Source organism: Halosegnis longus (assembly GCF_009663395.1).
Taxonomy (GTDB): domain Archaea; phylum Halobacteriota; class Halobacteria; order Halobacteriales; family Haloarculaceae; genus Halosegnis; species Halosegnis longus.
The window spans coordinates 1,157,559-1,267,127 of sequence record NZ_QKNW01000001.1; the positions used below are offsets into that span (position 1 = coordinate 1,157,559).

Below are 109,569 nucleotides of genomic sequence, written 5' to 3' on the forward strand. Positions count from 1 at the left end.
GCGGACCCACCTGCTCGCGACCGTCGCCTCCGGCTTCGCCGACTCGCGGGAGACGCTGTTGTCGTTCCTCGACGGCACGCTCTATGCGGCCCAGACCGACGAGCAGGGGCGGCTCGAACGCGTCGTCGACGACATGCTCGCGTATCTCGAGCGCAACGACTTCATCGAGCGGAGCCGGGACGGTGACACCGAACGGCTGACGGCGACGAACCTGGGCCACACCGTCTCCCGGCTGTATCTCGATCCGATGAGCGCGGCGACCATCATCGACGGCATCGCCGACGCCGACGACCCGTCCGCGCTCGGACTCTACCATCTCGTTTCGCGCACGCCGGACATGTACCAGCTGTATCTGCGGTCGGGCGAGCGCGAACAGTACACGCAGGTCGCGTACGACCACGAGACCGAGCTACTGGGCACACAGCCCTCGGAGTTCGAGGAGTCGCGCTTCGAGGACTGGCTGGCGGCGCTCAAGACGGCCAAGCTGCTCGACGACTGGGCCAGCGAGACCGACGAGGACCGCATCACCGACCGCTACGGCGTCGGTCCCGGCGATATCCGCGGGAAGGTCGACACCGCCGAGTGGCTGCTGGGCGCGGCGGAGTCGCTGGCCGGCGAGCGCGGCTTCGGCAACGTGCAGGCGATTCGCGAGGCGAAAAAGCGGGTCCAGTACGGGGTCCGACAGGAGCTCATCGACCTCGCGGACGTGCGCAACGTCGGGCGCAAGCGCGCGCGGCGACTCTACGAGGCCGGCATCGAGAGCCGCGACCAACTCCGGAACGCGGACAAGTCGGTCGTGCTCGCCGCGCTCCGCGGCCGCGAACGCACCGCGGAGACGGTGCTCGAACACGCCGGCCATCCGAACCCGGAGATGACGGACGTGACGCCCGACCCCGACGCCGAGCCGGTGGTCGCGACCGACACGAGCGGCTCGAGCGAGTCGGCCGAGGAAAACGACCAGTCGAGTCTCGGTGATTTCTGATGGAGCTGGTCGAAGGGGTCGCGACGGTCGGCGGCGAGCGATTTCCGGATACCGACGCCTTCGTCGACCAACTCGCGGACATCGGTGCGGAGTATGCGGTAACGGTCCAGGCGTTCGACGCTCGCTACGTCGTCGGTGAACAGCACCTCGCGCGCGCGGTGACGCTCGCGGACCGTGAGCGTGCCCGCGGCAACGCCATCGCCCGCGACCGCGCCGTCGAGATACTGCTGTACGCGGCGGGACGCCGCCAGATTCGCCGGGCGCTCGACATCGGCGTGAGCGAGGGCGAGACGCCGGCAGTCGTCCTCGTCGCGAGCGACGGACCGACCGGCGACGAGACGAGGGCCAGCGAGGCGGTCGCACAACTGCTCGCAGACCAGCAGACGCTCGGCGAGTACGACCCCGACCGGGTGCGGGCGTTCTTCGACATCGGCGACCCGGAACTGGCAGCGACGGACGCGACGCTCGCGGACCTCGTCTTGGAGCGGGTCGCGCTGCTCGTCGTCGAGCGATAGCCCCGGCCGTTTAATTTTCCGGGGGACGAACGTCGGTGTGGTGATTGCGAATGGGTGACACGCCTTCGGACGAACCGGAACATCGCCAGCACGAGCGCGCCGAACACGTCGAGCGAATTCTCGAGGCCACGGAGACGGCGACGGCCGAACAGGCGTATCCGGCGAGCAGCGACGAACTCGTCGCACAGTACCGCGCGACGGAGCTGGACCTCGCCAACGAAACGGAGACGCTAGAGGACGCGTTCGACCGGCTGGCCGACGAGTACGCGGAGTTCGCGTCGCCGGCAGAGGCGCGCGAGGCGCTCACCGCCGAAATAACGCGGGATGAACGGTTCGACGAGGCGTTCACCGACGAGCCGGCTCAACAGTAGTCGGCGAGTACGGGTGCGTCGTCGGTCGGCATCGAGAGCCACGCGTCGTCCCGGGACACGTCCGCAATAAGGTACGTGTCACCGTCGACGGCAGCCATCACTTCGCCGTGTGCACCTGCACTCCCGGCAACCGCTGAGTCCGGAGCCATGCTTGTTAGTAGTTAACACGAGGTATATAAGCCTGGCGAAATGCGGGACGGTAGCACACGTCGGGGTTTTCTCCGATTCGATAAAGCCTCCCGCGAAGGTTGGAATTCCGGTTGCTATCGGTGAAAACTGTGGACGACCGGCGAGCCATTCGCGGTTCTGTGTCATAGAGTCACACAATTCGGGATGAACACGCGAAAACCGCTATAGACGGGCTGTGGATGCCGTTGTCTCCACTATAGACGTATGTACGTCACTTGCTGGCATTGCGGTAAGTTTAACCACATCCAATATGTACAATCGTTCGAAATGGCTGAAGACAGCGAATTCAAGCGCCGCCGGTTCCTGCAAGCGACCGGTGCTGCCGCCCTGACTGCAAGTGTTGCTGGTTGTTCGAGTGACGGTGGAGACGCCACTGCCACCGACTCCGGTGGCGACGGCGGAGACGGTGGCGACGACGGAACGGCCACCCCCGAGCCCTTCGACGGTCTCGACGCCTACCCGTACTCGCCCAACGAGACTGACGTTCAGAGCGCAATCGAGGTCATGGAGGAGGCCGGCTACGGTCCCGACAACACCTTCGAGCTCGACTGGCTCCAGTACACGAGCCCGACGTGGCTGGAGATGGCGAATACCATCCGCTCGCGCCTCCAGCAGGCCCACATCGAGATGAACATCAGCGAGGCATCCTTCTCGGAACTGCTCAGCACGACCGAGCAGGGTGACCACGAGGCGTACACGCTCGGCTGGATCGCCGACTACCCGGCACCGCAGAACTTCCTCCAGCTCATCAACCCCGAAAACACCGTCTACGACGCGGAAGGGACGACGCCGAACGGCGCACGCCTCTTCTGGTCCGAGGACGCGATGGTGGATTCGAGCGTCACCCAGTACATGAACGACGCCTACTCCATGATTACGGGCAACCCGGGCACCTCCGACGAGGCCCAGCAGGCCCGCGACGACGCTGTCCCGATGATGGAGGAGGCCCTCTGGGAGTCGGCAGCCCTCATCCCGCTGTACAGCAGCGTCACGGAGTCGATGTGGTACGACTACGTCGACTTCAACCCCGCAGGCGGTATGGGACCGTCCCGCGCCAAGACGAACAACTCCGTCAACGCCATCGAGGGCCGCGACCGACTCAGCGGCACGTCGGCCACCCTCAGCACGCTCGACCCCGTCGCCTCCGGTGACACGGCGAGCGGTGCCAAGATCATGAACATGTTCGATGCGCCGCTCAACTACTTCAACGGCGAGGCGCAGGTCAGCAACCTCCTCGTCGAGGATTACGAGCTGAGCGACGACCTCACCACGTACACCTTCACGCTGAAGGAGGGTGTACAGTTCCACGAGGACTACGGCGAAGTCACGGCCGCGGACATGGTCTACTCGCTGCGCCGTCTCGCAGAGTCGTCCAACTCCTCGAACAGCTCCTTCCTCACCGGCGACCTCAACGTCGTCCGAGAGGAGAACGACAACGGCGAGGTCGTGCCGGAGTCGATGGCCGTTGAGCAGACGGGCGAGTACACGTTCACGATGGAACTCGAAGAGCCGTTCGCGTACGCGCTCGAAATCATGGCCTACTCCGCCTTCTCCGCCGTGCCGGAGGGCATCGTGGGCGACATCGAGGGCTACGAGGGCGAGATGAGCTACGAAGAGTTCTCGCTCAACAACCCGGTCGGCAGCGGTCCGTTCCAGTTCGTCGAGTGGAATTCCGGCAACGGTGGCAACTTCACCTACGACACCTTCGACGACTACCACGGCGAGCCGGCCTCCTTCGACGGTATCGACCTGCAGATCCTGACGGACACGAACGCCATCTTCAACCGCTTCATCAACGGGAACGCGGACACCGGTGGCGTCCCGACCTCCCAGTACGACCCGGACCTCGTCTCCGTCGAGGAGACCCAGGGCGCACAGGAGCTCGGTACCTACGGTCCCGTCGAGGAGAACGGCGTCACCTACCAGTACGCCCGCACGCCGACCATCAACACCTACTACGTCGGCTTCAACCTCGAGGAGGTTCCCCAGCCGGTCCGTGAGGCGATGGCGTACGTCATCAACCGCGAACAGTTCGTTCAGGAGGTCTTCCTCTCGCGCGGTTCCCCGTCGTACCACCTCACCCCGGCCCCGATCTGGCCCGGTGGCGGCGAGGCGTACCGCAGCCACTGGCAGGGCAACTAAACTCACCCTGTCCCCGTAGTATCGACATATTCAACCATTCGGAATACTCATCCACTCGCAAGCATTGCGTCTAACAATCGCACGATAACCACTCTCCAGACATGACACGCAACGAACGACACGCGTCTCCCGCAGGTCCCCGCAACGCGCACACGCCGGTGGCGAGACACGTAGACCGGCACCCCGACCGGACGGACGGTGACACAACAGCATGAACAAGCTGGTGTATCTCGCGAAGCGAATTGCGCTCGCGATACCTGTCGTCCTGTTCGGGCTCACGATGGCCTTTCTCATCCTGTACGCCGGTCCGCTCGACCCGGTGTACAGTATCCTCGGCCGCAAGGCGAGTGAGGCAGATATCCAGCGACTGCTCGTCGATCTCGGCTACCGGTACCCGAACGGCCAGGAAGTGCCCCTGTGGGACCAGTACCGCATGGTGATGACCGACCTGTTCACGCTCAACTTCGGCCAGTCGTGGGTCGTCCAGCGCGGTCGCCCGATTATCGACCTCATCGGTGCACGCATGTCGGCGACCATCTGGCTCGGTTGGTGGTCCGTGGTCATCGCACTGCTCGTGGGAATTCCGCTCGGACTGTTTGCGGGGCTCCGCGCGAACACGTTCAGCGATTACTTCGCGTCTGCGGGCGGAATTCTCTGGCGTGCCATGCCGAACTTCTGGCTCGCGGTCATCCTCTCCGGCCTGCTGTCTGCGGGTGGCGCGCTCTCCTTCTACCGCGATTGGGGGGCCGACTACGGCCTTGCGACGAAGGTCGTCGGGACGCCACCGGAGGTGAACAACCTCTTCAATCCGATACCGCTGTTCGACGGGATCCCCGTACTCGAGATGCTGTTCCTCCCGATTCCCGAACTCCACAACATGGCCGTCGCGTTCAAGTGGATTCTCCCTGGCGCGCTCGTGTTGGGGTCGGCGTCGATGGGTAACGAGGTCCGTATCGCCCGAACCGCCGTCTTGGAAAGTATCAACTCGAAGTACGTCGAGACCGCACGCGCGAAGGGCCTCTCCGCGCGCCGGATCGTATTCAAACACGTCGGGCGCAACGCGATGATTCCGCTGTTGCCGGTTATCATGGGTGAGTTCTACCTGCTCATCGGCGGGTCGGTGCTCGTCGAGGCTATCTTCGGTATCAACGGACTGGGGAGTCTGTATCTCAGAGCCATCTTCCAGACGGACATCCCCGTCATCATGACGCTCACGTTCATCTTCACCATCATCCTCGTGGTGTTCAACATCACCCAGGACCTGCTGTACACGATCGTCGACCCGCGTATCTCGCTCGACGAGGTCGAGGGGTAACTTATCATGTCAGATACAAATACTTCGAACGACTCGTACGACGGCGACCAGTCGTCGCTCACCTCGCGTCTCGCCGCGAACCCGCGGCCGGCGCTCCGGTGGGCTGCCGTCGCCGCCGTTCTGCTCGTCGTCGAGTTCGGCGCGTTCGTCGGCGGCACGCTGACCGTCCTCCACGCGCTGGTGCTCGGCGTCACCGGGCTAATCGCTGCGACACTCGGTCTCACCATCTCGAAAGGCATCGAGACCAGCATCAACGAGGTTCAGGCGTCGGTACTCTCACAGATCGACAGCGTCCGGAGCACCGCACAGGGGATTCCGACGCTGCTCAGCCGGGAGACGATTCCGAACCAGGGCCACCGGCTCGGTCCGGACGGCCCGTGGGCGGAGACGTTCATGGGACTCGAACCGCGGCTCGCGTGGCTGCTCCGCGTCACGCTCATCGTCGTCTACGCGTTCATCGTCGCCTACTGGCTGTTCCGCGGCTGGGACATCTTCCGCATCTACTACCGACAGGCGGACTGGACGCCGACCGACGACATCATCAACCGACTCCGCAGCCACCGCTGGGGCGTGTTCGGCGTCGTCATCATCCTCCTGTTTCTCACGATGGCGCTGTTCGGGCCGGCGCTCGGCCCGACGACCGTCGAATCGAACATCCAGTCGCCGTACGGACACTACGTCGAGTACTACTCCAACGAGACCGGACAAGTCGAAAACACAACCGTCGGAAACGCCAACTTCAACTCCAAGTCGAAGGGTGCCGGCACGAACGTGGGGCCGATGAGCTACGACAGCTTCGACCGGTTCCATCCGTTCGGGACACTCACCAACGGGCGTGACCTGTTCACGTTCATGATGGGCGGTGCCCGGACAACGATTACCGTCGTCGGTATCGCTATCGGACTGAGTGCGGGCATCGCGGCCGCGCTGGGCATGATATCGGCCTTCTACAGCGGCACCGTGGACCTGGGCGTCCTCACCGTGGCTGACGGGATTACTTCCGTCCCGCAGCTGCTCTTGCTCATCATGGTGAGTGCAGTGTTCGCCGGCCACTGGATAACGAACGTGCTCAACGGCGGGTTCTTACTCGCGATACTGTTCGGCCTCACCGGCTGGCCGGGGCTGTGGCGCGCCGTCCGTGGCCCGGCCTTACAGGTCGCACAGGAGGAGTGGGTCGACGCCGCGGAGAGCTTCGGCCAACGGCCAGCGCTTATCATGTGGAAACACATGTTCCCGTACGTGGTCGGCTATCTCCTCGTCTACGCGTCGATGTCGGCCGGTGGTATCATCATCGCGATGTCGGCGCTCTCGTTCCTCGGGAACGGACTCGGCGTGACCGCACCGACGCCGGCGTGGGGTCGCGCTATCGACCTCGGACAGAACTACGTCTCCACGCCGTCGTGGCACATCTCCCTGATTCCGGGGCTGATGATCGTCGCGCTCGTCACGGGTGCGAACGCGCTCGGCGACGGACTGCGTGACGCCATCGACCCAGAGACCGACACCGGCGACGGTGAGCAGGCGGCCGCAGGAGGTGGTGCGTGATGGCCGACGAACCGGTCTTGTCCGTCTCCAACCTCCAGACGGTGTTCCACACCGACAAGGAGACCATCCGCGCCGTCGACGGCATCTCCTTCGACGTACACGAGGGGGAGACCGTCGGTATCGTCGGCGAATCCGGCTCCGGAAAGTCGGTCACCGCTCGCTCCATCATGGGTATCGTCGAAAGCCCCGGCGAGGTTCTCCCCGGCTCATCGATAAAGTTCAACGGCCGAGAGCTGACGGAGCTGTCGGACAAGGAGTACCGAGAGGTTCGCGGCAGCGGTATCGGGATGGTGTTCCAGGACCCCCAACAGTCGCTGAATCCGGTGTACACCATCGGCAACCAGATTCGGGAGTCGCTTCGTATCAATCAGGGCCTTCGCGGCGAAGAGGCACGCCAGGAGGCAATCGAACTGCTCGAAGCGGTCGCGATTCCCGACGCGGCCCGGCGACTGGACGAGTATCCCCACGAGTTCTCCGGCGGGATGCGCCAGCGCGCCGTCATCGCGATGATGCTCGCGTGTGACCCCGAGTTCCTCATCTGCGACGAGCCGACGACGGCACTCGACGTGACCATCCAGGCGCAGATTCTCGAACTCCTCGACGAGCTACAGGAAGAGCGGAACCTCTCGATTCTGTTCATCACCCACGACATGGGTGTCATCGCCGAAATCGCGGACCGGGTGAACGTGATGTACGCCGGCCAGATTATCGAGTCGGCCCCCGTCGAGGATCTGTTCGCGAATCCGAAACACCCCTACACCGAGGGGCTGTTGGGTGCGATTCCCGGCCAGCAGGCCGACGGTGAGTCGCTGCGGACCATCGAGGGCGACGTGCCGACGCCCAACGAGGAGGCGACGTACTGTCGGTTCGCGCCCCGGTGTCCGGAGGCGTTCGACGCGTGTGACGCGGTCGCGCCCGCACACGTCAGCGTCGGTGAGGACCCGGACCACACCGCGGCGTGTCTGTTGTACCCCGAAGAGCAGACCGAGGAGGCGCGGGTCAGCCACCACCGGTCGCTCGGAGCGAAGTCGCGTGAACGACCCGCAGGTGATGTGAATGAGTAACGCAATAGAGCGAACGGAGACGGCAGCCAGCGGCGAGACGCTGATCGACGTACAGGACCTGAAGAAGTACTACGGCGGCAACGGCTTCTTCGCCCCGCCGCCGGTGAAGGCGGTCGATACCGTCAACTTCGAAATCAAGCGCGGTGAGACGTTCGGGCTGGTCGGCGAATCCGGCTCCGGAAAGAGCACGCTCGGCCGCACGCTCGTCCGGCTCGAACAGGCCACCGACGGGAGCGTCAGCTTCGACGGCACCGACATCACGGAGCTGTCCGGCTCCGACTTGAAGAAGTGGCGCAGCAACGCCCAGATGGTGTTCCAGGACCCCGAGTCGAGTCTCAACGACCGGATGACCGTCGGCGAAATCATCCGCGAACCGCTCGACGCCCACGGCTGGAAGACCAAGTCCGAGCGCCGCGAGCGCGTCACGGAACTCCTCTCGGAGGTCGGCCTCCGCGAGGAGCACTACTTCCGGTATCCACACCAGTTCTCGGGCGGCCAGCGCCAGCGCATCGGCATCGCCCGCGCGCTCGCGCTCGAACCCGAGTTCGTCGTCCTCGACGAGCCGGTGTCTGCCCTCGACGTGAGCGTCCAGGCGAAGATTATCACGCTGCTCGAAGACTTACAGGAGGAGTTCGACCTCACCTACCTGTTCATCGCCCATGACCTCTCGGTCGTCCGGCACATCTGTGACCGGGTCGCCGTGATGTATCTCGGCAAGATCATGGAAATCGGCGACACCGAAGAGCTGTACGAGAATCCACAGAACCCGTACACGCAGGCGTTGCTGTCCGCGATTCCGCGCCCCGACCCGACGATCACTATCGACCGGATAACCCTGCCCGGGACGCCGCCGAGTCCGCGCGACCCGCCACAGGGGTGTCAGTTCTCGACGCGGTGTCCGGCGAAGATTCGCCCCGAGGCGTACGCCGACGTGCCCGACGAGACCTGGGACGCCGTCGAACAGCTCCGCGAGGTCATCCGCGAGCGGTCGCGGATGTCGCTGTCCGCGACCGACCAGATGCGCAAGCGGCTCGGTCGGTTCTCGCGGTTCGACGACATCGACGGGACGGTCGAGGACCTCTTCGAGGAGCTGCCGGTTCCACAGGCCGTCGAAGACCACGTCCAGCACGCCGTCGGGCTGGTGAAGGATGGCGAACCGGAGGAGGCCCGCACGTATCTCCGCGACGAGTTCGGCGGCGTCTGTGACACGACGCGGCCGGACCACCATCAGGTGAGCGCCAGCGGGCGCGAGAGCTACTGTCACCGGCACGACACCGAGTACGACGACGTGACGGCGGTCCTCTCGAAGTACAGCGACGGTGCGTAATCGCTGGCTGCGTCTCGTCGAGTTCGCCGTCTGGGTCGCCGCCGTGACGGCTGTCGTCGTCGCCGTCGCCGCCGTGCCGTCGTTTCTGCTCGGCACCGGCCTGTTGACGCTGAAGTACGTCCTGTTCGTGGTCGGCGTGTTGCTGTTCGGCTTCGGGAGCATCGCCATCCAGCCGAAGCGCCCGCGGCGTGACAGCGAACTCGTCACGACGGAGTCCGCAGACGAGTACGACTTCGAAGCGCGACTGCAGGAACTACCGCCCCTCGCCGGTCGCCGACTGCCGTTCGACGACCGCGTCGGTCGCGACATGAAGGTGTTCGCGCTCGGACTGGCCGTGCTCGCGGTGTCGGCGCTGTTAGAGTACGGCTTCGGCGTCGTTCGGTAGATACGCACACCATTTATCCGTGCGGCTATCCGTCTCCACGTATGGTCGAGACGAACCCCGACGAAAATCCGGACGCGCACGACCGCGCGGCCCGCGGGACCGACGCCGTCAAGGACGCATGGCAGCGGACCATCGAAGACACCCGAGCGATGGCTGCCGACCGCGAGGAGGCCGGCTACGAGACGCTCGTGTTGTTCGCCGACGACACGGCCCCGGCCATCCCCGAACACGGCGACGACGATGACGACAGCTGGGGCTTCTCGTATCTCCTCCCGAAGAGCGACCGCGCCGAGTTCGCCGACTTCGTCGCCGACGCGGAGTTCGACGAGACGGGCGTGTATCAGGCGCGAGAGCAGGGTGACGTGTTCATGGTCGTGGAGTGTATCGACATGGACGCCGAGCGCGTCCTCTTCATCGCCAGCGCCTACAAGATGCGCACCGCCGTCGACCTGGTTCGGACCGCGATGGACCGCGACGAGATGTACACCCACGTCCGTGACCTGAACGGCGATATCGTCGACACCATCCACCACGACGACCCGTCGGGCTTCTTCCCGAACCCGGACGAGTACTACGCCTTCGAGCCGGAACAGCTCAACCAGATGCCCGGCGGACTCCCGGGCCAGGACCCGGACGACGAGCCGGCCCCAGAGAGCGACGACGACGCGGCCAGCTCCGAGGACGACGCCTAATTTTGCGATTCGGGGCGGTGACCGTTCCCCCGGAAGTGTAAGGTCTTAGTACCGCGCCCACGGCGTTCGGGGTATGAACGTCGCAGACGCCATGACGCCGCGTGAGTCGCTCGTGACCGCGGTCGTTCCGGGTTCACGGACGGACGTGCTCGACCGACTCCAGGACGACGAGTTCTCGTCGATTCCAGTCGTGAACGAGGAGACCGGCGCGTTCCGCGGGCTCGTCTCCCGCGAACAGCTCATCGCCAACCCCGAAGAGGACCAACTCGCCTTACTCGCCGAGGAGGTGCCGACGATCGGACCGGACGCCGACCTGAGCGAGGCGGCTCGCATCCTCCGTGAGGGCGACCAGCGCCGGCTCCCCGTCGTCGAGGACGGCGAACTGGTGGGACTCGTCACCATCACCGACCTCGTGCGCGCCGTCGCCGAGGGGGACGTGGCGGTCGACACGACCGCGGACCTGCTGATGGAGACGAGCGTCAACGCCGTCTACCAGGCGACGCCGCTCACCATCGCCGAGCGCGAACTCGCCTTCGCCGAGGAGCCGTACGGCGTCGTCCTCGACCCGGAGGGGACGCCGACGGGGATGCTCACCGAGGTCGACGTGCTCGACGTGGCCCGCATCGTCGAGGGTGAGGAGTCGACCGGCGACTCGATTGCCGACGACGACGACGACTGGAAGTGGGAGGGTATCAAGGCGGTCGGCTCGCGGTATCTCCCCACCCGAAACGTCCAGATTCCCGCCGAGCCGGTCGAGATGTTCATGACCGACTCGCTCATCACCGTCGGCCGATCCGAGTCGGCGACGGAGATCGCACAGCTGTTCATCACCGAGGATATCGAGCAGGTGCCGGTCATGTCGGGCGACACGCTCGTCGGTATCGTCCGCGACGCCGACCTGCTGGAGGCGATTGCGTGAGCGAACTGGAGACCGTCGCCGAACTCGCCAAGCGCCGCGGCTTCTTCTTCCAGACCGCAGAATCGTACGGCGGCGTCGGCGGCTTCTTCACCTACGGTCCCCAAGGGTCTGCGCTCAAGCGCAACGTCGAGGACAGATGGCGCGACCGGTTCGTCACCCGCGCCGGCAACATGGAGGTGTCAGCGCCGGACGTGATGCCCGAACCCGTCTTCGAGGCCTCCGGCCACCTCGACGGCTTCGACGACATGATCGTCGAGTGTCCCGAGTGTGACGCCTCCCACCGCGCAGACCACCTCGTCGAGGACAACTCCGAGCACGAGGACGCCGAGGCCCTCGGCATCGAGCGGGTCGCCGACCTGCTGGGCGAACTCGACATCGCCTGTCCCGACTGTGGCACCCCGCTCGGCGGCGAGTCGGTCGAGGAGTTCAACCTCATGTTCGGCACCGACATCGGTCCCGGCTCCTCACAGCCCGGCTATCTCCGCCCGGAGACCGCACAGGGTATCTTCACCGAGTTCCCGCGGCTGAAGGAGTACGCCCGCGGCCAGCTCCCGTTCGGCGTCGCGCAAATCGGTGACGCCTACCGGAACGAAATCGCCCCGAGACGCGGGCTTATCCGCGTGCGCGCCTTCACGCAGGCCGAACTCGAACAGTTCATCGACCCCGCCGAGGACGAACCGGACATCGACTCCGTGGCCGACGTGGAACTGCCACTCTACTCCGCCGCGGCACAGGCGGGCGACGGACAACAGGAGACCTACACCGTCCGCGAGGCGGTCGAGGAGGGCGTCATCGAGTCGGAGTGGATCGCCTACTACCTCGGGCTCGCGCGCGACTGGTACGAGACCATCGGCATCGACATGGACCGCTTCCGCTACCGCCAGCACAAGGCGGGCGAGCGCGCCCACTACGCCGCCGACTGTTGGGACGCCGAGACGGAACTCGACGGCGAGTGGGTCGAGGTGACCGGCTTCGCGTATCGCAGCGACTACGACCTCACCAACCACGCCGAGGCGACCGGGGACACGTTTACCGTGTTCAAACAGTACGACGAGCCGCAGACGGTCGAGCGCCCGAGCGTCGACCCCGACATGGCGACCCTCGGCCCGGAGTTCGGTGGGCAGGCCGGCGCGGTCGCCGACGCGCTCGAATCGCTGGCCGCCACTGACCCGGACGCCTTCGACGGCGACACCGTCACGGTCGAGGTCGACGGCGAGTCGGTCGAGGTGGACACCGACGTGGCGAACTTCGCGGTGGAGACCGTCACCGAGGCGGGCGAACACATCACGCCACACGTCGTCGAGCCGTCGTTCGGTATCGGCCGGCTGTTCTACTCCGTGCTCGTCCACAGCTACGAGACCGACGAGGTGGACGGCGAGGAACGAACCTACCTCTCCTTACCGGCCGAACTCGCGCCGACGTTCGCGTGTGTCGTCCCGCTGGTCTCGAACGAGCCGGCGCTGGTCGAGCAGGCCGAGCAGACGCGCGAACAGCTTCGAGAAGCGGGGCTGGCCGTCGCCTACGACGAGTCGGGCGCTATCGGTCGCCGCTACCGCCGACAGGACGAAATCGGTACGCCCGTCTGTGTCACCGTCGACCACGAGACCATCGAGGAAGAGCCGACGAGCGTCACCGTCCGCGACCGCGACACCACGGCCCAGGCGCGTGTCCCGGTCGACGAACTACAGGAGTGTCTGCTCGCGCTCCGTGCCGGCACCGACTTCGCCGACCTGCTCGAGCGCGACACCGTCACCCCACTGTAGATGGCACACGAGGTCCAGCGGCGACTCGTCCACGCCTCGGGCGGAGTGTTCCCGCTGGCGTACGTCGCTGACCTCTACTCGTATCGCGTCCTCCAGTACGGCTTCGCTGCCGGCGTTCTCGCCGTCGCTGTCCTCGAAACCCTCCGTCTGTCCGGCGTCGTCAACTGGGCGCTGTTCGACCGACTCACCCGCGAGTACGAACAGGAGAACGTCGCCGGCTACGCGCTGTACGTCGTCTCTATCGCCGTCGTCCTGTGGCTGTTTTCGCCGGCGATTGCCATCCCCGCCACGCTCATGCTGGCCTTCGGCGACCCGATTTCGGGGCTGCTCGGCTCGGACGAGCGCCGGCGCGTCAAGCAGTCGTTCGTCCTCCTCGTGATGTTCGCCGTCTGTACCCTGCTCGCGCTCCCCTTCGTTGGGACGTACGCCGCCGTCGCCGGGGCCGTCGCCGCAACCCTCGCGGACGGCGCGACCCCGACGGTCGCGGGCTACGTCATCGACGACAACCTCACGATTCCGCCTGCTGCGGCCGTCGCGATGCTGGCCGTCATGGGGCTGTAGGGACACAGCGCTTTTTCCTCCCGACGGTCTCTACTCCGGTATGAGCGACTTCGACCGCGAGGCCGAACGCGAGAAACTCCGCGAGAAGTACGAACAGGACAGAGCAAAACGCGAACAGTCGGAGCGCCTCTCCGAACTCCTGCTCAAGGGCGCGACGATGACGGACAAACACTGCGACGAGTGTGGCGACCCCATCTTCCGGTGGGACGGCCAGGAGTTCTGCCCGACCTGTCAGCAGGCGGGCGGGGCGGAAGCCGCCACACAGAACACCCAGCAACAGCCACCCGACCAAGCACAGCCCGACGCGAGCGAGGAGCCGTCCGTCGAGGTCGAACCCGAATCGCAGACCGAGCAAGCCGTGGAGCCGACGGAGCGGGCGGAGCCACAGCCGCGACAGTCGACGGACTCACAGCCGCGACAGCCGACCGAACCACAGCCAAAACAGCCGACGGACCCGCAGCCGCGACAGCCGACCCAGCCCTCCGAGCCGGCGACCCACGCGCCGCCGACGGACGCGGGCGACCTCGCGGCCGCACGCGCGTCGCTCGAACGCACCCTCGCGACGCTCTCCCGACAGGCCGAACAGGCCGACACGCTCTCGGAGACGCGAAAATACCTCGCCGGCGCGAAGGAGGCCGCCGAGGCGCTCGACGCCGCAGAACAGATTTAACCCGCGTACTCGCTCCCGACGACCTCGCGCACCCGCTGTGCGGTGACGGGACCGACGCCCTCGACTTCTTGCAGCTCCTCCTCGCTCGCCGTCATCACCGCCTCGACGCTGCCGAAGGATTCGAGCAGCGCGCGCGCCGTCACCGGCCCGACCTCCGCGACCGAACTGACGACGTACTCCTGTTGTTCGTCCAGCGTCTTGTTCGACTTCTCGCCGTGGACGCGCACCTCGCGGTCGCTCTCCTCCTGTTCGCGGCGGGCGATGACGTCGAGCAGGTTCGCCGTCCCCCGTTCGTCCTCGGTGAAGAGGACGCTCGCGCCGAAGTCGACGGCGAGCGAGGCGAGCGCGCCCCGAATCGCGTTCGGGTGGACGTTGCGCTTCCCGTAGAGGTTCTCCCCCTCGACGATGACGACCGGGCGCGCGTAGTTGCGGACCGCGTCGCCCACCTGCTCGAACATCGAGCGGTCCTCGCCGAGCAAGGTGTCGAGGAAGTCGTCCACGCTCTTGCGCTCGACGACGACGCGGTCCGAGAGCACGTAGTCGCCGACGGCAAGCGTCTCCAGTCGCGTCTCGATGCCGTCGCGCTTCGAGAGGTCGCGCGCGATGGTCGAATCGAGTTCGCGCTGGTCGGCGACGATTTCGACGCCCGACTCGTCGGTTCCGGCGACGGCGGCCACGCCGTCGCTGTCTTCGTCTCCGTCGGGTGCATTGCCGTCTTCGGTCGCCGACTCCTCTGACGGCTCCCGCTCGCCGGCGAACGAATCTAACCCGGCCTGTCCGTCGCTCTCGGCTTCACCCTCGTCTGCCGACTCGTCGTCGTCGCTGTCGCCCGCAGCTTCCTCTGCGGTCGTCGCCGAGTCCGTCGCTCCGCCGCTCTCCTCGAAGCTCCCCAGCGACTCCTGGCTCAGTTCGGATTCGAGTTCGCTCGTCATCCCCTTCAGCGAGCGTAGCTCCTCTTCCATCTGTTTCTCCTCGTTTTGTGCCATCCAGAAGAACGCCTCGTCGCGGGTGTCGTTCGCGATCAAGACGACGACCTTCCCCTCCGACGCGCGGCCGGTTCGGCCCTTCCGCTGGATGGACCGCACGCCCTTCGGCACCGGCTCGTAGAACAAGACGAGGTCCACGTCCGGTACGTCCAGCCCCTCCTCCGCGACGCTGGTGGAGACGAGCACCTCGAACTCGCCGGCCCGGAAGGCGTCGAGCGTCTCCTTCTGTTCGTTTTGCGTCATCCCGTCGGAGCCTTCCTTGTCGCCCTGACCGACGAACCGCCGCGCGTCGAACGACTCGTTCAGGAACTCCGTCAGGGTCTCTGCCGTGTCGCGGCTCTCGGTGAAGACGATGGCGCGCGAGCCATCCTCCAGGCCGAACGTCTCGGCCAGCAGAATCCGCGTCTTCCGGAACTTCGGGTGAAGCCCGTCGAAGCTCTCGGCGAGTCGCATCGCCTCCTTCACCTTCGGCTCGGAGACGAACCGCTGGCTCGCCTTCGAAGCGCCCGACGAGCGGGCCTGCTCGCGCTGGCGCTCGAAGTATCGGCGGAGCGATTCGACGGACTGCGTCTCGACGAGTTCGGTCGCCCGCCGGAGCTTCATCACCTCCGCGTGGGCGGACATCCCCTTGTAGCCCGAGGAGTCGTCGTTGTTGATGAGCCGCTGGAGCTGTGCGCGTATCTTGTTCAAATCGCGCTGGCTCATGTTCGGGTCCGTCGAGTTCGTCACGCCCAGCTCCTTCAGCTTCGTGAGCCGCTCTGTGATGACCTCGTTGAGCGCGTCTCGAATCGCGAGCACGTCGTCGGGCAAGTCGACGTGTTGCCAGTCCACCTCCGTCCGGTAGGTGTGTTTCTCCACGTCCGCGTCGGCGTCGGTCATCACCTCCACCTCCACCAGGCCGAGGTTCTCACACACCGTCAGAATCTCCTCCTCGTCGCCGCCGGGGCTCGCACTCATCCCGGTGACGAGCGGCTCCTCCGCGTCGGCGTGGTACCGCTCGGCGATGTAGTTGTACGCGTAGTCGCCGGTCGCGCGGTGACACTCGTCGAACGTGATGTGTGTCACGTCCGCGAGCGAGATGCGGTTGCCGACGAGGTCGTTCTCGACGACCTGCGGGGTGGCCATCACGATGCGGGCCGACTCCCACAGTTCGGCGCGGTCGTCGGGGCGCACGTCGCCGGTGAAGACGACGATGTCGTCGTCGGCCACCTCCAGCGCCTCGCGATAGAAGTCGGCGTGCTGTTGGACGAGCGGCTTCGTCGGCGCGAGCATCAGCGAGGTGCCGCCGTACTCCGCGAGCCGGTGGGCCGTCACGAGACAGGAGACTGTCGTCTTCCCGAGTCCGGTCGGGAGACAGACCAGCGTGTGGGTTTTCGACGCGGCGTCGGCCAACTGGGTCTGGTAGGCTCTGTCTTCGAGAAAGCACTGGCTCACCAGTGGCCGGTCGAGATACTCCACGTCGGCGTCTGCGGCCGCCATTACCTGCGATTGTTCGTTCTCGTGAATAAGGGTTCGCGTAGCGCGGTGAATGTAAAACGAGTCAGTCGCTCTCGTTGATGACGCGCGACTCGAAGTCCTCGGGCAGCGATTCGAGGTCGCCGGCCTGCACGCTCCAGAGGTCGGCGTACAGTCCACCCTCCGCGAGCAGCGTCTCGTGGTCGCCGCGTTCGGTCACTTCCCCGTCTTCCATGACGAGAATCTCGTCGGCCCCTTTCACCGTCGAGAGCCGGTGGGCGATGGCGAACGTCGTCCGGTTCGCGGACAGGGAATCGAGCGACTTCTGGATGAGATACTCCGTCTCGGTGTCGACCGCACTCGTCGCCTCATCGAGGACGAGCAGTTCGGGGTCCTGCAGGACGACGCGCGCGATGGCGATACGCTGGCGCTGGCCGCCCGACAGCTTCACGCCCCGCTCGCCCACCCGAGTCTCGTACCCGTCCGGGAACGACCGGATGAACTCGTCGGCTTCGGCGGCCGTCGCGGCCTCGCGCACCTGCCGGTCGCTCGCGTCGAAGTCGCCGTACCGGATGTTGTCGGCGATGGTGCCGTCGAAGAGGAACGTCTCCTGGCCGACGTAGCCGATGTGACTCCGGAGCGATTCGAGTGTCACGTCCCGGATGTCGTGGTCGTCGACCCGAATCTCGCCGTCGGTCACGTCGTACATCCGGAGCAGGAGCTTGAGCATCGTCGACTTGCCCGCACCGGTGGGGCCGACGAGCGCGACCGTCTCGCCCGGGGCCGCCTCGAAGCTCACGCCGTCGATGACCGTCTCGGAATCGTCGTACGCGAAGCTCACGTCGTCGTAGACGACCTCTCCGTCCACGTCGGTGAGTTCGGTGCCGTCCTCGGGGTCGTCGACCTCGACGGGAATGTCCATCAGGCCGAAGACGCGCTCGGAGGAGGCCTTCGCGTTCTCGTACTGGTCGATGATGTTCGACACCTCGGCCAGCGGCGTCGCGAACCGCTGTGAGAGGAACAGGAAGGAGACGAACGTCCCGACCTGGAGCTGGCCGGTCGTACCCGGCGGCGCGCCGACGAACAGCCAGTAGCCGCCCACGAGGAAGGTGAGCGAGAAGGAGACGCCGGCGAGCAGTTCCATCCCCGGCCGGTAGAAGTACGAGAGCCGGAGCATCGACATCGTGTCCTCGAACAGCTGTTTCGAGGAGCCACGGACGCGTTCGGCCTCGTAGGACTCACTCGCGGTCGTCTTCGTCAGTTCGATGCCCGCAATCGAGTTCTCCAGTCGCGTGTTGAGCTTTCCCATTGAGGAGCGGCGGGCCGCGTACAGCGGCTCGGCCCGCTTCATGAACCAGTAGGTGAACGCGGCCATCACGGGTGCGACGAGCAGGGTGACGACCGCGAGATACGCGTTCTCGAGAAAGAGCACGATACCGATACCGAGCAACATCGCGCCGAGCCGGACCGCGCCGGTGAGCGCGTTGTCCAGAAACATCTCCAGATTCTCCGTGTCCGAGGAGAGAATCGACATCGTCTCGCCGGTCTGTTTGTCGTCGAAGAAGGACATATCCAGCCGGCTCATCTTCTCGAAGCAGTCCACCCGGACGGCGTGCATCACGCCGTGGGCGAACTCGTTGGCGGCGACGCCGTACACGTAGGTAAAGATGCCCGTCAGGAGGAACGCGCCGCCGATGAACGCGACCGAGAGCCAGAACAGCGGCTCCTGGCCGGTCGGCAACAGCGACCCCGGCACGAGCGGGAGCGAGTACGTCTGCCCGTTGAGTCGGTTCACGGCCGCGCCGAGCACGAGCGGCGGCGCGAGCGAGGCGAACTGCGCGAGCAGGTTGGCGACGACCCCGAGCGCGAACCAGCCGTACCGTGGTTCGCCGTAGGCCGCGAACAGCCGCCGCATCGGTTGGTCCACGTCCGCGCGGTAGCGGTCGAAGACGCTCTCGTCTGTCATTACCACGTCTGCGAAACGGCCCCGATTAGGGGTTGTGTTTCCACGACCACTCAAGTGCGGGCCACGCCACACTCCGGTATGGACGCGGCCGCCCTCGTTGACCGACTCGACCGCTTCGGCGGGAGCGACGCCGAACGCAGAGCCGTCGCCAGACAGGCGCGCGACCTCGCCGACTCGGGGGCCTTCGCCGCCGACGAGGGGTACGAGCTCACGCCGGCGGTCGTCGTTGAGCATCTCGCGGACGCCCCCGACGGCGGTCCGGCAGACCGCTGGAACTGGTGGCTCGGCTCGCTGGAGGCCGCACACGGCGCGTACCGCCGGTTTCAGGTCGAACGCTGGCAGGAGCGGTGAGCCGTCGACGGATGGCTTTTTGCTGGCACCGCTCCGAGCCGAAGTATGGACATCGAGACGGTGCTCGCGCCGGTCGACGGGAGCGACGAGTCGCTGGCCGCCGCCGAGTACGGCCTCGCGGTCGCGGACGCCTACGACGCCTCCGTCCACGCGCTGTACGTCATCGGCGAGGAGTCGACGGCGGGGCTGAAGGCCGGCGAAATCGAGGAACAGGAGGTCGCCGCCGCCTCCACCGCCTTCATCGACGAGATTCGCGCCCGCGCCGGCGACGTGCCCGTCGAGCAGTCGACCACGCACGGCTTCTCGGCCGCGCGGCTCTCACAGCATCCGGGCAGCGTCATCCTCGACGCCGCCGAGGAAGTCGACGCCGACTTCCTCGTCGTCCCGCGAGAACCGCTCGCCGGCGACCCGACGGCCGTCATCGAGAAGGCGACCGAGTACGTCATCGCGTACGCCTCACAGCCCGTCTTATCGGTGTAGGCGAACGCTTTTTCACGCCACGCGCGTCCTCCGGGTATGGACGAGTCGACAGCCGCCAACATCGAGTACGTCGTCGGCGAGGGCATCGTCGAGGGAATCACGGCAAACTGGGAGTCGCTGCTCGCGACCGCCGCCGACGTCGCCGCCGAACTCGACCGCGAGACCATCGTCTGTGAGCCGACCGACGTGACCGTCGTTCCGGCGGCCGACCAGTTCGGGCTCACGGCCGTCGTCGACGACGAGACGTTCAGCCGCCTCGACGCGCTCGACGCCGACGCGTTCGAACCGACCCACGTCGCCCGCGCCGAGAGCGACGGTCTCGTGCTCTTACTCGTCGTCTTCGAGTCGGACGAACAGGCCGTCGTCCTCCCGCTGTACTACGAGCGCACCGCAGACGCCGAGGGTGTGTTGCGCGACCACGACGAGCTCCCGATTCGGGTCCGGAGTCTCACGGCGCTCGAACCGGTCTCCTTTCTGCTCGAGTCACCCGAGTACGTCTTCCCCGAGACGCCCCTCGACGACTAGTCGTCGCCGACCTCGTGGACGTGGCCGCACTCGGGACACGTCACCTCGTCGTGGCGCAGGCCGGCAGACCGGTCGCGCACCTCGCGCATCACCTCCGAGATTCTGTCCTCGGCGTCGAGTTCCTCGTCGACCGTCAGCTCAACTCCTTCCACTTCGAGCAGGAACTTCGCCACCTCCGTCACCTCGTACATCAGATCGTCCAGCTCCTCGGCGGTGAAGAAGTCACACATCGCGCCGTAGAGGAACGTTGCACCGGCCTTCTGCACCTTCTCCTCGAAGGAGGCCCGCGCCTGGTTCACGGCCTGCGGGGAGTAGGTGTCCGTCATGAATGGAACGAGCTCGGGCAGATTCTCGCCGATTTTCGTCATCTCGACGCCCGTCTCGGTGCGGAAGTCGGCACACAGCCGGGCGATGGCCCACTCGCGGGCGGTGATGTATGTGCGGTCGCGCAGGAACTCGTTCGCGCGGTCGTAGGTCGCGCCGTCGATCTTCGAAAAGCGGGCGTACTCCTGTACGTCCTCGGGCACGTCCGCGTCTTCCGGCTCCTCGCGCTCGGCTTCGACGCGTTCGACCGCCGGCGTCGGCTCCTCCTCGGGCGTCTCTGTCATGGCTGAAACTCCAGTACGACGGCGAAAAAGCGTGTCGCCCGCCCGCCGCAGTTATCGACGCTCGCGGTTTAGCTCTCGCTCGATTGAGTCGGTCGCCTCGTCGTCGGTCTCTATCAGCCGTTCGAGTCGGTGTTCGAACTCCTCGTCGGTCAGTTCGCCGTCGGCGTACCGGCGCTTGAGCCGGTCGACCGGGTCCTCGGGCGTCTCCGCTCCCTCTTCCTCCTCGTCGTCGGTGAGAATCCCGACGAGCGGCAGGACGACGGCGAAGCCGACGACCCAGACAATCCAGAACCACTCGACACCCAGAAAGAGGGCCGTCATGCCGAGACCCAAAATCAGGAACACGGTCACGCCGGCGATGTCCTCTCGCGCGTTCGAGACGACTCCCATAACTGGGTCTCCGTAGCTCGGAACAAAAAGCTCGTGCTCACCGCCGGGACTCTTTTAAGACCTCCAGGCGTCACCGACCCCATGAACGTCCTGCTTGGCATCGGCGGGAGCGAGGACTCCTTTCGCGCCCTCGATAAGACAATCGACCGGGCACAGGAGGCCGGCGACTCGCTGACCGTCGCCATCCTCGAGAACCCCGACTCCGACCCCGACCCCGACGACCTCGCCGAGCGCGCACGCGCGGCACTCGACGACGCCGGGCTCGACCCCGACGTGCACATCCTCGAAGGCCACGCCGGCAGCCAACTCGTCGAGTTCGCAGAGCGCGAGGGGTACGAACTCATCGTCCTCGGGGGCGGTGAGACCAGCCCGCTCGGGAAGGTCCAGCTCGGCTCCATCGCGGAGTTCGTCCTGTTGAACGCCACTGTCTCGGTCACCTTGGTCCGATGAGTCGCATCTACCCCGACGAGGTCGCCGGACCGTACGACCCGCCCCCGCGCTCGTTCACCGACAAGGCCGGCCGCGACATCCAGATTCGCCGCTTCGACGACGACATGGCGGCGCTCGTCTCGATGTATCTCGACTTCGACCCCGACGACCGCGCCCAGGGGATCCCCCCGACGACCGACGAGCAGATTCGCGAGTGGCTCGACACCATCGTCACCGAGGAGGGCGTCAACGTCATCGCGTGGCACGACGGCGACGCCGTCGGCCACGCCACCCTCGTCCCGGACTTCGATGACAACGAGGGGACGGAGGGACTCGACGAGTTCGAGCTCGCCATCTTCGTCCTCGCGGAGTACCAGGAGTCGGGCATCGGCTCACAGCTCATCACCGCGCTGCTCGGGGCCGGCCGCGAGGCAGAAATCGACCGGGTGTGGCTCACCGTCGAGCGGTGGAACCACGCCGCCGTCGCGCTGTACGAGAAGGTCGGCTTCGAGCCGTCCGACACCGGCAGCTTCGAGCTGGAGATGGGCGCGAAGCTACGCTGACCGGACGTTTTCGCCGGCGCGCGACCCGAACTCGCCGTCCTCGTACACGACCGACCCGCGCACCAGCGTCAGCGACGGGAACACGCCGTCCATCCCCTCGAAGGGCGTCCACTCGCAGTTCGTATGGAGGGCGTCGCCGCGAATCGCTCGCGGCTCCGTCCCGACGAGCACGAGGTCGGCGTCGTTGCCTTCCTCGATTCTTCCCTTCCGGTCGAGCCCGAACACGTCGGCCGGAGTCGCCGCCGTGAGGTCGCGCACGCGCTCGTACGTCAGCTCGCCCCGGTCGGCGGCCGCGAGCAACAGCGGGAGCGCGGTCTCGACGCCCGGCACACCGGAGGGAGCCGACCAGACGTCGGTGTCCTTCTCGGCGCGGGTGTGTGGCGCGTGGTCGGTCGCAATCATGTCGACGGTGCCGTCGGCGACGCGCTCGAAGACGGCCTCGCGGCGCTGTTCGCTCCGGAGTGGCGGATTCATCCGTCCGTGCGTGCCCAACTCGGCGAGGTCATCGCGCGACAAGAAGAGGTGGTGTGGCGTCACCTCGCAGGTCATCCCGGCCTCGGCCGCGGTGTCGATACCCGCCGGCGTGGAGGTGTGGGCGACGTGAATCTGGGTGTCGTGCTCGCGGGCGGTCTCACAGGCGCGCTCGACGGCGACGGCCTCGGCCTCGGCGGTCCGGTAGGCGCTCCACGCGTCGGCGTCGTCCCGGTCGCGGGCCGACTCATCGAAGAGGGTCGCGTCCTCGGCGTGGACCGTGACGCGGGTGTCGGTCTCGCTCGCGGCCACGAGCGCGTCCGCGAACAGGTCGCCCTCGATACCCATCTCGCCCGTCGAGTCGGCGAGGAACACCTCGCCGAGCGCGAACAGCGGGCGCGCGAGCAGGGAGTCGGGGTCCCACGACCCGGTGACGCCGCCGTTGATGCCGTAGTCGACGTACGACTCGGCCGCGAGGGCGGCCTTCTGGTCGAACGCCTCGCCGTCGACGGTCGGCGGGTCGGTGTTCGGCTGGTCGACGACGGTCGTGACGCCGCCGGCCGCGGCCGACTTCGACCCGCTCGTCCACGTCTCCTTGTGCGCGTAGCCCGGTTCCCGGAAGTGGACGTGCGCGTCAATCATCCCCGGGAGCAGTCGCTTGTCCGTCGCGTCGACGACGCGCTCGTCGCCGGTCGGAGTGAGGTCGCCGACGGCGGCGATGGTCTCGCCGTCGACCCGTACGTCACGCACTCGTCCGTCGGCGAGCGTCGCGGCCTGAAAGAGCATACCTCGACTCCGGCGTGCCGAGGATAAAAATGGGGCTACCGCAGGCGCTCGACGGTCGCGTCGCGGCCGCCGACGAGCGCCGATTCGAGCGCGCGGGCCACCCGGTCGGGGTCGCCGTCTCCGCCTGCCCGTGCGACGCTCCCGACGCTGTCGGGGTCGAAGGGAACGTCGAGCGCGTCGTACACCGCCCCGAGCACGGTGGCGATTTGCTCGTGGTCGCGCACGACGGCGATACCGGCGGTCTGTGCGACGCCCTTCGAGACGCGCTGTGCGAGGCCGACGAGTTTCCCGTCCGAAGAGAGGGAGTGTTGGCCGGGACAGAAGGCGTCGGGCGGCTCCCCCCGCGCTGCCGTCACCCCCACTGTTTCGAGTGCACGCTGTACGTCCGCGACCGCGGCGTCGTAGCGGTCGTCCATCCCGACCCGGAGGTCGTCGAGCGGTTCGAGACGGAGAAAGGCGACCGTCGACCCCGTGTACGCGACCGCGCGGCCGCCCACGTCGCGCTCGTGTGGCGGATAGCCGTGCTCGCGGGCGGCGGCACGCGCCTGCTCGTAGCCGTCAGCGCGGGCGTCGCGGCGGCCGAACGCCAGCTGTCGGTGTGGTCGCCACGCTCGCACTGCGCCCTCGCCGTCGCTCGCCACGTCCTCACGGAGCGCGGTCGTGACCGCGCGGTCGGCCGCGATGTCTGCCGCTCGCCCGCGGACGATTCGCATACCCCTCCGACGAGCGCGACAGCTAAAGGTGTCTCCTCCTTCACTCGGGTATGGTCACGCTCCCGGGGTCGGTGGTCTCCCGCTACGACCGATTCTCCCGGTACAACTCACCGTATCCGGCCCACGACCGCGGCTGTGCAATCGACCTCTATCCGGGTGACAACGGCGGGCCAGCGCCCTCGCCGGTCGCCGGGGAGGTCATCGACACCCGGACCGTCCGGTGTCCCCCGCAGCCGTACGCCGTCGACACCGACCACCTCATTTTGCTCGACACCGGCGAGCACGTCGCCCGCATCCTCCACGTCGACCCCGCCGTCGAGGCGGGCGACACGGTTGCAGTCGGTGACTCGCTCGGCCGGCTCGTCCGCTCGGGCTTCTTCGGTCGGTGGGTCGACGACCACGTCCACCTCGGCTTCCGGGCGCCCGACGCGAATCCGTATCGGGCCTCGGGGTCGCTCCCGCTCACCGTCGGCTGCGACGTTGCGCCGCTCGCGTGGGACGGCACGGGCGAGATTGTCGAGGTCGGGGAGACGCACGTTCGGCTCGACTCCCCCGCCGGCGGGGACGGATTCGTCGCCCTCGCCAGCGACGGGGGCGTCCCGCTCGACGGCGGGCTTGCCCACTACGCCGGCGCGGGCACGTTCGGGTCGCCGTCCGGGCCGCTCTCGCTGCTCGGGACCGAGGTCGCGACGCCGACCGAGGACGGTATCGCGTGGCGCGACGTGGCGGTCACGGTCGACGGGGTACGCGCGACGGGGCTGTCGCTGTTCGCGTCACAAATCGAGTTCGGGACGAAGCTCGTCTTCCACGAGGGCCACGACTTCGCCGTCGGAGAGTCGGTTCGGGTCGCCATCCACGAGACGACCGACCCGATTCGGCTCGGGTAGCCGGCTTACCGTGGCGAGTCGTCGCGCCGATTCTGTCGCTGGATGTGGCATCCCTCCGATGCCGTGGTCTCTTTGTCGCGCGGGAAACTACCGCGAGGTATGGACAACGAGGCAGTAGACGGGTTCGGCTCGCGCCGCTCGACCGTGTACGGCAGCGAGGGGATGGTCGCGACGAGCCAGCCGCTGGCGGCGACGGCAGGGTTAGAGACGCTCGAAGCCGGCGGCAACGCCTTCGACGCGGCGGTCGCGACCGCGGCCGCGCTCAACGTCGTGGAGCCGACCTCGACGGGGCTGGGCGGTGACGTGTTCGCCCTCTACCGGACGGCGGACGGCGAGGTGGGGGCGATGCGCTCGTGTGGCGGTGCACCGGCGAACGCGACCCGACAGACGGTGCGCGAGGCAGTGGCCGACGAGGACGAGGACCCCAGCGAAGCCGAGATGCCGATGCTCGGTCCCCAGACCGTGACGGTTCCGGGGACGGCCCGCGGGTGGGAGGCGACGACCGAGCGGTTCGGCGAGCGCAGCCTCGGGGAGAACCTCCAACACGCCATCCGGTACGCGACGGAGGGGTATCCCGTCTCGCCGGTCATCGCCGACGCGTGGAGCTACGCCGAGGACCTCTTCGACAACGAGAACGCCCGCAATGCCTACCTCGTAGACGGTGAACGCGCCCCGGAGGCGGGCGAACACGTCACTCTCGACGCCCTCGGCGCGACGCTCGAAACCATCGCCGAGGAGGGCGCAGACGCCGTCTACGAGGGCGAAATCGGCGAGCAAATCGTCGAAGAGGTGCAGGAGGCCGGCGGCTTCCTCACGATGGACGACCTCACAGAGTTCGAACCGGAGTTTCCCGACCCCGTCTCGACTAGCTACAACGGGACCGAGGTGTACGAACTCCCGCCGAACAATCAGGGACTCATCGTGTTGGAGGCGCTCAACATCGCCAGCGAACTGGGCGCGAGCGAGGCCGAGGGGACCGAGCGCGTCCACCTGTTCGTGGAGGCGCTCAAGCGGGCGTTCCACGACGGCCACCGCTACATCACCGACCCCGACTACGAGGAGCTGCCGCCGCTCAACAGCGCCGAGTGGGCGAGCGAGCGCGCGAGCGACGTGGAGGAGACGGCCGGCGACGTGGAGTTCATGCAACGGACGGGCGAGGACGCCGACACCGTCCTCCTGTGTGTGGCCGACGACGAGGGGAACGTGGTGTCGTACATCAACTCCCGGTTCGCGGGCTTCGGCTCCGGGCTGGTCGCCGGCGACACGGGCATCGCACTCCAGAACCGCGGGGCCTCCTTCTCGCTGGACGACGACCACCCGAACCGGTTCGAACCGGGCAAGCGCCCGTTCCACACCCTGATTCCGGGGCTTATCGACTTCGCACCCGACACTGAGGAGGAGGAGGACTGGGCGGCCTTCGGCGTGATGGGCGGATTCATGCAGCCACAGGGGCATCTCCAGACCGTGACGAGCCTCGTGGACGACGGGCTGACGCCACAGCAGGCGCTCGACCGGCCGCGCTGGCGCTACCGCGAGGACGGCCGGCTGGCCGTCGAAGCGCGGTTCCCGACCGAGACGCAAAACGGGCTCTTGCGCCGGGGTCACGACCTCGCCGTGTTGCCGCCGATTCAGTTCGGCGGCGCGCAGTTCGTGCGCCGCAACGCCGACGGCGTCCTGTCGGGCGCGACGGAGCCACGAAAGGACGGAAACGCCGTCGGCCGGTAAGCCGGGAAGGTCTATACATCTCCACGCTAAGTGAGAGTATGGAGTGGAAGACAGATTGGGGACTGCGGGCGCGCATGGGGTTCACCATGTTCCTCCTGTTCGCGCTGTATCTCGTATTCGCGGTCGTCATCACGACGTTCTTCAGCGGAAGCGCACAGCTCTTCTTGGGGCTGATGGTGCTGTTCATGGGCGCACAGTTCTTCTTCTCGGACAAGCTGGCGCTGTACTCGATGGGGGCACGCGAGGTCTCGGACGACGAGTATCCGCAGCTACACGCGACCATCGGCCGACTCGCACAGCAGGCAGACCTCCCGAAGCCGAAGGTGGCCGTCGCCGACTCGCGGGTTCCGAACGCGTTCGCGACGGGCCGCTCACAGTCCAACAGCGCGGTCTGTGTCACGACGGGCATCATGGACACCCTCTCCGAGGAGGAGCTGGAGGGCGTGATCGCCCACGAACTCGCCCACGTCAAGAACCGCGACGTGATGGTGATGACCATCGCGTCGTTCCTCTCGACGATTGCCTTCCTCATCGTCCGGTGGGGGTGGCTGTTCGCGGGCGGCGGCAACCGCGAGGGCGGGAATCAGGCTCCCGTCTTCGTCGCCATCATCGCGTCGCTGGTCGTCTGGATTCTGTCGTTCCTGCTGATTCGGGCGCTCTCGCGCTACCGCGAGTTCGCGGCCGACCGCGGCGGCGCGGCCATCACGGGCAAGCCCTCGGCGCTCGCGTCCGCCCTGCTCAAGATTAGCGGGAAGATGGACAGCGTGCCGAACGACGACCTCCGCGAGCAGTCGGAGATGAACGCGTTCTTCATCATCCCCATCAAGGCCGGGGCGATTGGTCGGCTGTTCTCGACACACCCCTCGACGGACAAGCGCGTCGAGCGGCTCCGTGAACTGGAACGCGAGATGGAAACGCAATAATGGGGCTGTTCGACTCTGTCAAACAGGCGCTCGGCGTCGCCGCCGAGGCCGACGCGACCCGCGAGGGCGACCCCGAGGCGCTGTTTGACCTCTCGACGGCCGCCGTGACGATGGAGGCGCAACTCGACTTCGCTCCGGCAGACGAGGCCGCGCTCTGCTTTTCGGGGGTGGACTCGACGGCCTTCACCGATGCGCGCGACGAGGTGGCGGCCGTCCTCGACGCCGGCGAGTCGGAGACGGGCACCGTCTTCGAGTTCCGCACCGACGCCCACGGCTACGACTGGGTCGTCCTCGCCGACACGGAGTTCGAGGACCTCGTGACGAGCGTTCACTTCGCCGCCGACACGATGCAGGAGTCCGGCTTCGGCTCCCGGCTGCTCGCGGCGGCGTTCCCCTTCGAGCGGGACAACACCGTCGCCTACTGGCTCTACTCCTTCCGCCGGGGGAGCTACTACCCGTTCGTCCCGACCGGCGACCGAAACCACGACTCCAGCACGGAGTTCAAACTCGAATCCGTCCTCGGCTCGGAGCTCACCATCGAGGAGGACAAGGAGTACTGGTATCCGATGTGGCCCGAAGGCGACGCCCGTCCGTGGGGTCGCCCGCTCGAACCCGGCGAGTAGGACTCCTACCTAAACGTACGTATCCGCCACGAACGACTACGTTTCCGTCTGCTGATTTCACTTTCAGTACGCTGTTAACGTGGGTTTATATCCCCGGACGCACAACCGATTGGTATGTCCGCAACACAGGACCTCGAAGACCTCCCGGGTGTCGGCCCGGCTACCGCCGACAAGCTCCAGGACAACGGCTACGACTCCTATCAGTCCATCGCCGTCGCTTCCCCGAGTGAGCTCTCGAACAAGGCCGACGTGGGCGAGTCGTCGGCGTCCGACATCATCAACGCCGCCCGCGAGGCCGCCGACATCGGCGGCTTCGAGACCGGGACGAGCGTGCTCGAGCGCCGCGAGGAAATCGGCAAGCTCCAGTGGCTCATCCCCGAAATCGACGAGATGCTCGGCGGCGGCGTCGAGACCCAGTCGATCACCGAGGTGTACGGCGAGTTCGGCTCCGGCAAGTCCCAGATCACCCACCAGCTCGCGGTGAACGTCCAGCTACAGGCCGAGAACGGCGGCCTCCACGGTCGCTGTATCTTCATCGACACGGAGGACACCTTCCGGCCCGAGCGCATCGACGAGATGGTTCGAGGACTCGACGACGAGGTCATCGACTCCGAACTCGAGTACCGAGACATCGAGGGGAGCGCCGGCGACGACGAGGCCATGGAGGCGCTCGTGGACGACGTACTCGCGAAGATTCACGTCGCGAAGGCGTTCAACTCCAACCACCAGATCCTCCTCGCCGAGAAGTCGCTGGAAATCGCGAAGGAACACGAGGACGACGACTACCCCGTCCGGCTGCTGTGTGTCGACTCGCTCACGGCCCACTTCCGCGCCGAGTACGTCGGCCGCGGTGAGCTCGCCAACCGCCAGCAGAAGCTGAACAAACACCTCCACAGCCTCGACCGCGTCGGCAACCTCTACAACGCCGCCGTGGTCGTCACGAACCAGGTGCAGTCGAACCCGGACGCCTTCTTCGGCGACCCCACCAAGCCCATCGGCGGCAACATCCTCGGTCACAAGTCGACGTTCCGGATGTACCTGAAGAAGTCGAAGGGGAACAAGCGCATCGTCAAGCTCGTCGACGCGCCGAACCTGGCCGACGGCGAGTCCGTCATGCGCGTCGAGAACGCGGGTATCAAGCCCGAGTAGTGCCCCTCGACGCGTCGACGCGCGAACTGCTCCTGCTCGCGTTCGCCCGTCGCCGGGGCATCCTCGACGCCCTGACGACCGACGCCGGCACGCCCGAGGCGGTCGCCGACGCGACGGACACCGACCCGGCGGTCGCCGAGGCGGTCACCACGGCGCTTGCAGCCCGTGGCTTCCTCGAACGCGTGGGCGACGAGTACGAGCCGACGAACCGCCTGCTCGGCTTTCTCACCAAGACTGACGTGCGCTCCGTCGGCTCGCTGCCGGCGACACTCGACACCATCGACGCGTGGACCGACCACGACACCGACCCCGAGCGCGCCCGCGTGAACCGGCTCGGCGAGCAGTGGGCGCGCGACGACCAGACCGTTCGGGCGGCCGTCACTGCCGCCGTCCGCGCCGTACCCGACGCCGAGCACGTCGTCTGTCTCCGCGACGGCCCCGGCCGCCACGCCCGCGAGTTCGCCGCTCGCGGCTACGACGCGACGGTTCTGGAATCGCCCGCCCGTGGCGACCGGGTCACACCGCTGCTCGCGCCGACCGACGTTCGACTCGAAACAGGGGGGTACGACACCGTCCCGCAGACGGATCTCGTCTTCGCGGCGGGGCTGCTCGCGCGGTCGGACGACGAGCGCGCTCGCCGGTGGCTCGCGGCCGCCGGCGAGGCTGCGTCGACGGTCGTCTGTATCGAACCAGTGCGCGACCGGTCGGCCGACGGCGCACTACTTGACGTGGAACACCGGCTCCGAGACGGCGGTCGCGTCCGACCCGAGTCGGCGCTGCGGTCGCTGTTTACCGACGCGAATCTCGACTGCGCGCTCGCCGAAATTCCCGGGACGGAGACCGTCGCCCTCGTCGGGCGTCGGGTTCAATAGCATCGGCCCCCGATTTTGAGCCATGGACGCGGAGCTGCTGCGGGCGGATATGGTCGATAGCCTCGAACACGAGGCGAAGGCCGTCATCGCCAGCGACGCCGTCGCAAGCGCGATGCGGACGGTTCCACGCGAGCCGTTCGTCCCCGACGACGTACTCACGTACGCCGACCGCGCGGCCGAGCAGTTCGGCACGCGCGTGCTCGCTCCCTCCGACGCCGCCCGACTGTTCGAGGCCGTCGCCCCGGACCCGGGCGAGTCGGTGCTCGTCGTCGGGGTCGGCGTCGGCTACACGGCGGCCGTGCTCGCCGAACTCGCCGGGGGCCGACACGTCCACGCCATCGACATCGACCGCAGGCTCGTCTATGAGGCCCGGTCGAATCTCCGGAAGGCGGGCTACGGTGAGGTGCTCGTGGACTGTGCCGACGGCGCGGACGGGCTTCCCGCCTACGCCCCCTACGACCACATCCTCGTTGAGGCGGCCGCCATTCGTCCGCCGAAACGGCTGCTCGCACAACTGTCTGAATCGGGTCGACTCGTGCTCCCGCTGGGAGGTGGAAATCAGACGCTCACGGTCGTCGACGGCGACGGCGAGCGCCGCGAGCGACTCGGCACGGTCGCCTTTGCCCCGATGCTCGTCGAGGGTGAGCAGGCGACCACGCTCGAACGGAATCGCACGTCTCGCGAGGAACACGAGCGCAGCCGGCAGGCCGCGAATCGAAGGAACGGCTGGGAGCAGGAGTGGATCGACTGGGACCGCTACTGACGCGTGTCCGACGCGGCTTTTTGTACATCGAGAGTGACGGGTGGGCCATGGAGGCGTCCGCGTGACCGACACCGAAATCGAGGTGACGGTCGCCGACCCCGGCGACCCTCGCCCCGCGGTCGTCGGCGAGTCGCGGCTCGACGTGGCCGTCGACGGACGGCTGTATCCGACGGCGGAACTCGCCGACGGCGGCTATCTCGCGTGGTGGTTCGAGGCGGCCGACTCGCCCGCGCCGGACGCCGAGGCGACGACCGAGTGGGTCGCCGCCCCGACCCGGTTTCTGGCTGCCGCGACGCTGCGTGAACTCTGGGCCGACCCTGCGGTCTTCGACCGCATCGCCGACGGCTCCGTTTAGCCTCATCGTCGCGCTTTTCTCCGCCACCCTCTCCGGGTGAGATGTGCCCGACGACGACCCCGACGAGCGACTCGCCGACGCCCTCGAACGCGTGGCACACGGGGCAGTCGTCTCGATTCCCAGCACGCTCGCCCAGCGACTGCTCGCGCTCGCGTTCACCGCCGTCCTGACCAACGGCTTCTCGGCCGGCGGGTACGGGCTGTTCGTGCTCGCGCGGCGCATCCAGCGATTCCTGCGCTCGCTCACCCGCAGCTTCACCACCGGGCTGAGCCGGTACGTTCCGAACACCGACACCGACGCCGACCGCGACATCGTGGCGACGTTCGCGCTCACGCTCGCGCTCGCGGCCGCCACCGTCTTCGGTGTCGCACTGTATCTCGCCGTGCCCGAAATCGGCCGGCTCACGGCCAAAGGAGCTGAGTTCGAGCTGTATCTGCGCGTCTTCGCGCTCGGACTGCCGGCGACGGTGTGGCTCTCCGTCGTGGGGAGTCTGCTCCAGAGCCTAGAGGAGATTACGCCGATGAACCTCACCCTCCGGCTCGGCTTCCCGACGCTCCAGCTGCTCGCCGCGGGCGTCGGGCTCTGGCTCGATAGCCTGCTCGCGGTCGCAGTCGGCGTGCTCGTCGCCGCGGCGCTCGGCGGAACCGCCGCGCTCGCCTGGCTCGCTCGCGAGCGCGGACTGCGCCCCCGGTATCGCGGGCCGACGGCCAGTTCGCTTCGCGGACGCTACCTCCGCTACACCGCGCCGCTGTTCGCGAGTTCGATTGCGACGACCGTCCAGCGGCTCGGCTTTTATCCGCTCATCGCGGTCTTTCTCACCAGCACCGCGGGCGCGGTGTTCGCGGTCGGGGAACTCGTCGGGATGCTCGTCCGGCTCCCCCTGTTCGGCATCAATCAGCTGATGCCCCCCGTCGCGGCCACGCTGTACGGCGGCGACCACCACGAGGCGCTCGCGAAGCTGTATCACGCGACCAGCCGGCTCGTACTCGTCGGCGTCACCGGACTCGCGGTGCCGGTGGTCGTCTTCCGGCGCGAGGTGATGGGGCTGTTCGGACCGGCGTTCGTCGAGCACGCACCCCTCCTGCCGGCGTTCATCCTCGCGCAGTGGATCGCCTGTGCCGCCGGCAGCGTCGGCATCCTCCTCATGATGACCGACCACCAGCGCGCGATGTTCCTCGTCAACACCGCCATCACCGCCGGACTGGTCGTCGTCTCGATTCCGCTCACCCGCCAGTACGGGCTCGCGGGCGTCGTCGGGGTGTACCTGCTCATGCTCTCGCTCAACAACGTCCTCGAAGTGGTCGTGCTCTGGTGGCTCGAGGACCTCCAGCCGCTCACGGTCGCCCACCTCAAACCCGTCGCCGCGGCCGTCCCGCTCGCCGCGGTGACGCTGGTCGGCCACCGGCTCGTTCCCGGACTGGGCGGTGCGGTCGGGGCGACGGTCGTCGGACTCGCCGTCTATGCGGGCGTCCTGTTGTGGCTCGGATTTGCCCCCGCAGAGCGCCGGCTCGTCGGTGCACTCGCCGACCGCTACCGGTCGGTCACTCCCGGATGACGAGCAGCGCGGTGTTCTCTCTGCGGTCGACGTACTCGGCGTTCGCCGGCGGCTTCACCTCGAAGGAGACGGTGCCGTCGGCCTGATTTTCTCCCAGCGACGGGTCGATGTCGAGCGTTGCCCTCCCCGACTCGTTGGTAGTCGCCGTCGCCACGCCGTCGAGCATCGCGGAGTCGCCGCGCGCGATGACCGTCGCGCCCGAGACGCGGCCTCCGTCCGGGCCGACGACCGCGACCGACACCGTCTCCGTCTCGCCGAGCGTCGCGACCTCCGGCTCCGGCCGTACGTCGAGTTCGCTCACGCCGATGGCCGAGATCCCCGAAATCATGTTCATCATCACGGACAGCGACGCCACGCCGACCACCAGCGCGATGACCAGCCGAATCGGTAACCCCTCGATAGCCCGCTCGTCGTCGAGTATGTCGAACACGGGGTCGGTGGCCCGTCATCCGTCATAAGCTGTCGTCCCCGACTTGAAGTGAGATACCGCGCCACGACCGGCGTGGCGACCATCGGCCGCACGGACGGCGACGGACCGAAACTCCCACTCGGGCAGTATATCGCCCGCGACGGGAGCCACGGGGGAGACGTGACGCTCGACTGTGCCCGGCCACACGCGATGTGTCTGGTCGGGAAACGGGGGAGCGGGAAGTCGAACACGCTCGGGCTGCTCGCCGAGGGGCTCTGTGCGGTCGACGGGATCGTCCCCGTGGTCGCGGACCCGATGGGTGGCTTCGCCGGACTCGACGCACTCGGCGCCGCTGTGCGTGAGCCGCGCGTCTCCCCTGCGGCGATTCCGCCTCGGGAGTGGCCGCGGCTCGTCGGGCTCGACCCGACGGAGGCGGCCGGCGCGCTCGTCTGGACGGCCGCGAGCGAGCGTTCGACGCTCGCCGAGATGCGCGCGTACGTCGACGACGAGGGGGCCCGCCACACGCGCCGGGTCGCGGCGAACCACCTCGCCCGTGCGGCCTCGTGGGGGGTGTTCGCGCCCGAGGGCATCCGCCAGCCGACGGACCCGACCGTCCTCGACCTCGCCGGCGTCTCCGACCGCGCGGCGAACGCCGTCGTTCGCGCGGTCGCGACCGGGTTGTACGAGCGCCGACTCGCGGGCGAGGGGCCGTTGCCGTGGCTGCTCGTGGACGAGGCGCACGTCTTCCTCGATGGCGTCGCCGCGCCCGCGCTGGATACACTCCTCACTCGGGGACGTGCCCCCGGCGTCTCGCTCGTGCTCGCGACCCAGCGCCCCAACGCGCTCCCCGAGACGGCCATCTCGCAGGCCGACCTGTTAGCGACCCACCGGCTCACCGGCCGCGCGGATACGGCCGCCGTCGCGGGCGCACGCGGCGACTACGTCGACGGGTCCGTCGAGACCCGGATTCCTGCCGGCGTCGGTGACCTGCTCGTCTTCGACGACGCCACCGAGCGCGCCCACAGCGTCCGGGTCAGCGAGCGCACGACCCCACACGGCGGAACGGCACCTACCCTCGGAACCGACGGATACGAGTAGGTCGCCCGCGCGACCCCGGTATGGAGAGGAACCCGACGCTCGCGCTCGTCGCCGTCGGCGGTGCGCTCGGTGCCGTCTGTCGGTGGGGCGTCGGCGTCGCGCTCGCCGGTCCCGCCTTCCCAGTCGGAACGCTCGCTGTGAACGTCCTCGGCGCGTTCCTGCTTGGCGTTCTGCTGTACGACCGGCGGTTCCGGAACGCGGTCGCCGCGCGCACCCGGCTGGTCGCCGGCACCGGATTCCTCTCGTCGTTCACGACGTACTCGACGTTCGCCGCCGAAACGGTCGCGCTCGCCCCGGCGCTCGCGGGACTGAATCTCGCTGCGAACTACGCGCTCGGCTTCCTCGCCGTCCTCGCCGGCCGTCGCGTCGCGGGGTGGTCGGCGTGACACTCACGCCGCTGCTCGTCGCTGTCGGCGGCGCAGTCGGTGCCGTCTGTCGACACGTGGTCGACGAGCACATCGGGCGCGCACGGGTCGACACGCTCGTCGTGAACGTGCTCGGTAGTCTCCTCCTCGGATTCGTGCTCGCCGCGCCGCTGGGCGAATCGGCGGTCGCGCTCGCGGGAACCGGGTTCTGTGGCGCGTTCACGACGTTCTCGTCGTTCGCGTTCGAGACGGTCCGGCTCGCAGAAGACGGGTTCGGCCGGGCGGCCGCGGTGAACGCGGTCGGCACGTTCGCGCTCGCAGCCGTCGGCGTCGCGGTCGGGGGATGGGGCGGCTCAGTTGTCTTCTAGCTCCTGGAGCGCCCGCTCGAAGTCCTCGGTGGTGAAGTCCGCCGTCGTCTCGTCGAGCTTCACGCTCAGTTCTTCTATGTCCTCACACAGCTCCGCGTACGCCTCGCTCTCTTCGAGTTCGCGCTCGCTCTTTTGCGTTTCCAGCGCGGCGCGCTTCGAGACGAGCGCGTAGTACTCCCGCAGTTGGGCGTCGTACTCCGACCGGGAGAGCAGCTGTTCGACGGCCTCGCGAAGCTCCTCGCGCCGGACCGGCTTCACGAGATAGTCGTCGAAGCCCATCTCGATGATATCGAAATCCGGCTCGACGGCGGTCACCATCGCGACGCGACAGCCGTATCCGGCCGCTCGGATGGCACTCAACACCTCGTCGCCGGAGGTGTCGGGCATCAGCCGGTCGATGAGCGCAACGTCCACGTCCTCGTCGGCGGCGTCGATGCCGTCGTCGCCGCCGTAGGCCGTCCGAACGTCGTAGCTGTCGGCCAGCCACGCGGCGTACAGGTCGGCGAGGTCGGGCTCGTCGTCGACGATCAACACCGTCGGCTGACCGTCACTCACGATGACTCCCCCGGCTACGACTACGGTTCACAGCACCACATCAACGCCGGGGATGCATGAGGTTTTGGGCGCACTGTTGACATATGAATGTATAGCCTGGATGCACAGGGTTAACTCCCCGAACCGCAACACAGCGGCCCACCGACCAGTCACCACTCGTGTATAAATCCTCCCGGGACCCCCGAGAGCGTGACGGTGTGCCGTGCGCGACTGACGGGGTTCGAATCAACGGCGAACCCACTCCGGAAGTTAGCGTTCGGAGAAAGCGCCCGAGGCGGGATTTGAACCCGCGTCACGACCGTGACAGGGTCGTATGATGGGCCACTACACCACCCGGGCCGACGCATCTTCTCGTAGCCCGGTGGTATGTATAAGACTTTCCAACCGACGACGCGGCCGTGCGTGTGGTTACACACCGCACGGACACAAGAGTCTTGTACCATCACGCACCTTCGGGATGTATGGTCGCTCGGTCGGTGAGCGGTAGCCGTCTCGTGCGCGTTCCGAAAGTGCTTTGTGCTGGTGGATAATACCTCGCTGTAGTATCTCAGAACTTCTCCCAGCGGGCCTCAGCCACACATGGTAGATGTAAGCCAACACGACCTCGTTCCAGAGCACAGGGTTGTCTCCGATTCGGAGCTCGACGACGTGCTCGACGAGTACAATATCGACCGCACAGACTTACCGAAAATCAAACGCACCGACGCCGCCGTTCCCGACCAAGCAGAGGTCGGTGACGTGCTCGAAATCGTGCGCGACTCCCGGACGACGGACCAAGCCGTCGTCTACCGACTGGTGATTCAGTAACATGGACAGACAGAAACGCCGCGCCGTCTCAAGAGAGTACTTCTCCCGTGACCGACTCGCCGAACACCACTTCCGCTCGTTCAACTCCTTCCTCGAGCGCGGCATGCAGCGTGTCGTCGACGAGAAGGAGTCCATCGAGACGGACATCGGCGACAAGGAGGGACAGGAGCCGGTCCGCGTCGACCTCGCCGACGTGCGCGTCGAAACGCCGCGCGTCCGTGAGGCCGACGGCTCCGAGGAACTGCTCTACCCGCAGGAGGCGCGTCTCCGCAACATCACCTACTCCGCCCCGGTGTTCATGGAGATGGACATCGTCCGCGGCGGCGAGGAAGAGCCGGAACAGGTCGTCGACACCGCCGAGACCAAAATCGGTCGGATGCCGATTATGGTCGGCTCCTCGAAGTGTAATATCCACGACTTCTCCGACGAGGAGCTCATCGAAATCGGCGAAGACCCCGCCGACCCCGGCGGCTACTTCATCGTCAACGGCTCCGAGCGCGTGCTGATGACGAGCGAGGACCTCGCGCCCAACAAGATTCTCGCCGAGTACGACACGAAGTACGGCGACGAGATTCAGGTCGCGAAGACGTTCTCCCAACGGCGCGGCTACCGCGCGCTCGTGCTGTGTGAGCGTAATCGTGAGGGGCTGCTCGAAGTGTCGTTCCCATCGGTGTCCGGCTCTATCGACTTCGTCACGCTCGTTCGCGCGCTCGGACTCGAATCCGACGAGGAGATCGTCCACCGCGTGAGCGACGACCCCGAGATTGTGAAGTTCATGCTGGAGAACCTGGAGGCCGCCGAGGTCGGCTCCACCAACGAGGCAATCGAGACGCTCGGCCAGCGCGTCGCCTCCGGACAGGGGAAAAACTACCAGCTCAAGCGCGCCAACTACGTCATCGACCGCTACCTCCTCCCGCATCTCCACGAGGAGGGCATCGAGGACGAGGAGGTCCGGATGAACAAGGCCGTCTACCTCTGTCGGATGGCCGAGGCGTGTTTCGAACTCGCGCTCGGTCGGCGTGAATCCGACGACAAGGACCACTACGCCAACAAGCGGCTGAAGGTGTCGGGCGACCTGATGAAGGACCTGTTCCGCACCGCCTTGAACAAGCTGGCACGCGACGTGAAGTACCAGCTCGAACGCGCGAACATGCGAAACCGGCAGCTCTCGGTGTCGACGGTCGTCCGCTCGGACGTGTTGACCGAGCGGCTCGAACACCCGATTGCGACCGGGAACTGGGTGGGTGGCCGCTCGGGGGTCTCGCAGCTGGTGGACCGCACCGACTACATGGGTGTGCTGTCGCACCTGCGCCGGCTCCGCTCGCCGCTGTCGCGGTCCCAGCCCCACTTCGAGGCGCGTGACCTCCACGCGACCCAGTGGGGTCGCATCTGTCCCTCCGAGACGCCGGAGGGGCCGAACTGTGGGCTCGTGAAGAACTTCGCGCAGGCGATGGAGCTGTCACAGAACGTCGAGGACGAACGAGAACTGAAGCGAGAACTCGCCTCCATGGGCGTAAACGGCATCCCCGGCATCGAGACCGTGGAGGCCCCCGCAGACGACTAACATGAGTAGCCAGAGAGAATCCAAGGTGTACGTCAACGGGTCGCTTATCGGGACCCACCCGCAGCCGCACGAACTCGCGAACAACGTCAGAGAGGCCCGCCGCCGCGGCGAGGTCTCCGAGATGGTCAACGTCTCCGTCAAGGAGGACACGAACGAGGTCATCATCAACGCCGACGCCGGCCGTGCCCGACGACCGCTGTTCGTCGTCGAGAACGGTGAGCCGCTCGTCTCCGACGAGGAACTCGAAGCCGTCGAGAACGGCGAACTCGACTTCGACGACCTCGTCGACCGCGGCTACATCGAGTACATCGACGCCGAGGAGGAAGAGGACATCCTCGTCGCCGTCGAGGGTGACGAGGTCACCGACGACCACACCCACCTCGAAGTCGACCCGCAGCTCATCTTCGGTATCGGTGCCGGGATGATTCCGTATCCGGAACACAACGCCTCGCCCCGCATTACGATGGGGTCGGGGATGATCAAGCAGTCGCTCGGGCTGCCGTCGGCGAACTACCGAATCCGTCCGGACACGCGCCAGCACCTCCTGCATTACCCGCAGCTGTCGCTGGTCAAGACCCAGACGACCGAACAGATCGGCTACGACGACCGCCCCGCCGCACAGAACTTCGTCGTCGCGGTCATGTCCTACGAGGGGTTCAACATCGAGGACGCGCTCGTCCTCAACGGCGGCTCCGTGGATCGCGCGCTCGCGCGCTCGCACTTCTTCCGCACCTACGAGGGCGAAGAGCGCCGCTACCCCGGCGGTCAGGAGGACCGCTTCGAGCGCCCGGACGAGGACGTGCGCGGCGCGCGCGGCGAGGAGGCGTACACGCACCTCGACGACGACGGGCTCGTCAACCCCGAGACGCAGGTCGGCGAGAACGACGTGCTGCTCGGCAAGACCTCGCCCCCGCGGTTCCTCGAAGAGCCGGACGACATGGGCGGACTCTCACCCCAGAAGCGGCGTGAGACCTCCGTCACGATGCGGTCGGGCGAGTCCGGCGTCGTCGACACCGTGACCCTGATGGAGGGTGAAGACGGCTCGAAGCTCTCGAAGGTCTCGGTGCGCGACGAGCGAATCCCCGAACTCGGGGACAAGTTCGCGTCCCGCCACGGCCAGAAGGGCGTCGTCGGCCACATCGCCCCGCAGGAGGATATGCCGTTCACGCAGGACGGCGTCGTGCCCGACCTCATCCTGAATCCGCACGCGCTGCCGTCGCGGATGACCGTCGGCCACATCCTCGAGATGATCGGCGGCAAGGTCGGCTCGCTGGAAGGTCGCCGTGTCGACGGCACCGCCTTCACCGGCGAGGACGAGGAAGACCTCCGGGACACGCTCGTCGAGGACGGCTTCAAGTCCAACGGGAAGGAGGTCATGTACTCCGGCGTGACGGGCGAGAAGATCGAGGCCGAGATCTTCGTCGGCGTCATCTTCTATCAGAAGCTCTACCACATGGTGTCGAACAAGATTCACGCCCGCTCGCGTGGGCCGGTGCAGGTGCTCACGCGACAGCCGACCGAGGGGCGCGCCCGCGAGGGTGGGCTTCGCGTCGGCGAGATGGAGCGGGACGTGCTCATCGGGCACGGCGCGGCGATGGCGCTGAAAGAGCGCCTGCTCGATGAGTCCGACCGCGAGTTCATCCACGTCTGCGGTAACTGTGGGATGAGCGCGGTGGAGAACGTCGAGCAACGGCGGGTCTACTGCCCGAACTGCGACGAGGAGACGGACGTTCACGAAGTCGAGATGAGCTACGCTTTCAAGCTCCTGCTCGATGAGATGAAGGCGCTGGGTATCGCGCCGCGGATTGAACTCACGGAGGCGGTCTGAATCATGAGCACAGGAGAAGCACCCAAACAGATTGGGTCACTCAGCTTCGGGCTGATGGACCCCGAGGAGTACCGCGAGATGTCGGCCACGAAGGTCATCACGGCCGACACCTACGACGACGACGGCTTCCCCATCGACATGGGGCTGATGGACCCGCGACTGGGCGTCATCGACCCCGGACTCGAGTGTAAGACCTGCGGGCAACACTCGGGGTCGTGTAACGGCCACTTCGGCCACATCGAGCTGGCCGCGCCGGTCATCCACGTCGGCTTCCAGAAGCTCATCCGCCGACTCCTCCGCGGGACGTGTCGCGAGTGCTCGCGACTCCTCCTCACCGAGGACGAGGCCGACGAGTTCCGCGACCGACTCGACAAGACGCGGAGTCTGGGCGAGGACCTCGGCGACGTGACGAAGGCCGCGATTCGCCGCGCCCGCAAGGCGTCGAACTGCCCGCACTGTGGCGAAAAGCAGTACGACATCCAACACGAGAAGCCGACCACCTACTACGAGGTGCAGGACGTGCTATCGGCCGAGTACTCCGAGCGCATCGCCGCCGCGATGGAAGGCCGTCCGGTCGGCGACGAGGAGGAAGGCGAGGTCGACCGCGAGCCGATGGGGCCGACGGACCTCGCAGAGGAGACGGGTATCGACACCTCCCGCATTCAGGACATCCTCTCCGGTGAGTTCCGCCCGACGAAGGAGGACCGCGAGGCGCTGGAGAAAGCACTCGACGTGGACCTCACCGAGGAGGACATGAACAAGCTGATGCCCTCTGACATCCGCGACTGGTTCGAGGACATCCCGGACTACGACATCGAGACGCTCGGCATCGACGCCGAGAAGTCCCGTCCGGAGTGGATTATCCTGACCGTGCTGCCGGTGCCGCCGGTGACCGCACGGCCGTCGATTACGCTCGACAACGGCCAGCGCTCCGAGGACGACCTCACCCACAAGCTGGTGGACATCATCCGTATCAATCAGCGATTCATGGAGAATCGCGAGGCGGGTGCCCCACAGCTGATCATCGAGGACCTCTGGGAGCTGCTCCAGTACCACGTCACGACGTTCATGGACAACGAGATTTCGGGGACGCCGCCGGCACGCCACCGGTCGGGTCGCCCGCTCAAGACCCTCTCCCAGCGGCTCAAGGGGAAGGAGGGGCGCTTCCGTGGCTCCCTTTCGGGCAAGCGCGTGAACTTCTCGGCCCGTACCGTCATCAGTCCGGACCCGACGCTCTCGCTCAACGAGGTCGGCGTCCCCGACCGGGTCGCGAGCGAGATGACCCAGACGATGAACGTGAACGCGCGGAATCTGCAGGACGCGCGCCGCTACGTCGCCAACGGGCCGGAGACGCACCCGGGTGCGAACTACGTGCGCCGTCCGGACGGTCGCCGGCTGAAGGTGACCGAAAAGAACTGCGAGGAGCTGGCCGAAAAGGTCGACCCCGGCTGGGAGGTGTCGCGACACCTCATCGACGGTGACATCGTCATCTTCAACCGACAGCCGTCGCTCCACCGGATGTCCATCATGGCCCACGAGGTCGTGGTGATGCCGTACAAGACGTTCCGGCTCAACACCGTCGTCTGTCCGCCGTACAACGCTGACTTCGACGGCGACGAGATGAACATGCACGCCCTCCAGAACGAGGAGGCGCGTGCGGAAGCGCGCGTCCTCATGCGCGTGCAAGAGCAGATTCTCTCCCCGCGCTTCGGTGAGAACATCATCGGCGCGATTCAGGACCACATCTCGGGGATGTATCTGCTCACCCACGACAACCCACGGTTCAACGAGACGCAGGCGCTCGACCTGTTGCGCGCGACGAGCGTCGACGGGCTTCCGGAGCCGGACGGCACCGACGAGGACGGTGTCGAGTACTGGACCGGTCGCTCCGTCTTCTCGGAGCTGTTGCCCGAGGACCTCAACATGGAGTTCGAGGGGACGCTCGGCGAGCCGGTCGTCATCGAGGACGGCCAGCTCGTGGCGGGGACCATCGCCGAGGACGAGGTCGGCGAGTTCGGCGGCGAAATCGTCGACACCATCACGAAGGTGTACGGGAACACCCGCTCGCGCGTGTTCATCAACGAGGTGGCCACGCTCGCGATGCGTTCGATTATGCACTTCGGTATCTCCGTCAGTATCGACGACGAGTCGGTCGACGACGAGGCCGAAACCCGCATCCAGGAGGCAATCGACAGCGCCTACGAACGGGTCCAGGAACTCATCGAGACGTACGAGGCGGGCGAACTCGAATCGCTGCCCGGCCGGACGACCGACGAGACGCTGGAGATGAAGATCATGCAGACGCTCGGGCGCGCACGCGACTCGGCGGGTGACATCGCCGACGAGCGGCTCGACGAGGACAACCCCGCGGTCGTGATGGCCCGCTCGGGTGCGCGTGCGTCGATGCTGAACCTCACGCAGATGTCGGCCTGCGTCGGCCAGCAGGCAGTGCGTGGCGAACGCATCAATCGCGGCTACGAGGACCGCACCCTCAGCCACTACAAGAAGGACGACCTCTCGGCGGACGCCCACGGCTTCGTGGAGTCGTCGTACCGGCAGGGGCTCAACCCACAGGAGTTCTTCTTCCACGCGATGGGTGGCCGCGAGGGCCTCGTGGACACGGCAGTCCGCACCTCGAAGTCCGGCTACCTCCAGCGCCGGCTCATCAACGCGCTCTCGGAGCTGGAATCGCAGTACGACGGCACGGTCCGGGACACCTCGGACACGGTCGTCCAGTTCGAGTTCGGCGAGGACGGCACCTCGACGACGCAGGTCGCCCACGACGAGGAGAACCCGATCGACGTGGACGACATCGCGGCCCGCGTGATGAACGCGGAGTTCTCCGACGAGACGGAACGCGAGTCGTTCCTCAAAGGCGACACGCTCCAGACGAACCTCTCGGAGCACCAGGACACCTGGCGCACCGGCGCGAACAGCCCGGAGGTGGAGTCGGATGACTGACGCCGACATCAAGGCGGTCGTCCAGGAGACGGAACTCCCGAAGCGGCTCCGCGAGGAGGTGTACGACGCGGTCGAGGAACACAACGCCAGCGTCGAGGAGGCGGAAGACATCGCGACGGCCGTCGAGTCGCGGTATCTCGCCACCCGCCTCGACCCGCTCGACCCCGTCGGGACGGTCTCGGCACAGTCCATCGGTGAGCCGGGAACGCAGATGACGATGAACACGTTCCACTACGCGGGCGTCGCAGAGATCGACGTGACCTCCGGGCTGCCACGGCTCATCGAGCTGGTGGACGCCCGGAAGACGCCGGACACCCCGGTGATGCACGTGTATCTCGACGAGGAGCACGCTCACGACCGCGAGAAGGCCCACGAGGTCGTCTGGAACATCGAGGCGACGCGGATTCTCGCGCTCGGTGACGTGTCCACGAACGTCGCGGATATGCTCGTGAGCGTCGACCTCAACGAGGAGACGCTGCGCGAGCGGTGGCCCACCTACGACGACCTCGGCGAGATCGTCGACGAGGTCGCAGGCACCATCGAGTCGAATCTCGGCGTCGAGACGACGCGTCCGGAGCCGACGACCATCGAGTTCGGTCCCGACGAGCCGTCCTACCGCGAACTGCTCCAGCTGGTCGAGGAGCTTCGCGACATCGTGTTCAAGGGTATCGACGACGTGTCACGCGTCGTCATCCGGAAGGAGGAAGTCGAGTCCGGCGACGAGGAGTTCATCCTCCACACCGAGGGGTCGGCCTTTGGCAAGGCGCTGAAAATCGACGGCGTCGACAGCAGCCGGACGACGTGTAACAACATCCACGAGATTCACCGCAACCTCGGCATCGAGGCGGCGCGTGAGGCCATCATCAACGAGACGCGCGACACGCTCGAAGAGCAGGGGCTGGACAACGTGAACATCCGCCACCTGATGCTCGTGGCCGACATCATGACGAACAACGGCGAAATCGAGTCCATCGGCCGCCACGGCATCTCCGGCAACAAGGACTCCGTGCTCGCCCGCGCAGCGTTCGAGGTGACGGTGAACCACCTGCTCGATGCGGCCATCCACGGCGAGGTCGACGACCTCGACGGCGTGACGGAGAACGTCATCGTCGGCAAGCCGATCAAACTCGGCACCGGCGACGTAGACCTGCGGATGGGCGGGAGCGCACCGACCAGCGCGGACGACTGAGACGCCCCGTCTTTCTTCGCGGATGACACCAGCCGCGCGATACCGTTTTTGTGCGTGCGCTTCAATCTAAACTGTGATACGGCTCTCCGACGAGGCGCGCCAGCTCATCGGCTTCATCGAGGAGGAGTCCGGGGCGACGGTCCGGGACTGTCTCGTCGACGACGAGCGCGTCGTGTTCGTCGTCGCGCCGGGTGAGATGGCCGACGCAATCGGCCCGCAGGGGCGGACGGTCGCGCGCATCGAAGACCGCGTCAACAAGCGGGTCGAACTCGTTGAAGACGCCGACGACCCCGGGACGTTCGTGGCGAACGCGCTCCGGCCCGCGGCGGTCTACGACGTGACCGTGCGCGACCGCGAGGGCGAGACCGTCGCGTACGCGGAGGTGAACACCGCCGACTTCGGGGCGGCCATCGGGCGAGACGGCCAGAACATCCGGACGGCGACCGACCTCGCGGACCGCCACTTCGACATCGACGCCATCGAACTCGTCCCCGAACCCGACTCCGTACTCGACACGGTCGCCGACGTGACGGGCGTCGAGCCGGCGGACGCGCTCTTTGACACGCGCGACGAGCGACTCGTCGTGCTCGCGCCCACCGGTTCGCGGGAGACGATCCAGGAGGCGCGCGGACGGTTGCGCGAGGCGCTCGGCTGGCCGGTCGCCGTCGTCACGTACGCGAGCGACCCGGCGACGCTCATCGAGCACGCGCTCGCGCCCGCCGACGTGGAGAACGTGACCGTCTCGGCGCTCGGGACGGCCTACGTCGAGGTGAGCGAAGAGGACCGCGGGCTGGCCATCGGATCGTCGGGCGAGCGGATTCGGCTGGCGCGACTGCTCGCCTCGGAGTACGCCGGCCTCGACGACGTGGCTCTCACCTAACGACGGGTAGACGCCCGCCTGCGACGGGATTCTCGACGGGACGAAAGAAGATGTTTAAGTGGCTGGGTAGGGAAGTAGGCAGTACTATGGCGAACGGCAAGTACGCCGCGCGCAAGCTCAAGAAGGACCGTCAGCAGCGGCGATGGTCCGACTCTGATTATGCGCGACGTGCCCGTGGGCTCGGACAGAAGTCCGACCCCCTCGAGGGTGCGCCGCAGGGGCGCGGCATCGTACTGGAGAAGGTCGGTATCGAAGCGAAACAGCCCAACTCGGCGATCCGGAAGTGCGTCCGAGTCCAGCTCATCAAGAACGGCAAGCAGGTCACCGCGTTCTGTCCCGGTGACGGTGCAATCTCGTTCATCGACGAGCACGACGAGGTCACCATCGCCGGTATCGGTGGGGCGAAGGGTCGTGCGATGGGCGACCTCTCGGGTGTCAACTACAAGGTTGAGAAGGTGAACGGCGTCGCGATGATCGAACTCGTGCGCGGCAACCAGGAGAAGCCAGTCCGATGAGCGACGAGAGCGAAGCGCCGGAGCCGGACGCCCCGGCTTCCACGGACGACGAGCGCGTCTCCGCACAGCTGTTCGGCGTCTGGAGCGTCGACGACATCAGCTACGAGGACGAGTCCACCCGTCGCTACATCAACGTCACCCCGATCGCACACACGCAGGGGCGACACTCCAACAAGCAGTTCAAGAAGTCAGAGCTCTCCATCGTCGAGCGGCTCATTAACCGTCTGATGCAGACGGAGGAGAACACGGGGAAGAAACAGCAGGCCACCCGCATCGTGCGCGAGGCCTTCGACATCGTCCACGAGCGCACCGACGAGAACCCGGTGCAGGTGCTCGTGACGGCAGTCGAGAACGCCGGTCCGCGCGAGGAGACCGTCCGCCTGAAGTACGGCGGCATCTCCGTCCCGCAGGCCGTCGACGTGGCCCCGCAGCGCCGCGTCGACCAGGCGCTGAAGTTCATCGCCGAGGGCGTGCAGGGCTCGTCGTTCAAGACCACGACGCCGGCCGCGGAGGCACTCGCCTCCCAGCTGACCGGTGCCGCGAACTACGACGTCCAGACGTACGCCGTCAACCAGAAGGAGGAAAAAGAGCGCGTCGCGGCCGCCGCCCGATAATCTCTGTCGTCTTCTCTCCGTTCTCGCGAGCTTACAGCGGCTGGTGTGGCACGATTTCCGGTCCCTCGCGTACGGTTGCCTCGACGCCGAACACGTCCGCGAGCAGCTGCTCCGTGACGACCTCCGCCGGCGGTCCCCAGTCGTACGGCACCCCGTCGCGCAGCGCGATGAGGTTGTCCGCGTAGCGGGCCGCCTGCGCGATGTCGTGGAGGACGATACCGACGGTGACGCCGCGCTCGTCGTTGAGCGCGCGGACGGCGTCGAGCACGCCGAGCTGGTGGCGCAAATCGAGGAACGTGGTCGGCTCATCGAGCAGTAACACGTCCGGCTCCTGTGCGAGCGTCATGGCGATGCGAGCCAACTGTCGTTGACCGCCCGAGAGGTTGCCGACGCCGTCGTCGGCGAACTCGTCGGTGCCGGTGAGGTTGAGCGCCTCGTCGACGGCCGCGTGGTCGGTCTCCGAGAGGGGTTCGAGGAAGCCACGGTACGGGTGGCGGCCGTGTTGGACGAGTTCACGCACCGACAGCGACCCCGGCAGGTCGCCGTCCTGTGAGAGGAGCGCGAGCCGGCGCGCCAGCGGCTTCTTCTCCATCCCGTACACGTCGTCGGTACCGAGTCGCACGTCGCCGGCCCACGGTTCGAGTTGCCCCGACAGCGCCTTCAGCAGCGTCGACTTCCCGGAGCCGTTCGGCCCGACGAGCGCCGTAATCTCGCCGTCCGGGAGGATGACGTTCTCACACTCGACGATGGGGTCGTCCGTCGTCGGGTAGCCGACAGCGAGGTCGTCGCCGGTGAGCGCCGGACTCATAGTTCACCCAACTGTTGGCGGCGGCGCATCAGATACAGGAAGTACGGCCCGCCGATGATGCCGGTGACGACGCCGACGGGAAGCTGTGTCGGCGACCCGGTGACGACGGGCAGGAACAGCCGCGCGCCGGTGTCGGCGACGACGAGCAGCGCCGGCCCGGCGAACGCACAGCCGACGAGCAGCCGCTTGTGGTCGCTGCCGACGACGGTTCGGACGACGTGGGGGACGACCAGCCCGACGAAGCTGACGACGCCCGCCACGGCGACCGCGGCCGACGCCGCGACGATACCGATGACCGAGAGGGCAAACCGCATCCGCTCGACGCGCATCCCGAGCGCGCTCGCCGTCGACTCACCGAGCAGGAGCACGTTCAGCTGGCGGGCACCCAACACCGTCCCCGGGATGACGACGAGGAGGACGAACGGGAGGATGATGCGAAACTGCGCCCAGTCGGCTCCCGTCAGCGAGCCGGTCGTCCACGAGATGGCCTGCTGGACCGTCCCGAGGTCGGTCGCGAAGAAGTACAGCGCGGTCTGCAGCGAGTTCAAAACGGTGCCGACGATGACGCCCGCGAGGACGAGCCGGACGGGCGAGGTGCCGCCCTGCCACGCAATCGCGTAGACGAGCAGGAAGGCGGCGGTTCCGCCGACGGCGGCCGTCAGCGGGAGCAGAAATCCGAAGGAGGGGATGAGGACCAGCGTGACGAGGACGGCGAAGCCGGCCCCCGAGGAGACGCCCAGGATGAACGGGCTCGCGAGCTCGTTGCGCGTGATGGCCTGGAAGATGGTCCCTGAAATCGACAGCGACAGCCCGACGAGCGCCGCGGTGAACACCCGCGGCAGCCGGATGTTCCAGACGATGTTTGTCGCGGTCGCGAGGTCATACTCCGTTGAGAGGCCGAGCGCCGCCGTCGCGCGCTCACCGAGGAAGAAGGTCGCAAGCACGTTCGGCTGGGTCCACACCGCCGGGTCGAACACCGACAGCCACGCCTGCCGGAGCGTCATCTCGTAGCTCCCGTAGCTCACCTGTATCAGCCCCGCGAGCACGGCGATCCCGAGTGCGGCCACGCAAAACGACACCAGCGTCGTGTCGAACCAGTCCCAGCGGCCGACCGCCGTCTCAGCGCGTTCGGCCATCTCCCCTCTCTCTCATTGGTTTAGGTTTCCCTAAGACAACAAAAGTCGCGCGATTCTCAGATATCGCCGGCGACGATGTCCGCGACGCGCTCGCGGTCGTACAGCGACTCGCTCACGCCGTACAGCTCCGACGCCGTCCGCTCGGTCACGACGAAGTTCGTGATGGGACCCTGATACAGCGGGCCGGCCCGGTACACGTCGCCGTTCTGGACGGCGGTGAGGTCGCTCGCCACCTCGTGGTCTTGCATGAACGAGACGACGGTGTCCTCGAACTGTGCGGCGGACTTGGCCTCCTGGCCGCGCACCAGCAGCATCTCCGGGTCCACGTCGAGCAGCGTCTCGTAGTCGATTGCGCCGCGGCTGCTGTGGAAATCCTTCACGTCGGAGGCGGCGAGCGCATCCTGCACGTTCAGGTCACGCAGGTGTTTGAAGCTCGTCCCCTCGCTTTGCACGTACGGGTAGAAGGTGTCCGGCTGGTCGCCGCTGCCCCAGACGACGGCCGCCGAGGGGGCCTCGCTCGCCGCGGGCACGTGGGGGTCGAGGTTCGCCCGGAACTCCTCGTGGAGCGAGACGAACGCCTCGTAGCGCTCCCGTTGTTGGAACACCTGCGAGAGCTTCTCGAAGGCTCCGTACAGGTCATAATACTGGTAGGAGTCGTGCCAGCCGTAGCTCCGCGAGAAGATGCTGTTCCCGAAGAACGGGCCGACGTTCGACTCGATTTCGTCGACGTCAGCCCGGTTCCAGCTCCCGAACCGGTTTTTGAGGAAGGTCGGGTCGATGAGGTGTACGTCGGCGTCGAACTGATAGAACAGCTCCTTCGAGACGCCGTCGTTCGACATGCTCGTCATGTCGTCTTTGTCGACGGAAAGCCCGTCAATCTCGTCGTAGTACTGGGTGTGATACCGGCTCGTGAGCCAGACGCCCTTCGGCGGCTCCTGGCCGAGCGCGATACCCATGTCGGCCCAACTGCCGTTGTTGGCGACCCACGTCTCCGGCACCGACTCGAACTCCACCTCGCCGACGGGGGCCATCTCCACCGAGTAGGGAGTGTCACTCGGCGTCGCGGTCGCGGTCGACGTGGCGGTCGGCTCCGTCCCGCCGCCGTCGGTCGGTGTCTCCGTCTCCGTGCCACTGTTACAGCCAGCCAACAGCGCAGCGCTCGCCGCCGTTCCGGTCAGGAATGTGCGTCGTCGCATACCCACGCCTCTCATTTTGGCCCACCTAAACCCGTCAATTTTTCGGCCGGCCTAATCTGGTACGTGCGTGAATTTATGCCACACCGCACGCCACTCCACTGGTATGGTGATGAGCGCCGCGGAGGCGATGGAGGAGTACGGACCGAGTGAGATAACGACGGACCGGATACTGACGGTCGATGACCCGGCCTACACCGACGAGAACGTCGCGCTCGTCACGGGGGCCGCGAGCGGCATCGGACGCGCTATCGCGCTGTGTCTCGCCGGCAACGGGCTGACGGTCGCCGGCGTCGACGTGGACACGGACGGACTCGACGAGGTGACGGCCCGCGCCGAGACGCTCGGACTCCCCGGCGGTATCGAGTCGGTCGAGGCCGACCTCACCGAGGAGTCAGACATCGAGCAGGCGGTCGAACGGGCCGCCGACCTCGGTGACCTCCGGTATCTCGCCAACGTCGCGGGACTCCAGACGATCGCCCCCATCGCCGAGTTCCCGACCGAGAAGTACGACCTGATGCACGACGTGATGCAGCGTGCGCCGCTCCTGTTGAGCAAGGCCGCCTGGCCCCATCTCGAGGAGTCGGGCGGCGTCATCGGCAACATGTGTTCGGTCCACGGTCACATCGTCACGGAGGACAAGGTGGCGTACAACACCGTGAAGTTCGCGCTCCGGGGGCTGACCCAATCGATCGCCGCCGAGGGCGACGGCGACATCCGGGGCTTTTCGGTCTCCACGGGGTTCGTGAAGACGCCCCTCGTCGCCAAACAGCTCCCCGACTCCGCCGAGTCGCGCGGCCTCTCGGTCCCCGAGACGGTCGAACAGGTCATCCTCGGGGCGAGCAAGGTCAAGCGGATGATGGAGCCGTACGAGGTCGGGAATCTGTTCGTCCACGGCTTCTCCCACCACGCCAGCCACCTCAACGGCGACGACATGACCCACGACGGCGGGATGTCGACGACCTACTGACTCACAGCCACTCGGCGAACGTCCCCTCGATGAGCGTCCCCTCCTGCTCGTCGAGATACTCGGCCTGCATCCCCCACAGCGCCTCGGTGAACGGCTCGCCGGCGTCGAACCGCTCGCGGACGCGGGTACGCTTCCACGATGCGGGCGTCACGCAGCGGTCGACCCGCTCACGGAGCGGGCGGAGATACCGATTCGCCTCCTCGGGGCTGACGCCGCTGCGTTCTAGCCCGGACCGCGCGAACTCGAACAGCTCCGCGTACAGCGTCTCCGCGTTCGTCGTCACCTCGCCGTCGGCCGTCACCCACTCCATCTCGGCGTCCAACCCGTCTTCTGCGGCCGCGTAGAAGTTCTCGCGGGCGGTCTCCCACGACTGGTCGTACACCGGGTGTTCGAGCCGGCGCAGCGACTCCATCAGCCCGGCGAAGGCCGCGAGGAACGCGATCGAGTCGCGCACGGTCGGCTGGCTCGCGATGGGGCGGAACTCGATGCGCGCGTTCGCGCTCTTGCGCGAACTCCCCTCGATGACGGGCCGCACCCACCGCCAGTAGGAGCCGTGTTTGTGCCGATAGTGGGCAAAGCGGTCGTCGAACCGCCCGCCCTCAGACTGGAGTTCGGGGACGACGGTCGTGTCGGCCGCCACCCGGTCGACGGCCTCCTCGATGGTGTCGAAGTCGCGCGGGAACCGCACCTTCGGGTCGTCGTCGGGGTTGAGCACCGACTCGAAGACGTGGATGCGCCCGCTGTCGGGCGACTCCTCGATGACCCGCGCCGGCTCGTCGGTGTAGAGGTCCGGCGGGAAGAAGGGTGAGTTCACCCCCAGCGCGAGCAGCGGCCCCGCGATACGCAGCGCGTACCGGAAGTACGTCGGAAGCTCCGACGCCTGCGGCACCTGGTAGTGGGGCTGTATCGACGTGATGAGACTCTCCGGCATCACGGTCCGGGCGTCGAGTTCGACCCCCGGCGCGTCGAGCGCCATGTCGGCGCTGAAGTCGGTGTTCGCCATCGCGTGATACCGGACGGCGTCGCTCATGTTCGTCGCGAGCCGAATCCCGTCTTCCTCGATGGAGTCGGCGAGATACGACCCCGCGGTCTCGCCGACCGGCGGCTGGGTCCAGATGCCGTCCGAGACGAGCCGCAACCCTTCGGTCGTCGCCACCTCCTGTGCGGCCGAGAGCCGCGCTTGCACCTCGGCCTCCTGTGCGCGCAGGCCGTACCCCGACAGCGGCTGCGGGGAGGTGGACATCTCGGCGTTGTGCAGCCCCAGCTCCTTCTCGAAGCCCACGTACTCCAGCAGTCGCCGCGGGACGCGCGCGAGCGCCCCCGAGTCGTCGACGGCGTAGAACTCGTACTCGAAGCCGACGACGCCCTGCGCGTTGTCGAAGGTCCCCTCGTGGAGTTCGCGTTTCAGCTCCTCGATTTCGGCTTCGACGCGCGCCGCGAACGTCTCGGAGTCGGTGTCGAGTATCTCCCGTACTTCCGTTGCGAGCTCCGAGCCTGACATACTGCGTCGGTCGGGCGCGGGGGATTTAGAACCCGTCGGCTGCGCCCGCAAGCAGCGCCGCGAGCCGGTCGCGGTGGAAGTCGACCGCAGCACTCCCCGTCCGCTCCGGGTACCCCGGCCGCGTCACCTCGCCGTTGGAGTCGACGGCCGACCGGACGACCGCCGCGAGCCGGTAGAGCCGCGGCACCGACGGAAGCGGCCGCTCGGCGGCGTAGCCGTCCCGAAACGCGGCCCGCAGCGGCTCCGCGTCGCCGTACCACGCACAGATGAGGTGGTCGGCCTTCGCCACCGACAGCGCCGGGTCCGCGGCCAGCGGCTCCCCCCAGTCGAGTACGGCTGTCACTCCGTGGTCGTCGTCGTAGACGGCGTTTCCGGGCCGAAAATCCCACGGGTAGAGCCGCGCCGGCGGTCGTTCGGGGAGGTCTGCGTCGGCGAGTGCGGTCTCCACTGGTTCGCGCAGGTCCGACAGCGAGGGGGGGAGCGCCGCCAGCCCGGCGTCGAGGTGCTCCCCGAACCACGCCCGCCAGTCGGCGTCGGTCGCGCGTAGCTCCCCGTCCGTGAGCCTCACGTCGCCGTAGCCGTCGAACCGGAACGCCTCGTGGCAGGCGGCGAGCCAGCGGCCGAACGAGCGGGCGACGGTCTCTCGGGTGGGTAGTGGCAGCCCGGCGAACCGCTCGTGGAGGTCGTCGCCGGACGCGCGCTCGACGACGGCGTACCGACCGCCCTCGTAGCTCTCCTCCGCGAGAATCGCGGGCGTCGGGACCGACGTGCGCTCACGGACCGCGCGGGCCAGCGCCAGCTCCGTCCGGAACGCTGCCGGTCGCGTCGATAGCTGGACCACGACCTCGCCGTCGTCGAGCGTCACCAGGTACGTCCGCTTGTGGTTTCCCCGCTGGACGGGGTCCACCCGCCGCACCGACCGGTCGGGAAGCGCCTCGGCGACGGCGTCGGCCGCGTTCATATCTCCGGGTAGGACTGTGGACGTATGGGCCCGACGCTCGCGGCACTCACGACCCGAGCACGGCAGCCAGTTCGTCGACCGACCGAAGCGTGTGGGTCGGGCGGCGGTCGCCGGGGCCGTCGCCGTCGGCATCGAGCCACGCGACCGGGAGGCCGGCATCGAGCGCGCCGTCGACATCGTGTTCCAGCGAGTTTCCCACGTAGAGGACGCGCTCGGGGGAGACGCCGAGGGCGGCAACCGCGCGATTGAACGGCTCACGGTGCGGCTTTCGCCGGTCGAGTTCGCCGGCGTACACGACCGGGTCGAACGCGCCGTCGAGCCCGAGCGCGGCGAGCTTCGTCGACTGGCGCGGCTCCGGCCCGTTGGTGAGCAGGCCGACGGGACCGTTCGCGCGGGCTGCCGCGAGCGCCCGCTCGGCCCCCGGGAGGAAGGTCACGTCCGTCCAGTCGAGCCGGGCGACGAACGCCTCGGCCCACGCGCGGGCGTCGAGCGGTCGACCGCGGTCGGCGGCGACGCGTGCAATCCCGTCCGCGAGCTGCTCGGTCTCGCCGTCGAACTCCGTGATTTCCCGCATCGCGACCCACAGGTCCGCCGGCTCGCCGACCGGCTCGACGCCGAGGTCCTCGAAGGCCCCTCGAAAGACCGGCTCGATGGCCTGCTCGTGGCGACAGAGCGTGCCGTCGAGGTCGAACAACACTGCCGCGTACCGGCCCATACACGCCGAAGGGGCCGCGTCGATGCAAGGGTTTCGGGGCCGGCACGGCGACGGACCGCAGCCGCGGGCCGATGAATCCCCACGGGGCTTTTGTACCAGCGGCCGGTCTTACCATACAATGAGTGATTCGCCCGGCAATCACCCGTCGATTTCGGCGGCGACGCCGGCTACAGACGCCGACCGAGCATGGACGTTTGAGGCCGTCCACTCCGTGTCTCGGACGTTTACGCTCACCATCGAACTCCTAGAAGAGCCTGTCGACGCGTGGGTCTGTACCGGTTATCTACTCTGCCGCATCGCCGACACCATCGAGGACGATCCGTCGATTCCGCCGCGCGAACGCGCCCGTCTGCTCGAGCTGTACGACGACGTGCTCGACCCCGACCACCCCGCCACCGTCGAGGCGTTCCTCACCGAAGTCGAGCCACATCGACCCGACGACCCCAACGCCGACTGGCAGGTCGTCGGCGACACCGAGCGCGTCTTCCGCGTCTTCGCCTCCCTCGATGCCGACGTGCAGGCCGCCATGCGCTCCGTCGTCCGCGAGATGGCCACCGGGATGGCCGACTTCCTCCGCGACCACGCCGACGAGGGTGGGCTTCGGCTCCGCACCGTCGACGAACTCGAGGAGTACTGCTGGTACGTCGCCGGCACCGTCGGGAAGCTGCTCTCGAATCTCTTTCGCGTCTACGGCGCGGAGGAGACCGACCCCGAGGACGCCCGCCAGTTCGCGCTCTTGCTCCAGCTCGTCAACATCGCGAAGGACGTGCGCGACGACTACGAGACGGAGAACAACGTCTACCTGCCGGGCGAACTGCTGGAGGCCGAGGGCATCGACCACGAGGCCGTCGCGGACCCCAGCGCGACCGACTCGGTCGCCCGCGTCGTCGCCCGCATCACGGACCGCGCGACCGACTACGCCGACGGCGCACGCCGGTATCTCCGCACCCTCCCCGAGGACGAGGTGGGTATCCTCGCCGGGATGGGGATGCCGTATCTGCTCGCCATCGCCACCATCCGCGAACTGAACGAGCGGGCCCACGAGGCCGTCACCAACATCGACGCGGTGAAGATGAGCCGCGAGGAGGTCGAACTCCTGTACGCCGAGATGGCGAACGACGTGACCCACGAGAAAATCGACCGGCTGGCCGAGACCGTCCGCGAGCGACCGTACACGGCCTCCGAGAACTGACCGCGAACGCCGTCGCTGTCTGCGTTCTGTCGAATCGAAAACTGAGACGCCTACTCGTCGAGTCGCTTCGGCTGTGGTCCGTGGCGCGGCTGGAGCGGAATCAGTCGGCGGTCGGTGGTCGGTGTCGGGCGAGTCGTGGTGCGTGTTGCGGTTTGTGTTGTCATGCGGGATATGGTCGGGTCGGTCTGTGAGCAGTGCGTTCGGTCACGAAGCCTGCCGGTGTACTACCATACCCTCACTGTGCGGGCGTCTATAATAAATGTTCATGTTCTATCCCGGTCCTACACGTCCGCCGAGTAGACCCGCCGTCGCGCTCGGCAACACCGTCGTCGTGAAGCCGGCGACGAACACGCCGGTGGTCGGCGGCTTGCTCTTCGGCGCGCTTGCCGAGGCCGCGGGCATCCCCGACGGCGTCATCAACGTCGTCACCGGGCGCGGCTCCGACGTTGGCGATGCGGTCGCCAGCCACCCCGAAAGCGATGCGGTCGCCTTCACCGGCTCCACGCCGGTCGGGAAACACGTCGCGAGCCTCGCGGCCGAGAACCTCGCGATTCAGGCGATGGAGCTCGGCGGCAACAACGCCCACGTCGTCACCGAGAGCGCCGACCTCGATGCGGCCATCGACAGCGCCGTCTTCGGCTCCTTCGTCCACCAGGGGCAGGTGTGTATCTCCATCAACCGCCATATCGTCCACGAGTCGGTGTACGACGAGTACGTCGAGCGGCTCACCGAGCGCGCCGCGTCGCTGCCCGCCGGCTCCGCCCACGACGACACCGTCGTCGGTCCCATCATCGACGAGAGCCAGCGCGACGAGATGCTGGGGTACGTCGAGGAGACGGTCGACGCCGGCGCGACCCTCGAAACCGGCGGCTCCACGGTCGGCCTCGACGGCGTCGACGACTCGCTCGTCGTCGAACCGACCGTCCTCTCTGACGTGACCAACGACATGGCCGCCGCCTGCAACGAGCACTTCGGTCCCATCGCGCCGGTCATCCCGTTCGAGACCGTCGACGAGGCGGTCGACCTCGCCAACGCGACCGACTACGGGCTGTCGGGGTCGGTCCACGGTGACCTCGACACCGCCCTCGACATCGCCGACCGCATGGACACCGGCCACGTCCACGTCAACGACCAGCCCATCAACGACGAGGCGCACGTCCCCTTCTCGGGCACGAACGCCTCCGGCATGGGTGGGTACAACAGCGAGACCATCATGAACGAGCTCACCGAGACGAAGTGGATTTCGCTCCAGCGCGAGGAGCGCGAGTACCCCTTCTGACTCGCCGGTCGCTCCACGCTTTTCGTGCTGGCGGTCCTAACGCGGGTATGCCAGCTATCGGTGTCATCGGAGCCGGAGCCGCGAGCGCGGCGGCCACGTACGTCCTCGATACCGCCCTTCCCGAGGCGAGCGTGACCGTCCTCGAAAAGTCGGGCGGGGTCTGTGGCCGCGCGGCCACCCGCCGCCGGGGCGACTACGAGTACGTCTACGACTACGGCGCGAACTACGTGAAAGACGACGACGAGCGCGTCACCGACCTGCTCACCGAGCAGCTCGACTCCGACGGGCTCGTCGACGCCAGCGAACCAATCTACGTCTTCGAAGACGACGGGGAGATACAGGAGGGACGCGACGCCGACGACCACAAGTGGAGCTACGAGCGCGGGCTCACGCAAATCGCGAAGCGGCTCTTCGCCGAGACGGACGCCGACATCCACCGACGGACGCGCGTCGAGACCATCGAGCGCGACGGCGAGCAGTGGCGACTCCACGATACGGACGGAGGTGGTGGCGACTCCGCGTCTGACGTCACCGACGGGGAGTCGTGGGGGCCTTTCGACGCCCTGCTCGTGAACCCGCCCGCCCCCCAGACCGCCCAACTGCTCCGCGATGCTGACTGGGACCACGAGGTGCGTGAGACCCTCGCCGAGGCTTGTGAGGCGGTCCCGTATCGGAGCATCTACACCGCCGTCCTCGGCTACGAGTTCGACCTCGACGTGCCCTACTACGGCCTGGTCAACGTCGACAAGGACCACGAGGTCGGCTGGCTCTCGCGCGAGGAGTGTAAGGCCGGCCACGTCCCCGACGGCCAGTCCGTCCTCGTCGTGCAAGCGAACCACGAGTGGTCGGTCGAGCATTACGACGACGACCCGGAATCCAACGTCACCGCGCTCGCCGACCACGCCGCCGATATCGTCGGCGACGACCGCCTGCGCGACCCGGCGTGGTCGGACCAGCAGGGCTGGCGGTACGCGCTCCCCGACGACGGCGTCGCCCACGGTCCCGTCGACAGCGCCGCGTCTCACGGTCTCTACTGTCTCGGCGACTGGGTCGGCGGCGAAGCGCGGCTCCACGTCGCCCTCAGAAACGGACTCGACACCGGCGAACGGCTCGCCTACTCGCTGTAGGCTGGGCGTCTACTCCCGGCAAAGCGTCGAGCAGTCGCTAGCGACGTTAGAATTGAAGAAGTAGTCCGTACTGGATTCGAACCAGTGTCGTTGCCCCCAGAAGGCAACAGGATTGGCCACTACCCTAACGGACTGTGCAACTACCGATAGCGCGTTAGGTCATATGAGGCTTGCGAAAGCCGGCGCTCTCGGTCACTCTGGGTCTCCGGAGTCGTCGTGTTCCTTCCGGTGGCAGTTTGCACAGAGCACGATACACTTCTCTATCTCCTCGCGAATAGAGGCTTTCGAGAACGCGCGATTCACCATCCGCGCGACTCCGTCCCGCTTCTCGACGCCGTCTGGATGGTGGAAGTCGAGACACGCTGGGTCGGATTCGCCACAGCGCTCACACTGACAGTGCTCGCGCTTGTACTCTGCGAGCCACGCTCGAAGCTCCTTTCGCCGTCGTTTCTTCTTTCCCTGCTGCCGGTCGCGGTTCTTCCGATACCATCGCTGGTGTGGCGACAGCTCTTCCCACACCTCGCCGTCGTCGAGTTCCACGTCGTCGGGCTTTGGCTCGACCCGCGAGATACCGGTCTGTCCGCCGGCCTCGACCGTCTCCAACCCTGCCCGCGCTTTGGCCTCGTTCCAACCACCGACCACTCGCATGATTGTGGTCGACGCCGGCTGATATCCCAGTTCGTCGTACTGTACCTTCGACGGCGACTCGTCGAGTTCGGCTGCCGCTTGACGGAGTGCGTCCAGACACTCCCGTTCGGTCACCATAGCTCGGGTCGCGCCCAATCCGCAATCAACGCTCGCTCCGGTACTCGTCGTAGGCCGCCCACGAGGGGTCGCTCCCCGGATGGGCGAGTCGCTCGCCGGACTCGAAGACGCCCTCACCGTCCGACACCGTGCCGACGACCGCGGCTGGGGTTCCCTGCTCAGCGAGTCGCTCGACCGCGCGCTCGGCGTCGGTGGGGTCGATAGCGACCAGCAGCGTCCCCGAGGAGGTGACCTGCAGCGGGTCGACGCCGATGGCGTCACAGACGGCCCGCACGCCCTCGCCGTAGGTGAACGCGTCGCGGTCGATGTCAATCCGGACGCCGGCGCTGTCTGCCATCTCGACGAGCCCGCCCTGCACTCCACACTCGGTCGCGTCGTGCATCGCGTGGGTGTCGAACGCGGCGAGCGCGAGCGCGTCCTCGACGCAGGCCACGTCGTCGAGTCGGGCCTGGCCGGCAGCGACCGTCTCGGCGTCGAGGTCCAACTGCTCGGGGAACATGGAGGCGAACAGGCCGGCCGTCTCGCCCGCCGGCCCGGTCGTCACGAGCAGGGCGTCACCGGGCTGTGCGCCGTCGGGGCGAATCACGTCGTCGTGGTCGCCGACGCCGAGGACGGTCGCCGCCCCGACCCACGGGAACTGGACGCCGGCGTAGCGGGCGGTGTGGCCGGTGGCGACGCTGACGCCGAGTTCGCGCGCGCGGTCGTCCATCGCGCGCCACGCTGCGGCGAACTGCTCGTCGGTCAGCTCCGGCGGGAGGCTGAAGCCGACGGCGATGTGGCTCGGCGCGATACCGGAGACCGCCACGTCCGCGAGACAGATATCGAGGGCGAACCGACCGGCGCGCTCGAAGCCGAGTCCCGGCGGGAGCGACAGCGGGTCGGTCGCGAGCACGAGCGCCTGCCCGCCCACGTCGAGCACGCCGAAATCAACGCCGGCCTGCGGGCCGATGTACACGTCCTCGCGGTCCGCGCCGAGGTGCGGATAAATCTCCTCACGGAAGAACTGGCCGCCGACCTTGCCGAGTTCGGGCATATCCCCCCGACTCGCGCCACCGGCAAAGCCGTCCCGCTTGCTTTCCGTTGGACAGGAGTGTCCAATCGCCACCGCTAAGTTGTGAAGCTGTACAGCTGTGTGCATGTACGTTGGCCGATTCGTCGTCGTCTCGCCGGAGGTCGCCGCCTACCGCGTCTCCTCGCGCTCGTTCCCGAACCGTCACGTCTACGAGCGTGACGGCGCGCTCGTCGTCGGTCCGACCGAAGACGCCCCCGAGACCGACAACCCGTATATCGCCTACAACTGCGTCCGGACGACCGACGACACCGCCGTCGTCGGCAACGGGAGCCACGTCGATTCCATCACGGAGAAGCTCGCGCTCGGCTACCCCGCACGTGATGCCCTCGTCACCGCGCTTCACGCGCTCGACTTCGAGAAGGACGACTACGACACGCCCCGCGTCGCCGGTACCGTCTCCCCGGAGGGCGCGTACATCGCCACCGTCCGCCGGGATGCGCTTCACGTCCAGGCGGTCACGGAGCCGACGCTCGTCGCCACCTACGAGCGAGATACGCCCGCCGGCTACGACCTCGACGCGACCGACCCCGCGGGCGCGGCCCGCGAGCTGTACGACGCCGACTTCGAGCACGCCGTCTGTGCGGCCGCCGTCGCGCCTGTCGACGATGGATTCGAGACTGCCTACGTGAACGAGTAGGCCCAGTTTGAAGCCGCCTGCGACCGAACTGCGGGTATGCTCGTCGGCGTCCTCTCTGACATCCACGGCAACAAGCCGGCCCTCGACGCGGTGCTCGATGACATGCCCGCCGTCGACGCGCTGGTCTGTGCGGGCGACGTGGTCGGCTACAACCCGTGGCCCGGCTACTGTGTCGACACCATCCGCGAGCGCGACGTACCGACGGTGATGGGCAACCACGACCGTGCCGTCGTCACCGACACCAGCTTCGGCTTCAACTCGATGGCCGGCGCGGGCGTCCGGTACGCGCGCGAGACCCTCACCGACGCGCAGTTCGCGTGGCTGGAGTCGCTGCCGGCCGAACGCACCAGCTACGGCATCGACGTCGTCCACGGCCACCCCGACGACCCCGACCGCTACACTTACCCCGACATGTTCAGCGAGTCGCTGCTCGACGGGGACGCGCTCGTCATGGGCCACACCCACGTCCAACACCACGAGCGGTACGACTCGGGCGTCGTCCTGAATCCGGGCAGCGTCGGCCAACCCCGTGACGGCGACCCGGACGCGGCGTACGCACTGCTGGACACGGACGAGTGGACGGTCGAGGAACGCCGCGTCGGCTACGACATCGAACGCGTAGTGGAGCGCGTCAGAGAGAGCGACCTCCCCGAGGAAATCGGGACGCGGCTCCGGAAGGGTCGCTAGAAGTCGACGCCCTGCATCAACTCGAGCGCGCGCTCTTTGGCCTCCCAGTCGACGAAGATGGCCACGGAGGTCGCGGAGCTGATCACGTCGTGGACGGTGAGCCGCTCGTCTGCGAGCGGCGTCAGCGCCCGGTAAATCATCCCCGGCTCGCTCGGGAGGTTCCCGCCGGTGACGCGGATGACGGCGATGCTGTCGTCGACCGTGACGGACGACAGTGCGTCCTCGGCGACGACGGCCTCGTGGAGAATCGTCTCGGCCTCCTCGGCCTGCGCTGCGTCCACGTAGAAGGTGACCGAGTCCATCCCGGAGGCGACGGCGTCGATGTTGATTTCGGCCGCCGACAGCGGCGCGGAGAGCTCATTCAGGATGCCCGGGCGGTTCCGAATCGCTCGCCCCGCGACCGTGATGCAGGCGAGTTTCCCCTCCCGGAGGTCGATGAGGTTCTCGAACTGGCCTTCGATGTTGGTGCCGCCGGCGAGCAGGTCGCCGTGTTGGTAGTGGACGACGCGCACGTCCATCTCCTCGGTCTTGTACGCGAGCGCGGAGGGTGCGACCACCTCGGCCCCGCGGAAGGAGAGATTTCGGAGCTCGTCGACGCTGATTTTGCCGACGTTGCGCGCCCCCTCGACGACGGATGGGTCGCCGGTCATGACGCCTTCCACGTCGGTGACGATGACGACCTCGTCGGCGTCCATGTGTTTCCCCAGCATGACGGCGGTGGTGTCGGAGCCACCGCGGCCGAGCGTCGTCACGTTGCCGGCGTGGTCCTGTGCGAGAAAGCCCGTGATGACGGGGACGAACCCCTCTGCCGACATCGCCTCCGCGAGCGCGAGCGCCCGCCGGTTCGTCTCCTCGATGTCCACCTCGCCGTGGGCGTCGGTGATGATGGGCCAGTCCTCGCTGCCGGGTTCGAGAAACCGCGCGTCGATATCGCGGGCCGTGAGGGCGGCCTTCAACATCCGGACGGACGTTCGTTCGCCCATCGAGACGATTTCGGCGCGGTCGGCGTCGTCGGTCTCGAACTCGATTGAGTCGAGCAGATAGTCGGTCGTCGACCCCATCGCGCTGGCGACGACGGCCACGTCGTGGCCCGCCTCGACCGCGTCGGCAATCGAGTCGGCCGCCCGATTGACTCGGTCACCGTTGCCAAGCGAGGTGCCGCCGAACTTCGCTACAACGCGCATCTGCTCACCCGTAGGTCGTGTACGTGCATAGCAGAACTACCCTACCGTGGGGGATAATCCCTTTCATGCCACGAAAGATTGCCCTCACTCCGCGGCCGCATCGTCAGCCGTCTCCTCGCCCGACTCCTCGCCGTCTTCGTCGGCTGGCTCGTCGGGGTCGCCGGCCGTCTCGCCTTCGTCGCTCGCCTGCCTCGGCCACTTCTGCGTCACCATCCCGGTGCCGGGTTCGAAGTCGTAGCCGTGCCACTCGGGGTCGACGGCCGCGCCGTTCAGCTTCCGAATCCGCACCTGCTTCACCAGCCGGTCGCCCGAGGGCTCCTCGTCCAGCTTCAGCTCGATGAGTCCATCCATCACGTAGGTGAGGTCGTGGGGGAACGAGTCGCCTCTCCCCCCACCCCCACCGAAAGCCGCCCCTGCGAAGATGGGGACGAACCGCCCCTTGCACACGTCGGCACGCACGTCCTTCACGAAGTCGTACGCCTGTACCGGCTGGGTGAGCGTCCCCATCTCCGTCAGCGAGTCGATGACGACCAGCCCGTCGTCGACCATCTCGCGGCCCTCGAGCGCGTTGTCGAGCTTGTTCTCGATTTCGCGAATGTCGGTGGGGTCGCGGACGGTCGTGGTCGCGGCCTGTGCGACCGTCGAAAGATAGCGGTTCCACTCCCCCATCCGGTCGAACAGCCGGTCGCGGCCCTGGCCGTCCAGTCGGTAGGTGAAACAGTCGACGATGTGGAGCTGGCCCGACTCCAGGTACGGAAGCACGTTCCACTCCATCGCGATGAACTGCTGGACGACCGCGCTGGGCGGCTCCTGGAACGACGTGAAGACGACCGGCTCCCCCCGCTTGAGTGCGCGCCACACCAACTCCGCGCCGAGCGCGCGGTCGCGCGTCCCCGCCTCGCTGGCGACGAGGACGAAGGCGTTGCGCGGAAACCCGTTCGGCAGCGAGGCGTCGAGTCCCGACACGCCCGGCTGGATGCGGCGGTGGCTGTCGGCCGCGACGAAGGGCGTCCCCGTCTCGGCCAACCGGTTCCGACACGCCGTCGAACAGAACTGGTTGCCCCCGTGCTCGACTGGCGATTCGGGTATCGCCATCCGACAGAAGGCACACTCCCCCGAGTCGTCGCTCATGCGCGGCGGTATGTCACCCACCCACGAACCGGTTTCGGTCTCACGTATCAAGTGGGTCGCCCTCCAAACGACGGTATGCACCTGCGTGACGCCGTGGAACGCGACGCCGACTGGATGGCAGAGCTGACGGGCCGCCCGACGGACGTGACCCGGAATCTCGTCCACGACCGGACCGTTCAGGTGGCGGTCGCCGACGAAGACGACGACGATGACGACGACGAACCGGTCCGGGGCTTCGTCGCCTACGACGCGCGCCGCGAGACGGTCCACGTCACCCAGATTCAGGGGACGGCCGAGGCCTGTCGCCGGCTGTTGGACGCGCCGCTCGAATTCGCCCGGCAAGAGGAGATGTCCGTCGAACTACTGCTCGCTGTGGACGACGAGCTACGCGAGGTGGTGGAGTCGAAAGGGTTCGAGGAAGCGGGCGAGGGACCGCGGTTCGAGGGGACGCGGACGATTCGGTACCGGCGCTAGTCGTCGGCCGGCGTGCCGGGCGCGCCGGCGTCGGTCGCGCTCGCGGAGACGCCGCCCGCGTCGATCGCTTCGACGACGAGTTCGGCGATGTCGACGATCTCGATGTCGTCCTCGAAGTCGCCGGTCTTGCGGCCGTCCTCGTACATCGTCATGCACATCGGGCAGGCGACGACGAACTTCTCGACGGCGCTGCCGGCGTCGGTGTCTTCGAGCGCCTCGCGGAGCCGCTCCTCGCTCGGCTTCTCCTCTTCCTCGTGTTCGAGCCACAGGCCGCCGCCGCCGCCGCCACAGCAGTAGGAGTTGTCGCGGTTGCGGGGCATCTCGTGGAGGTCGACGCCCGTCGCGCGGATGAGCGAGCGGGGGGCCTCGTACTCGTCGTTGTACCGGCCGAGGTGACACGGGTCGTGGTAGGTGACGGTGTAGTCGAGCTCCGTCCCGTCGAGCCCGAGGGCGTTCTCCTCGATGAGCTCCTCGACCACCTGCGTCCAGTGGTACACGTCGATTTCGCCGTCGGGGTTCCACGGCTCCTCCACGTCGAAGGGCATCATCGGGTCGTCGGCGAACTCCTCGAAGTCGACCTCCGGGTACTCGTTTTTGAACGTGTTGTACGAGTGGGGGTCGGTGGTGACGAGCGTGTCGAACTCACACTCGTCGAACGTCTCGACGTGGTGGCCCGCAAGCTCGACGTAGAGGAACTCCTCGCCGACCCGGCGGATGTCGTTGCCGTCGTACTTCTCGTCGTCGAACAGGATGCCGAAGCTCACGTCTGCGGCATCGAAGATGCGAGCGAGCGAGTGGGCGATTTTCTTGTTGCGGTCGTCGTAGCTGGGGTAGTCGCCCACGTACCAGAGGTAATCGACCTCCTGCTCGCGGGCGTCCGGCACGTCCACGTCCACGTCCTCCGTCCAGTCGCCGCGGGTGCGCTGGCTGTTGCCGAAGGTGTTGCCCTTCTGCATCACGTTCTGGAACACCTCCTGCAGGCTCGGCTGGATGTCGCCCTGGTCGGTGAGCTGACGATTCAGCTTGGTGAAGTGTTTGAGATGCTCGATTTCGACCGGGCACGCGTCCATGCAGGCCATACAGGACATGCAGGACTCCATCGACTCGCTGGCGATGACCTGACCGCCGTCGGCGACGATGTCGGTCGTCTCGCCGCCGGCGTCGACGGACTCACGGTACTGTTTCAGGTCGAGAATCACGTCACGCGGGTCGAGGTCACGACCAGAGGCCTTCGCCGGACAGACGGACGAACAGCGGCCACATTTCGTACAGGCGTCCTGGTCGAGCATCTCCTTCCACGAGAAGGAGTCGACGGATTCTGCCCCCGAGTCGGCGTCGAGTGCCGCCGGCACGCCCGGCAGTCGCTTGCCCGCCTTCTCGTCTTTGACGACGATGTTGGCGAAGCTCGAAATCATGTGGAACGGCTTCATGAACGGGATGGAGGCGACGAAGACGAACGCGAGAATCGAGTGTGACCACCACATAATCGGGTAGGCCGCCTCCGCCATCCCGGGCGTCATCCCGCCGACGAACATCACGTCGGCGACGAAGTGGCCGACGAACGACACCTCCTCGTAGGAGGTAATCGCGAGCGACCCGGCCTCGACGGAGGCCGTCCCGAGCAGTCGCAGTCCTTCCTGGACGTAGCCGCCGACGCCGAGGGCGAACAGCGACCAGACGAGGAAGTCGTCCTCGCGGGAAGTGTGTTTCCCGTGGAGCCGGTCCGTGCGGGAGACGTAGCGCCGCCACAGCGCGATGGAGACGCCGGCGACGAACAGCAGCCCCATCGCGTCCATCACGAGCGAGTAGGAGAGGTAGAAGTCACCGACGAAGAACGACTGGCGCTCCCCGGTGACGATGGCGGTGAGGTTCCGGAAGATGTCGATGTCGATGGCGATGATGGTGGTCCCGATTAGCAGCGTCATGAATCCCCAGAAGATGAACGCGTGCATCACTCCGCCCACGAGGTCGCGGTTGAACTGCTTCTCGTTGGACGCGACGGTCTTGGCGGCCGACGTGATTCGGCCCGGCAAGTCGTCGAGACGGTCGAACCAGTCTTCCGAGCCACGGGTGTACCGAGCAAAGCGCTGGTAGACACCGTAGAGGAAGACGATGATTGTCACCGCCGCCAGATAGTAGAAGACGGCTTCACCGACGTGCGAGATGCCCCAAAACGTCTCTCGGGTGACCTGTTCACCCGACTGGAGCAGCGGACTCTCTAGCATGGTCGTGACACAGGCGACTGGTCGCTTAAATCTTCTCACAGCCGCAGACGCCGTCGTGTCCGTCTGTTTCGGTCAGATGACGGCGACCACGAGCAGCCCCGCGGCGAGCGCGAGCGCGGGCGCGTCACGGCGCGCGAATCGGAGCCGCGGCAGCGTCGGATTCCACGCCAGACACCGCGCCTGCAAGGCGAGTTCGAACGTCTCGGCCCGCCGGAAGGCGCGATTCAGCCCGCCGACCGCGACCAGCCGCATCCGTTCGCGGACCGACCGCTCCGTCCCCAGCCGTGCGGCCGACCCGTCCCGGAGCCGCGCGATATCGCGTCGCAAGAGCGGGAGAAACCGGAAGACGAAGCCGACGCCCACGCCGAGCAGTTGCCCCGGCCTTCCGGGTATCGTCCGCTGGATGGCGGCCCGCGACTCCCGCACGGGCGTCGTCCGGACGTACACCGCCGCGACGAGCAAGAGCAGGAGAGTCCGGTAGGCTGCGAGCGCGGGGGGAATCGCCTGCTCGACGGAAAAGCCGACCGGCGCAATCGTCACGCCCTCGATGAGCGGCCCGCCGACGAGAAACGGGACGACGAGCGTGAACTCCGCGAGCGCGGCCGTCGGCGAGGTGCGCGCGAGCGCGAGAATCACTCCCGTCAGCAGGGTAAGCGCGACCAGCCCACGCGGGGTGGTGTGTGCGAGCGCGGCGACGGCGATGCTCACCTGCGTGGCTAACTTCGTCCGCGGGTCCAGCCGGTGGACGACCGTCGCGCCCGGTTCGTAACGGACGCTCACGGCGGGCGCACGTCGAACTCGGCGAGGCGGTCGCGGGCCTGTTCGGGCGGCGCGTCGACGGCGATTTCCCCCGCAGAGAGCACGAGCACGCGGTCGGCCGCGTCGATGTGGTCGCGCAGGTCGTGGGTGACGACGAGGACGGCGGTTCCGTCGCGTGCGAGCGCGCGCAGACGCTCGAACACCTCGCGACGGGCGGGCCAGTCGAGCCCGGCGAACGGCTCGTCTAAAATCAGGTGGTCCGGCTCCATCGCGAGCGCGCCGGCGATTGCGACGCGCATCTGTTCGCCGCCCGACAGCGCGTCGACGCGGTCGTCCGCTCGGCCCTGCATGTTCACCGCGTCGAGTGCGTGACGCACCCGGCGGTCGATCTCTTCGTGTGCGAGCCCCAGATTCTCCGGCCCGAAGGCCACGTCGGCACCGACGGTGGCGGCGACGAAGCCGTCGCGCGGGTCCTGAAACGTCATCCCGACGGCGGTACGTGCGGCCACCGGATTCTCGGCCGCTTCGGTTCCGTTGACGAGGACGCGCCCCTCGTCGGGCGAGAGCAGCGCGTTCAGATGCCGGACGAGCGTCGTCTTCCCGGAGCCGTTCGGTCCCGCGAGCACGACGTACTCGCCGTCTGGGAGCGTCAGGTTGACGCCGTCGACGGCGGTCGCCTCGCCGTACCGGTGGACGAGCCGCTCGACGCGAATCACGTCGCCGACAGCTCGTCCGCGCGGACGATACCGACCGCGACGGCCGCCTTCACCGCCTCCGCGGGCAGGAAGGTCAACGTTCCGCCAACGACGGCGGCCCCGACGCTCAGGTTCCCGAGCACGACCAGCCCGGCCGCGCCGAGCGCGTAGATGATAATCGTGCCCGCGACCAGCGCGGCAATAAGCTGCCACAGCGGGGCGTCGAGGTCACCGTCCGTTTCGACGCCGCCGTACGCGATAGCGCCGATGGCGATTGCGGCGAGCGGATACGACCAGAGGAACCCAGCGGTCGTCCCGACGAGCGGGCCGAAGCCGGCCGCGGCTCCCTCGAACACCGGGACGCCGACCGCACCGGCCGCCAGATACAGCGTCATCGAGACGCCGCCCCACACCGGTCCCAACAGCAGTCCGGCCATGAAGACGCCCAGTACCTGTAGCGTGACGCTCGTCGGCGAGGCCGGATTCGGGAAGGTGACGTACGCGAACGCGCCTGTCAGCGCGGCCAGAAGCGCCGCCCGCACCAGATTCCCGACGACCTCGTCGCCGATGAGTTCTACCTGCTGTGTCTCGGTGCTCATTGCTCTCCTGTTCTCGTAAACTCACTTTTGTGTAGTGGTTTACGAACCTGTCCCACAAGGATAAGTCGCTGCTACACGTACGTCTGGGGAATGGACGAGCAAACCGAAGAGCTTCGTGACATCTTCATGGAGGTGTCCGACGAGGGGACCGTCACGGAGTCACAGGAGGCGGACAGGGGCTCGCTCACCGGCGGTGACGACGCCGACCGCATCGCCGCAGTCATCGACCAGATGCGCGAGCGGTACGAGTTCGCGACCGACCTCGACGCCGACGCGCTCGAAACGGTCGTCCGGGGCTACTTCGACGGCCGCACGGACAGCGACCTCGCCGCCGACCTCGACGTGTCGCGCGACACGGTCGCGCGTGCCCGACTCGATTTACATCTGATTCGCGACCGCGACCGCGAGGCACCATTCGACCTCGACTCCCTGCGTGACCTCGCCGACGCCTCGACTGCCGAGGCGGCTACCGAACTCGGCGTCTCCGACTCGACGGTGCGCCGCTACCGACGCGTCCTCGACGCCGAGGCGGAGTCCCGGCGCGTCTCCAAGCGGTTTTACTCCGCGTTCACCGACGCGATTCCCGACGCCGACCTCTCCGAGGCGATGACACAGGAGGCCGTCGAGGACGGCCTCGACGACGCCACCGACGGGATGGAGACGAACGTCTCTTTTTAACCAATCGCGCACCACCGGGCCCATCGTCTGAGCGTTGCGGTGGCGGGCCACGGCGGTTGTACGGTCCACCCGCTACCGACCGGTGGACCGTCTGTTCGCCACTTCCGCGGTCGATAGACTCAACGGCGACGGTGCCGTCGGCTGGGTATGGAGTGGGCTCGACTGCGAAGCGTCTGGAAGCGGACGCTCTCGCTGTCTGCGCCCATCGCGGCCGAGACCGTCGTCCGGACGGCGATGCGCACGACCGACGTACTCGTCACGGCGCTGTTTTCGCCTGCGGCCGTCGTCGCCGTCACGCTGGGTGACCTCTACGCCCGGTTCCCGCTGCGTATCGGTCTCGGACTCGGCGGCGGTGCGATTGCACTCTCCTCGCAGGACACGGGAGCCGGTGAGACAGCCAGCCGCGACGAGGCCATCACGCAGGCGCTGCTCATCGGGTTCCTCGTCGGACTCCCCTTCGCCGTCGGTGCACTCCTGTTTGCAGAGCCCGCCATCCGGCTGTTCGACCCGAGCGCAGAGGCGGTCCGACTCGGCGCGACGTATCTGGGCATCGTCCTCGTCACCGCCCCCGCCCGGCTCGTCACCCTCGTCGCGGCGCGCTCGCTCCAGGGGACCGGCGACACCCGCACCCCGATGTACATCAACATCTTCGTGAATCTCATCAACATCGTCGGCTCCGTCGTGCTCGGGCTCGGCCTGTTCGGCGCGCCCGACCTCCGGGTGGCCGGCGTCGGCTACGCCACCGCTACTGCCAACGTCACCGCCGCGACCCTGTTTCTCGGGGCGCTCGCCTCCGCCCGCACCGCACCGACCTTCGTCCGCCCGCGCAGTTTCACCGTCACGAAACAGCTGTTGCAGGTGTCGGTCCCCCGGACGCTGGAGGGACTCATCTCCGAAGCGGCGCAGTTCCCGTTCAACGCCCTGCTGCTCTCGTTTCCCGCCGGGGACTCGGTCACCGCCGGCTTCCAGATTGCGCGTCGGCTCTACCAGCAGGTGACCGCGCCGATTTCGCGCAGCTTCAACGTCGCGGCGTCCGTCCTCGTCGGGCAGGCGCTCGGTGAGGGTGACGCCGACCGCGCCCACTTCGAGGGCCGGGCCGTGGCCGGCCTCAGCGTCGCGCTCGTCGGACTGCTCGGTCTCGCGCTCGCGCTCGCGGCACCGTTCGCCGTCGGCGTCTTCGCGAGCGACCCCGTGGTCGTCGAGTACGGCGTCGCCTTCGCGCGCGTCTACGGACTCGCCGGCGTGGCACTCGCGGCCTTCTCGGCGCTGTCGGGTGGACTACAGGGCGCAAGCGAGACGCGAATCCCCCTTCTCGCCCGGACGACCGCCCGGTTCGGCCTGTTCGTCGGGCTCTCGTGGCTGCTCGCGCTCACGCTCGGCTACGGTCCCGTCGGCGTCTACGTCGGGATGGGACTGTCGTATCTGTGGATGGCACTCGTCGTCTGGTGGGGCTTCGAGCGGACGGCGTGGGCACCCCGCGCCGCCGAGATGATGTCCGAGCGTGCAGAAAGCGTCTAGCGCTCTTCGAGCGGGACGAACTCGCGGTCCTTCTCGCCGGTGTAGCGAGCGCGCGGACGGATGAGTCGGTTTTCCGCCTGGTACTCCAGCGTGTGGCCGACCCAGCCGCCGGCGCGGGCCATCGCGAAGATGGGCGTGAACATGTCGACCGGGATTCCGAGCTGGTAGTAGACGGTGCCGGAGTAGAAGTCGACGTTCGGCGCGATGCCCTTCGAGACGAGTCCCTGCTCCTCGAAGTGCTGTTCGATGGCGTCGGCCAGCTCGTACCAGTTGGTCCCCTCGGCCGTCGCGTTCAGCTCCTCGGACTTCTTCTCTAGGATGACCGCACGCGGGTCCTTCACGCCGTAGACGCGGTGGCCCATGCCGGGGACGCGCCAGTCTTCCTGCTCGCCCTTCTTCTCGACGTACTCGACGGGGTCGGCACCCTGCTCGTCGATGTCGAGCAGCATCTCCATCACGTCCTGATTTGCCCCGCCGTGGAGCGGCCCGGAGAGCGCGCCGATGCCGCCGGTCACGGCCGAGTACATGTCGGCCATCGTGGAGCCGATGACCATCGAGGTGAACGTGGAGGCGTTCAGCCCGTGGTCGGCGTGAAGCGTGAGCGCCTGGTCGAACGTCTCCTCTGCCACCTCGTCCGGCTCCTCGCCGGTGAGCATGTAGAGGAAGTTCGCGGCGTAGCCGAGTTCGGGGTCCGGGTCGACCGGCTCCTCGCCGCGTCGGTAGCGGTCGAACGCCGCTAGCACGGTCGGAATCTTCGCCGTCAGCCGGCGACCCTTCCGGCGCGAGGCGGCCTGGTCCGCGGCCGGCACGTCGGCCTCGTCGTCTTCTGCGGAGAGATACGAGACGAGCGTCCGGAGCGCGGCCATCGGCTCTTCGTCGGCCGCCGCGAGCGCCTCTGCGGTCTCGAGGACGGCGTCTTCGACGCCCCGCTCCTCGGCGATGGAGTCAGCGAAGGCCGCGAGTTCGGATTCGGTCGGTAGCTCGCCGTTCCAGAGCAGATACAGCACCTCCTCGAAGCTCGCTTCCGTCGCGAGGTCTTCGATGGCGTAGCCGCAGTAGACCAGCTTTCCGGCGTCCCCGTCGATGAAACTGAGTTCCGACTCCGCGACGAGCACACCTTCGAGCCCCTTCCTGAGTTCGTCTGACATACCCCGGATTCTGAGGGCGCTACAAAAAGGATTGTCGTTCAGGCACATCCATGACAGTCCGGGACGGACGCTTTTGTCATCTCCCGGCGAAGGCGGGGTATGCCACAGGAAGTCGAGTACGAACCGGTCAGCGTGAAGGAGCTACTGGCGGAGATGAAAGACACCGCCGAACTGCTCATCGACCTCTCGTACTCCGCCATCCTGTTGCGGTCGAACGCCGTCGCCGAGGAGGTGCTGGAACTCGAATCCCGGATGGACGTGCTCCAGCTTCGCGCCCGGATGAGCCTGCTGATGGCCGCACGCAGCCCCGACGACGCCGAAGCGCTCGCCCCCGTCCTCGGTATCGTCGGCGCGGCCGAGAAGGTGTCCGACGCCGCGGGCGACATCGCGAAGGTCATCCTCGAGGACGTGGGGCTGCCGGAGGCGATGCGCGCCGCGCTCCCCGAGTCGGTCGAGACGCTGGTTCGCACGGAAATCAGCGCCGACTCCCCGCTCGTGGGGCAGTCGCTCGGCGAGTCGAACCTGGAGACCGAGACGGGCGTGCGCGTCATCGCCGTCCGGCGAGCGGGCGACTGGCTCACCGACCCCGACGCCGAGACAGTGCTTCGGGGTGGCGACGTGGCGCTGCTCCGCGGGCCCGAACTCGGCATCACGGGCGTCTACGAGAAGCTCTCGGGCCAACAGTACGAGCCGCCCGAACCGCCGGCCGAATCGTCCGCCGACCTCGAACGCGCGATGGACTCCGTCGTCCTCATGAAAGACGTGTCCGAACTGGCCGTCGACTTGGCGTACGGTGCGGTGTTGTTCGACGACGACGCGCTCGCCGAGGAGGTGCTCGACTTGGAAGCCGAGGTGGACGCGCTCCAGTCGCGGTTCGAGGCGTGGACCCTGCAGGCGGCCGCCGAGGTCGACGACCCGGTCTCGCTGCGCGGACTGGTCCACCTCGCGGCCGCGACGGAGGTCATCTCCGACGCGGCGCTCGAAATCAGCGAGGGCGTGCTCCGGGGGTTGGACAGTCACCCGGTCATCCGCGAGGCCGTGCTCGAATCCGACGAAATCATCGCCCGCTACGTGGTCGGCGAGGGAAGCCCGCTCGCGGGTCGCACCCTCGGTGAGGTGGCCGTCAAGACCGAAACCGGGATGCGCGTCATCGCCGTCAGACGGGGCGACGAGTCGCGTGCGCCGACCGGCAAGCAGACCGGTTGGGTCGTCTCGCCCGGCCCGGAGACGAAACTCGACGCCGGCGACGTACTCATCGCGAAGGGGACGCGGACCGGGGCCGAGCGGATGGTCGAGCTAACCGCGTAGCTACTCCGCGCGCGCGAGCCGAATCGCCGAGCCGAGCGTGAAGATGGCCGCGAGCAGCAAGCCGAGTCCGACCGCGAGCACGAAGCCGAGCGCGAGATACGCCGCGTCGGGACGCGGGCCGTCGGCTCCGACGATGGTGCCGTGCGTGAACACGGCGGCGACGAGGATGCTGATAGCGAAGCCGATGGCCGCGTTCCGGCGGACGTGGAGGGCGGCGATGAACCGCGCGACGCCCGGACGGTCCGGGGCCTCCGGCTGGTCTGTCTCGCTCACACCTCCCGTACGCTTGTCGTCGGCAAAGCCGTTGTGCCGTCAGGTCGTGCGGAAGGCGCGGTCGCCCGCGTCACCGAGTCCGGGCACGATGAAGCCGTCCTCGTCGAGCCGCTCGTCGATAGCGACGGTCAACAGGTCCGTCTCCGGGAACGCCTCGTTGACGCGGACGAGTCCCGGCGGGCCGGCCACGGCCGAGAGCACGAGCGTGCGCTCCGGGTTCGCGTCCTCGAGCACGTGGTCGAGTACCGTCACCATCGTGGAGCCGGTCGCGAGCATCGGGTCGGCGATGATGACCGTGTCGTCCTCGGAGATGTCGGGCAGCTTCACGTAGTCGACGGTGATGGGGAACTCGCCGTCCTCGTTCATGCCCGCCTCCTCGTCGCGGCCCGCCGAGATGACGCCCTGCTTCGCGCGGGGGAACGCCTTCAGTAAGCCTTCGACGAACGGCGTCGCGGCCCGGAGGACGTTGATGATGACCACGTCGTCGAGTCCCTTCACGCGCTCGCCGGTCGTCTCGGAAAGCGGCGTGGTGATGGAGACGAACTCCGTCTCCATCGCGCCGTCGATGATTTCGTAGCCACAGATGCGACCCAACTTTACGAGCCCCTTGCGGAAGCCCACCTGTTCCGTCTCGACGGAGCGAAGCCGCGAGAGCGTGTGTTTCGCGAGCGCGTGGCCGACGACGTATGCGTCGTCGCGGTCCTCGATTGGCATACACGAAGGCCCAACGCCCGAGCGGATAAATTCCTCCGTTTATTGTCGCAACACGACCAGATACGTTAAGACGGTGATGACGGCGGTCGCGGTGACGAAGTTCTGGGTCGTCAGCTGTGCGATGTCGGCGAACTCCAACCCCCACAGGACGACGTAGCTGAACACGGCAGACAGGAGCACGTCAAGCACGAGCAACACGCGAATGTCCCCATCACTGGCCATTGGTTGTCACTCCCCGCTGGTCCACTTAGTTCCCTCGCCCGACACCACACTGATGAATCCCCCCAGCGTACGCCGGCTATGCGCGAGGTCTCCGTCAGCCGGTTCGTCCCCGCTCCCCCCGAGGAAGTCGAGCGGCTGCTCACGCCGGCCCGACTCATCGAAGCCGAGGGGAGTTTCACCGTCCGCGACACGACCGAACGCGACGGCCAGACGGTCGTCACGGCCGGCCGCGCCGGACTCGAACTCACCTTCGTCTTCGAGGCCGGCGAGCGCCGTCTCAGCTACGAGCAGGTGCGCGGCCCGCTCGCACACCTCGCAACGACGGTCTCCTACGAGCCGGACGACGAAGGGACGACGCTCACGCTCGACTCCACTGTCGCCACCGGCGGTCCCGGCATCGTCGACAGAGTCGCCGCGTGGAAACGCAAGGGCGAACTCAAACGCGCCATCGCGACGCTCACGCGCGAACTCTGAGCCGCGCCAGAACTATGTGTCCGTGTACCACACATGGGGTATGGGACTGTTGAGCACGGCCAAGGAGGTCCTCGAAGCGTCCACCCAGTCACCGAACCGCGGGGAGTCGAGCGAGGAGGTCTCCGACGGCTCCTACTGGTGTTACGACTGCAGCGAGCGCATCCGTGACGTCGACCACGACGGTGAGGAGACGCCGGCGTGTCCGTCGTGTGGCGACGACATGGAGTTCGAGCGGAGCGCCTCGACGACGGGGTGTGCCTGCTAGAAGTCGTACGTCGCGTCCACCGGAAACCGATTTTCGTACTCGCCGTCGGCGTCGACGAGACACGCCTCGAACGACTCTCGTATCTGTGTTTCGTCCATCTCGCGGCCGATGACGACGAGCTCGGTTCGACGGTCGCCGTGGTCGCCCCACGCGAGGTCCGGGTGCATCCGGCGTTGCATCTCCTGTCTGGTCTCCGACATCGCGGCCACCCACTGCTCGCCGGGGGTGAGCCGCGCCGACGGGCCGGCCTGACTGAACTGATGGCGGTGCTCGTCGTTGCCGGCGACCCACACCTGTCCTTTCGACCGGACGACCGACTCGGGCAGCGAGTCGACGAACGCCTCGAACGCCTCGCCGTCGACGGGTCGCTCGGCCCGGATGACGAAGGAGTCGATGCCGTACTCCGACTGGGGCGAGTGGTCGTGATCGTGATCTGCGTGTTCTGCCGCCCGCTGCCACGCCGCCGTCTCGCTGGTCGTCTCGAGGTCGAACAGCCCGGTGGCGAGTATCTCGCCGGGGTCGACGGCCCCCTCCTCCGTTCGGACGATGCGGGCTTCGGGGTTCAGCGATTCGAGCAGCGTCTCCGTCTCGCCGAGCGTCTGTTCGTCCACGAGGTCGCACTTGTTGAGGAGGATGACGTTCGCACACTCCACCTGACCGACGAGCAGGTCAGAGAGCGGCCGGCGGTCGGTCTTCCGGTCGGCCTGGCCGGTCCGGGTGCGGCGCACGTCCTCGACGGCGGCCGTCTCGTCTGAGCTGAGGGTCTCGCGGAACGTCTCGGCGTTGACCACCGTCGCGAGCGTGTCGAGGTCATACGGGGCCGACGCCGCGCCGGTGGTGAACAGCCGCGCGACGGGGGCCGGCTCGGAGATGCCCGACGACTCCACGACCAGCGCCTCGAACTCGCGTTCGCGTGCCAGCCGGCTCACCTCGACCTCGAGGTCGTCTCGCAGGTCACAGCAGATACAGCCGTTGGACAGCTCCGCGACCCCGTCTTCCTGATTTTCGACCAACTGCGCGTCGACGTTCACCTCGCCCATGTCGTTGACGAGGACGGCGATTTCGCGCCCGCCGGCGTTTTCGAGCAGGTGATTCAGCGTCGTGGTCTTGCCCGCGCCCAACGCACCGCTGAGTATCGTTACCGGTATCCCGTCCATGGGTGGCGTTCGACACGGGGGCACTTAGCAACCACGCGGGTCAGGGTTAAGTCGTCGTACCCGAGTCGTTGTGACATGGATATCGAGACGCGTATCAGGCAGTTCCGCGAGTGGCTCGAAGCGTGGGCCCGCGGGCTCTACCACGGGATGGTGTCACACCCGGCGTACGAACTCATCGAGAAGGAGGCCGAAGATCAAGAGGACGCCTTCCTGCTCGCGTGTTTCCCCGACGCCTTCGGCATCCCGAGTCCGGTCTCCTACTACACGGCCGAACTGCTCCCGTATCTCGCCGAGGAGTTCGCCCAGTGGGAGCGCCGGATGTGGGACCGCGAGTCGGTGCTCGAACGCAAAGGCCAGCAGTACCACTTCTGATGGCACGGTTCACATTCTTCGGCGGGAAGGGCGGCGTCGGCAAGACCTCGATGTCGGCCGCCTTCGCACACAAGCGCGCCCGCGCCGGCGAGGACGTACTCATCGTCTCCACCGACCCGGCCCACTCGACGGCCGACGTGTTCGACCAGCCCTTCGGCGACGAACCGACTCCCGTCGACGGCTACGACTCGCTCGACGCCATCGAAATCGACCCCGAACAGGAGGTGACCGACCACCTGATGGAGACGAAACGCGCGCTCGGCGACCAGGTCAGCGCCGGCATCGTCAACGAAATCGACCGCCAGATCGAACTCGCACACCAGACCCCCGGCGCACACGAGTCGGCGCTGTTCGACCGATTCATCGAACTCATGCGCGAGGCCGACCACGACCGCGTCGTCTTCGACACCTCCCCGACGGGCGGGACCCTCCGGCTCCTCTCGCTCCCGGAGTATCTCGGCAGCTGGATCGACCGGCTCGTCGAGAAGCGAGAAGCGAGTATCGACCTCTACGAGAAGGCGGCAATCGGGAGCCGAGAGCCGCGCCGGACCAGCCTGGGCGACCCGATTCTCGCCCGCCTGCGCGACCGGAAAGAGCGGTTCGAGTTCGCCCGCGAAACACTGCGCGAGGACGCTTCCTTCGTCCTCGTGGCGAACCCCGACGCCCTGTCCGTCCGCGAGAGCGAGCGAGCCATCGAGAGTCTCCGCGAGCGCGACCTCCCGGTCGAGGGCATCATCGTGAACCGGCTCACGCCCGCACCCGACGACGACGAGAACGGCCGAGGGGCGAAGTTCCTCAGACAGCGCATCGAGACCGAACAGAAGCGACTCGCCGAACTCCGCGGATTCGAGCCGCCGATTGTCGCCGAAATCGAGACCCGCGTCTCCGAGGTGAAGGGGTCGTTCCTCGACGAGGTGGCGAGCGAACTGGCGTTCGAGCAGACGGTATAGGCTTTCTGTTCGGCTCGGATATGTATTTCACACTACAAACGGGCGCTGTCCCCCGGTTTTCGATGTGTCTGTTACTGTACCTCAAAGCCGAAGGTTTATGTTGTGCATTTCCATGATATACGGTAGCCCATGGTACAAATTGCCGTACTGGTCGTTGCCAGTCTGATAACGTTCTCGGTGGGATATCTCGGCTACTCCAGATATCTCGCTCAGTTCGTCGAACTCGACGACGAACAGGAGACGCCCGCACACAAGTACGAGGACGGACAGGAGTACGTCCCCTCGAAGAAACCAGTGCTGTTGGGACACCACTACTCCAGCATCGCCGGGGGCGCACCCATCGTCGGTCCGATTACGGCGGGTGCAGCCTTCGGGTGGCTCCCCGCAATTCTCTGGATTGCCATCGGGAACCCGCTGCTCGGGGCCGCACACGACTTCATGGCGCTCTCCTCGAGTGTGCGCCACGACGGCAAGTCGATTGGCTCCATCATCGGGGAGTACGTCGGCGACCGCGGGAAGGACATGCTCCTGTGGTTCGCGTTCCTGACCATCATCCTCGTCATCGCGGTGTTCGCGTTCGTGGTCGCAATCGTGTTCAACGCGTTCCCGTCGGCGGCGACCGCGAGCTTCATCTATCTCGCGCTCGCCGTCGTGTTCGGCGTCTACTTGTACCAGCTGAATCTCCCGTTCCTGCCGGGAGCCGTCGCGTTCGTCGCGATGGTGTTCGGCGGGGTCTGGGTGGGACTTCAGTACCCGATTGCGCTCGTCGGCACGGAGTCGACCGCCGCAGACACCATCGTCCTGCTCGGACAGGCCTCGGCGTGGGACTGGCTCCCGCTCGCAGGCAGTGGTGTCAACGTCGCGGCGTGGGTGCCGGTCGTCGTCCTCTACGGCTTCATCGCGAGCGTGCTCCCGGTGTGGGTGCTGCTCCAGCCGCGTGACTTCCTCACGTCGAGTCTCCTCTACACCGGTGTCGGGGGGATGCTGCTCGGCGCGATTCTCGCACCCGTCCTCGGTTTCACCGCGGTCGACGTGTCGGTCCTCGGTAACACACAGACGATTACCTCACTCGAAACCAGCTACCCGGCGTTCCGTGGCTTGACGAGTTCACTCGGGCCGATCTTCCCGTTCCTGTTCGTCACCATCGCCTGCGGGACCATCTCAGGGTTCCACGCGCTCGTCTCCTCGGGGACGACCGCAAAGCAGCTGGACAAGGAGTCGGACGCTCGCGACATCGGTTACGGTGCGATGCTCGGTGAAGGCCTGCTCGCGACGACCGCGGTCGGTGCCTTCGCCGTCATCGGCTTCACCGACTTCTCTGCCGGTGCGGCCGGCGCACTCGCGAACTTCCCGGCCGGCGGGGCAGCGATGTTGTCGATGTTCGGCCTGCCGGTCGCGGCCGGCTCGGCGTTCATCGGGCTGGTCTTCGTCAGCTTCCTGTTGACCTCGACGGATACGGCCGTGCGACTGGGTCGATACATGATGGAAGAAATCGTCGAAGTGCCGGAGACGCGAACGCAGGAGCTGGCGGTGAACCGGTACGTCACCTCCGGCGTGCTGCTTTGTCTCCCGGCGTACCTGCTCGTCGGCTCTGGCGCGTGGGAGAGTCTGTGGCCGCTCTTCGGTGCGGCGAACCAGACGCTCGCCGCGCTGGCACTGCTGGCCGCGACGCTGTGGCTCGCCAACTGGAACGACTCCAAGCAGCTCCTCTCGACCGGTCTCCCGATGGTGCTGATGATCGGCGTCACGATGACGGCGCTGCTCACCCTCGGGCTGTACCGCAACCCGCTGGCGACGCTGGACGCGATTCAGAACCTCGGGGCCACCGGCGAGAACGCGTCGACGATATTCGACGTCATCTCGTACGGGCTCCAGAGCGTCCTCGCGTTAGTGCTCGCCGGACTCGCCGGCTCGCTCGCCTACATGGGATACAAGAACATCAACCGCGTCCGTGACAGCTACACCGGCGCGCCCGCCGACGACTGACGACCCGGTCTTTTATTTTCGCGTCAACAGCCCGCGAATCCGCTCGATGAGCCGCGGCTCCGGGTCCGGGTCGGAGTCCGCCCACGGCGCGAACGCCCGCCACACGTCCGCCTCCTCGCTTGCGACGTAGGCGTCTTCCTCGGGCGCGACGACGACCAGATTCACCTCGTAGTGGCCGTTGTAGCCGTACCGGAGCAGCGTCCGGTCGCGGAACTGGTGGACGAACTCACGAACCGGCTCGGGTACCGCCGGCACGACGAACACGAACGTGAAGTCCGTGCTCCGGTGTGTCTCGTCGGCCGTAATCCAGTCGCCCGTCTCCGCGAGCTCGTGGCCCAACTCGACTGCCGACTCGATATCGCCGACCGACACCGACTCGCGCCGGGTGGCAAACAGGTGTTCGTTGACGTTCTGGTTGGCGTAGTTGATTGACTCGTGGAGGAACTGCTTGCGGCTCTGGATACGGAGTCGGCCGTACAACTCGAACCGCTGGCCGCCGGCCCGCTTGTCGCGGTCGAGGTCGTAGTTGTAGACGAGTCGGGCAGCGACGTCGTCGAGATACTCGTCGTCGAACGTCGGCCGCTCTGGCTCGTCGCTCATGTGTCGTCGTACGGGTGAACGTCGTCGACGGCGGGCGCGCCGACGACGAAGGCGGTCGTCGCCTCGCCGTCCTTGGGGACGAAGGCGAACTGCGGGCTCTCCGGCTCACAGACGAACGCGTCGCCGGCGGGGACGGCGAACTCGCCCTCGGGCGTCTCGACGTGAAGCTCCCCCTCGGTGACGTAGAACACCTCCTCCTGTTCGTCGTGGTAGTGGTACGCCAGCGGAATCTCCTCGCCGGGCGCGACCTCGTACACGTGTGCCGCCAGCCGTTCAAGTCCCACCGCGCCACTGATAGAGCGTTGCGTGGACGGGCGGTCCGGTTCGGGGTCGAGTTCGCCGACGGCGACGTGGTGGTATCCCATACGCTCGCTGTGTGGTGCATGGTCAAAACACCCACGACAAGACCTAACTAACTGGAGGCGAATCATAGCGGCATGGGAGGAAAGAAGGTAGAATCGTGCGGTCGGTGCGCGATGAGCACGACGAGCGACCTGCTCGATGACCCAGCCGACCCGTACGAGGGGGGCATCGAGGTCGACGAACAGGACGCCCGGCGAGTGTCGCCGGCGGCGTGGCTCGAAGGCGTCAAGGACCGGCTCGACGCGTGGGCGACCCGCGTCACATACGGCCGGTAAGCGCGAAAGGTTATCTCTGCGGACCCTGTAACACTGATAATGGAGGAGAGTGTCGCTGGTTTCAAACAGCGCGGCACGTGGGGCGATATCGTCGAACACGGTGAGCGCGTGACGCGCGCGCTGCGAGAGCTTCTCGACGAGGACAACGACGCCTTGGAGGAGTGGAACGAGTGGCGACCCAAACAGCACGAACGGCTCGACGAGGACGTCAACGAGAAGACGGCACAGCAGGCGAGCGTTGGCGAGGGAGCCGGCGAGCGCGAAGGGGTCGGGCCCGACGAGGACGTGAAGGCCGCCGGCGACAAGCTGGCGGATTCATACGAGAAACTCGACGAGCCGGACGACGCGCTCGAACGGTGGCGCGAGTCAGTCGGCCACCTCGCGCGGGCGGCCGACTCGGCGGGCCGGAAGGCGCTGCGCAAGGTGGAGGGAGCAGTGTACAAGAACGTCATGACACAGATTGCGCCCTACTACTTCGACAACGGTCTCGTGAGCGCGAACGTCACGCGCCACGACAACGCCGACTACGCGCTCGAAATCAACATCAACGACGACGACCTGAAGATTCGGGTTTCGAACAAGCTGGCCGACTACGAGCAGTCGGTCGACCGCTGGCACGTCGACACCGAGAAGGTGACCGAGGTGGCCGAGGCCGCCGAGGGGGTCGAGACGCCGGAGGAACAGGCCACCGGCGACGAGGGCGTCACCGAGGGGCAGTCACACCCCACGACCAACTGAGCGTCTGACCGCCGCCAACACGACTACTAACAGCCCGGCACAGCCCGCCAGCAGCAGCCACCCCGCGCCGTAGCCGACGGTGTCCGCGAGATAGCCGAACGCCGGCGGGAAGAACAGCCCGCCGACGTTGATGGCGGTCTGGCCGCCGGCGCTCGCCGCCCCCACCTCCTCTCGGGGAACGAGCGCGGTGAGACAGGAGTAGTAGACGCCCGTGGAGCCGAGGATGGAGACGCCAAGCACCAACAGCGCCGCGAGCGCGACCGGCCGCGGTATCGCCCCGACACCGAGGAGGGTGAACGCACCCGTCGCGACGGCCGCCTGTCCGCCGGTGACGGTCGCCGCGGCCCGTGCCCCGCCGCCCAGTCGGTCGGCGAGCGACCCGGCACCGAGCCGGCCCGCGCTGCCGGCCGCCTGCACCGCCGCGAGGACGACGCCCGCCGCGACCGGCGAGAAATTCAGTAGCTCGTCGGCGTACAACAGGGTGTAGCCGACCGTCGTGAAGATGGTCGCGCCGACGAACAGGCCGGCGAGGACGACGAGCACGTACGCGCGATTCTGGCTGAACGCCCGCACGTCGGGGAGTGTCCACTCGCCGCTCCCGCTCGTCCCCTCGTAGCTGACCGCGAAGACCAGTGCGTACCCGCCCGCGAGCGCGGCAATCGCGCCGAAGCCCCACCGCCACGTCGCGACCGCGGCGACGCCGGCGACGAGTAACGAGGCTGCTCCCGACCCGGCGGTCACGCCGACCTGCTTGAGTCCCATCGCCGAACTGCCCTTCCCGGACGGCGCGCTCGACAGAATCGCGCGGTTCGAGGCGGGCATCCCCGGCGCGTACGAGACGCCCAAGAGGAAGGCCGCGGCGAACAACACGAGCGGCGTGGGGGCGAGTCCGATGAGCGCGGCCGAAACCGCCAGCCCGCCGACCGCGACCAGCATCACCCGTCGCTCGCCGAACCCGTCGACGGCCGCCCCGCTGGGAAAGAGGTTCAGCGTGTAGCCGAGCGTCGCCACCGCGGTCAACACGCCGATGAGCGTGCGCGAGAGCCCGAACTCACCCCGGAAGTACGTCGTCGCCGAGAAGAGCGCGTAGTAACACAGCGATACGGCCGCCTGCCAGCCGGCGACGACGGCGACGGTTCGCCAACTCCGGGTTGTCACTACGACACGTTCACGACACCCGCGTTAAAATCAAGCGACGGCGGCAGGCTACTCCTCGACCGCTTCGACCACGTCGCGCGCGAGCGCGTCGAAGCTTGCGCTCGCCGGCACCACGTCGACCCCGAAGCCGGCCTCGCGGGCGGCCTCGCGGGTCGGCTCGCCGATACAGCCGACGACCGCCTCGTCGAGTGCCGCGCGGACGGCCTCGCGGCTCGCGGTCTCGGCGGCCGCATCGAGGAAGAACTCCACCGTGAGCGGCGAGGTGAACGCGACGCCCGCGAGTTCGCCGTCGGCGGCCAACCGTGCGGAGCGCCCGCTCTCTGTGGGACGGGTCAGCCGGTACAGCGTCGTCTCGTGGACATACCCCCCGGCGTCGGTCAGCCCGTCGGGCAACACCTCGCTCCCGTGGTCGGAGCGGGCAATCTCGACGCGCTTCCCGTCTACCTCGTCCGTCAGCCGCTCGACCAGTCCGGCCGAGGAGAACTCTTCCGGGACGATATCGACCGTATAGCCCGTCTCGCGCAGGGCGTCGGCGGTGGTCGAGCCGATTGCACACAGCGTCGTCTCGGCCTGCCAGTCGTGGTCCGCGAGGATTCCGACGCCCGTCGTGGAGGTGACGACCGTGTAGTCGCCGTCCGTGCGCGCGACCGCCCCCGTCGCTTCCGTCGTCAACATCGGGTCCGCGACCGGCTCGACGCCCAGCTCCGCCAACAGCGCGCTCGCCGTCTCGATTCGCTCGCCGGCCGGCCGAAACACCGCAACTTTCGGTTTCATATCGTAGTATGTGGTTTACTGCTCGTACGGGCTGTCGAGAAACGCCCGCACCGTCTCGCGTGTCTTCGCCACGGGACCGATAACGGTCACCGCTGGGGGTTCGATACCTTCCGCGTCGCGCACGTCGACGATGGTGTCGAGGGTGCCGACCGCGACCCGCTGGTCGGGCCAGGTGCCTTCCTCGACGAGCGCGACCGGCGTCTCGGGGTCCATCCCTGCCTCCCGCAACACCGCGGTGTAGTCGGGCAGTTTGCCGACGCCCATGTAGACGACGATGGTGCCACCGGTCGCTGCAAGCGCCGGCCAGTCGACGGCCGATTCCTCCTTCGTCGGGTCCTCGTGGCCCGTGACGAAAGAAACGCTGGAGGTGTGGTCGCGGTGGGTGACCGGTATCCCGGCGACGCCCGGTCCCGCGACTCCTGCCGTCACGCCCGGTACGATCTCGAACTCGACGCCGTGGTCGGCGAGATACTCCATCTCTTCGCCGCCCCTGCCGAAGACGAACGGGTCACCGCCCTTCAGTCGGACGACGGTCTTCCCCTCCTTCGCGAGTTCGACCAGCCGCTCGTTCGTGTACTGCTGGGAGGTGCGTTCGCCGCCGGCGCGTTTGCCGACGTCTTCGGCCCGCTCGTCGTCGACGAGTTCGAGTGACGGCCCCGGAAGCTTGTCGTGGAGCACCACGTCGGCCTCCTGAAGCAGCCGGTACGCCTTCCGGGTGAGCAGCTCCGGGTCGCCCGGGCCGCTCCCGACGAGATACACCTTACTCATGGTTCTCGCGGGCCGTCTCGACCAGTTCGTCCGCGCCGCGGTCGATGAGTTCCTCCGCCAGCCGGACGGCACCGCGCCCGTGGGTCGCGATGGGGATGTCGCGGCTCGTCTGTATCGACTCGGTGCCGTCGACCGAGAGCACCCGCACCACGGTGTGGACGTACTGACCGCGAACGACGGCGTAGACGCCAATCGGGGCGATACAGCCGCCGTTCAGCTCTGCCAGAATCGTCCGCTCGACGGTCGTCTCCACCCGCGTCCGCGGGTGGTCGATATCGGTGAGGAGTTCGGCCATCTCGCCGTCGGGAGCGGTCACGGCAATCGCGCCCTGGCCCGCTGCGGGAACGAACGTCTCGGGGTCGAACCGCTCGAAGGGGACGTGGTGGAGCAGTCCGGAGCGTTCGAGTCCCGCCTCCGCCATCACCAGCGCGTCGTACTCGGTGTCGACATCGCGTTCGAGCGCCCGCTGTTCGATCGGCGAGAGACCTTCGAACCACTCGTCGACCGCGCCCTGTCCCAGTTCGCCGTTTTCCACCTTCTCGACCCGGCGCTCGTGTTCGCGCTGGAGCGACGGAGCGAGCAGCTTCTCGATGCGCGTGTCGACGTTGCCGCGAATCGGCTCCACGTTCACGTCGTCGCGCTGTGCGTTCAGCTGGGCGGTCCGTCGCAGACTCCCGGTGCCAATCGTCGCGCCCGCGGGCAGTTCCTCGAAGCTCGACCCGTCGGGCGTCACGAGCACGTCGCCCGCCGGTCCCCGTTCGAGGACGGCCCCGACGACGAGGTTCTCGGGAAACTCCGTCGGCATGTCCTTCATCGAGTGGACGGCCGCGTCGAGTTCCCCCGCGAGCACCTGCTCGTCGAGCGCGCGCACGAACGCGCCCGTCTTGCCGAGTCGGTGGAGCAGTTCGTCCTGAATCTGGTCGCCTTTGGTCTCCACCTCGACCAACTCGACCGACCGCCGCCGGTTCGAGAGCCGGTCTTTCACCGTCCCCGCCTGTCGTACCGCCAACTCGGAGCCGCGAGTGGCGAGCCGTATGTCCATACCCGGCATGGGTGGCCGACGCTCAAACCCCCTTCGGCTCTCGGACGATAAATCGCATGCCGCGATATCGAATACGTGGTATCGGCAAACGGCTGCCGTCTCGGTCGCTGTAACTGGGCGTCTCGGGCCGATTACCGCGTCTCGACGCCGGTGAACTCGAAGCGTGCGCCGCCGGTCGCGCTCTCGGTGGCGGTGAGCGACCAGCCGTGTGCCTCGGCGATGGAGTCGACGATGGCGAGCCCGAAACCGGTGCCGTCGTCGCTCGTCGAGAACCCCTGTTCGGTGACGCGCTCTCGCGACTGCTCGGGAATTCCGGGTCCGTCGTCGTCGACGCAGAAGCCGTCCGGGAGGGTGTCGACGGTGACGACCACGTCGGCGGCCGTGGTCGCCGCCACGGGAGCGCTTTTTGACCTGTGGCTCCTATCCGGCTCTATGACGCTCGAACTGTACGAACTGGAAGGCTGTCCGTACTGCGCGAAGGTAATCGACAAGCTGGACGAACTCGACTTGGAGTACGAGTCCCACATGGTGCCGCGCTCGCACGACGAGCGCACCGAGGTGAAAGAGGTCAGCGGCCAGACGGGCGTGCCGGTGCTCGTCGACCCCGAACACGACGTCGAGGGGATGCCGGAAAGCGACGACATCGTCGCGTATCTGGAGAAGACGTACGGTGCGAACGCCGGGGCCTGAGCCGGTAGTCGGCCGAACTCCCACTCCGGCCACCCCAAGCATTAACACCGAGTAGTCCTCTGGATGAATGCGAGCGGGACTCGTGAGGCGGCAGTCGCCTGAACTGGCCGCCTCCTCATTTCGCTTTCTTCGACCCGACCGGACGGTCACTCGCGAGCGACGCCAGCGTCGCGACTGGCCGGCGGACAGTGGCCGCCCTCAGAGACAGTCGCGGTAGGCGTCGAGCGTCTCCTCGACGTCTTCCTCGGTGTGGGCATAGGAGACGAAGTTCGCCTCGAACTGGTTCTGTGAGACGAGGACGCCTGCATCCCGCATCGCCGGGCGGAACAAGCGAGCGTAGCGGTCGGTTTCCATGCGCTGGGCGTCGGTGCCGCGTTTCGGACACGCGCTGAAGCGCGCACACTCCGGGTTCTGCCGACAGCCGTTCACGCAGCAGTCGCTCTGTGGCGGCGCGTCGGCGCGGGTGAAGGCGACTTTGAAGATGGAGCCGGCTCCGACGACGGTGTACTCGGGCGCGCGTTCGGCCAGAATCTCGGTCAACCCCTCCCGGAGCTGGCGACCGAGGTCGTTGACGTGCTCGTACACGTCGTTCTCGGCGGCGTACTTCAGCCCCTCCAGGCCGGCGGCCATCGTCGCCGGGTGTCCGGAGAAGGTGCCGGCCTGGAACACCTCGCCGGAAGGAGTGAACTGCTCGATGTACTCCGTCTTCCCGCCGATTGCGCCGACCGGGAAGCCGCCGCCGATAATCTTCCCGAACGTCGTGATGTCGGGGTCGATACCGAACGCCGACTGGGCACAGCCGAGCCCGCCAATGCGGAAGCCGGTGATGACCTCGTCCCAGATCAGGAGCGCGCCCGAATCCTCACACAGCTGGGCGAGCGTCTCGTGGTAGCCGTCCTTGGGGTAGGCGATACCGGAGTTGGCCTGAATCGGCTCGACGAGGACGCCCGCGATCTCGTCGCCGTGTTCCTCGAACACCTCCTTGGCGGTCTCGATGTCGTTGAACGGGACGGGAATCGTCTCCTGTGCGAACGACTGGGGGATGCCGTGGGTGGAGGGTTTCGGGTGGTCGGGACCCCCCTCGACGAGCGTGGACTCCTGTGCGCCGTGGTAGCCACCCTGCATGATGACGATTTTGTTGCGCTCCGTGACGGCACGCGCCAATCGGACCGCGGAGACGGTCGCCTCGGTCCCGCTGTTGACGAACCGGAGCATCTCGACGGAGGGGACGTGGCGGGTGACGAACTCGGCGTGTTCCACCTCGAGTTCGGTCGGCATCCCGAAGATCGGACCCTCCGAGACGCGACGCTGCACGGCGGCCGTCACCGGTTCGGGGAGGTCGTGACCGTACAGCAGCGGACCGAGTCCCTGAATCCAGTCGATGTAGCGGTTGCCGTCGGCGTCGATGACGTGGCCGCCGTCGCCCCGCTGTGCGAACACGGGGTACGGCTGCGGGGCGGCCCGGACCGCGGAGTTGACGCCCCCGGGCAACACGGACAGCGCCCGGTCGTAGATGTCGCGTGACTCGTCGTGCATACACGCAGGTTCGGCCGGACGGCTGTTAGTAGTTTCTCGTCGCCTCCGACACGCTGATTACACGCGCACCTAACGTGGAGACAGATGCTCCCCTCGTCGTGGAAACGAGACTTCGCCAGCGGTCTCGTGGTCCTCGTGCCGGTTCTCGCCACCGTCTTCGTCATCGCGTATCTGTACGACCTGGTCTTCGGTGTCATCACTCGAACCGGGATTCTCGACAACTACCCCACGATTCCGACCGCGGCGTACGTGCCGCTCGCGCTGGCATTTTTCCTCCTGCTCGTGCTCGCGGTCGGCTACCTGATGCGCACGACGGTCGGTGACATCATCGAGCGCGTGCTTGATGACGTGTTCAACGCGATTCCCGGCCTCCGTATCGTCTACAACGCCTCGAAGATGGCCGCAGAAACCGCCTTTTCGGGCACCGGCGACCTCCAGTCGCCCGTCAAACTCGAAGTGTGGGACGGGCTCCGGATGACCGCGTTCAAGACCGGAAAAACGACTGAGGACGGCCGTGACGTGCTGTTTTTGCCCACCTCGCCGAACATCACCACCGGCTTCGTCATCGAGGTCGAGCCACACGAGTACGAGCAGACGGACGAGAGCGTCGAGGACGCGCTCACCCGCGTGTTGTCTGCGGGCTTCGGCGAGAACGAGCCGGATATCCCAGACGAGATGCTGCGCAACTAAGAGAGGAGCGCCCGCACCGCAAACAGCGCGTTCTCCTTGCGCTCGCGCACGCGACGGTAGAAGTACGACAGCCACTTGTCGCCGAACGGAACGTACTGGTAGCTCTCGTAGCCCGCACTCGCGATGTCCCGCTGTTCGTCCTCGCGGACGCCCATCAGCATCTGAATCTCGAAGCCGGTGCCGTACGCGTCGTGGAGCTCCTTCGCCCGCTCTATCATCTCGGGGTCGTGGCTCCCGACGGCGACGTGGTCTGCGTGCTCGAACAGGTAGGCCAGATTCTCGCGGTAGGCGCGGTTCACGTCGGCCTTGTCCGTGTAGGCGAGTCGCTTCGGCGGGTCGTAGGCCCCCTTCACGAGCCGGACGGTCACGGGCGTCTCGACGAGTCGCCGGAGGTCGTCGCGCGTCCGCTTCATGTTCGCCTGCACGCACAGTCCCATGTCGGGGTGGTCCTCGGCACAGTCGATGACGGCGTCGAGGGTCGCGTCGATGGTCGTGTGGTCTTCCATGTCTACCCAGACGAAGACGCCGACATCGGCGGCCGTATCGACGATGCGCGCGAGGTTGTCGGCGAAGGTCTCGTCGCTGATGTCCAGCCCCACCTGACTCGGCTTCACGGAGATGCGGGCATCGAGGTCCGCCGCCGCAATCGCTTCGACGAGTTCGATGTACGTCTCCGTGTCCTGTGTGGCCTTCTCGGGGTCGTCGTAGTGTTCGCCGAGGAGATTCAGTATCGCGCCGACGCCGTCGTCGTTGAGCGCACGGGTGTGGTCCAGCGCGGTCGAGATATCCTCGCCCGCGACGAACCGGTCTGCAATGGGCGGAAGCATACCACATATAGGACAGCCCACGTTAAGCCAGTATCCCTCCCATGGTCACCGACGGACCACGGCGACTTTTATCGCTCCCCGCCAACCCGCCTGTATGCTCGCCGAGACCGTCGCCGTCGCCCTCTGGACGATGCTGCCCGCGTACATCCCGAACAACGCGGCCGTCCTCTTCGGCGGTGGCCCACCCATCGACGGCGGCCGCACCTACGGCGGCACGCGCATCCTCGGCGACGGGAAGACGTGGCGCGGCACCGCCGCCGGCACCCTCGCCGGCATCGCCGTCGCCCTCGGATTGAACGCCGTCAACGGCCCCGTCGCTGCCGCCACCGGTATCGACCTCCCGACGTTCCCGCTGCTTGCCGCCGTCGCGCTCGCCTTCGGCGCGATGCTCGGTGACATCCTCGCGTCGCTCATCAAGCGCCGGAGCGGCCGCGCCCGTGGCGCGTCGTTTCCGGGCCTCGACCAACTGGACTTCGTCGTCACGTCCCTGTTGCTCGCCTTCCTACTTGCTCCCGCGTGGGCGAGTGCCGTGTTCACGCTCCCGGTCATCCTCGCTATCGTCGTCGTGACGCCCGTGCTCCATCTGGTGACGAACGGAATTGCGTATCTGTTGGGGCTGAAAAACGAGCCATATTGACGCGCACCGTTTCGCTGCGTCGGGTGCGCTTCGCGCACCGCCCCTTGCAAACATCTGCAGCAAAAACCGCAACGCAACCGCGCCTCCGGCGCGGTGAAACGCCTCGATTCGCTCGGCGTACGCTCTCAGCTTTCCGGTGGTGAGACAGTCACGACGTGACGGCTTGATACGTGAGCCCCAAGGCCAGCAGCGAGACGACCGTCGTGACGATGGCGACGAGACTCCCGGCGTCGAGGTAATCCGAGACGCCGACACCGAGCGCGACCGACATCCCGCCGAACAGCCACGACACCCGCGTCGGGATTTGGTCGTCCGACTCATCCGACTCGTCCGTAGACATACACCCGCTGTGGCTCGGACCACAAAGAGCGTTCGCGTGCGGTTAGACGCTCAACAGGAACAGCGTCGCGCCGGCGAGGAGGCTCTCGAACGAGAGCGTGCCGATGGCGGACAGCAGAAGGAACTCGCGGTCGTCGAGTTCGGCCAGCCCCGCCGGAATCGTGAGCATCCCGCGCGTGAACAGCAGCGAGTTCGAGACGGGAACGACAATCGGCCCCCAGTTCTCGAACCAGCTATCGAAGCGGCCGAGCCGCTCGTCCCCGATTCGGACCCACCGCGAGTCGAGTAAGCGTTCACGACCGAGCCGTTTGGCGGCGGTAAAGAGGGCGAACTGCCCGGCCGTCGCGCCGACCACCGCGACCGTCAACAGGACGAACACGTCGAGCGGGCTGCCGTCGGTGAGAAACACCGCCGCCGGGATGATACCCTCACTCGGGATGAAATACAGCAACATCGCCCCTTCGAGAACGAAGATGCCGAGGACGATGGCGAGGCCGAACTCCGAGGAGAGGATCTCTCTGAGCACCGGCAGCGCCTCCTCGAGGCGCGCGGAGAGATACCCGACGATGTCGACTTGGAGGGGGACCACAGCCACGATTTCGGGGGTGATGGTAAATCCCTTTTCGTGTCGAACGACGCGGTTTTGGCCCGCGACCACCGACTGTCGGTATGCATCCGACCGACCGGCCGCGCCGACTCCGCGCGGACGGCATCCGCGATATCGTCGCCGAGACCAGACTCTCCCCGTCGGATTTCGTCGTCCCCGTCTTCGTGGACGCGACGACCGACGAGCGCGTGCCAATCGAGTCCATGCCCGGCCACGAGCGCGTCCCCGTCGACGAGGTCGTCGACCGCGTCGAGGAGATACTCGCAACGGGTATCGAGTCGGTCATGCTGTTCGGTATCCCCGAGTCGAAAGACGAGGTCGGCTCGCGCGCCGACGCCGAGGACGGCGTCGTCCAGCGCGCCCTCCGCCGGCTCGACGCCGAGACCGACGCCTACGTCATCGCCGACCTCTGTCTGTGTGAGTACACCGACCACGGTCACTGTGGCATCCTCGAAGCCGACGCCGAGTCCGACGCCCACCTGACGGTGCGCAACGACGCCACGCTCGACCGGTACGCGTCCATCGCGCAGTCGTACGCCGACGCCGGCGCGGACATGATCGCTCCCTCCGGGATGATGGACGGCCAAGTCGAGACGATTCGGTCGGCGCTCGACGCCGAGGGGTACGCCGAGGTTCCCATCATGGCCTACGCCGCGAAGTACGAGTCCGCCTTCTACGGCCCGTTCCGCGACGCGGCCGACGGTGCGCCGGCGTTCGGTAACCGTCGCCACTACCAGATGGACCCCGCCAACCGCCGGGAGGCCAACCGGGAAGTGAGCCTCGACGCACAACAGGGAGCCGACGCCCTGCTCGTGAAGCCCGCGCTCCCGTATCTGGACATCGTCGCCGACGTGCGCGAGCACTTCGACCGCCCCGTCGCCGCCTACAACGTCTCCGGCGAGTACGCCATGCTGCACGCCGCCGCCGAGAAGGGCTGGCTCGACATCGAGGAGGTCGCCCACGAATCTCTGCTTTCTATCAAGCGTGCCGGCGCTGACCTCATCGTCACCTACTTCGGCGAAACGGTCGCCGAACGGCTCTGAGTGTGGCAAGTATTGTCGCGCGCCGGGGGTAAATCACCCCGATAGCGCCCACGGCGGGGTTGACGACCGTCCAGAACCAGGGCGAAAACCGTCCAGCTTTTCGGCCAGAGAACAACCTTATACACACTATACTCTGTGTTATTTTGGGCATACGTCCTCTTATCGAACCCGAAATTTGACCGTTTCAACCAAGGGATTATATACCTCTCTCCCATGCCACTCGTCTGTGTATAACATGACGAAACTGGGTGAAACGCGTTCGAACGTGAACGTTTGGGCAGCAAAATTCGAGGGTGGTAGCTGATGTCGGTAGCACTTCCGCTTCAGGCTGGCATCGAAGCCATCTCGTCGGGCGTGAACTACGTGTGGATTCTCGTAGTGTGTTTCCTGATCTTCTTCATGCAGCCGGGGTTCGCGCTGCTTGAGGCAGGACAGGTGCGTGCGAAGAACGTGGGCAACGTCCTGATGAAGAACATGACCGACTGGGTGGTCGGCGTGCTCGTGTTCTTCCTCTTCGGGGCGGCCTTCTCGGCGATGATCGGACAGCTGACCACGCCGGGGCTGGCATTCGACCCCGCAGGGGCGTTCGGCTACATCACCGACCCCGGGACGACCGGCTGGATTGACTGGTTCTTCGGCGCGGTGTTCGCGATGACCGCGGCGACGATCGTCTCCGGTGCCGTGGCAGAACGCATGAACTTCACCGCCTACGTCTTCGTCGCCGTGGCGATGACGGCGGTCATCTACCCCGCGATGCCGGGCATCGCGTGGGGCGGCACGGGGCTACTCTCGTCGAACGGCTTCATCGGTGACGCACTCGGCGTCGGCTACTTCGACTTCGCCGGTGCGACGGTCGTCCACATGTGCGGTGGCCTTGCAGGACTCGTCGGTGCGAAGATGGTCGGTGCACGCGCCGGCCGCTTCGACAGCAACGGGGACAGTCAGGCCATTCCGGGCCACTCGATGCTGCTTGCCGTGCTCGGGACGCTGTTCCTCGCGTTCGGCTGGTACGGCTTCAACGTCGGCACGCAGGCGACCGTCCTCACCGCGGAAGGTGAGTTCATGGGCGCTGCGCTCGGCCGTGTCGTGCTCAACACCACCCTCGGAATGGGTGCAGGCGGCGTCGCTGCGATGGTCGTCTCTGCCGCGTGGCAGGGGAAGCCGGACCCGCTGTGGACCGCAAACGGACTGCTCGCCGGCCTCGTCGCCGTGACCGGTGCCGTCCCCCACGTCACGTGGTGGGGTGGTATCCTGCTGGGTCTCATCACCGGCGCGCTCGTCCTCCCGACCTTCCGCTGGGTCGTCGACTCGCTGAAGATTGACGACGTGTGTGGTGTGTTCGTCGTCCACGGGAGTTCCGGTGCCATCGGCACCATCCTCATCCCGGTCTTCGCCGCCCCCGGCGTGCTCTCTGCCGGCGTCGGCACCCACCTCGCGATGCAGGTCATCGGTGTCGCCGTCATCGGCATCTGGACCGTGCTCGCGTCCATCGTGGTCTTCGGCATCGCCGACGCGCTGTTCGGACTGCGCGTCTCCGACGCCGAAGAGGAGGAAGGACTCGACAGCTCCGAACACGGTATCTCGGCGTACCCCGAGTTCGTTGGCGACAGCGGTGCCGGCAGCCCTAGTAGCGCAGTTTCGGTCGACGGCGGCCGCGTGGAGACGGACGGCGGTGTCGAAACAGACGGAGGTGACAACGAATGAGCGATATCAAACTCGTAATGGCGTACATTCGACCCGACAAGCTGAGTGACGTGAAAGAAGGACTCGCCGAGGTCGGCGCACCGTCGCTGACGGTGACGAACGTGTCGGGTCGCGGCTCGCAGCCGGCGAAGACGGGCCAGTGGCGCGGCGAGGAGTACTCCGTCGACCTCCACCAGAAGGTGAAGGTGGAGTGTGTCGTCGCCGACATCCCCGCCGACGAGGTGGCCGAGGCCATCTGTGCGGCGGCGAAAACCGACGAGAAGGGCGACGGCAAGGTGTTCGTCCTTCCGGTGGACGAGGCGTACCAGATTCGCACGGGGAAGACGGGGCCAGAGGCCGTCTGACCGTGTCGGAGCCGTCTCCCCGGTCCGAGACCGACCCGGTCGGCCGGGCCGCTATCGACGGGGCGAGACGGGCTGAACGCGCGGGCTACGTCGAGGGATACGCCCCGCTCATCGACTTCGATGCGCTCGACGCCCGGACGGTCGTCGTCCGGCTGCAGGTCGCCCCGACCGCGCTCGACGGCGTCGTCGAGACGCTCGCCGACCACGCGGTCACGGTCTTCGAGACCACCGGCCGGCTGAACGTCTTCGCAATCTGTCGGTTCCCGACCGACGACCGCCGCGACGCGTTCCTCGCGACGCTGGCCGGCGACGACTGCGTGCGCGACGTACAGACGAACCCGGCGCTGCGGACGGTCGTCGAGGGGGACGCGACCAGTCTGCTGTAGTCGCGGCAACAATTGACGCGCGCACCCCTCTCGATCGAGGGACGCAGTCGTTTTTCGGTGTACGTTCGTCCAGAACGAGTGGCCAGAACTCCTGATTTCTGGGTACTCAACGACCTTAAACACGTAATGTTCTACCGTATTCTGGACGACCGTTCGCGAGCAGTCGAAAAACCGTGCGGTTGTCTACCACACGCTTATGTAGCTCTCTTCCATCACGGCCGGACGAGATGCACGGGACAATCGTTGCAGAATCGAGTCGAAATTCGGACAATCACGAACCGTTCGGGGGATGGGTATGACTGCGCTGGCCCAGGCGTCGCTCGACCCCGGTGCGGTGGTGAACGCCGTCAACGCCGTCTGGGTGCTCACCGTCACCTTCCTCATCTTCTTCATGCACGCCGGCTTTGCGATGCTCGAAGCGGGGCAGGTCCGCTCGAAGAACGTCGCGAACCAGCTCACGAAGAACATGCTCACGTGGAGTGTCGGTGTCACCGTCTTCTTCATCCTCGGCGTCACGGTCTCGGAGGTCGTCGCCGGTCTCACCGGCGGTCCCTCGTTCACCCTGTTTTCGGTGTTCGACGCCTCCAACGCCGTCGCCGACGGGAGCGGCTGGGTGAACTGGCTCTTCGGTGCGGTGTTCGCGATGACCGCGGCGACAATCGTCTCGGGGGCCGTCGCCGGCCGCATGAAGCTCCGCGCGTACGTCACCTACACCATCACCCTCGCGGCCGTCATCTACCCCGTCGTCCTCGGCTTCACGTGGGGTGAAGGGTTCCTCTACCAGCTCGGCTTCACCGACTTCGCCGGCGGGATGATCGTCCACGGGATGGGCGGACTCGCCGGGCTGACCGCGGCGTACATCGTCGGGCCGCGGCTCGACCGCTACAACACCGACGGCTCCGTGAACGTGATTCCGGGCCACTCGGTCAGCTTCGCCGTGCTCGGCACGCTGATTCTCGCCTTCGGCTGGTACGGCTTCAACGTCGGCACGGCAGCGACCCCGCTCGCCGGTGACGGTGCCGCGCTGGGTGCCTTCGCCGGTGTCGGCCGCGTCGCGCTCACCACCACGCTCGGGATGGCCGCCGGCGCGATGGGTGCCGGACTGGTCGCGCTGTACCGCACCGGTAAGGTCGACACGCTGTACGTCGCCAACGGGATGCTCGCCGGGCTGGTCGGCATCACCTCGAACACGGACATCATCGTCTGGCCGGCCGCGCTCCTCATCGGCGGGCTGGCCGGCGCACAGCTTCCGATCGTCTTCTCGTTCGTCGAGAAGCGGCTCAAAATCGACGACGTGTGTGCGGTCTTCCCGGTTCACGGGAGCGCGGGCGTGCTCGGCACGCTGCTCGTCGCCGTCCCCGGGATGACTGTTTCCTCAGCGACTGTCGACCCCGTCGCACAGGTGACCGGCGTACTCGTCATCGGCGGCTGGACCGTCCTCGCCACGGCGGGCGTCTTCGGCGTGTTCAAGCTGCTGGGTGAGATTCGCGTCTCCCGCGAGCACGAACTCGAAGGGCTCGACATCTCCGAACACGGCGTCGACACCTACCCCGAGTTCGGCAAGCCCGAGACGGTCGCCGACGGCGGCTGGGTCGAGTCGAACGGCGTCGTCCGCCCCGACGGCGGCAATCCGAACGACGGCGGTATCAAGCTCGTCATGGGGTTCATCCGCCCGGACAAGCTGAGCGACGTGAAGCAGGGGCTCGCCGAGGTCGGCGCGCCCTCGATTACCGTCACGAACGTGTCGGGCCGCGGCTCGCAGCCGGCGAAGACGGGCCAGTGGCGCGGCGAGGAGTACACGGTCGACCTCCACCAGAAGGTGAAGGTGGAGTGTGTCGTCGCCGATACTCCCGCCGACGAGGTGGCGGCGGCTATCTCCGATGCGGCCCACACCGGCGAGAAGGGCGACGGCAAGGTGTTCATCCTTCCCGTCGAGGGTGCCCACCAGATTCGCACGGGGAAGACCGGCACCGACGCGGTCTGAGGCCGCCGGTACACTTTTCGAGCGTCCGTCGCTGTCGGCGCGTGTGACTCTCCTCCTCGTGCTCGGCGGACTCTGTCTTTGTTTTCTCGGCTTCGAGGGGATGAGCCGACTGCTTGACGCGGTCGGTGCCGAGAGCGACCGCGCCACACACCTCGGCAAGTGGGTCGTTCTGCTCGCGCTCGTCGCGTGGGTCCTCGGCGTCGAACAGCGCACGCTCGCGAGCATCGGCTGGCGACTCGCCGGCACGCCCGTCGAGTCGGTCTGGTGGGCGCTCGGAACGACGGTCGCGCTGCTCGCCGCGAACGTCGTGTTCGAACCGCTGTGGGCCCGACTCCCCGGCGAGCGCGCGATGGAGACCGGAATCGCCGAGTTCGCCGGCCTTTCGGTGGGTGAGAAGGTGTTCGTCTCGGTGACGGCGGGCGTGACGGAGGAACCCCCGTTCCGCGGCTACCCAATCGAGCGCATCGGCGAACTGACCGGCTTCCCGATTCTCGGCGCGGTCGTCGGTGGCGTCGCCTTCCTCGCGGGCCACGTCGGCGAGGTGTGGAGTCCGGCCGCTGCCGCCCGGATGGCCCAGCCGACTATCATCCTCACCGCCGTCTATCTCGCCACGGGGTCGCTTCCGGTCGTGATGGCCGCCCACGCGCTCAACGACACGGTCGGCCTGCTGTTGGCCGAACGCTACGTCGACGCGGGCTGAAGCCGGCGCGCTTTTCTCCCGGTGCTCGCATACTCGGGTATGACCGACGACCTCATCGCGGCGCTGCGAGCCGCCGACGCCGTCCAGTACGGCGAGTTCGAACTCTCACACGGCGGCACCTCGGAGTACTACGTCGACAAGTACCTCTTCGAGACGGACCCTCACTGTCTGCGGCTCATCGCGGAGGCGTTCGCCGAGCGACTCGACGGGACGCGCCTCGCCGGCGTCGCGCTCGGTGCGGTCCCGCTCGTCGCCGCCACCAGCGTCGAGACCGACACCCCGTACGTCATCGTCCGCAAGAAGGCCAAGGAGTACGGCACCGGGAACCAAATCGAAGGCCGCTTCGAGGACGGTGAGGAGGTCGTCGTCCTCGAAGATATCGCGACGACCGGCCAATCCGCCGTCGATGCAGTCGAGGCCCTGCGGGATGCCGGCGCGGTCGTGAATCGCGTGCTCGTGGTCGTCGATAGGGAGGAAGGCGGCCGCGAGAACCTGGCCGAGCACGACGTTGAGATGGAGGCGCTCGTCACCGCCTCGGAGTTGCTCGAAGATCGATAGGCTGGCTCTGTTTCTGTTTGTTTTGGACGTTTGACCGGAGGAGCTGTTTTTGATTGGTGTTCCGTTGTCTGCTCTGCGTTCGACACCACCGCGACCACGCTCGTTGCTTGGCTTCGGGGAAACAGCCCCGCGACCGCACCCTGGGGAGGCTCGTGGTGCTGTCGCGGTGCTGTCTCCGGGGCTACGCAATCAGGGCGGTGTCGGTGCTGTTGAAGCCGAGCGAAGCACCACCCCTCCCGACAACCCCACGCGCAACTCCGCCAGAACAGCCAGTTCAGTTCTCGGGCTCTTCGACCCGGTCCTCGCCGCTGAAGTGCGCCGAGTTGTCCTTCGGCTCGTAGCCCAACGCCTCCTTGGCGCGCTCCAGCGAGTAGTACTTCCGGTCGTTGTCCGAAATCCCGTACACGATCTCGTACTCGTATTCTGCCTCCAGTGCACGCTGGTGGAGGTGGGCACAGTCGCGGTGAGACAGCCACATCGCCTGCCCGCGCTCGTAGTCGATGGGTGGATGCGCCTTCGTCAGATTGCCGATGCGGATGTTACAGACCGCCACGCCGTGTTCGTCGTGGTAGTAGCGCCCGAGGGTCTCGCCGGCGACCTTCGAGACGCCGTAGAAGTTCCCGGGACGGGGAAGCTCAGTCCCGTCGAGTTTGAAGTCGTCGTCCGTCCGGTAGAGGTCGGGCTTGCGCTCGGTCTCGAAGTGGCCGACGGCGTGGTTCGAGGAGGCGTAAACGAGCCTCTCGACGCCGGCGTCGATGGCCGCGTCGTAGAGGACTTTCGTCCCGTGGATGTTGTTCTGGAGCACCGACTCCCACGGGGCGTCGCGGCGGGGGTCGCCCGCGAGGTGGACGACGGAGTCGACGCCGGCACAGGCCTCGGCCATCAGCTCGGCGTCGGTCACGTCGCCGACGAAGTACTCCGCGTCCGGCTCCTCGGCCGGCTGGCTGTGGTACAACAGCGTCCAGTCGTACTCGTCGCCGATACCGTCGAGGATTGCCCCGCCGACGCGCCCACCCGCGCCGGTCAACAGGACGGGGTCGTTCATACCCGAAGGTGGAGTGACCGAGACAAGAAACGTCCGGTTCGACCGCTCGCCCGGGGAGGATACCCTTATCGGCGCGCCGTCGAATCCACGGGTATGTCCACCACCGACGGCCCGAACGGACTCGCGACGCTCACGGTCGAGGACGGCGTCGCGGAGCTTCGACTCGACAACCCCGACCGGAAGAACGTCTTCTCGCCCGGGCTCGGCGAGGATATCATGACACACCTGCTCGCCGTCGAGGACGACGAGTCGGTCGCCGCGCTCGTCCTGACGGCCGCCGGCGACGTGTTCTGTGCCGGACTCGATTTGGATGTCGTGACGGGTGAAGACGAGGACGCCGTCCACGCGCTGCTCGACCGACTCGACGCCGTCCGGCGCTGGCTGGCGTCGGCTCCCGTTCCCGTCATCGTCGGGGCGACCGGAGCCGCGCCTGGGGCCGGTGCGGTGCTCATCGCCCACACCGACATCCGCGTGCTCGGCGAGGGGACGCGGCTCTGGTGGCCCGAGGTCCGACTCGGCCTGCGCGCGTACCACGAGACGGTGAATCTCGCTGCCGCCGTCGGGCTTCCGAAGGCGACCGAACTGATGTTGCTCGGCGAGGACGCGGCGCTGTCGGCCGACGAGGCCCGACGGCTCGGCTTCGCGAACCGCGTCGTCGACCCCGACGAGGTGGACGCGACGGTGCGGGAGATGGCGGCGACGGTCGCAACGCGGGACGCCGCTCACGGCCAGATTCGCGAGTACACGGAGGTACTGCGCCACGCCCGCCGGGAACAGCTGTCGGGCAGCGAGCAGTTCGCCCGCGAGCGCGCGAGTGAGTTTTCGCCCTGAGCCGGGACGACCAAGACGCCCGCGCCCGTGTGTCGGGTATGGACGCCACCGACGCCGAGACCGCCTGCTTCGAAGCCGGCATCAAGTTCGGCACGCTGTACCACCAGTTCGCGGGCACGCCCGTCGCACCCGACTCCACCGAGTCGCTCGAACGCGCGATGGAGGAGGCAATCGAGAACCAACCGTTCTGTGAGTCGGTCACCGTCACCATCTACGAGTCACGCGTACGCGAGGCCATCGACCACGTCGAAGACTACACCGAACTCACCGGCTCCCTGATGGACGTACAGATGCAGATACGGTACGAGGGAATCGACGTGGCGACGGCGATGGAGATGGAGGACGGCTACCCCCGGATGCGGGTGGTCGACGTGTCAAACAACGACTAAGCCGTTTCACGTTGAGTGGCCGATATGTCACTCAGTATTTTCGACCGGCTGGACGACGCGGTCGCGGCGGCGCGGTCGCTGCTGCTCCCGTTCGATTCCGGCCGCTGGCTCCGGCTGACGGTGCTTGCCCTGCTCGTCGGCGGCGGCAGCTCCGTCGGCGGGGGTGCAAGCGCGACCGCCGGAAACGTCCCCGGCTACACCAACGTCCCCGACCAACTCCCCGACGTCGACGTGCTCGTGCTCGTCGCCGCGGTCGTCGGAATACTCCTCCTGATTGGGCTTGTCGTCGGCTATCTGGCCTGCTGTTTCGAGTTCGCGCTCGTGGACGGACTGGCGACCCGAGAGGTGGCGATACGGGCGAACGTGCGCCGGTACGCCGGCCAGGCCGCCCGGCTGTTCGGGTTCCGACTCGTCCTCTTCGTGCTCGCCGCCGCGACCGTTCTGCTCCCGGTCGCCGCCATGTTCGACTTCTCGCTCGACGTTCGGCCGGGTGCGGTCACCGTCCTCGGCGTGCTCGGCATCGTCGCGACGCTGCTCGTCGTGGCTATCGTCGCCGGGACGGTTCATACCCTGACGACGATGTTCGTCGTCCCGACGATGTACGCGACCGACCGGGGTGTGCTCGCCTGCTGGCGACACCTCTGGAGCGACCTCACCGACCATCCGTTCGAGACGGTCGGCTTCGTTCTGCTGGCGACGTTTCTGTCGGGGGCGGCGCTGGCGATGGTCGGGACCGTCGCCGGCATCGTCGGACTCGTGGTCGTCGTCCCGGTCGCGATCGTGAGCATCGCCGCGCTCGGTCTCCTCGGCCCGCTCGGACTGGTGGTCGTCGTGCCGGTCGTCCTGCTGGGTCTCCTCTCGCTCGCCGTCGTCTCGGCGGCTCTCCGGGTGCCGGTCGTCGTCGGGATGCGCTACTACGCGCTGTTGGTGCTTTCGGACCTCGCCGGCGTCGACCTGCTGGAAGCGACCCGCGAGGCGACCAACATCGCCGCGCCGCGGTGAGTTCCACTTTCACTTTCGGGCGCGTTTATATGGTAACGCGTGACAACTGTGGCGTATGAGCCAGACGAGCTTCGACGACGACGAGCTGTTCGGTGAGGCGGCCACGGAGATGCGCGCCGAGGTGGAGGACGCCCTCGCCGAGGCGTGGCGCGCGCTCCCCGACCCCGACGACGTGTGGGACGTGGACGCCGACAACACGCTCGGGGTGCTGAACGCGCTGAAAGGCGCCCTCGACACCGGCGACGCGACTGAGCATCTGCGCGAGGCGAAAAAGCAGTTCGTCATCGGCCAGCGCGCCGACGCCTTCGAGGACGGCGACGACCTCGAAGCCGAAATCGAGGAGCTGGAAGCCCTCCTCGGCGACATCGAGACCGCCCACGAGGAAGCGTCGGACCTCGCCTCGACCCTGCCGGGGCTTCGCGGCGCACTCGACGACGCCGTCGACGACGACAGCGAGTAATCAGCGCGCGACGACGGCGGCCATCACGTTCGCCAGCGCCGCCGCCGACTCGTCCAGTAGCTCTTCGCCCAGCGCCGCGCTCGCGTCGTTCGGGTCCCCGATGTTGCCCGACTCGGTGAACGCCTCGAAGTCGTAGGCGATGTTCGTCCCGTCGACGAAGACGCCGAAGTTCTCACCCATCCCCTCGGCCGCCTCGTCGAACCGCTCCTCGCGCACGAGTTCGGGGTACAGATGCAGCATGAGAGAGGTTTCGACGCCGCCGCCGTGACCGAGCGGCACGTCCGGCGCGACCACGTCGAACCACGTGAACGGGACCGCGTAGCCGTCTCCGTCGCGGGTGACGCGACCGCAGAGTTCACGCAGCGCGTCGGTGTTGCCGCCGTGGCCGTTGACGACGACCACGCGGTCGAAGCTGTCGGCCAGCGACCGGACGCTGTCGCCGACGTAGGCCCGAAAGCTGTCTTCCGTCACCCACATCGTTCCGTCGAAGGCGCGGTGTTCCTCCGCGACGCCGACCGGTATCGTCGGCCCGACGACCGCCTCGCCGTCGTAGGCGTCCGCGCCCGCCTCCGCGATGGCTTCAGCCGAGAGGTGGTCAACGCCCAGCGGTGCGTGGGGACCGTGCTGTTCGGTGCTCCCGACCGGAAGGAGGGCCACGTCGGCGTCGCTGTCCCGCGCGTCCGTCCACGACTGCTCGCTCAGCTTCATACCGTATTCCCGACCACTGCGAGCAAGAAGCCGACGATTCCTCAGAAGAGTTCGTCGGCGTGAATCGTCCCGTCCTCGTCGCTCCCGCGGACGGTCACCTCCTGTCCCAGCCGGACCTCCTCGCTCGTCACGACCGTCCGGGCCTCCTCGCCGTTGTCGAGCATCACGGGGTCGCCCGTCTGGACGACCGTGCCGGTGAACTCGACGGTGTCGCCGGCCGCCGCGGCCGAGCCGTCGTCTCCGGTCGCGTCCTCCGTGGTCGATTCGTCGCCCGCCGACGGCTCGGAGTCGGACGCTTCGTCGGAATCGCCGGCGAACGCGCCGAGACCGGTCTCGCTCGCTTCCTGTTCCTCTTTCTCGACGGCTCCCGACGCGGCGGTCGCCCCGTCTTCGAGCAGCGAGACGGTCGACTGCCAGCCGGCGGAGGCTTCGAGGTCGTCCTGCCAGCCGTCCTGAATCTCCACGTCGGTACAGGAGACCTCGTCGCCGGGCGCGATATCGAGGTCGGCCTTCTCGCCCCAGAGTGCGACCCGGATGTCGCCCGTCCCGTCCTGCACGCGGATGTTCCGGACCTGTCCCTCGCTGCCGTCGTCGCGGTCGAAGGTGCGTTTCGGGTCCGCGGAGCGAACGACGCCGGCGATATCGACGGTCTCGTCCATCTCCACGTCGGCGATGTCGGTCGTCTCGGGGACGTACTGCACGTCGTCGTCGGTCTCCTCGACCGCGCCGCGGTCCCCGACGTGGAGTTCGAGCGAGCCGTCCCGCTCCCGGACGTAGCCGTCGATGACCTCGACGGTCGTGCCGGGTTCGAGCTCCTCGGCGCGGGCGGCTTGGTCGTCCCAGAGGGTGACGCGGACGCGGCCCGTCTCGTCGCCGAGGGTGAGATTCGACACGCGGCCCTCGCTGCCGTCGTCGCGGTCGAAGGTGCGGACGGTGTCGGTCGAGAGGACGCGCCCGAGCAGGTTCACGTCCGACTGGCCGATGGTGAGCGCCTCGATGGCCGAATCGTCGCCCACGTCCACGTCGATAGTGGCCTCGGCGTCCCCCTCGACGCGGTTGGCGCTGACCTCGAGGCCGTTGTACCCTTCCTTCGGGCGGCCGCTGATGCGGAGCACCTGGCCGGCTTCGAGTTTCTCCTCCGCGGCGGTGGCGTCCTCGTCCCACAGCGCGACGCGGACGCGGCCCGTCTCGTCTGCCACCTCGATGTTACACACCTGTCCGTCCTCGCCCTCGTCGCGCTCGAAGGTGCGGATGTCGCCGACGGACAACACCTTTGCTAAGAACTTCACCTCCTCCATGCCGGGTTCGATGTCGGCGATGCCCTCGACTTCCCCCTCGGTGAGTTCGTGTGCGAGCAGCATGGCCGCGGTCTCCTCGTCGGCGAGCCCGCCCATCTGCTCGACCTTCGCCTCCACCGCCTCCTCGAACTCTTCGAGGGAAACGTCCTCGGCATCGAGGTCCTCGTAGACCTCCTCGATGTCGCTCATAGTTACAGATTCCATGTGAGGGTCGCGATTAAGGATTGTCGTTGGTTGACGGTCACGCGGGGTGTGGCGCGGCCTCCCGTATCAACCTCCGGTCGGGGAATCGCAAGCCCTTTAGCCGAAACCGCGAATTGATAGGTAAGTCCGGTTAGGGTAGTGGACTATCCTCTTGGCTTGCGGAGCCAGGGACCAGCGTTCAAATCGCTGACCGGACGTACTGTTACACGCCGAGCCGCTGGACTCCGTTTCGGTGTGCGTCTATTTGTCACAGTAGCGACCGCTATCCGAACAGTGGCCACATATCACGACTCTTGTGAGGCGACTGTCGAGACGCACGTATGGCACAGACCGCCATCGAGTCGCTGGACGACGCCCGCGAGACCCTCCGGGAGGAGCGCCGTCGGGTCGCCGACGAGCGCGAGGCGTTCGACCGCTTCGCCCACCTGCTGGCCGGCGTCGAAGCCGAGACGCCGACCGCAGACACCGGGTCGCGCGCGCTCCTCGTCGACGGGGGTGCGTCGGCCGGCGCGCGTGCCGTCCGCGACCACTACCGGTCGACCGTGATGTCGGTCCCCCACTACGACAGCGACTACGGCGACAGCTACCGGGAGAGTCTCGCCATCGAGTTCGGTCCCGACGTGGCTGCCGCCCTCGATTCCGGCTTCGACGCCCGGACGAAACAGGCCGTCCACGCCGCGGCCCGCGACGCTCACGCCGACCGCGACCGGTTCGTCGACGCCCTCGACGGGGAGGCCGTTGCACTCGCGAATCACCGAGAGCGCTGTCTCGCCATCGCCGAGGAGTGTCTCGATATCGCCGACGAGGCGCGCGACTGTGCGGACTACGGCACGCTCGACGCGCTCCGTACCCGGTGTCTCACCCTCGAAGCCGACTGTGACGACCTCGCCGGCGAGCGCCAGCGGGCGGTTCGTGCCTGCCGCGTCGACCTCGGTCTCCCTGACGCCTACCCGAACCTCCAGGAGTATCTGTACGCCCCGCTCGGTGTCGATTACCCCGTCCTCGCCGCGACGACCGACATCGCCGCCCGACTGCGCGACTGCCGGCAGACCGTCGAGCGTCGGCTCGCGCTCGCGAGCTAGCGACGACCGACGTTTTCAGCCTCCGGCCCGACGGGTCGATATGGACGTTCCGCTCGCCGACCGACTCCGCGCCGGGGTCGCCGTGTTCAACGCCGGCCACTACCACGCCGCCCACGACGCGTGGGAACCGCCCTACCGCGAGGCGACCGGCGACCGGCGCGCGTATCTGCAGGGGCTCATCCAGTTTGCCGCCGCCGCCCACCACGTCACGACCGGCAACCGCGAGGGGGCACAGGGACTCGCCGACAGCGCGCTCGAATACCTCGACGGCCACGAGGGTGAAATCGACCTCGCGCCCGTCCGCGCCTGGCTCACCGCCTGTCGCGACGACTACGACCGCGTCGACGGCACGCGCCCGCCGGACCTCTCGTATGCGGGCGAGCGACTCGACGTGCGCGACCTCCAGTATCCCGCCGTGGCGGTGGCTGCGCCCCTCGTCGCCGGGGCGACCGGCTACGACGCCGACCTGCTCGACGCGGGAGCCGAGTTCGCCCTCGCCGACCTCCCCGACGAGCCGAGCAGCCCCTTCGTCACGCTCGTGCTCGATTTCCTCCACGGGGAACGGCGGGGCGTCATCGTCCACCGACTCGACCAGCACGTCACCCGCAGACAGGCCCGCGAGGACGACGTTGCGGGCCTGTTCGACCCGTGAGCGAGTGCGTCGTCTGCGGCGATTCCGTCTCGGTGAGCGACGCCTGCGTCCACTGTGGCGCGCCGGTGTGTGCAACCCACCGCGACCCCGCCGCCCACGACTGTCCCGGCGTCGAGAGCGACAGCGACCGGTGGTACACGGACCCCGACGCCGGCCGCGTCGGAGCCGGGTCCGGCGAGTCGACCGGGGCGGGAGCGAGGGGAGCCGACCTCTCGAACCCGCGACGGGTGGCGGTCAGCGTCCTCGCCGTCGTCGCCGTCGCGCTCGTCGGAACCGCACTCCTGGCTGCGACGACCGGCCCGCTCGCGTTCGATGAATCACAAGCCGAATCGCGCATCGTCGCCGAGACGAACGAGGTGCGAAGCGAGCGCGGGCTGGGGCCGCTGGCCGGAAACGCCTCGCTTGCACGGGTCGCACGGGCACACAGCGCGGATATGGCCCGACAGGAGTACGTGGGCCACGTCGCGCCGAACGGCTCGACGCCGGCCGACCGGCTCGACCGCTTCGGCGTCGACTGCTACGCGGCAGAGAACATCTACTACACCGAGCAGGGGGGACTGCTCGTCACCGAGGGGACCTACGCAGAGCGCACGGTCCAGGAGTGGCTCGACTCGCCGCCACACCGCGAGACGCTGCTCGATTCCGGCGCCACCCGACAGGGTATCGGGCTGGTGCGGGCGAACGGCCACATCTACGTGACGCAGCTGGTGTGTTAGCTTCGCCGGGCGAGTCACCTTTGCCGCTCGCGGGTGAGTTTCACGCGTGGACACCTTCGATATTGGCGGCGACCTGACGGTGAACAGACTCGGCTTCGGTGCGATGCGGCTCTGCGGTGCGGACATCATCGGCCGGCCGGACGACGAGGCGAACGCCCGCGCGGTCGTCGAGCGCGCACTCGAACTCGGCGTCGACTTCATCGACACCGCAGACTCCTACGGGCCGGGGACGAGCGAGCGCATCCTCCGGGAGGCGGGCGCGCCCGAGGATGCCGTCGTCGCGACGAAAGCCGGACTCCTGCGCGAGTCGGGCGGCGACTGGATACCCCACGGCGACCCCGACTACATCCGGAATCAGGTGCTCGTCTCCCGCGACCGACTCGGCGTCGACACCATCGACCTGTATCAGTTCCACCGGCCCGACCCGGACACCGACTTCGAGGCGTCCGTCGAGACGTTCGCGGAGCTGAAAGACGACGGCTTCATCGACCACGTCGGCCTCTCGAACGTGACCGTCGAGCAGCTGGAGACGGCCCGCGACATCGTCGACATCGCGACGGTGCAAAACCAGTACAACGTCGCGCACCAGCCCGACGAGGACGAGCGCGTCCTCGACGCCTGCGAGGAGTACGACGTTGGCTTCATCCCGTGGTTCCCGCTCGCGGCGGGCGACCTCGACGAGGTGGAGGGTATCGACGAGATCGCCGACGCACACGACGCCTCCCGGTATCAGGTGGCGCTGGCGTGGACGCTCCACCGGTCTGACGTGATGCTCCCGATCCCGGGCACGTCGAGCGTCGACCACCTCGAAGCCAACGTCGCGGCCGGCGACATCGACCTCTCGGCCGACGAGATGGCGCGGCTCGGGTAGTCAGACGCACGTCCGACTCGATTTTTTGTCCGCCGGGGCGCGAGTAGGGGTATGACACGGTTCGTCGGGGCACACTGGACGCGCGAGGGCTGGGTGGCGGTCGCCTTCGCCGACGGCTACGAGTCCACGACGGTGTACGCCGAGATTGGACAACTGTGGGGTGACCTCGAAGAGACGGCAGAGCGCATCCTCGTCGACGTGCCGATCGGACTCATCGAGGAGGGGGACCCGACCCGGGAGCCGGATGAACTCACCAGACGCGTCGTCGGTCCACAGGCCGACGAGGTCCGGACCCCGCCCGTTCGGGAGGCGACGCGCAAGCGACGGTATCCGGCCGCGACGAGGGTAATGGAGCGGAAAACCGGCCAGTCGCTCTCGGAGGCGGCCTTCGCCGCCAGTGAACCGATTGCCGCGGTCGATGAACTACTGCAGGAGGTCCCCGAGACGCGTGCGGTGTTCGGCGAGTCACATCCCGAACTCTGCTTTCGCGCGTTCGCCGGCGAGCCGCTGGAGTACGACCGTCGCCACGCCGGCGGCTACGCCGAGCGGATGCGCGCGCTCGCGGAGTTCGACCACGACGCGCCGCCGACGGTGCAGTCGGCCGCGGAGGCCGTCGCCGGCCACCCTGTTCGTATCGAGGCGGTGTTGGATGCGCTCGCGCTCGGGTACACCGCCCGCCCCGGGGACGACCCGCTCCGGACGCTTCCGGCGGAGCCAGCGACGGACGCGACGGGGTTGGAACTGTGTCACTACTATCGCGGGACCGACCCGTTGGCGTGAGCCGCGGCTGGTCGGCGTGAAAAAACGAAGAAAGTCGTCAGTTTACAGTCGGGTGACGTTCGTCGCGCGCGGGCCCTTCTCGGCCTGCTCGATGTCGAACTCCACTTCCTGTCCCTCTTCGAGGTCCGGACCGCCGACGTCCTCCATGTGGAAGAACACGTCCTCGTCTGCGTCCTCGGTGTCGATAAAGCCGTAGCCGCCGGTGTCGTTGAAGAAATCAACCTTACCTTGTGCCATACACCAGTCTCTGTCTTCCCACAGATAAGGCTGCGGATTCACGCCCCAAACCGTGTGAGGTATTCTCTTGACCCTCCCTCTCGGAGTATGGCGCATGCTCCGTCGGCTCCGCGCTACCGCCCCCGCCGGTCTCGTCCCGCTCGCGTGGCTGTTCACCCTTGCTGCCGCCCGCGGGTGGATTTCGACCCGAACCGTCGCCATCGGGCTCGGCGTGATGGCGACGCTGCTCGCGGTGTTTGCCGTCCTGTCGGCTCGCGAGATGGCCCACTCTCGCGTGCTCCGGGCGTGGCTCGCCGTCGTCGTCGGTGGCTTCTTCCTGACCGCAGCGGGGCTGTACGCCGTCACGACGGCACAGCCACAGGTCGCGCGGTTCGCCGTCGCCGGCTGGATGCTCCTGCCCGCGATGGGACTGGTCTTCACCGGTCGGTTCGACGTGCCCTACGCGCGTGCGCATACGCTCGGTGGGTTCCTCGCCGGCGCTGGGACGGTCGCCTTTCTCGCCGCCGCCGACATCGCCGTGCTTGCTGGATTCGCGTGGGAAGCAGTCACCAGTGGTGGAATTGTCCTCGTCGCCGTCGGACAGACCGCCGGAATTCTCGCCGCGACGCTCGGCGAGTCGTGAGCTACCGTTCTTCGACGGCGAGCGTGTAGACGCCCGTCGCGCTCCCGGTGTAGCTGCCCGCCCAGACGGTGTACGCGCCGTCGCTCGGGAGCGTCGCCGTGAGTTCACTCGCCTCGGCGGCGGGGCTGTCGTCGCTCCCCACGACGGAACCGTCGGGACCGACGAGCACGAGGAACGAATCGAACACGTCTGTCCCCATCACCACACGAACCCCATCGTCCGCCTTCCCGGTGAGTGTGACCGGCTCGGCCAACCCGTCACGAACCGGGTCCGACGGGTCGTCTGCGTCGACGTAGCCGACCGCCCACGTCCCCGGCTCGATTGACCGGAGGTCGCGCGTCGAGCCCGGTACCGCGCCGTGTTTCGCGAGCGAGAGCTCGTACGCGCCGGTGTCGTCGCCGCTGTACGTTCCCGCCCACGCCGTGTAGACGCCGTCGTCGGGCAACACCGTCTCGATGCGGCTGTTCGTCCCCGCGCCGGAGTCGTCGTCGGTCGCGACCGCCGTCCCCTGCTCGTCGACGAGCACGAGATATGTGTCGACGGCCTCCGAGGTGAGGTCGAGCCGTATCCAGTCGTTTCGGTTCCCCTCGAAGGTGACCGGCTCGGCGACGCCGTACCGGACGGGGTCGCGGCGGTCGCTCCGGTCGATTTCACCCTCGCGGGTCTGTCCGTACGCGATGGTGTGGAGGTTCTCGCCGCCCGCGTAGCTCCCGGTCTGTTCCAGCGTGAGTTCGTAGTCGCCGAGCCGCGCCGAGTCGTGCGTGCCGACCCAGAGCCGGTACTCGCCGTCCGCCGGGAGCACGGTCTCGATGCGGGTGGTGTTCGTGTCGTCGTTCTCGGTCACGTCGACGGTGCTCCCGTCGGGACCGACGAGCAGGAGGAACGGGTTGAGGTCGTCCGAGACGACGAGCGCGAGAATCTCGTCGCCCTCGCTCCCGTCGAAGTCGCGGGGCGTCGCGACGTTCCCGAACACCGGGTCGGTGTGTTGACCGGTCACCGTGCCCGTGGTGCGCGTTCCGTAGCCAATCGCCTCGCCCTCGACGCGCTCGCCGGTCTGCCGGAGACTCAGCGTGTACTCGCCCGTCGCGGAGCCGTCCCGTGACCCGACCCAGATGGTGTACTCGCCGTCGGTCGGCAGTCGGAGTTCCAGCCGTGCGCGCTCGTCGGTCGCGCTCTGGCCGACGAGTTTCCCGTCGGGGCCGGTGACGACGAGTCGCGCGTCGAACGCCTGACTCGCGGCCTCGACTGCGATTCGGTCGCCTGCACTCCCGGCGACTGAGACCGGTTCTGCGAGTCCGTCGTGCTCGGGGTCGCGCTCGTCGCCGGCGTCGACGGTCCCCTGTACCGTCTCGCCGTACTCGATGGCGCGCTGGTCGGCCGGCACGGGTGTCGGCGTCGCCGTCTCGGCTTCGCTCGTGTTCGACCCGCCGGGAATCGACCCCGGCGACCCGCCGAGTCCCGCCGCTCCGAGTGCGAGCGCGGCTATCCCGCCCGCCTGGAGCAGTCGCCGCCGCGAGGTGGACCCCTCGTCGCTGTCGGCTGGTGTCATCGTGTCTCCCTGCGACGATGGCTTCAGAAAAAAGCGTGCAGGGCCGTTTCTTCCGGACAGTAGCCCTCGGCTCACTCCCGCGTGTACCACCACGCCCACGCCATCAGCGCGGGCTGAAACGGGAGTCGGAGCCACGCGGCCACCCGCGCGACGCCGGCGTACCCCTCGGGTACGAACTCGTTGAGCGCGTCGCTGCGCGCGAGATGGACGTTCGCCGGGAAGACCGCGGCCAACAGCGCGATGATGCCCCACGCCGACGGTCGCCGCGTTCGGTCGAATAACACGCCGACGCCGAGCACGAGTTCGGCGACGCCCGATAGATACACGAGTCCGACCGGGCGCGAAAGCTGTGGCGGTACCGCCCGAGCGAACGATTTCGGCGCGAGAAAGTGTGCGATACCTGCGACGACGTAGACGAGTCCCATGACGTACCGGAGCGGGCGTTTCGCGCGCGTGAGTTGCATACGCTGTGGTCGCAGCTCTGACCCATGAGTATTGCTCTCTCACGGGCTCATGGTGCTCGCCAGCACCGTCAGAAATCCCGAGCGTAACTCACTGCAAAAGTATGCCGCCTCCCCGATTTGAACAGAGCAAGACAGTCCTGCTCGCTTCGCTGTGCGGGCTGTGACTTGCAGGCTCAAATCGGCTCGGCGTCGTTTCTGCGACTCCTCGCTGTTGCTCGGAGTCGTAGAATATGCCGCCTCCCCGATTTGAACGGGGGACAGCTCGATCTTCAGTCGAGTGCTCTCCCAGTCTGAGCTAAGGCGGCTCAACTCGAACGACACGACGGGCGTGAAAAAGCGTTTCTATCCGAGATAGAATCGCTGTGGGCAAGCCGGTCGACCGGGCAGCCGAGGCGGTGGCCTACCGCACCGCGCGCCAGCGCGTGTGCGGTCCGGGGGAGGGTTGGCGCGGTTGCGGTGCTGTATCCGGAGCCAAGCAACGAGCGTGGTGCTGTCGCTGTTGAAACCAGAGCAAATAGTGCGGTGTTGTGTCTTGGGCCAAGTAACGAGAGTG

118 protein-coding genes, 4 tRNA genes and 3 pseudogenes (1 of these 125 cut by a window edge) are annotated in these 109,569 nt (G+C 67.2%); 77 read left to right on the forward strand and 48 right to left on the reverse strand.

Annotation, left to right across the window (positions count from 1 at the left end):
• The 3 genes in view from DM818_RS06305 to DM818_RS06315 are tightly spaced (at most 50 nt apart) and all read left to right on the forward strand, a layout consistent with a single transcriptional unit that may run on beyond the window.
• Positions 1 to 982, forward strand: the 3' portion of a protein-coding gene (locus tag DM818_RS06305; RefSeq protein WP_075937578.1) for an ATP-dependent DNA helicase. It extends 1,316 nt beyond the left edge of the window; the window shows 982 of its 2,298 coding nt (coding positions 1,317-2,298); its start codon lies off the left edge, out of view; its stop codon occupies positions 980 to 982.
• Positions 982 to 1,497 carry a KEOPS complex subunit Cgi121 gene (gene cgi121 / locus DM818_RS06310; protein ID WP_075937577.1) on the forward strand — a complete coding sequence of 172 codons (516 nt, stop codon included), beginning with the start codon at positions 982 to 984 and terminating at the stop codon, positions 1,495 to 1,497. Before DM818_RS06305 ends, cgi121 begins: the two co-directional genes overlap by 1 nt.
• Before the next feature lie 50 nt (positions 1,498 to 1,547).
• On the forward strand, positions 1,548 to 1,868 hold the full coding sequence (locus tag DM818_RS06315; protein WP_123123585.1) for a DUF5789 family protein: 321 nt from the start codon (positions 1,548 to 1,550) through the stop codon (positions 1,866 to 1,868).
• On the opposite strand, the gene DM818_RS14930 is transcribed toward DM818_RS06315, so the two are convergent.
• Positions 1,859 to 2,017, reverse strand: coding sequence for a DUF7556 family protein (locus tag DM818_RS14930; RefSeq protein WP_172977296.1), 159 nt, complete (start codon positions 2,015 to 2,017; stop codon positions 1,859 to 1,861). The two genes, DM818_RS06315 and DM818_RS14930, sit on opposite strands and share 10 nt — an antisense overlap.
• A gap of 307 nt (positions 2,018 to 2,324) precedes the next feature.
• On the opposite strand from DM818_RS14930, the gene DM818_RS06320 reads away from it, so the two are divergent.
• The 11 genes from DM818_RS06320 to DM818_RS06370 all read left to right on the forward strand — a co-directional run bounded on the left by DM818_RS06320 (position 2,325) and on the right by DM818_RS06370 (position 14,440).
• Positions 2,325 to 4,199: an ABC transporter substrate-binding protein gene (locus DM818_RS06320; protein WP_075937575.1), complete on the forward strand. Its 1,875-nt coding sequence runs from the start codon at positions 2,325 to 2,327 to the stop codon at positions 4,197 to 4,199.
• Positions 4,200 to 4,410: 211 nt separating this feature from the next.
• A complete protein-coding gene (locus DM818_RS06325) occupies positions 4,411 to 5,514 on the forward strand; it encodes an ABC transporter permease (protein ID WP_075937574.1) in 1,104 nt (367 codons plus the stop codon).
• A gap of 6 nt (positions 5,515 to 5,520) precedes the next feature.
• Entirely contained in the window at positions 5,521 to 7,059 is a 1,539-nt protein-coding gene (locus tag DM818_RS06330) for an ABC transporter permease (protein ID WP_075937573.1), read from the forward strand.
• Positions 7,059 to 8,123 (forward strand): ABC transporter ATP-binding protein, encoded by a 1,065-nt coding sequence (locus DM818_RS06335; protein ID WP_075937572.1) that lies wholly within the window; start codon positions 7,059 to 7,061, stop codon positions 8,121 to 8,123. Before DM818_RS06330 ends, DM818_RS06335 begins: the two co-directional genes overlap by 1 nt.
• Positions 8,116 to 9,450: an ABC transporter ATP-binding protein gene (locus tag DM818_RS06340; RefSeq protein ID WP_075937571.1), complete on the forward strand. Its 1,335-nt coding sequence runs from the start codon at positions 8,116 to 8,118 to the stop codon at positions 9,448 to 9,450. Before DM818_RS06335 ends, DM818_RS06340 begins: the two co-directional genes overlap by 8 nt.
• Entirely contained in the window at positions 9,443 to 9,835 is a 393-nt protein-coding gene (locus DM818_RS06345) for a DUF7555 family protein (protein ID WP_075937570.1), read from the forward strand. The genes DM818_RS06340 and DM818_RS06345 overlap by 8 nt, the downstream gene beginning before the upstream one ends.
• A gap of 41 nt (positions 9,836 to 9,876) precedes the next feature.
• Positions 9,877 to 10,527: a DUF7529 family protein gene (locus tag DM818_RS06350; RefSeq protein ID WP_075937569.1), complete on the forward strand. Its 651-nt coding sequence runs from the start codon at positions 9,877 to 9,879 to the stop codon at positions 10,525 to 10,527.
• A gap of 73 nt (positions 10,528 to 10,600) precedes the next feature.
• Positions 10,601 to 11,446 (forward strand): CBS domain-containing protein, encoded by an 846-nt coding sequence (locus tag DM818_RS06355; RefSeq protein WP_075937568.1) that lies wholly within the window; start codon positions 10,601 to 10,603, stop codon positions 11,444 to 11,446.
• Positions 11,443 to 13,209 (forward strand): glycine--tRNA ligase, encoded by a 1,767-nt coding sequence (gene glyS / locus DM818_RS06360; protein WP_075937566.1) that lies wholly within the window; start codon positions 11,443 to 11,445, stop codon positions 13,207 to 13,209. The genes DM818_RS06355 and glyS overlap by 4 nt, the downstream gene beginning before the upstream one ends.
• Positions 13,210 to 13,770 carry a dolichol kinase gene (locus tag DM818_RS06365; RefSeq protein WP_075937564.1) on the forward strand — a complete coding sequence of 187 codons (561 nt, stop codon included), beginning with the start codon at positions 13,210 to 13,212 and terminating at the stop codon, positions 13,768 to 13,770.
• 40 nt (positions 13,771 to 13,810) lie between these two features.
• Positions 13,811 to 14,440 carry an Sjogren's syndrome/scleroderma autoantigen 1 family protein gene (locus DM818_RS06370; RefSeq protein ID WP_075937560.1) on the forward strand — a complete coding sequence of 210 codons (630 nt, stop codon included), beginning with the start codon at positions 13,811 to 13,813 and terminating at the stop codon, positions 14,438 to 14,440.
• Here DM818_RS06370 and DM818_RS06375 read toward each other — a convergent pair.
• Both DM818_RS06375 and DM818_RS06380 read right to left on the reverse strand, forming a co-directional pair.
• A complete protein-coding gene (locus DM818_RS06375) occupies positions 14,437 to 16,905 on the reverse strand; it encodes a DEAD/DEAH box helicase (protein WP_075937559.1) in 2,469 nt (822 codons plus the stop codon). The genes DM818_RS06370 and DM818_RS06375 overlap by 4 nt on opposite strands.
• A gap of 61 nt (positions 16,906 to 16,966) precedes the next feature.
• Positions 16,967 to 18,847 (reverse strand): ABC transporter ATP-binding protein, encoded by a 1,881-nt coding sequence (locus DM818_RS06380; protein ID WP_075937558.1) that lies wholly within the window; start codon positions 18,845 to 18,847, stop codon positions 16,967 to 16,969.
• 78 nt (positions 18,848 to 18,925) lie between these two features.
• On the opposite strand from DM818_RS06380, the gene DM818_RS06385 reads away from it, so the two are divergent.
• Genes DM818_RS06385 through DM818_RS06395 form a run of 3 tightly spaced genes read left to right on the forward strand, consistent with a single transcriptional unit; the run spans position 18,926 to position 20,203 of the window.
• Entirely contained in the window at positions 18,926 to 19,198 is a 273-nt protein-coding gene (locus DM818_RS06385; RefSeq protein WP_075937557.1) for a hypothetical protein, read from the forward strand.
• Between the two features lie 45 nt (positions 19,199 to 19,243).
• Positions 19,244 to 19,678 carry a universal stress protein gene (locus tag DM818_RS06390; RefSeq protein WP_075937556.1) on the forward strand — a complete coding sequence of 145 codons (435 nt, stop codon included), beginning with the start codon at positions 19,244 to 19,246 and terminating at the stop codon, positions 19,676 to 19,678.
• 36 nt (positions 19,679 to 19,714) lie between these two features.
• Positions 19,715 to 20,203, forward strand: a complete 489-nt coding sequence (locus DM818_RS06395; RefSeq protein WP_075937555.1) for a DUF7529 family protein — start codon at positions 19,715 to 19,717, stop codon at positions 20,201 to 20,203.
• Here the strand turns inward: DM818_RS06395 and DM818_RS06400 are convergent.
• Together DM818_RS06400 and DM818_RS06405 are read right to left on the reverse strand one after the other, a co-directional pair.
• Complete coding sequence (locus tag DM818_RS06400; protein WP_075937554.1) at positions 20,200 to 20,811, reverse strand: DUF5806 family protein; 612 nt, start codon at positions 20,809 to 20,811, stop codon at positions 20,200 to 20,202. The genes DM818_RS06395 and DM818_RS06400 overlap by 4 nt on opposite strands.
• A 51-nt stretch (positions 20,812 to 20,862) precedes the next feature.
• Positions 20,863 to 21,201 carry an SHOCT domain-containing protein gene (locus tag DM818_RS06405; protein WP_075937553.1) on the reverse strand — a complete coding sequence of 113 codons (339 nt, stop codon included), beginning with the start codon at positions 21,199 to 21,201 and terminating at the stop codon, positions 20,863 to 20,865.
• Between the two features lie 81 nt (positions 21,202 to 21,282).
• Between DM818_RS06405 and DM818_RS06410 the strand changes: the two genes are divergently transcribed.
• Both DM818_RS06410 and DM818_RS06415 read left to right on the forward strand, forming a co-directional pair.
• Entirely contained in the window at positions 21,283 to 21,651 is a 369-nt protein-coding gene (locus DM818_RS06410; protein WP_075937552.1) for a universal stress protein, read from the forward strand.
• Positions 21,648 to 22,193 (forward strand): GNAT family N-acetyltransferase, encoded by a 546-nt coding sequence (locus tag DM818_RS06415; RefSeq protein WP_075937551.1) that lies wholly within the window; start codon positions 21,648 to 21,650, stop codon positions 22,191 to 22,193. The genes DM818_RS06410 and DM818_RS06415 overlap by 4 nt, the downstream gene beginning before the upstream one ends.
• On the opposite strand, the gene DM818_RS06420 is transcribed toward DM818_RS06415, so the two are convergent.
• Positions 22,185 to 23,450 (reverse strand): dihydroorotase, encoded by a 1,266-nt coding sequence (locus DM818_RS06420; protein ID WP_075937550.1) that lies wholly within the window; start codon positions 23,448 to 23,450, stop codon positions 22,185 to 22,187. The genes DM818_RS06415 and DM818_RS06420 overlap by 9 nt on opposite strands.
• Positions 23,451 to 23,485: 35 nt before the next feature.
• Complete coding sequence (locus DM818_RS06425) at positions 23,486 to 24,163, reverse strand: lipoyl protein ligase domain-containing protein (RefSeq protein ID WP_075937549.1); 678 nt, start codon at positions 24,161 to 24,163, stop codon at positions 23,486 to 23,488.
• 50 nt (positions 24,164 to 24,213) lie between these two features.
• Between DM818_RS06425 and DM818_RS06430 the strand changes: the two genes are divergently transcribed.
• The 9 genes from DM818_RS06430 (at position 24,214) to DM818_RS06470 (ending at position 33,015) form a co-directional block, all read left to right on the forward strand.
• On the forward strand, positions 24,214 to 25,050 hold the full coding sequence (locus DM818_RS06430) for a hypothetical protein (protein WP_075937548.1): 837 nt from the start codon (positions 24,214 to 24,216) through the stop codon (positions 25,048 to 25,050).
• Positions 25,051 to 25,149: 99 nt separating this feature from the next.
• Entirely contained in the window at positions 25,150 to 26,775 is a 1,626-nt protein-coding gene (locus tag DM818_RS06435; RefSeq protein WP_123123584.1) for a gamma-glutamyltransferase family protein, read from the forward strand.
• Between the two features lie 38 nt (positions 26,776 to 26,813).
• On the forward strand, positions 26,814 to 27,698 hold the full coding sequence (gene htpX / locus DM818_RS06440; protein WP_075937546.1) for a zinc metalloprotease HtpX: 885 nt from the start codon (positions 26,814 to 26,816) through the stop codon (positions 27,696 to 27,698).
• The gene (pspAB, locus tag DM818_RS06445) at positions 27,698 to 28,321 is read left to right on the forward strand and encodes a PspA-associated protein PspAB (protein WP_075937545.1); all 624 of its coding nucleotides are present in this window, start codon (positions 27,698 to 27,700) and stop codon (positions 28,319 to 28,321) included. The genes htpX and pspAB overlap by 1 nt, the downstream gene beginning before the upstream one ends.
• Before the next feature lie 114 nt (positions 28,322 to 28,435).
• Positions 28,436 to 29,470, forward strand: a complete 1,035-nt coding sequence (radA, locus tag DM818_RS06450; RefSeq protein WP_075937544.1) for a DNA repair and recombination protein RadA — start codon at positions 28,436 to 28,438, stop codon at positions 29,468 to 29,470.
• Positions 29,470 to 30,342 (forward strand): hypothetical protein, encoded by an 873-nt coding sequence (locus DM818_RS06455; RefSeq protein WP_075937542.1) that lies wholly within the window; start codon positions 29,470 to 29,472, stop codon positions 30,340 to 30,342. Before radA ends, DM818_RS06455 begins: the two co-directional genes overlap by 1 nt.
• Before the next feature lie 22 nt (positions 30,343 to 30,364).
• Entirely contained in the window at positions 30,365 to 31,105 is a 741-nt protein-coding gene (locus DM818_RS06460) for a protein-L-isoaspartate O-methyltransferase family protein (protein ID WP_075937540.1), read from the forward strand.
• A gap of 61 nt (positions 31,106 to 31,166) precedes the next feature.
• Positions 31,167 to 31,460: a hypothetical protein gene (locus DM818_RS06465; RefSeq protein ID WP_075938436.1), complete on the forward strand. Its 294-nt coding sequence runs from the start codon at positions 31,167 to 31,169 to the stop codon at positions 31,458 to 31,460.
• 43 nt (positions 31,461 to 31,503) lie between these two features.
• Positions 31,504 to 33,015 carry a lipopolysaccharide biosynthesis protein gene (locus DM818_RS06470; protein ID WP_075937538.1) on the forward strand — a complete coding sequence of 504 codons (1,512 nt, stop codon included), beginning with the start codon at positions 31,504 to 31,506 and terminating at the stop codon, positions 33,013 to 33,015.
• Here the strand turns inward: DM818_RS06470 and DM818_RS06475 are convergent.
• A complete protein-coding gene (locus DM818_RS06475) occupies positions 33,002 to 33,445 on the reverse strand; it encodes a DUF7382 domain-containing protein (protein ID WP_075937537.1) in 444 nt (147 codons plus the stop codon). The genes DM818_RS06470 and DM818_RS06475 overlap by 14 nt on opposite strands.
• Positions 33,446 to 33,493: 48 nt before the next feature.
• Here DM818_RS06475 and DM818_RS06480 point away from each other — a divergent pair, with 48 nt between their 5' ends.
• From DM818_RS06480 to DM818_RS06490, 3 genes are read left to right on the forward strand one after another with little or no spacing between them, the layout of a single operon-like run.
• Entirely contained in the window at positions 33,494 to 34,522 is a 1,029-nt protein-coding gene (locus tag DM818_RS06480; RefSeq protein ID WP_233571903.1) for an ATP-binding protein, read from the forward strand.
• A gap of 20 nt (positions 34,523 to 34,542) precedes the next feature.
• Complete coding sequence (locus DM818_RS06485) at positions 34,543 to 34,908, forward strand: CrcB family protein (protein WP_075937535.1); 366 nt, start codon at positions 34,543 to 34,545, stop codon at positions 34,906 to 34,908.
• Positions 34,896 to 35,255, forward strand: coding sequence for a fluoride efflux transporter FluC (locus DM818_RS06490; RefSeq protein ID WP_075937534.1), 360 nt, complete (start codon positions 34,896 to 34,898; stop codon positions 35,253 to 35,255). The genes DM818_RS06485 and DM818_RS06490 overlap by 13 nt, the downstream gene beginning before the upstream one ends.
• Here the strand turns inward: DM818_RS06490 and DM818_RS06495 are convergent.
• Together DM818_RS06495 and DM818_RS06500 are read right to left on the reverse strand one after the other, a co-directional pair.
• Positions 35,241 to 35,810 (reverse strand): HalX domain-containing protein, encoded by a 570-nt coding sequence (locus DM818_RS06495; protein WP_075937533.1) that lies wholly within the window; start codon positions 35,808 to 35,810, stop codon positions 35,241 to 35,243. The genes DM818_RS06490 and DM818_RS06495 overlap by 15 nt on opposite strands.
• A 266-nt stretch (positions 35,811 to 36,076) precedes the next feature.
• Positions 36,077 to 36,149 (reverse strand) — tRNA-Asp (locus DM818_RS06500).
• A gap of 240 nt (positions 36,150 to 36,389) precedes the next feature.
• Here DM818_RS06500 and DM818_RS06505 point away from each other — a divergent pair.
• From DM818_RS06505 to DM818_RS06540, 8 genes and pseudogenes are all read left to right on the forward strand, one after another.
• Positions 36,390 to 36,617, forward strand: a complete 228-nt coding sequence (locus DM818_RS06505) for a DNA-directed RNA polymerase subunit H (RefSeq protein ID WP_075937532.1) — start codon at positions 36,390 to 36,392, stop codon at positions 36,615 to 36,617.
• 1 nt (position 36,618) lies between these two features.
• A complete protein-coding gene (locus tag DM818_RS06510; protein WP_075937530.1) occupies positions 36,619 to 38,181 on the forward strand; it encodes a DNA-directed RNA polymerase subunit B'' in 1,563 nt (520 codons plus the stop codon).
• A gap of 1 nt (position 38,182) precedes the next feature.
• Complete coding sequence (gene rpoB, locus DM818_RS06515; protein WP_075937528.1) at positions 38,183 to 40,009, forward strand: DNA-directed RNA polymerase subunit B; 1,827 nt, start codon at positions 38,183 to 38,185, stop codon at positions 40,007 to 40,009.
• Positions 40,010 to 40,012: 3 nt separating this feature from the next.
• Positions 40,013 to 42,970 (forward strand): DNA-directed RNA polymerase subunit A', encoded by a 2,958-nt coding sequence (locus DM818_RS06520; RefSeq protein ID WP_153952453.1) that lies wholly within the window; start codon positions 40,013 to 40,015, stop codon positions 42,968 to 42,970.
• Positions 42,963 to 44,159, forward strand: a complete 1,197-nt coding sequence (gene rpoA2, locus DM818_RS06525; RefSeq protein WP_075937526.1) for a DNA-directed RNA polymerase subunit A'' — start codon at positions 42,963 to 42,965, stop codon at positions 44,157 to 44,159. The genes DM818_RS06520 and rpoA2 overlap by 8 nt, the downstream gene beginning before the upstream one ends.
• Positions 44,160 to 44,232: 73 nt before the next feature.
• Positions 44,233 to 44,649 (forward strand): annotated as a pseudogene (locus DM818_RS15365) (NusA-like transcription termination signal-binding factor); the annotation flags it as partial.
• Between the two features lie 476 nt (positions 44,650 to 45,125).
• A complete protein-coding gene (locus DM818_RS06535; protein WP_075937525.1) occupies positions 45,126 to 45,554 on the forward strand; it encodes a 30S ribosomal protein S12 in 429 nt (142 codons plus the stop codon).
• Positions 45,551 to 46,168, forward strand: coding sequence for a 30S ribosomal protein S7 (locus tag DM818_RS06540; RefSeq protein WP_075937524.1), 618 nt, complete (start codon positions 45,551 to 45,553; stop codon positions 46,166 to 46,168). Before DM818_RS06535 ends, DM818_RS06540 begins: the two co-directional genes overlap by 4 nt.
• Before the next feature lie 31 nt (positions 46,169 to 46,199).
• Here DM818_RS06540 and DM818_RS06545 read toward each other — a convergent pair whose 3' ends face one another.
• The 3 genes from DM818_RS06545 to DM818_RS06555 are packed head-to-tail and all read right to left on the reverse strand — an operon-like array spanning position 46,200 to position 49,308.
• The gene (locus DM818_RS06545) at positions 46,200 to 46,976 is read right to left on the reverse strand and encodes an ABC transporter ATP-binding protein (protein ID WP_075937523.1); all 777 of its coding nucleotides are present in this window, start codon (positions 46,974 to 46,976) and stop codon (positions 46,200 to 46,202) included.
• Positions 46,973 to 48,112: a FecCD family ABC transporter permease gene (locus tag DM818_RS06550; RefSeq protein ID WP_153952454.1), complete on the reverse strand. Its 1,140-nt coding sequence runs from the start codon at positions 48,110 to 48,112 to the stop codon at positions 46,973 to 46,975. The genes DM818_RS06545 and DM818_RS06550 overlap by 4 nt, the downstream gene beginning before the upstream one ends.
• A 56-nt stretch (positions 48,113 to 48,168) precedes the next feature.
• Positions 48,169 to 49,308, reverse strand: coding sequence for an ABC transporter substrate-binding protein (locus DM818_RS06555; RefSeq protein WP_153952455.1), 1,140 nt, complete (start codon positions 49,306 to 49,308; stop codon positions 48,169 to 48,171).
• A 109-nt stretch (positions 49,309 to 49,417) separates the two neighbouring features.
• On the opposite strand from DM818_RS06555, the gene DM818_RS06560 reads away from it, so the two are divergent.
• Entirely contained in the window at positions 49,418 to 50,275 is an 858-nt protein-coding gene (locus DM818_RS06560) for an SDR family oxidoreductase (RefSeq protein ID WP_153952695.1), read from the forward strand.
• A 1-nt stretch (position 50,276) separates the two neighbouring features.
• Here DM818_RS06560 and DM818_RS06565 read toward each other — a convergent pair whose 3' ends face one another.
• The 3 genes from DM818_RS06565 to DM818_RS06575 are packed head-to-tail and all read right to left on the reverse strand — an operon-like array spanning position 50,277 to position 53,452.
• Complete coding sequence (locus DM818_RS06565; protein WP_153952456.1) at positions 50,277 to 51,776, reverse strand: hypothetical protein; 1,500 nt, start codon at positions 51,774 to 51,776, stop codon at positions 50,277 to 50,279.
• Between the two features lie 25 nt (positions 51,777 to 51,801).
• The gene (locus DM818_RS06570) at positions 51,802 to 52,737 is read right to left on the reverse strand and encodes a phosphotransferase family protein (protein ID WP_153952457.1); all 936 of its coding nucleotides are present in this window, start codon (positions 52,735 to 52,737) and stop codon (positions 51,802 to 51,804) included.
• Positions 52,738 to 52,783: 46 nt separating this feature from the next.
• Positions 52,784 to 53,452 (reverse strand): HAD family hydrolase, encoded by a 669-nt coding sequence (locus DM818_RS06575; protein WP_153952458.1) that lies wholly within the window; start codon positions 53,450 to 53,452, stop codon positions 52,784 to 52,786.
• A gap of 118 nt (positions 53,453 to 53,570) precedes the next feature.
• On the opposite strand from DM818_RS06575, the gene DM818_RS06580 reads away from it, so the two are divergent.
• The 3 genes and pseudogenes from DM818_RS06580 (at position 53,571) to DM818_RS06590 (ending at position 57,050) form a co-directional block, all read left to right on the forward strand.
• Positions 53,571 to 54,644: a phytoene/squalene synthase family protein gene (locus DM818_RS06580; protein WP_075937517.1), complete on the forward strand. Its 1,074-nt coding sequence runs from the start codon at positions 53,571 to 53,573 to the stop codon at positions 54,642 to 54,644.
• Between the two features lie 301 nt (positions 54,645 to 54,945).
• A pseudogene (locus DM818_RS06585) lies at positions 54,946 to 55,923 on the forward strand (aldehyde dehydrogenase family protein); the annotation flags it as partial.
• Positions 55,924 to 55,970: 47 nt separating this feature from the next.
• Positions 55,971 to 57,050, forward strand: coding sequence for an NAD(P)/FAD-dependent oxidoreductase (locus DM818_RS06590; protein ID WP_123123576.1), 1,080 nt, complete (start codon positions 55,971 to 55,973; stop codon positions 57,048 to 57,050).
• A 61-nt stretch (positions 57,051 to 57,111) separates the two neighbouring features.
• Here DM818_RS06590 and DM818_RS06595 read toward each other — a convergent pair.
• From DM818_RS06595 to DM818_RS06605, 3 genes are all read right to left on the reverse strand, one after another.
• Positions 57,112 to 57,184 (reverse strand) — tRNA-Gln (locus DM818_RS06595).
• A 58-nt stretch (positions 57,185 to 57,242) separates the two neighbouring features.
• Positions 57,243 to 57,815 carry a homing endonuclease associated repeat-containing protein gene (locus tag DM818_RS06600; RefSeq protein WP_075937514.1) on the reverse strand — a complete coding sequence of 191 codons (573 nt, stop codon included), beginning with the start codon at positions 57,813 to 57,815 and terminating at the stop codon, positions 57,243 to 57,245.
• Between the two features lie 25 nt (positions 57,816 to 57,840).
• On the reverse strand, positions 57,841 to 58,848 hold the full coding sequence (locus DM818_RS06605) for an AIR synthase family protein (protein ID WP_075937513.1): 1,008 nt from the start codon (positions 58,846 to 58,848) through the stop codon (positions 57,841 to 57,843).
• A gap of 103 nt (positions 58,849 to 58,951) precedes the next feature.
• On the opposite strand from DM818_RS06605, the gene DM818_RS06610 reads away from it, so the two are divergent.
• Both DM818_RS06610 and DM818_RS06615 read left to right on the forward strand, forming a co-directional pair.
• Positions 58,952 to 59,524, forward strand: a complete 573-nt coding sequence (locus DM818_RS06610) for an IMP cyclohydrolase (protein ID WP_153952460.1) — start codon at positions 58,952 to 58,954, stop codon at positions 59,522 to 59,524.
• 36 nt (positions 59,525 to 59,560) lie between these two features.
• On the forward strand, positions 59,561 to 60,211 hold the full coding sequence (locus DM818_RS06615; protein WP_075937510.1) for a metallophosphoesterase family protein: 651 nt from the start codon (positions 59,561 to 59,563) through the stop codon (positions 60,209 to 60,211).
• Here DM818_RS06615 and DM818_RS06620 read toward each other — a convergent pair.
• Together DM818_RS06620 and DM818_RS06625 are read right to left on the reverse strand one after the other, a co-directional pair.
• Complete coding sequence (locus DM818_RS06620) at positions 60,208 to 61,395, reverse strand: aspartate kinase (protein WP_075937508.1); 1,188 nt, start codon at positions 61,393 to 61,395, stop codon at positions 60,208 to 60,210. The genes DM818_RS06615 and DM818_RS06620 overlap by 4 nt on opposite strands.
• A gap of 84 nt (positions 61,396 to 61,479) precedes the next feature.
• Complete coding sequence (locus DM818_RS06625; protein WP_075937507.1) at positions 61,480 to 62,526, reverse strand: RAD55 family ATPase; 1,047 nt, start codon at positions 62,524 to 62,526, stop codon at positions 61,480 to 61,482.
• A gap of 75 nt (positions 62,527 to 62,601) precedes the next feature.
• On the opposite strand from DM818_RS06625, the gene DM818_RS06630 reads away from it, so the two are divergent.
• Entirely contained in the window at positions 62,602 to 63,000 is a 399-nt protein-coding gene (locus DM818_RS06630) for a hypothetical protein (RefSeq protein WP_075937506.1), read from the forward strand.
• Here the strand turns inward: DM818_RS06630 and DM818_RS06635 are convergent.
• From DM818_RS06635 to DM818_RS06650, 4 genes are all read right to left on the reverse strand, one after another.
• Complete coding sequence (locus tag DM818_RS06635) at positions 62,997 to 65,225, reverse strand: (Fe-S)-binding protein (RefSeq protein WP_075937505.1); 2,229 nt, start codon at positions 65,223 to 65,225, stop codon at positions 62,997 to 62,999. The two genes, DM818_RS06630 and DM818_RS06635, sit on opposite strands and share 4 nt — an antisense overlap.
• 72 nt (positions 65,226 to 65,297) lie before the next feature.
• A complete protein-coding gene (locus tag DM818_RS06640) occupies positions 65,298 to 66,005 on the reverse strand; it encodes an energy-coupling factor transporter transmembrane component T family protein (protein ID WP_075937504.1) in 708 nt (235 codons plus the stop codon).
• Positions 66,002 to 66,700, reverse strand: a complete 699-nt coding sequence (locus tag DM818_RS06645; protein WP_075937503.1) for an energy-coupling factor ABC transporter ATP-binding protein — start codon at positions 66,698 to 66,700, stop codon at positions 66,002 to 66,004. Before DM818_RS06645 ends, DM818_RS06640 begins: the two co-directional genes overlap by 4 nt.
• Entirely contained in the window at positions 66,697 to 67,278 is a 582-nt protein-coding gene (locus DM818_RS06650; protein WP_075937502.1) for a biotin transporter BioY, read from the reverse strand. The genes DM818_RS06645 and DM818_RS06650 overlap by 4 nt, the downstream gene beginning before the upstream one ends.
• A gap of 90 nt (positions 67,279 to 67,368) precedes the next feature.
• On the opposite strand from DM818_RS06650, the gene DM818_RS06655 reads away from it, so the two are divergent.
• Positions 67,369 to 67,956, forward strand: coding sequence for a hypothetical protein (locus tag DM818_RS06655; RefSeq protein WP_075937501.1), 588 nt, complete (start codon positions 67,369 to 67,371; stop codon positions 67,954 to 67,956).
• Positions 67,957 to 68,103: 147 nt separating this feature from the next.
• Complete coding sequence (locus DM818_RS06660; RefSeq protein WP_075937500.1) at positions 68,104 to 69,474, forward strand: MATE family efflux transporter; 1,371 nt, start codon at positions 68,104 to 68,106, stop codon at positions 69,472 to 69,474.
• Here the strand turns inward: DM818_RS06660 and citZ are convergent.
• Entirely contained in the window at positions 69,471 to 70,622 is a 1,152-nt protein-coding gene (gene citZ, locus DM818_RS06665; RefSeq protein ID WP_075937499.1) for a citrate synthase, read from the reverse strand. The two genes, DM818_RS06660 and citZ, sit on opposite strands and share 4 nt — an antisense overlap.
• A 99-nt stretch (positions 70,623 to 70,721) precedes the next feature.
• Here citZ and DM818_RS06670 point away from each other — a divergent pair, with 99 nt between their 5' ends.
• Positions 70,722 to 71,930, forward strand: coding sequence for a potassium channel family protein (locus DM818_RS06670; RefSeq protein WP_075937498.1), 1,209 nt, complete (start codon positions 70,722 to 70,724; stop codon positions 71,928 to 71,930).
• On the opposite strand, the gene DM818_RS06675 is transcribed toward DM818_RS06670, so the two are convergent.
• Genes DM818_RS06675 through DM818_RS06685 form a run of 3 tightly spaced genes read right to left on the reverse strand, consistent with a single transcriptional unit; the run spans position 71,931 to position 73,139 of the window.
• Positions 71,931 to 72,203 (reverse strand): DUF7536 family protein, encoded by a 273-nt coding sequence (locus DM818_RS06675; protein WP_075937497.1) that lies wholly within the window; start codon positions 72,201 to 72,203, stop codon positions 71,931 to 71,933.
• Positions 72,204 to 72,242: 39 nt separating this feature from the next.
• Positions 72,243 to 72,917, reverse strand: coding sequence for a uracil phosphoribosyltransferase (gene upp, locus DM818_RS06680; protein WP_075937496.1), 675 nt, complete (start codon positions 72,915 to 72,917; stop codon positions 72,243 to 72,245).
• A gap of 39 nt (positions 72,918 to 72,956) precedes the next feature.
• Entirely contained in the window at positions 72,957 to 73,139 is a 183-nt protein-coding gene (locus tag DM818_RS06685; RefSeq protein ID WP_075937495.1) for a hypothetical protein, read from the reverse strand.
• Between the two features lie 78 nt (positions 73,140 to 73,217).
• Between DM818_RS06685 and DM818_RS06690 the strand changes: the two genes are divergently transcribed.
• A complete protein-coding gene (locus DM818_RS06690) occupies positions 73,218 to 73,613 on the forward strand; it encodes an SRPBCC family protein (RefSeq protein ID WP_075937494.1) in 396 nt (131 codons plus the stop codon).
• Between the two features lie 40 nt (positions 73,614 to 73,653).
• Positions 73,654 to 73,878, forward strand: coding sequence for a zinc-ribbon domain-containing protein (locus DM818_RS06695; protein WP_075937493.1), 225 nt, complete (start codon positions 73,654 to 73,656; stop codon positions 73,876 to 73,878).
• Here DM818_RS06695 and DM818_RS06700 read toward each other — a convergent pair.
• Positions 73,875 to 75,035, reverse strand: a complete 1,161-nt coding sequence (locus DM818_RS06700; RefSeq protein WP_153952461.1) for a CobW family GTP-binding protein — start codon at positions 75,033 to 75,035, stop codon at positions 73,875 to 73,877. The genes DM818_RS06695 and DM818_RS06700 overlap by 4 nt on opposite strands.
• A gap of 75 nt (positions 75,036 to 75,110) precedes the next feature.
• Here DM818_RS06700 and DM818_RS06705 point away from each other — a divergent pair, with 75 nt between their 5' ends.
• From DM818_RS06705 to DM818_RS06715, 3 genes are all read left to right on the forward strand, one after another.
• Complete coding sequence (locus DM818_RS06705; RefSeq protein WP_075937491.1) at positions 75,111 to 75,407, forward strand: hypothetical protein; 297 nt, start codon at positions 75,111 to 75,113, stop codon at positions 75,405 to 75,407.
• Positions 75,407 to 76,357 (forward strand): ArsA family ATPase, encoded by a 951-nt coding sequence (locus tag DM818_RS06710; protein WP_075937490.1) that lies wholly within the window; start codon positions 75,407 to 75,409, stop codon positions 76,355 to 76,357. The genes DM818_RS06705 and DM818_RS06710 overlap by 1 nt, the downstream gene beginning before the upstream one ends.
• Positions 76,358 to 76,486: 129 nt before the next feature.
• Positions 76,487 to 78,343, forward strand: a complete 1,857-nt coding sequence (locus DM818_RS06715) for a carbon starvation CstA family protein (protein ID WP_075937489.1) — start codon at positions 76,487 to 76,489, stop codon at positions 78,341 to 78,343.
• A gap of 12 nt (positions 78,344 to 78,355) precedes the next feature.
• On the opposite strand, the gene DM818_RS06720 is transcribed toward DM818_RS06715, so the two are convergent.
• Together DM818_RS06720 and DM818_RS06725 are read right to left on the reverse strand one after the other, a co-directional pair.
• Positions 78,356 to 78,943 carry a hypothetical protein gene (locus DM818_RS06720; protein WP_123123573.1) on the reverse strand — a complete coding sequence of 196 codons (588 nt, stop codon included), beginning with the start codon at positions 78,941 to 78,943 and terminating at the stop codon, positions 78,356 to 78,358.
• On the reverse strand, positions 78,940 to 79,308 hold the full coding sequence (locus DM818_RS06725; protein WP_123123572.1) for a cupin domain-containing protein: 369 nt from the start codon (positions 79,306 to 79,308) through the stop codon (positions 78,940 to 78,942). The genes DM818_RS06720 and DM818_RS06725 overlap by 4 nt, the downstream gene beginning before the upstream one ends.
• 111 nt (positions 79,309 to 79,419) lie before the next feature.
• Here DM818_RS06725 and DM818_RS06730 point away from each other — a divergent pair, with 111 nt between their 5' ends.
• Positions 79,420 to 79,581: a hypothetical protein gene (locus DM818_RS06730; RefSeq protein ID WP_233571899.1), complete on the forward strand. Its 162-nt coding sequence runs from the start codon at positions 79,420 to 79,422 to the stop codon at positions 79,579 to 79,581.
• Positions 79,582 to 79,620: 39 nt separating this feature from the next.
• A complete protein-coding gene (locus DM818_RS06735; protein ID WP_075937485.1) occupies positions 79,621 to 80,319 on the forward strand; it encodes a DUF5828 family protein in 699 nt (232 codons plus the stop codon).
• Here DM818_RS06735 and DM818_RS06740 read toward each other — a convergent pair.
• The 5 genes and pseudogenes from DM818_RS06740 to DM818_RS15150 form a co-directional block, all read right to left on the reverse strand.
• Positions 80,299 to 81,477 (reverse strand): MFS transporter, encoded by a 1,179-nt coding sequence (locus DM818_RS06740; protein WP_123123571.1) that lies wholly within the window; start codon positions 81,475 to 81,477, stop codon positions 80,299 to 80,301. The two genes, DM818_RS06735 and DM818_RS06740, sit on opposite strands and share 21 nt — an antisense overlap.
• Before the next feature lie 48 nt (positions 81,478 to 81,525).
• Positions 81,526 to 82,251, reverse strand: a complete 726-nt coding sequence (locus DM818_RS06745) for a uroporphyrinogen-III synthase (RefSeq protein ID WP_153952462.1) — start codon at positions 82,249 to 82,251, stop codon at positions 81,526 to 81,528.
• A gap of 15 nt (positions 82,252 to 82,266) precedes the next feature.
• Positions 82,267 to 83,019: a uroporphyrinogen-III C-methyltransferase gene (cobA, locus tag DM818_RS06750; protein ID WP_075937482.1), complete on the reverse strand. Its 753-nt coding sequence runs from the start codon at positions 83,017 to 83,019 to the stop codon at positions 82,267 to 82,269.
• Positions 83,012 to 84,061: a hydroxymethylbilane synthase gene (gene hemC, locus DM818_RS06755; RefSeq protein ID WP_235907920.1), complete on the reverse strand. Its 1,050-nt coding sequence runs from the start codon at positions 84,059 to 84,061 to the stop codon at positions 83,012 to 83,014. The genes cobA and hemC overlap by 8 nt, the downstream gene beginning before the upstream one ends.
• A 131-nt stretch (positions 84,062 to 84,192) precedes the next feature.
• Positions 84,193 to 84,435, reverse strand: a pseudogene (locus DM818_RS15150) (sensor histidine kinase); the annotation flags it as partial.
• Positions 84,436 to 84,493: 58 nt separating this feature from the next.
• Between DM818_RS15150 and DM818_RS06765 the strand changes: the two are divergent.
• Positions 84,494 to 84,751, forward strand: coding sequence for a glutathione S-transferase N-terminal domain-containing protein (locus DM818_RS06765; protein ID WP_153952465.1), 258 nt, complete (start codon positions 84,494 to 84,496; stop codon positions 84,749 to 84,751).
• Between the two features lie 198 nt (positions 84,752 to 84,949).
• On the opposite strand, the gene hemL is transcribed toward DM818_RS06765, so the two are convergent.
• On the reverse strand, positions 84,950 to 86,287 hold the full coding sequence (gene hemL / locus DM818_RS06770) for a glutamate-1-semialdehyde 2,1-aminomutase (RefSeq protein WP_153952466.1): 1,338 nt from the start codon (positions 86,285 to 86,287) through the stop codon (positions 84,950 to 84,952).
• A gap of 84 nt (positions 86,288 to 86,371) precedes the next feature.
• Here hemL and DM818_RS06775 point away from each other — a divergent pair, with 84 nt between their 5' ends.
• Positions 86,372 to 86,977 carry a DUF502 domain-containing protein gene (locus DM818_RS06775; RefSeq protein WP_075937478.1) on the forward strand — a complete coding sequence of 202 codons (606 nt, stop codon included), beginning with the start codon at positions 86,372 to 86,374 and terminating at the stop codon, positions 86,975 to 86,977.
• On the opposite strand, the gene DM818_RS06780 is transcribed toward DM818_RS06775, so the two are convergent.
• Positions 86,974 to 87,804: a proline dehydrogenase family protein gene (locus DM818_RS06780; protein WP_075937477.1), complete on the reverse strand. Its 831-nt coding sequence runs from the start codon at positions 87,802 to 87,804 to the stop codon at positions 86,974 to 86,976. The two genes, DM818_RS06775 and DM818_RS06780, sit on opposite strands and share 4 nt — an antisense overlap.
• 94 nt (positions 87,805 to 87,898) lie before the next feature.
• Here DM818_RS06780 and DM818_RS06785 point away from each other — a divergent pair, with 94 nt between their 5' ends.
• On the forward strand, positions 87,899 to 88,441 hold the full coding sequence (locus DM818_RS06785; RefSeq protein ID WP_123124568.1) for a CDP-2,3-bis-(O-geranylgeranyl)-sn-glycerol synthase: 543 nt from the start codon (positions 87,899 to 87,901) through the stop codon (positions 88,439 to 88,441).
• A gap of 148 nt (positions 88,442 to 88,589) precedes the next feature.
• On the opposite strand, the gene DM818_RS06790 is transcribed toward DM818_RS06785, so the two are convergent.
• Positions 88,590 to 88,781 (reverse strand): hypothetical protein, encoded by a 192-nt coding sequence (locus tag DM818_RS06790; RefSeq protein WP_075937475.1) that lies wholly within the window; start codon positions 88,779 to 88,781, stop codon positions 88,590 to 88,592.
• 42 nt (positions 88,782 to 88,823) lie between these two features.
• Positions 88,824 to 89,369: a DedA family protein gene (locus DM818_RS06795; RefSeq protein WP_233571981.1), complete on the reverse strand. Its 546-nt coding sequence runs from the start codon at positions 89,367 to 89,369 to the stop codon at positions 88,824 to 88,826.
• Positions 89,370 to 89,449: 80 nt separating this feature from the next.
• On the opposite strand from DM818_RS06795, the gene hemB reads away from it, so the two are divergent.
• The 7 genes from hemB (at position 89,450) to pyrE (ending at position 96,106) form a co-directional block, all read left to right on the forward strand.
• Positions 89,450 to 90,430, forward strand: a complete 981-nt coding sequence (hemB, locus tag DM818_RS06800; RefSeq protein WP_153952467.1) for a porphobilinogen synthase — start codon at positions 89,450 to 89,452, stop codon at positions 90,428 to 90,430.
• A 303-nt stretch (positions 90,431 to 90,733) separates the two neighbouring features.
• Positions 90,734 to 92,134 carry an ammonium transporter gene (locus DM818_RS06805; protein WP_075937473.1) on the forward strand — a complete coding sequence of 467 codons (1,401 nt, stop codon included), beginning with the start codon at positions 90,734 to 90,736 and terminating at the stop codon, positions 92,132 to 92,134.
• Complete coding sequence (locus DM818_RS06810) at positions 92,131 to 92,478, forward strand: P-II family nitrogen regulator (RefSeq protein ID WP_075937472.1); 348 nt, start codon at positions 92,131 to 92,133, stop codon at positions 92,476 to 92,478. The genes DM818_RS06805 and DM818_RS06810 overlap by 4 nt, the downstream gene beginning before the upstream one ends.
• A gap of 2 nt (positions 92,479 to 92,480) precedes the next feature.
• Positions 92,481 to 92,864: an Lrp/AsnC family transcriptional regulator gene (locus DM818_RS06815; RefSeq protein WP_075937471.1), complete on the forward strand. Its 384-nt coding sequence runs from the start codon at positions 92,481 to 92,483 to the stop codon at positions 92,862 to 92,864.
• Positions 92,865 to 93,159: 295 nt separating this feature from the next.
• Positions 93,160 to 94,848 carry an ammonium transporter gene (locus DM818_RS06820; protein WP_075937470.1) on the forward strand — a complete coding sequence of 563 codons (1,689 nt, stop codon included), beginning with the start codon at positions 93,160 to 93,162 and terminating at the stop codon, positions 94,846 to 94,848.
• A 43-nt stretch (positions 94,849 to 94,891) separates the two neighbouring features.
• Positions 94,892 to 95,548 (forward strand): CPBP family intramembrane glutamic endopeptidase, encoded by a 657-nt coding sequence (locus DM818_RS06825; protein ID WP_153952468.1) that lies wholly within the window; start codon positions 94,892 to 94,894, stop codon positions 95,546 to 95,548.
• A gap of 39 nt (positions 95,549 to 95,587) precedes the next feature.
• The gene (pyrE, locus tag DM818_RS06830; RefSeq protein ID WP_075937469.1) at positions 95,588 to 96,106 is read left to right on the forward strand and encodes an orotate phosphoribosyltransferase; all 519 of its coding nucleotides are present in this window, start codon (positions 95,588 to 95,590) and stop codon (positions 96,104 to 96,106) included.
• 274 nt (positions 96,107 to 96,380) lie between these two features.
• Here pyrE and azf read toward each other — a convergent pair whose 3' ends face one another.
• On the reverse strand, positions 96,381 to 97,151 hold the full coding sequence (azf, locus tag DM818_RS06835; RefSeq protein WP_153952469.1) for an NAD-dependent glucose-6-phosphate dehydrogenase Azf: 771 nt from the start codon (positions 97,149 to 97,151) through the stop codon (positions 96,381 to 96,383).
• A 93-nt stretch (positions 97,152 to 97,244) separates the two neighbouring features.
• Here azf and DM818_RS06840 point away from each other — a divergent pair, with 93 nt between their 5' ends.
• From DM818_RS06840 to DM818_RS06855, 4 genes are read left to right on the forward strand one after another with little or no spacing between them, the layout of a single operon-like run.
• The gene (locus tag DM818_RS06840) at positions 97,245 to 97,982 is read left to right on the forward strand and encodes an enoyl-CoA hydratase/isomerase family protein (protein WP_075937467.1); all 738 of its coding nucleotides are present in this window, start codon (positions 97,245 to 97,247) and stop codon (positions 97,980 to 97,982) included.
• A gap of 38 nt (positions 97,983 to 98,020) precedes the next feature.
• Positions 98,021 to 98,371, forward strand: a complete 351-nt coding sequence (locus DM818_RS06845) for a dihydroneopterin aldolase family protein (RefSeq protein ID WP_075937466.1) — start codon at positions 98,021 to 98,023, stop codon at positions 98,369 to 98,371.
• A 24-nt stretch (positions 98,372 to 98,395) separates the two neighbouring features.
• Positions 98,396 to 99,373 (forward strand): DUF7544 domain-containing protein, encoded by a 978-nt coding sequence (locus DM818_RS06850; protein WP_153952470.1) that lies wholly within the window; start codon positions 98,396 to 98,398, stop codon positions 99,371 to 99,373.
• A gap of 55 nt (positions 99,374 to 99,428) precedes the next feature.
• On the forward strand, positions 99,429 to 99,833 hold the full coding sequence (locus tag DM818_RS06855; protein ID WP_075937464.1) for a DUF5790 family protein: 405 nt from the start codon (positions 99,429 to 99,431) through the stop codon (positions 99,831 to 99,833).
• Here DM818_RS06855 and DM818_RS06860 read toward each other — a convergent pair whose 3' ends face one another.
• Together DM818_RS06860 and DM818_RS06865 are read right to left on the reverse strand one after the other, a co-directional pair.
• Entirely contained in the window at positions 99,834 to 100,541 is a 708-nt protein-coding gene (locus DM818_RS06860; protein ID WP_153952471.1) for a creatininase family protein, read from the reverse strand.
• A gap of 41 nt (positions 100,542 to 100,582) precedes the next feature.
• Positions 100,583 to 102,028, reverse strand: coding sequence for a single-stranded DNA binding protein (locus tag DM818_RS06865; protein ID WP_153952472.1), 1,446 nt, complete (start codon positions 102,026 to 102,028; stop codon positions 100,583 to 100,585).
• A gap of 139 nt (positions 102,029 to 102,167) precedes the next feature.
• Here DM818_RS06865 and DM818_RS06870 point away from each other — a divergent pair.
• From DM818_RS06870 to DM818_RS06895, 6 genes are all read left to right on the forward strand, one after another.
• Positions 102,168 to 102,240: transfer RNA gene (locus tag DM818_RS06870), tRNA-Arg, on the forward strand.
• Positions 102,241 to 102,363: 123 nt separating this feature from the next.
• Positions 102,364 to 103,125 carry a DUF7260 family protein gene (locus tag DM818_RS06875; protein WP_153952473.1) on the forward strand — a complete coding sequence of 254 codons (762 nt, stop codon included), beginning with the start codon at positions 102,364 to 102,366 and terminating at the stop codon, positions 103,123 to 103,125.
• A gap of 40 nt (positions 103,126 to 103,165) precedes the next feature.
• Complete coding sequence (locus DM818_RS06880; protein ID WP_153952474.1) at positions 103,166 to 103,777, forward strand: DUF309 domain-containing protein; 612 nt, start codon at positions 103,166 to 103,168, stop codon at positions 103,775 to 103,777.
• The gene (locus DM818_RS06885) at positions 103,774 to 104,493 is read left to right on the forward strand and encodes a CAP domain-containing protein (protein ID WP_159436338.1); all 720 of its coding nucleotides are present in this window, start codon (positions 103,774 to 103,776) and stop codon (positions 104,491 to 104,493) included. The genes DM818_RS06880 and DM818_RS06885 overlap by 4 nt, the downstream gene beginning before the upstream one ends.
• A gap of 46 nt (positions 104,494 to 104,539) precedes the next feature.
• A complete protein-coding gene (locus tag DM818_RS06890; RefSeq protein WP_075937459.1) occupies positions 104,540 to 105,364 on the forward strand; it encodes an aldo/keto reductase in 825 nt (274 codons plus the stop codon).
• A 51-nt stretch (positions 105,365 to 105,415) separates the two neighbouring features.
• A complete protein-coding gene (locus DM818_RS06895; RefSeq protein ID WP_075937458.1) occupies positions 105,416 to 106,144 on the forward strand; it encodes a DUF429 domain-containing protein in 729 nt (242 codons plus the stop codon).
• A 42-nt stretch (positions 106,145 to 106,186) separates the two neighbouring features.
• On the opposite strand, the gene DM818_RS06900 is transcribed toward DM818_RS06895, so the two are convergent.
• Positions 106,187 to 106,381 carry a cold-shock protein gene (locus DM818_RS06900; RefSeq protein ID WP_075937457.1) on the reverse strand — a complete coding sequence of 65 codons (195 nt, stop codon included), beginning with the start codon at positions 106,379 to 106,381 and terminating at the stop codon, positions 106,187 to 106,189.
• Between the two features lie 94 nt (positions 106,382 to 106,475).
• Between DM818_RS06900 and DM818_RS06905 the strand changes: the two genes are divergently transcribed.
• Positions 106,476 to 107,003 carry a hypothetical protein gene (locus DM818_RS06905; RefSeq protein ID WP_075937456.1) on the forward strand — a complete coding sequence of 176 codons (528 nt, stop codon included), beginning with the start codon at positions 106,476 to 106,478 and terminating at the stop codon, positions 107,001 to 107,003.
• 1 nt (position 107,004) lies between these two features.
• Here the strand turns inward: DM818_RS06905 and DM818_RS06910 are convergent, their stop codons facing one another.
• From DM818_RS06910 to DM818_RS06920, 3 genes are all read right to left on the reverse strand, one after another.
• Positions 107,005 to 108,552 (reverse strand): hypothetical protein, encoded by a 1,548-nt coding sequence (locus tag DM818_RS06910; protein WP_123124560.1) that lies wholly within the window; start codon positions 108,550 to 108,552, stop codon positions 107,005 to 107,007.
• Between the two features lie 71 nt (positions 108,553 to 108,623).
• Positions 108,624 to 109,016: a DoxX family protein gene (locus DM818_RS06915; protein WP_123124559.1), complete on the reverse strand. Its 393-nt coding sequence runs from the start codon at positions 109,014 to 109,016 to the stop codon at positions 108,624 to 108,626.
• A 231-nt stretch (positions 109,017 to 109,247) separates the two neighbouring features.
• Positions 109,248 to 109,321 (reverse strand) — tRNA-Phe (locus DM818_RS06920).
• Positions 109,322 to 109,569: the final 248 nt, after the last annotated feature.

Coding starts and splice junctions, on each gene's coding strand:
- cgi121 (WP_075937577.1), top strand. CDS start 982: ATGGAGCTGGTCGAAGGGGTCGCGACGGTCGGCGGCGAGCGATTTCCG.
- DM818_RS06315 (WP_123123585.1), top strand. CDS start 1,548: ATGGGTGACACGCCTTCGGACGAACCGGAACATCGCCAGCACGAGCGC.
- DM818_RS14930 (WP_172977296.1), bottom strand. CDS start 2,017: ATGGCTCCGGACTCAGCGGTTGCCGGGAGTGCAGGTGCACACGGCGAA.
- DM818_RS06320 (WP_075937575.1), top strand. CDS start 2,325: ATGGCTGAAGACAGCGAATTCAAGCGCCGCCGGTTCCTGCAAGCGACC.
- DM818_RS06325 (WP_075937574.1), top strand. CDS start 4,411: ATGAACAAGCTGGTGTATCTCGCGAAGCGAATTGCGCTCGCGATACCT.
- DM818_RS06330 (WP_075937573.1), top strand. CDS start 5,521: ATGTCAGATACAAATACTTCGAACGACTCGTACGACGGCGACCAGTCG.
- DM818_RS06335 (WP_075937572.1), top strand. CDS start 7,059: ATGGCCGACGAACCGGTCTTGTCCGTCTCCAACCTCCAGACGGTGTTC.
- DM818_RS06340 (WP_075937571.1), top strand. CDS start 8,116: ATGAGTAACGCAATAGAGCGAACGGAGACGGCAGCCAGCGGCGAGACG.
- DM818_RS06350 (WP_075937569.1), top strand. CDS start 9,877: ATGGTCGAGACGAACCCCGACGAAAATCCGGACGCGCACGACCGCGCG.
- DM818_RS06355 (WP_075937568.1), top strand. CDS start 10,601: ATGAACGTCGCAGACGCCATGACGCCGCGTGAGTCGCTCGTGACCGCG.
- DM818_RS06365 (WP_075937564.1), top strand. CDS start 13,210: ATGGCACACGAGGTCCAGCGGCGACTCGTCCACGCCTCGGGCGGAGTG.
- DM818_RS06370 (WP_075937560.1), top strand. CDS start 13,811: ATGAGCGACTTCGACCGCGAGGCCGAACGCGAGAAACTCCGCGAGAAG.
- DM818_RS06375 (WP_075937559.1), bottom strand. CDS start 16,905: ATGGCGGCCGCAGACGCCGACGTGGAGTATCTCGACCGGCCACTGGTG.
- DM818_RS06380 (WP_075937558.1), bottom strand. CDS start 18,847: ATGACAGACGAGAGCGTCTTCGACCGCTACCGCGCGGACGTGGACCAA.
- DM818_RS06385 (WP_075937557.1), top strand. CDS start 18,926: ATGGACGCGGCCGCCCTCGTTGACCGACTCGACCGCTTCGGCGGGAGC.
- DM818_RS06390 (WP_075937556.1), top strand. CDS start 19,244: ATGGACATCGAGACGGTGCTCGCGCCGGTCGACGGGAGCGACGAGTCG.
- DM818_RS06395 (WP_075937555.1), top strand. CDS start 19,715: ATGGACGAGTCGACAGCCGCCAACATCGAGTACGTCGTCGGCGAGGGC.
- DM818_RS06400 (WP_075937554.1), bottom strand. CDS start 20,811: ATGACAGAGACGCCCGAGGAGGAGCCGACGCCGGCGGTCGAACGCGTC.
- DM818_RS06405 (WP_075937553.1), bottom strand. CDS start 21,201: ATGGGAGTCGTCTCGAACGCGCGAGAGGACATCGCCGGCGTGACCGTG.
- DM818_RS06410 (WP_075937552.1), top strand. CDS start 21,283: ATGAACGTCCTGCTTGGCATCGGCGGGAGCGAGGACTCCTTTCGCGCC.
- DM818_RS06415 (WP_075937551.1), top strand. CDS start 21,648: ATGAGTCGCATCTACCCCGACGAGGTCGCCGGACCGTACGACCCGCCC.
- DM818_RS06420 (WP_075937550.1), bottom strand. CDS start 23,450: ATGCTCTTTCAGGCCGCGACGCTCGCCGACGGACGAGTGCGTGACGTA.
- DM818_RS06425 (WP_075937549.1), bottom strand. CDS start 24,163: ATGCGAATCGTCCGCGGGCGAGCGGCAGACATCGCGGCCGACCGCGCG.
- DM818_RS06430 (WP_075937548.1), top strand. CDS start 24,214: ATGGTCACGCTCCCGGGGTCGGTGGTCTCCCGCTACGACCGATTCTCC.
- DM818_RS06435 (WP_123123584.1), top strand. CDS start 25,150: ATGGACAACGAGGCAGTAGACGGGTTCGGCTCGCGCCGCTCGACCGTG.
- htpX (WP_075937546.1), top strand. CDS start 26,814: ATGGAGTGGAAGACAGATTGGGGACTGCGGGCGCGCATGGGGTTCACC.
- pspAB (WP_075937545.1), top strand. CDS start 27,698: ATGGGGCTGTTCGACTCTGTCAAACAGGCGCTCGGCGTCGCCGCCGAG.
- radA (WP_075937544.1), top strand. CDS start 28,436: ATGTCCGCAACACAGGACCTCGAAGACCTCCCGGGTGTCGGCCCGGCT.
- DM818_RS06460 (WP_075937540.1), top strand. CDS start 30,365: ATGGACGCGGAGCTGCTGCGGGCGGATATGGTCGATAGCCTCGAACAC.
- DM818_RS06485 (WP_075937535.1), top strand. CDS start 34,543: ATGGAGAGGAACCCGACGCTCGCGCTCGTCGCCGTCGGCGGTGCGCTC.
- DM818_RS06505 (WP_075937532.1), top strand. CDS start 36,390: ATGGTAGATGTAAGCCAACACGACCTCGTTCCAGAGCACAGGGTTGTC.
- DM818_RS06510 (WP_075937530.1), top strand. CDS start 36,619: ATGGACAGACAGAAACGCCGCGCCGTCTCAAGAGAGTACTTCTCCCGT.
- rpoB (WP_075937528.1), top strand. CDS start 38,183: ATGAGTAGCCAGAGAGAATCCAAGGTGTACGTCAACGGGTCGCTTATC.
- DM818_RS06520 (WP_153952453.1), top strand. CDS start 40,013: ATGAGCACAGGAGAAGCACCCAAACAGATTGGGTCACTCAGCTTCGGG.
- rpoA2 (WP_075937526.1), top strand. CDS start 42,963: ATGACTGACGCCGACATCAAGGCGGTCGTCCAGGAGACGGAACTCCCG.
- DM818_RS06535 (WP_075937525.1), top strand. CDS start 45,126: ATGGCGAACGGCAAGTACGCCGCGCGCAAGCTCAAGAAGGACCGTCAG.
- DM818_RS06540 (WP_075937524.1), top strand. CDS start 45,551: ATGAGCGACGAGAGCGAAGCGCCGGAGCCGGACGCCCCGGCTTCCACG.
- DM818_RS06545 (WP_075937523.1), bottom strand. CDS start 46,976: ATGAGTCCGGCGCTCACCGGCGACGACCTCGCTGTCGGCTACCCGACG.
- DM818_RS06550 (WP_153952454.1), bottom strand. CDS start 48,112: ATGGCCGAACGCGCTGAGACGGCGGTCGGCCGCTGGGACTGGTTCGAC.
- DM818_RS06555 (WP_153952455.1), bottom strand. CDS start 49,308: ATGCGACGACGCACATTCCTGACCGGAACGGCGGCGAGCGCTGCGCTG.
- DM818_RS06560 (WP_153952695.1), top strand. CDS start 49,418: ATGAGCGCCGCGGAGGCGATGGAGGAGTACGGACCGAGTGAGATAACG.
- DM818_RS06565 (WP_153952456.1), bottom strand. CDS start 51,776: ATGTCAGGCTCGGAGCTCGCAACGGAAGTACGGGAGATACTCGACACC.
- DM818_RS06570 (WP_153952457.1), bottom strand. CDS start 52,737: ATGAACGCGGCCGACGCCGTCGCCGAGGCGCTTCCCGACCGGTCGGTG.
- DM818_RS06575 (WP_153952458.1), bottom strand. CDS start 53,452: ATGGGCCGGTACGCGGCAGTGTTGTTCGACCTCGACGGCACGCTCTGT.
- DM818_RS06580 (WP_075937517.1), top strand. CDS start 53,571: ATGAGTGATTCGCCCGGCAATCACCCGTCGATTTCGGCGGCGACGCCG.
- DM818_RS06590 (WP_123123576.1), top strand. CDS start 55,971: ATGCCAGCTATCGGTGTCATCGGAGCCGGAGCCGCGAGCGCGGCGGCC.
- DM818_RS06600 (WP_075937514.1), bottom strand. CDS start 57,815: ATGGTGACCGAACGGGAGTGTCTGGACGCACTCCGTCAAGCGGCAGCC.
- DM818_RS06605 (WP_075937513.1), bottom strand. CDS start 58,848: ATGCCCGAACTCGGCAAGGTCGGCGGCCAGTTCTTCCGTGAGGAGATT.
- DM818_RS06610 (WP_153952460.1), top strand. CDS start 58,952: ATGTACGTTGGCCGATTCGTCGTCGTCTCGCCGGAGGTCGCCGCCTAC.
- DM818_RS06615 (WP_075937510.1), top strand. CDS start 59,561: ATGCTCGTCGGCGTCCTCTCTGACATCCACGGCAACAAGCCGGCCCTC.
- DM818_RS06620 (WP_075937508.1), bottom strand. CDS start 61,395: ATGCGCGTTGTAGCGAAGTTCGGCGGCACCTCGCTTGGCAACGGTGAC.
- DM818_RS06625 (WP_075937507.1), bottom strand. CDS start 62,526: ATGAGCGACGACTCGGGGGAGTGTGCCTTCTGTCGGATGGCGATACCC.
- DM818_RS06630 (WP_075937506.1), top strand. CDS start 62,602: ATGCACCTGCGTGACGCCGTGGAACGCGACGCCGACTGGATGGCAGAG.
- DM818_RS06635 (WP_075937505.1), bottom strand. CDS start 65,225: ATGCTAGAGAGTCCGCTGCTCCAGTCGGGTGAACAGGTCACCCGAGAG.
- DM818_RS06650 (WP_075937502.1), bottom strand. CDS start 67,278: ATGAGCACCGAGACACAGCAGGTAGAACTCATCGGCGACGAGGTCGTC.
- DM818_RS06655 (WP_075937501.1), top strand. CDS start 67,369: ATGGACGAGCAAACCGAAGAGCTTCGTGACATCTTCATGGAGGTGTCC.
- DM818_RS06660 (WP_075937500.1), top strand. CDS start 68,104: ATGGAGTGGGCTCGACTGCGAAGCGTCTGGAAGCGGACGCTCTCGCTG.
- citZ (WP_075937499.1), bottom strand. CDS start 70,622: ATGTCAGACGAACTCAGGAAGGGGCTCGAAGGTGTGCTCGTCGCGGAG.
- DM818_RS06670 (WP_075937498.1), top strand. CDS start 70,722: ATGCCACAGGAAGTCGAGTACGAACCGGTCAGCGTGAAGGAGCTACTG.
- upp (WP_075937496.1), bottom strand. CDS start 72,917: ATGCCAATCGAGGACCGCGACGACGCATACGTCGTCGGCCACGCGCTC.
- DM818_RS06685 (WP_075937495.1), bottom strand. CDS start 73,139: ATGGCCAGTGATGGGGACATTCGCGTGTTGCTCGTGCTTGACGTGCTC.
- DM818_RS06690 (WP_075937494.1), top strand. CDS start 73,218: ATGCGCGAGGTCTCCGTCAGCCGGTTCGTCCCCGCTCCCCCCGAGGAA.
- DM818_RS06695 (WP_075937493.1), top strand. CDS start 73,654: ATGGGACTGTTGAGCACGGCCAAGGAGGTCCTCGAAGCGTCCACCCAG.
- DM818_RS06700 (WP_153952461.1), bottom strand. CDS start 75,035: ATGGACGGGATACCGGTAACGATACTCAGCGGTGCGTTGGGCGCGGGC.
- DM818_RS06705 (WP_075937491.1), top strand. CDS start 75,111: ATGGATATCGAGACGCGTATCAGGCAGTTCCGCGAGTGGCTCGAAGCG.
- DM818_RS06710 (WP_075937490.1), top strand. CDS start 75,407: ATGGCACGGTTCACATTCTTCGGCGGGAAGGGCGGCGTCGGCAAGACC.
- DM818_RS06715 (WP_075937489.1), top strand. CDS start 76,487: ATGGTACAAATTGCCGTACTGGTCGTTGCCAGTCTGATAACGTTCTCG.
- DM818_RS06720 (WP_123123573.1), bottom strand. CDS start 78,943: ATGAGCGACGAGCCAGAGCGGCCGACGTTCGACGACGAGTATCTCGAC.
- DM818_RS06725 (WP_123123572.1), bottom strand. CDS start 79,308: ATGGGATACCACCACGTCGCCGTCGGCGAACTCGACCCCGAACCGGAC.
- DM818_RS06730 (WP_233571899.1), top strand. CDS start 79,420: ATGAGCACGACGAGCGACCTGCTCGATGACCCAGCCGACCCGTACGAG.
- DM818_RS06735 (WP_075937485.1), top strand. CDS start 79,621: ATGGAGGAGAGTGTCGCTGGTTTCAAACAGCGCGGCACGTGGGGCGAT.
- DM818_RS06745 (WP_153952462.1), bottom strand. CDS start 82,251: ATGAAACCGAAAGTTGCGGTGTTTCGGCCGGCCGGCGAGCGAATCGAG.
- cobA (WP_075937482.1), bottom strand. CDS start 83,019: ATGAGTAAGGTGTATCTCGTCGGGAGCGGCCCGGGCGACCCGGAGCTG.
- hemC (WP_235907920.1), bottom strand. CDS start 84,061: ATGGACATACGGCTCGCCACTCGCGGCTCCGAGTTGGCGGTACGACAG.
- DM818_RS06765 (WP_153952465.1), top strand. CDS start 84,494: ATGACGCTCGAACTGTACGAACTGGAAGGCTGTCCGTACTGCGCGAAG.
- hemL (WP_153952466.1), bottom strand. CDS start 86,287: ATGCACGACGAGTCACGCGACATCTACGACCGGGCGCTGTCCGTGTTG.
- DM818_RS06775 (WP_075937478.1), top strand. CDS start 86,372: ATGCTCCCCTCGTCGTGGAAACGAGACTTCGCCAGCGGTCTCGTGGTC.
- DM818_RS06780 (WP_075937477.1), bottom strand. CDS start 87,804: ATGCTTCCGCCCATTGCAGACCGGTTCGTCGCGGGCGAGGATATCTCG.
- DM818_RS06785 (WP_123124568.1), top strand. CDS start 87,899: ATGCTCGCCGAGACCGTCGCCGTCGCCCTCTGGACGATGCTGCCCGCG.
- DM818_RS06790 (WP_075937475.1), bottom strand. CDS start 88,781: ATGTCTACGGACGAGTCGGATGAGTCGGACGACCAAATCCCGACGCGG.
- hemB (WP_153952467.1), top strand. CDS start 89,450: ATGCATCCGACCGACCGGCCGCGCCGACTCCGCGCGGACGGCATCCGC.
- DM818_RS06805 (WP_075937473.1), top strand. CDS start 90,734: ATGTCGGTAGCACTTCCGCTTCAGGCTGGCATCGAAGCCATCTCGTCG.
- DM818_RS06810 (WP_075937472.1), top strand. CDS start 92,131: ATGAGCGATATCAAACTCGTAATGGCGTACATTCGACCCGACAAGCTG.
- DM818_RS06820 (WP_075937470.1), top strand. CDS start 93,160: ATGACTGCGCTGGCCCAGGCGTCGCTCGACCCCGGTGCGGTGGTGAAC.
- pyrE (WP_075937469.1), top strand. CDS start 95,588: ATGACCGACGACCTCATCGCGGCGCTGCGAGCCGCCGACGCCGTCCAG.
- azf (WP_153952469.1), bottom strand. CDS start 97,151: ATGAACGACCCCGTCCTGTTGACCGGCGCGGGTGGGCGCGTCGGCGGG.
- DM818_RS06840 (WP_075937467.1), top strand. CDS start 97,245: ATGTCCACCACCGACGGCCCGAACGGACTCGCGACGCTCACGGTCGAG.
- DM818_RS06845 (WP_075937466.1), top strand. CDS start 98,021: ATGGACGCCACCGACGCCGAGACCGCCTGCTTCGAAGCCGGCATCAAG.
- DM818_RS06850 (WP_153952470.1), top strand. CDS start 98,396: ATGTCACTCAGTATTTTCGACCGGCTGGACGACGCGGTCGCGGCGGCG.
- DM818_RS06855 (WP_075937464.1), top strand. CDS start 99,429: ATGAGCCAGACGAGCTTCGACGACGACGAGCTGTTCGGTGAGGCGGCC.
- DM818_RS06860 (WP_153952471.1), bottom strand. CDS start 100,541: ATGAAGCTGAGCGAGCAGTCGTGGACGGACGCGCGGGACAGCGACGCC.
- DM818_RS06865 (WP_153952472.1), bottom strand. CDS start 102,028: ATGAGCGACATCGAGGAGGTCTACGAGGACCTCGATGCCGAGGACGTT.
- DM818_RS06875 (WP_153952473.1), top strand. CDS start 102,364: ATGGCACAGACCGCCATCGAGTCGCTGGACGACGCCCGCGAGACCCTC.
- DM818_RS06880 (WP_153952474.1), top strand. CDS start 103,166: ATGGACGTTCCGCTCGCCGACCGACTCCGCGCCGGGGTCGCCGTGTTC.
- DM818_RS06895 (WP_075937458.1), top strand. CDS start 105,416: ATGACACGGTTCGTCGGGGCACACTGGACGCGCGAGGGCTGGGTGGCG.
- DM818_RS06900 (WP_075937457.1), bottom strand. CDS start 106,381: ATGGCACAAGGTAAGGTTGATTTCTTCAACGACACCGGCGGCTACGGC.
- DM818_RS06905 (WP_075937456.1), top strand. CDS start 106,476: ATGCTCCGTCGGCTCCGCGCTACCGCCCCCGCCGGTCTCGTCCCGCTC.
- DM818_RS06910 (WP_123124560.1), bottom strand. CDS start 108,552: ATGACACCAGCCGACAGCGACGAGGGGTCCACCTCGCGGCGGCGACTG.
- DM818_RS06915 (WP_123124559.1), bottom strand. CDS start 109,016: ATGCAACTCACGCGCGCGAAACGCCCGCTCCGGTACGTCATGGGACTC.